Annotated in this window: 104 protein-coding genes and 1 pseudogene (1 of these 105 cut by a window edge); 44 read left to right on the forward strand and 61 right to left on the reverse strand. The window is 64.7% G+C overall.

The genetic code is table 11. The features are described 5' to 3' along the window. The 6 genes in view from AC54AG_RS06275 to AC54AG_RS06300 are tightly spaced (each overlapping or abutting the next) and all read right to left on the reverse strand, a layout consistent with a single transcriptional unit that may run on beyond the window. Positions 1-621 carry the 5' portion of an ABC transporter permease gene (locus AC54AG_RS06275; RefSeq protein ID WP_496629753.1) on the reverse strand. The gene continues 90 nt to the left of window position 1, outside the view, so 621 of the gene's 711 nt are visible here — the first part of the coding sequence; it begins with the start codon at positions 619-621; the stop codon falls past the left edge of the window. Next, complete coding sequence (locus tag AC54AG_RS06280; RefSeq protein ID WP_496629754.1) at positions 618-1916, reverse strand: glycosyltransferase; 1299 nt, start codon at positions 1914-1916, stop codon at positions 618-620. Before AC54AG_RS06280 ends, AC54AG_RS06275 begins: the two co-directional genes overlap by 4 nt. Further along, positions 1916-2803 carry a hydrolase 1, exosortase A system-associated gene (locus tag AC54AG_RS06285; protein ID WP_496629755.1) on the reverse strand — a complete coding sequence of 296 codons (888 nt, stop codon included), beginning with the start codon at positions 2801-2803 and terminating at the stop codon, positions 1916-1918. The genes AC54AG_RS06280 and AC54AG_RS06285 overlap by 1 nt, the downstream gene beginning before the upstream one ends. Then, complete coding sequence (locus AC54AG_RS06290) at positions 2800-3657, reverse strand: hydrolase 2, exosortase A system-associated (RefSeq protein ID WP_496629756.1); 858 nt, start codon at positions 3655-3657, stop codon at positions 2800-2802. The genes AC54AG_RS06285 and AC54AG_RS06290 overlap by 4 nt, the downstream gene beginning before the upstream one ends. Beyond that, entirely contained in the window at positions 3654-3899 is a 246-nt protein-coding gene (locus AC54AG_RS06295; RefSeq protein ID WP_496629757.1) for an acyl carrier protein, read from the reverse strand. The genes AC54AG_RS06290 and AC54AG_RS06295 overlap by 4 nt, the downstream gene beginning before the upstream one ends. Continuing rightward, the gene (locus tag AC54AG_RS06300; RefSeq protein ID WP_496629758.1) at positions 3878-4633 is read right to left on the reverse strand and encodes a GNAT family N-acetyltransferase; all 756 of its coding nucleotides are present in this window, start codon (positions 4631-4633) and stop codon (positions 3878-3880) included. The genes AC54AG_RS06295 and AC54AG_RS06300 overlap by 22 nt, the downstream gene beginning before the upstream one ends. Before the next feature lie 209 nt (positions 4634-4842). On the opposite strand from AC54AG_RS06300, the gene AC54AG_RS06305 reads away from it, so the two are divergent. Genes AC54AG_RS06305 through AC54AG_RS06315 form a run of 3 tightly spaced genes read left to right on the forward strand, consistent with a single transcriptional unit; the run spans position 4843 to position 9637 of the window. Beyond that, positions 4843-6441 carry an acyl-CoA ligase (AMP-forming), exosortase A system-associated gene (locus AC54AG_RS06305; protein ID WP_496629759.1) on the forward strand — a complete coding sequence of 533 codons (1599 nt, stop codon included), beginning with the start codon at positions 4843-4845 and terminating at the stop codon, positions 6439-6441. Next, a complete protein-coding gene (locus AC54AG_RS06310; RefSeq protein WP_496629760.1) occupies positions 6438-7697 on the forward strand; it encodes a pyridoxal-dependent decarboxylase, exosortase A system-associated in 1260 nt (419 codons plus the stop codon). The genes AC54AG_RS06305 and AC54AG_RS06310 overlap by 4 nt, the downstream gene beginning before the upstream one ends. Beyond that, the gene (locus AC54AG_RS06315) at positions 7694-9637 is read left to right on the forward strand and encodes an asparagine synthetase B family protein (protein ID WP_496629761.1); all 1944 of its coding nucleotides are present in this window, start codon (positions 7694-7696) and stop codon (positions 9635-9637) included. Before AC54AG_RS06310 ends, AC54AG_RS06315 begins: the two co-directional genes overlap by 4 nt. On the opposite strand, the gene AC54AG_RS06320 is transcribed toward AC54AG_RS06315, so the two are convergent. Together AC54AG_RS06320 and AC54AG_RS06325 are read right to left on the reverse strand one after the other, a co-directional pair. After that, entirely contained in the window at positions 9546-10481 is a 936-nt protein-coding gene (locus AC54AG_RS06320) for a polysaccharide deacetylase family protein (protein ID WP_496629762.1), read from the reverse strand. The two genes, AC54AG_RS06315 and AC54AG_RS06320, sit on opposite strands and share 92 nt — an antisense overlap. Beyond that, positions 10478-11770: a putative O-glycosylation ligase, exosortase A system-associated gene (locus tag AC54AG_RS06325; RefSeq protein ID WP_496629763.1), complete on the reverse strand. Its 1293-nt coding sequence runs from the start codon at positions 11768-11770 to the stop codon at positions 10478-10480. The genes AC54AG_RS06320 and AC54AG_RS06325 overlap by 4 nt, the downstream gene beginning before the upstream one ends. A 138-nt stretch (positions 11771-11908) precedes the next feature. Between AC54AG_RS06325 and AC54AG_RS06330 the strand changes: the two genes are divergently transcribed. From AC54AG_RS06330 to AC54AG_RS06360, 7 genes are all read left to right on the forward strand, one after another. After that, positions 11909-13993 (forward strand): glycosyltransferase, encoded by a 2085-nt coding sequence (locus AC54AG_RS06330; RefSeq protein ID WP_496629764.1) that lies wholly within the window; start codon positions 11909-11911, stop codon positions 13991-13993. Between the two features lie 15 nt (positions 13994-14008). After that, positions 14009-15481, forward strand: coding sequence for a lipopolysaccharide biosynthesis protein (locus AC54AG_RS06335; protein ID WP_331776682.1), 1473 nt, complete (start codon positions 14009-14011; stop codon positions 15479-15481). Between the two features lie 2 nt (positions 15482-15483). Further along, positions 15484-16557 carry a glycosyltransferase family 4 protein gene (locus tag AC54AG_RS06340; RefSeq protein WP_331776681.1) on the forward strand — a complete coding sequence of 358 codons (1074 nt, stop codon included), beginning with the start codon at positions 15484-15486 and terminating at the stop codon, positions 16555-16557. Next, on the forward strand, positions 16547-18121 hold the full coding sequence (locus AC54AG_RS06345; RefSeq protein ID WP_496629765.1) for an MBOAT family O-acyltransferase: 1575 nt from the start codon (positions 16547-16549) through the stop codon (positions 18119-18121). Before AC54AG_RS06340 ends, AC54AG_RS06345 begins: the two co-directional genes overlap by 11 nt. A gap of 2 nt (positions 18122-18123) precedes the next feature. Further along, positions 18124-19314, forward strand: coding sequence for a hypothetical protein (locus AC54AG_RS06350; protein ID WP_496629766.1), 1191 nt, complete (start codon positions 18124-18126; stop codon positions 19312-19314). 38 nt (positions 19315-19352) lie between these two features. Beyond that, entirely contained in the window at positions 19353-20546 is a 1194-nt protein-coding gene (locus tag AC54AG_RS06355) for a hypothetical protein (protein ID WP_496629767.1), read from the forward strand. A gap of 87 nt (positions 20547-20633) precedes the next feature. Next, positions 20634-21638 (forward strand): 2-hydroxyacid dehydrogenase, encoded by a 1005-nt coding sequence (locus tag AC54AG_RS06360; protein ID WP_496629768.1) that lies wholly within the window; start codon positions 20634-20636, stop codon positions 21636-21638. Here the strand turns inward: AC54AG_RS06360 and AC54AG_RS06365 are convergent. After that, positions 21627-21989, reverse strand: coding sequence for a TfoX/Sxy family protein (locus AC54AG_RS06365; RefSeq protein WP_485882984.1), 363 nt, complete (start codon positions 21987-21989; stop codon positions 21627-21629). The genes AC54AG_RS06360 and AC54AG_RS06365 overlap by 12 nt on opposite strands. Positions 21990-22085: 96 nt before the next feature. Here AC54AG_RS06365 and AC54AG_RS06370 point away from each other — a divergent pair, with 96 nt between their 5' ends. From AC54AG_RS06370 to AC54AG_RS06395, 6 genes are all read left to right on the forward strand, one after another. Then, complete coding sequence (locus tag AC54AG_RS06370) at positions 22086-22319, forward strand: hypothetical protein (RefSeq protein ID WP_496629769.1); 234 nt, start codon at positions 22086-22088, stop codon at positions 22317-22319. Beyond that, on the forward strand, positions 22316-22786 hold the full coding sequence (locus AC54AG_RS06375) for a MepB family protein (RefSeq protein ID WP_496629770.1): 471 nt from the start codon (positions 22316-22318) through the stop codon (positions 22784-22786). Before AC54AG_RS06370 ends, AC54AG_RS06375 begins: the two co-directional genes overlap by 4 nt. A 51-nt stretch (positions 22787-22837) precedes the next feature. Next, the gene (locus tag AC54AG_RS06380; protein ID WP_496629772.1) at positions 22838-23272 is read left to right on the forward strand and encodes a hypothetical protein; all 435 of its coding nucleotides are present in this window, start codon (positions 22838-22840) and stop codon (positions 23270-23272) included. Between the two features lie 370 nt (positions 23273-23642). Further along, positions 23643-24383, forward strand: a complete 741-nt coding sequence (locus AC54AG_RS06385; protein WP_496629773.1) for a hypothetical protein — start codon at positions 23643-23645, stop codon at positions 24381-24383. A 184-nt stretch (positions 24384-24567) separates the two neighbouring features. Further along, the gene (locus AC54AG_RS06390; RefSeq protein ID WP_496629774.1) at positions 24568-25050 is read left to right on the forward strand and encodes a hypothetical protein; all 483 of its coding nucleotides are present in this window, start codon (positions 24568-24570) and stop codon (positions 25048-25050) included. Positions 25051-25391: 341 nt separating this feature from the next. After that, the gene (locus tag AC54AG_RS06395) at positions 25392-25598 is read left to right on the forward strand and encodes a DUF805 domain-containing protein (RefSeq protein WP_496629775.1); all 207 of its coding nucleotides are present in this window, start codon (positions 25392-25394) and stop codon (positions 25596-25598) included. A gap of 149 nt (positions 25599-25747) precedes the next feature. Here AC54AG_RS06395 and AC54AG_RS06400 read toward each other — a convergent pair whose 3' ends face one another. The 14 genes from AC54AG_RS06400 to AC54AG_RS06465 form a co-directional block, all read right to left on the reverse strand. Then, the gene (locus AC54AG_RS06400) at positions 25748-26362 is read right to left on the reverse strand and encodes an RES family NAD+ phosphorylase (protein ID WP_496629776.1); all 615 of its coding nucleotides are present in this window, start codon (positions 26360-26362) and stop codon (positions 25748-25750) included. A 1-nt stretch (position 26363) separates the two neighbouring features. After that, positions 26364-27074 carry an HTH domain-containing protein gene (locus AC54AG_RS06405; protein WP_331776673.1) on the reverse strand — a complete coding sequence of 237 codons (711 nt, stop codon included), beginning with the start codon at positions 27072-27074 and terminating at the stop codon, positions 26364-26366. Positions 27075-27158: 84 nt separating this feature from the next. Next, complete coding sequence (locus AC54AG_RS06410) at positions 27159-29594, reverse strand: glycosyltransferase (RefSeq protein WP_496629778.1); 2436 nt, start codon at positions 29592-29594, stop codon at positions 27159-27161. Further along, positions 29591-30808: a TIGR04063 family PEP-CTERM/XrtA system glycosyltransferase gene (locus AC54AG_RS06415; RefSeq protein WP_496629779.1), complete on the reverse strand. Its 1218-nt coding sequence runs from the start codon at positions 30806-30808 to the stop codon at positions 29591-29593. Before AC54AG_RS06415 ends, AC54AG_RS06410 begins: the two co-directional genes overlap by 4 nt. Before the next feature lie 4 nt (positions 30809-30812). After that, the gene (locus AC54AG_RS06420; RefSeq protein WP_496629780.1) at positions 30813-32765 is read right to left on the reverse strand and encodes an XrtA/PEP-CTERM system amidotransferase; all 1953 of its coding nucleotides are present in this window, start codon (positions 32763-32765) and stop codon (positions 30813-30815) included. Between the two features lie 10 nt (positions 32766-32775). After that, positions 32776-33978 (reverse strand): TIGR03088 family PEP-CTERM/XrtA system glycosyltransferase, encoded by a 1203-nt coding sequence (locus AC54AG_RS06425; protein WP_034748408.1) that lies wholly within the window; start codon positions 33976-33978, stop codon positions 32776-32778. After that, complete coding sequence (gene xrtA, locus AC54AG_RS06430) at positions 33968-35548, reverse strand: exosortase A (RefSeq protein ID WP_496629781.1); 1581 nt, start codon at positions 35546-35548, stop codon at positions 33968-33970. Before xrtA ends, AC54AG_RS06425 begins: the two co-directional genes overlap by 11 nt. After that, positions 35545-36837: a TIGR03087 family PEP-CTERM/XrtA system glycosyltransferase gene (locus tag AC54AG_RS06435; protein ID WP_496629782.1), complete on the reverse strand. Its 1293-nt coding sequence runs from the start codon at positions 36835-36837 to the stop codon at positions 35545-35547. Before AC54AG_RS06435 ends, xrtA begins: the two co-directional genes overlap by 4 nt. A gap of 13 nt (positions 36838-36850) precedes the next feature. Further along, positions 36851-37933 carry a FemAB family XrtA/PEP-CTERM system-associated protein gene (locus AC54AG_RS06440; RefSeq protein WP_496630380.1) on the reverse strand — a complete coding sequence of 361 codons (1083 nt, stop codon included), beginning with the start codon at positions 37931-37933 and terminating at the stop codon, positions 36851-36853. Further along, on the reverse strand, positions 37933-38784 hold the full coding sequence (locus AC54AG_RS06445; RefSeq protein ID WP_496629783.1) for an XrtA system polysaccharide deacetylase: 852 nt from the start codon (positions 38782-38784) through the stop codon (positions 37933-37935). Before AC54AG_RS06445 ends, AC54AG_RS06440 begins: the two co-directional genes overlap by 1 nt. Beyond that, on the reverse strand, positions 38781-39941 hold the full coding sequence (gene wecB / locus AC54AG_RS06450) for a non-hydrolyzing UDP-N-acetylglucosamine 2-epimerase (protein WP_496629784.1): 1161 nt from the start codon (positions 39939-39941) through the stop codon (positions 38781-38783). The genes AC54AG_RS06445 and wecB overlap by 4 nt, the downstream gene beginning before the upstream one ends. A 9-nt stretch (positions 39942-39950) precedes the next feature. Further along, complete coding sequence (locus tag AC54AG_RS06455) at positions 39951-41480, reverse strand: TIGR03016 family PEP-CTERM system-associated outer membrane protein (RefSeq protein ID WP_496629786.1); 1530 nt, start codon at positions 41478-41480, stop codon at positions 39951-39953. Further along, entirely contained in the window at positions 41464-42297 is an 834-nt protein-coding gene (locus AC54AG_RS06460) for an XrtA-associated tyrosine autokinase (protein WP_319991712.1), read from the reverse strand. The genes AC54AG_RS06455 and AC54AG_RS06460 overlap by 17 nt, the downstream gene beginning before the upstream one ends. 16 nt (positions 42298-42313) lie before the next feature. Continuing rightward, entirely contained in the window at positions 42314-43843 is a 1530-nt protein-coding gene (locus tag AC54AG_RS06465; RefSeq protein ID WP_034748388.1) for an XrtA system polysaccharide chain length determinant, read from the reverse strand. A 254-nt stretch (positions 43844-44097) separates the two neighbouring features. Between AC54AG_RS06465 and AC54AG_RS06470 the strand changes: the two genes are divergently transcribed. Further along, positions 44098-44721: an XrtA/PEP-CTERM system exopolysaccharide export protein gene (locus tag AC54AG_RS06470; protein ID WP_034748384.1), complete on the forward strand. Its 624-nt coding sequence runs from the start codon at positions 44098-44100 to the stop codon at positions 44719-44721. A 200-nt stretch (positions 44722-44921) separates the two neighbouring features. Then, positions 44922-45668, forward strand: a complete 747-nt coding sequence (locus AC54AG_RS06475) for an N-acyl amino acid synthase FeeM domain-containing protein (RefSeq protein ID WP_070301749.1) — start codon at positions 44922-44924, stop codon at positions 45666-45668. A gap of 4 nt (positions 45669-45672) precedes the next feature. Here the strand turns inward: AC54AG_RS06475 and AC54AG_RS06480 are convergent, their stop codons facing one another. From AC54AG_RS06480 to prsT, 3 genes are read right to left on the reverse strand one after another with little or no spacing between them, the layout of a single operon-like run. Beyond that, a complete protein-coding gene (locus tag AC54AG_RS06480) occupies positions 45673-46449 on the reverse strand; it encodes a S1 family peptidase (RefSeq protein ID WP_070301748.1) in 777 nt (258 codons plus the stop codon). After that, positions 46446-48917 carry a hypothetical protein gene (locus AC54AG_RS06485; protein WP_496629787.1) on the reverse strand — a complete coding sequence of 824 codons (2472 nt, stop codon included), beginning with the start codon at positions 48915-48917 and terminating at the stop codon, positions 46446-46448. Before AC54AG_RS06485 ends, AC54AG_RS06480 begins: the two co-directional genes overlap by 4 nt. 3 nt (positions 48918-48920) lie before the next feature. Then, positions 48921-51704, reverse strand: coding sequence for an XrtA/PEP-CTERM system TPR-repeat protein PrsT (prsT, locus tag AC54AG_RS06490; RefSeq protein WP_496629788.1), 2784 nt, complete (start codon positions 51702-51704; stop codon positions 48921-48923). 241 nt (positions 51705-51945) lie between these two features. Here prsT and AC54AG_RS06495 point away from each other — a divergent pair, with 241 nt between their 5' ends. Then, a complete protein-coding gene (locus AC54AG_RS06495; protein ID WP_496629789.1) occupies positions 51946-53262 on the forward strand; it encodes a nucleotide sugar dehydrogenase in 1317 nt (438 codons plus the stop codon). Continuing rightward, the gene (locus AC54AG_RS06500) at positions 53262-54497 is read left to right on the forward strand and encodes an SDR family oxidoreductase (protein ID WP_496629791.1); all 1236 of its coding nucleotides are present in this window, start codon (positions 53262-53264) and stop codon (positions 54495-54497) included. The genes AC54AG_RS06495 and AC54AG_RS06500 overlap by 1 nt, the downstream gene beginning before the upstream one ends. A 78-nt stretch (positions 54498-54575) precedes the next feature. On the opposite strand, the gene AC54AG_RS06505 is transcribed toward AC54AG_RS06500, so the two are convergent. Genes AC54AG_RS06505 through AC54AG_RS06515 form a run of 3 tightly spaced genes read right to left on the reverse strand, consistent with a single transcriptional unit; the run spans position 54576 to position 59238 of the window. Beyond that, positions 54576-56066 carry a SpoVR family protein gene (locus AC54AG_RS06505; protein WP_496629793.1) on the reverse strand — a complete coding sequence of 497 codons (1491 nt, stop codon included), beginning with the start codon at positions 56064-56066 and terminating at the stop codon, positions 54576-54578. Further along, positions 56063-57280 (reverse strand): DUF444 family protein, encoded by a 1218-nt coding sequence (locus tag AC54AG_RS06510; RefSeq protein ID WP_496629794.1) that lies wholly within the window; start codon positions 57278-57280, stop codon positions 56063-56065. The genes AC54AG_RS06505 and AC54AG_RS06510 overlap by 4 nt, the downstream gene beginning before the upstream one ends. Before the next feature lie 2 nt (positions 57281-57282). Then, positions 57283-59238, reverse strand: coding sequence for a serine protein kinase (locus AC54AG_RS06515; protein ID WP_496629795.1), 1956 nt, complete (start codon positions 59236-59238; stop codon positions 57283-57285). Between the two features lie 256 nt (positions 59239-59494). On the opposite strand from AC54AG_RS06515, the gene AC54AG_RS06520 reads away from it, so the two are divergent. Further along, positions 59495-60676, forward strand: a complete 1182-nt coding sequence (locus AC54AG_RS06520; protein ID WP_496629796.1) for a chymotrypsin family serine protease — start codon at positions 59495-59497, stop codon at positions 60674-60676. A 167-nt stretch (positions 60677-60843) separates the two neighbouring features. After that, on the forward strand, positions 60844-61176 hold the full coding sequence (locus AC54AG_RS06525; RefSeq protein WP_338678662.1) for a hypothetical protein: 333 nt from the start codon (positions 60844-60846) through the stop codon (positions 61174-61176). A gap of 89 nt (positions 61177-61265) precedes the next feature. On the opposite strand, the gene AC54AG_RS06530 is transcribed toward AC54AG_RS06525, so the two are convergent. The 7 genes from AC54AG_RS06530 to AC54AG_RS06560 form a co-directional block, all read right to left on the reverse strand. Beyond that, the gene (locus AC54AG_RS06530) at positions 61266-62702 is read right to left on the reverse strand and encodes a catalase (protein WP_034748363.1); all 1437 of its coding nucleotides are present in this window, start codon (positions 62700-62702) and stop codon (positions 61266-61268) included. 282 nt (positions 62703-62984) lie between these two features. Then, positions 62985-63677 (reverse strand): tetratricopeptide repeat protein, encoded by a 693-nt coding sequence (locus tag AC54AG_RS06535; protein WP_496629797.1) that lies wholly within the window; start codon positions 63675-63677, stop codon positions 62985-62987. Between the two features lie 55 nt (positions 63678-63732). After that, positions 63733-65829: a bifunctional 2',3'-cyclic-nucleotide 2'-phosphodiesterase/3'-nucleotidase gene (locus AC54AG_RS06540; RefSeq protein ID WP_496629798.1), complete on the reverse strand. Its 2097-nt coding sequence runs from the start codon at positions 65827-65829 to the stop codon at positions 63733-63735. An 89-nt stretch (positions 65830-65918) separates the two neighbouring features. Then, positions 65919-66368, reverse strand: a complete 450-nt coding sequence (locus tag AC54AG_RS06545; protein WP_496629799.1) for a TlpA family protein disulfide reductase — start codon at positions 66366-66368, stop codon at positions 65919-65921. After that, positions 66365-66832: a DUF3299 domain-containing protein gene (locus AC54AG_RS06550; RefSeq protein WP_496629800.1), complete on the reverse strand. Its 468-nt coding sequence runs from the start codon at positions 66830-66832 to the stop codon at positions 66365-66367. The genes AC54AG_RS06545 and AC54AG_RS06550 overlap by 4 nt, the downstream gene beginning before the upstream one ends. Before the next feature lie 12 nt (positions 66833-66844). Further along, on the reverse strand, positions 66845-68023 hold the full coding sequence (locus AC54AG_RS06555; protein WP_496629801.1) for an ABC transporter permease: 1179 nt from the start codon (positions 68021-68023) through the stop codon (positions 66845-66847). After that, the gene (locus AC54AG_RS06560; protein WP_496629802.1) at positions 68020-68676 is read right to left on the reverse strand and encodes an ABC transporter ATP-binding protein; all 657 of its coding nucleotides are present in this window, start codon (positions 68674-68676) and stop codon (positions 68020-68022) included. The genes AC54AG_RS06555 and AC54AG_RS06560 overlap by 4 nt, the downstream gene beginning before the upstream one ends. 137 nt (positions 68677-68813) lie before the next feature. On the opposite strand from AC54AG_RS06560, the gene zigA reads away from it, so the two are divergent. Genes zigA through AC54AG_RS06580 form a run of 4 tightly spaced genes read left to right on the forward strand, consistent with a single transcriptional unit; the run spans position 68814 to position 72406 of the window. Continuing rightward, positions 68814-70040 carry a zinc metallochaperone GTPase ZigA gene (gene zigA, locus AC54AG_RS06565; protein WP_496629803.1) on the forward strand — a complete coding sequence of 409 codons (1227 nt, stop codon included), beginning with the start codon at positions 68814-68816 and terminating at the stop codon, positions 70038-70040. Between the two features lie 19 nt (positions 70041-70059). Beyond that, positions 70060-71058: a CobW family GTP-binding protein gene (locus AC54AG_RS06570; RefSeq protein ID WP_496629804.1), complete on the forward strand. Its 999-nt coding sequence runs from the start codon at positions 70060-70062 to the stop codon at positions 71056-71058. Beyond that, entirely contained in the window at positions 71055-71843 is a 789-nt protein-coding gene (locus AC54AG_RS06575) for a HoxN/HupN/NixA family nickel/cobalt transporter (RefSeq protein ID WP_496629805.1), read from the forward strand. Before AC54AG_RS06570 ends, AC54AG_RS06575 begins: the two co-directional genes overlap by 4 nt. 44 nt (positions 71844-71887) lie before the next feature. Further along, complete coding sequence (locus AC54AG_RS06580) at positions 71888-72406, forward strand: GNAT family N-acetyltransferase (RefSeq protein ID WP_496629806.1); 519 nt, start codon at positions 71888-71890, stop codon at positions 72404-72406. A gap of 6 nt (positions 72407-72412) precedes the next feature. Here AC54AG_RS06580 and AC54AG_RS06585 read toward each other — a convergent pair whose 3' ends face one another. From AC54AG_RS06585 to AC54AG_RS06625, 9 genes are all read right to left on the reverse strand, one after another. Further along, on the reverse strand, positions 72413-72838 hold the full coding sequence (locus AC54AG_RS06585) for a Fur family transcriptional regulator (protein WP_034748338.1): 426 nt from the start codon (positions 72836-72838) through the stop codon (positions 72413-72415). Positions 72839-72941: 103 nt separating this feature from the next. Then, positions 72942-74282, reverse strand: a complete 1341-nt coding sequence (locus AC54AG_RS06590; RefSeq protein WP_331776645.1) for an alpha/beta hydrolase — start codon at positions 74280-74282, stop codon at positions 72942-72944. Between the two features lie 108 nt (positions 74283-74390). Further along, positions 74391-75269, reverse strand: coding sequence for a proteasome-type protease (locus AC54AG_RS06595; protein WP_128141527.1), 879 nt, complete (start codon positions 75267-75269; stop codon positions 74391-74393). 91 nt (positions 75270-75360) lie between these two features. Then, positions 75361-76170 carry a transglutaminase family protein gene (locus AC54AG_RS06600; RefSeq protein WP_034748328.1) on the reverse strand — a complete coding sequence of 270 codons (810 nt, stop codon included), beginning with the start codon at positions 76168-76170 and terminating at the stop codon, positions 75361-75363. Further along, positions 76170-77114: an alpha-E domain-containing protein gene (locus AC54AG_RS06605; protein ID WP_034748325.1), complete on the reverse strand. Its 945-nt coding sequence runs from the start codon at positions 77112-77114 to the stop codon at positions 76170-76172. The genes AC54AG_RS06600 and AC54AG_RS06605 overlap by 1 nt, the downstream gene beginning before the upstream one ends. Next, positions 77108-78562: a circularly permuted type 2 ATP-grasp protein gene (locus AC54AG_RS06610; RefSeq protein WP_496629807.1), complete on the reverse strand. Its 1455-nt coding sequence runs from the start codon at positions 78560-78562 to the stop codon at positions 77108-77110. The genes AC54AG_RS06605 and AC54AG_RS06610 overlap by 7 nt, the downstream gene beginning before the upstream one ends. Positions 78563-78735: 173 nt before the next feature. Beyond that, the gene (locus tag AC54AG_RS06615; protein WP_496629809.1) at positions 78736-79863 is read right to left on the reverse strand and encodes a sensor histidine kinase; all 1128 of its coding nucleotides are present in this window, start codon (positions 79861-79863) and stop codon (positions 78736-78738) included. Positions 79864-79947: 84 nt separating this feature from the next. Beyond that, on the reverse strand, positions 79948-80823 hold the full coding sequence (locus AC54AG_RS06620; protein ID WP_152546399.1) for a hypothetical protein: 876 nt from the start codon (positions 80821-80823) through the stop codon (positions 79948-79950). Positions 80824-80925: 102 nt separating this feature from the next. Beyond that, positions 80926-83136: a TonB-dependent receptor gene (locus AC54AG_RS06625; RefSeq protein WP_496629810.1), complete on the reverse strand. Its 2211-nt coding sequence runs from the start codon at positions 83134-83136 to the stop codon at positions 80926-80928. Positions 83137-83369: 233 nt separating this feature from the next. Here AC54AG_RS06625 and AC54AG_RS06630 point away from each other — a divergent pair, with 233 nt between their 5' ends. The 3 genes from AC54AG_RS06630 to AC54AG_RS06640 all read left to right on the forward strand — a co-directional run bounded on the left by AC54AG_RS06630 (position 83370) and on the right by AC54AG_RS06640 (position 86496). Further along, positions 83370-84047 carry a hypothetical protein gene (locus AC54AG_RS06630; RefSeq protein ID WP_456130944.1) on the forward strand — a complete coding sequence of 226 codons (678 nt, stop codon included), beginning with the start codon at positions 83370-83372 and terminating at the stop codon, positions 84045-84047. A gap of 258 nt (positions 84048-84305) precedes the next feature. Beyond that, positions 84306-85259 (forward strand): 2-hydroxyacid dehydrogenase, encoded by a 954-nt coding sequence (locus AC54AG_RS06635; protein ID WP_496629812.1) that lies wholly within the window; start codon positions 84306-84308, stop codon positions 85257-85259. 46 nt (positions 85260-85305) lie between these two features. Continuing rightward, positions 85306-86496: a low temperature requirement protein A gene (locus AC54AG_RS06640; RefSeq protein ID WP_496629813.1), complete on the forward strand. Its 1191-nt coding sequence runs from the start codon at positions 85306-85308 to the stop codon at positions 86494-86496. A gap of 7 nt (positions 86497-86503) precedes the next feature. Here the strand turns inward: AC54AG_RS06640 and AC54AG_RS06645 are convergent, their stop codons facing one another. Then, on the reverse strand, positions 86504-87034 hold the full coding sequence (locus AC54AG_RS06645; RefSeq protein WP_070301721.1) for a GNAT family N-acetyltransferase: 531 nt from the start codon (positions 87032-87034) through the stop codon (positions 86504-86506). A 91-nt stretch (positions 87035-87125) separates the two neighbouring features. Here AC54AG_RS06645 and AC54AG_RS06650 point away from each other — a divergent pair, with 91 nt between their 5' ends. Further along, positions 87126-87692: a helix-turn-helix domain-containing protein gene (locus tag AC54AG_RS06650; protein WP_496629814.1), complete on the forward strand. Its 567-nt coding sequence runs from the start codon at positions 87126-87128 to the stop codon at positions 87690-87692. Between the two features lie 2 nt (positions 87693-87694). On the opposite strand, the gene AC54AG_RS06655 is transcribed toward AC54AG_RS06650, so the two are convergent. Then, positions 87695-88591, reverse strand: a complete 897-nt coding sequence (locus tag AC54AG_RS06655; protein ID WP_496629815.1) for a LysR family transcriptional regulator — start codon at positions 88589-88591, stop codon at positions 87695-87697. Positions 88592-88651: 60 nt separating this feature from the next. On the opposite strand from AC54AG_RS06655, the pseudogene AC54AG_RS06660 reads away from it, so the two are divergent. The 3 genes and pseudogenes from AC54AG_RS06660 to AC54AG_RS06670 all read left to right on the forward strand — a co-directional run. Then, positions 88652-90151 (forward strand): annotated as a pseudogene (locus AC54AG_RS06660) (MFS transporter); the annotation flags it as partial. A gap of 92 nt (positions 90152-90243) precedes the next feature. Next, a complete protein-coding gene (locus AC54AG_RS06665; protein WP_496629816.1) occupies positions 90244-91812 on the forward strand; it encodes an EAL domain-containing protein in 1569 nt (522 codons plus the stop codon). Continuing rightward, positions 91809-92162, forward strand: a complete 354-nt coding sequence (locus tag AC54AG_RS06670) for a hypothetical protein (RefSeq protein ID WP_139248270.1) — start codon at positions 91809-91811, stop codon at positions 92160-92162. The genes AC54AG_RS06665 and AC54AG_RS06670 overlap by 4 nt, the downstream gene beginning before the upstream one ends. A 3-nt stretch (positions 92163-92165) precedes the next feature. Here the strand turns inward: AC54AG_RS06670 and AC54AG_RS06675 are convergent, their stop codons facing one another. Then, positions 92166-93518: a serine hydrolase gene (locus tag AC54AG_RS06675; protein ID WP_070301715.1), complete on the reverse strand. Its 1353-nt coding sequence runs from the start codon at positions 93516-93518 to the stop codon at positions 92166-92168. A gap of 141 nt (positions 93519-93659) precedes the next feature. Then, entirely contained in the window at positions 93660-94568 is a 909-nt protein-coding gene (locus AC54AG_RS06680; protein WP_496629817.1) for a VirK/YbjX family protein, read from the reverse strand. 188 nt (positions 94569-94756) lie between these two features. On the opposite strand from AC54AG_RS06680, the gene AC54AG_RS06685 reads away from it, so the two are divergent. From AC54AG_RS06685 to AC54AG_RS06700, 4 genes are read left to right on the forward strand one after another with little or no spacing between them, the layout of a single operon-like run. Next, on the forward strand, positions 94757-95365 hold the full coding sequence (locus AC54AG_RS06685) for a hypothetical protein (protein ID WP_070301712.1): 609 nt from the start codon (positions 94757-94759) through the stop codon (positions 95363-95365). 30 nt (positions 95366-95395) lie between these two features. Continuing rightward, positions 95396-95830 carry a DUF1801 domain-containing protein gene (locus AC54AG_RS06690; protein WP_496629818.1) on the forward strand — a complete coding sequence of 145 codons (435 nt, stop codon included), beginning with the start codon at positions 95396-95398 and terminating at the stop codon, positions 95828-95830. Beyond that, entirely contained in the window at positions 95827-96378 is a 552-nt protein-coding gene (locus AC54AG_RS06695) for a hypothetical protein (protein WP_496629819.1), read from the forward strand. Before AC54AG_RS06690 ends, AC54AG_RS06695 begins: the two co-directional genes overlap by 4 nt. A 3-nt stretch (positions 96379-96381) precedes the next feature. Beyond that, entirely contained in the window at positions 96382-96828 is a 447-nt protein-coding gene (locus tag AC54AG_RS06700; RefSeq protein WP_496629820.1) for a GNAT family N-acetyltransferase, read from the forward strand. 45 nt (positions 96829-96873) lie between these two features. Here the strand turns inward: AC54AG_RS06700 and AC54AG_RS06705 are convergent, their stop codons facing one another. After that, positions 96874-97896 (reverse strand): DNA-binding protein, encoded by a 1023-nt coding sequence (locus AC54AG_RS06705; RefSeq protein WP_496629821.1) that lies wholly within the window; start codon positions 97894-97896, stop codon positions 96874-96876. Positions 97897-98117: 221 nt separating this feature from the next. Between AC54AG_RS06705 and AC54AG_RS06710 the strand changes: the two genes are divergently transcribed. Next, positions 98118-99137 (forward strand): tyrosine-type recombinase/integrase, encoded by a 1020-nt coding sequence (locus AC54AG_RS06710; RefSeq protein WP_496629822.1) that lies wholly within the window; start codon positions 98118-98120, stop codon positions 99135-99137. A gap of 39 nt (positions 99138-99176) precedes the next feature. On the opposite strand, the gene AC54AG_RS06715 is transcribed toward AC54AG_RS06710, so the two are convergent. Together AC54AG_RS06715 and AC54AG_RS06720 are read right to left on the reverse strand one after the other, a co-directional pair. Next, a complete protein-coding gene (locus AC54AG_RS06715) occupies positions 99177-99716 on the reverse strand; it encodes a hypothetical protein (RefSeq protein ID WP_496629823.1) in 540 nt (179 codons plus the stop codon). Between the two features lie 162 nt (positions 99717-99878). Further along, positions 99879-100130, reverse strand: a complete 252-nt coding sequence (locus AC54AG_RS06720; RefSeq protein ID WP_139248268.1) for a GNAT family N-acetyltransferase — start codon at positions 100128-100130, stop codon at positions 99879-99881. 163 nt (positions 100131-100293) lie between these two features. Here AC54AG_RS06720 and AC54AG_RS06725 point away from each other — a divergent pair, with 163 nt between their 5' ends. Together AC54AG_RS06725 and AC54AG_RS06730 are read left to right on the forward strand one after the other, a co-directional pair. Next, the gene (locus tag AC54AG_RS06725; RefSeq protein WP_072453631.1) at positions 100294-100518 is read left to right on the forward strand and encodes a hypothetical protein; all 225 of its coding nucleotides are present in this window, start codon (positions 100294-100296) and stop codon (positions 100516-100518) included. 49 nt (positions 100519-100567) lie between these two features. Continuing rightward, positions 100568-101260, forward strand: a complete 693-nt coding sequence (locus AC54AG_RS06730; RefSeq protein ID WP_072453630.1) for a hypothetical protein — start codon at positions 100568-100570, stop codon at positions 101258-101260. On the opposite strand, the gene AC54AG_RS06735 is transcribed toward AC54AG_RS06730, so the two are convergent. The 4 genes from AC54AG_RS06735 to AC54AG_RS06750 are packed head-to-tail and all read right to left on the reverse strand — an operon-like array spanning position 101207 to position 103693. Then, positions 101207-101497: a hypothetical protein gene (locus AC54AG_RS06735; RefSeq protein WP_496629825.1), complete on the reverse strand. Its 291-nt coding sequence runs from the start codon at positions 101495-101497 to the stop codon at positions 101207-101209. The genes AC54AG_RS06730 and AC54AG_RS06735 overlap by 54 nt on opposite strands. Beyond that, positions 101494-101946 (reverse strand): PaaI family thioesterase, encoded by a 453-nt coding sequence (locus tag AC54AG_RS06740; protein ID WP_034787481.1) that lies wholly within the window; start codon positions 101944-101946, stop codon positions 101494-101496. Before AC54AG_RS06740 ends, AC54AG_RS06735 begins: the two co-directional genes overlap by 4 nt. A 34-nt stretch (positions 101947-101980) precedes the next feature. Further along, positions 101981-102472: a MarR family winged helix-turn-helix transcriptional regulator gene (locus AC54AG_RS06745; protein WP_496629827.1), complete on the reverse strand. Its 492-nt coding sequence runs from the start codon at positions 102470-102472 to the stop codon at positions 101981-101983. Between the two features lie 45 nt (positions 102473-102517). Then, on the reverse strand, positions 102518-103693 hold the full coding sequence (locus AC54AG_RS06750; protein WP_496629828.1) for a citrate synthase family protein: 1176 nt from the start codon (positions 103691-103693) through the stop codon (positions 102518-102520). 91 nt (positions 103694-103784) lie between these two features. Here AC54AG_RS06750 and AC54AG_RS06755 point away from each other — a divergent pair, with 91 nt between their 5' ends. Further along, entirely contained in the window at positions 103785-104327 is a 543-nt protein-coding gene (locus AC54AG_RS06755) for a GNAT family N-acetyltransferase (protein WP_496629830.1), read from the forward strand. Positions 104328-104349: 22 nt separating this feature from the next. Then, the gene (locus tag AC54AG_RS06760) at positions 104350-105405 is read left to right on the forward strand and encodes an NAD(P)/FAD-dependent oxidoreductase (protein WP_496629831.1); all 1056 of its coding nucleotides are present in this window, start codon (positions 104350-104352) and stop codon (positions 105403-105405) included. Here the strand turns inward: AC54AG_RS06760 and AC54AG_RS06765 are convergent. The 3 genes from AC54AG_RS06765 to AC54AG_RS06775 all read right to left on the reverse strand — a co-directional run bounded on the left by AC54AG_RS06765 (position 105361) and on the right by AC54AG_RS06775 (position 107537). Then, positions 105361-105867 (reverse strand): hypothetical protein, encoded by a 507-nt coding sequence (locus tag AC54AG_RS06765; protein ID WP_496629832.1) that lies wholly within the window; start codon positions 105865-105867, stop codon positions 105361-105363. The genes AC54AG_RS06760 and AC54AG_RS06765 overlap by 45 nt on opposite strands. Positions 105868-105871: 4 nt before the next feature. Further along, entirely contained in the window at positions 105872-106489 is a 618-nt protein-coding gene (locus tag AC54AG_RS06770; protein ID WP_139143294.1) for a hypothetical protein, read from the reverse strand. Positions 106490-106655: 166 nt separating this feature from the next. Continuing rightward, a complete protein-coding gene (locus AC54AG_RS06775) occupies positions 106656-107537 on the reverse strand; it encodes a LysR family transcriptional regulator (protein ID WP_496629833.1) in 882 nt (293 codons plus the stop codon). Positions 107538-107634: 97 nt separating this feature from the next. Between AC54AG_RS06775 and AC54AG_RS06780 the strand changes: the two genes are divergently transcribed. Further along, positions 107635-108219 carry a GNAT family N-acetyltransferase gene (locus tag AC54AG_RS06780; protein WP_331776620.1) on the forward strand — a complete coding sequence of 195 codons (585 nt, stop codon included), beginning with the start codon at positions 107635-107637 and terminating at the stop codon, positions 108217-108219. 128 nt (positions 108220-108347) lie between these two features. Beyond that, complete coding sequence (locus AC54AG_RS06785) at positions 108348-109838, forward strand: MFS transporter (protein ID WP_331776851.1); 1491 nt, start codon at positions 108348-108350, stop codon at positions 109836-109838. Positions 109839-109842: 4 nt separating this feature from the next. On the opposite strand, the gene AC54AG_RS06790 is transcribed toward AC54AG_RS06785, so the two are convergent. Together AC54AG_RS06790 and AC54AG_RS06795 are read right to left on the reverse strand one after the other, a co-directional pair. Next, positions 109843-110895 (reverse strand): alpha/beta hydrolase, encoded by a 1053-nt coding sequence (locus AC54AG_RS06790; RefSeq protein WP_496629835.1) that lies wholly within the window; start codon positions 110893-110895, stop codon positions 109843-109845. A 28-nt stretch (positions 110896-110923) separates the two neighbouring features. Then, positions 110924-111475: an alpha/beta hydrolase gene (locus AC54AG_RS06795; RefSeq protein ID WP_496629836.1), complete on the reverse strand. Its 552-nt coding sequence runs from the start codon at positions 111473-111475 to the stop codon at positions 110924-110926. Positions 111476-111486 lie beyond the last annotated feature (11 nt).

Raw genomic sequence — 111486 nt, forward strand, 5'->3', positions numbered from 1 at the left:
CGCCGGCGGCGGCTCGCGCCACTTGCCCGCCGCTTTCAGCTTGTTCTTCAGTCCCGGCAAGGGGAAACCCAGCGCATAGGCTTTTTGCGCGTGCGCGCTGGCCTTCTCGTATTCCTTCTTCTTTGCATACATCAGGCCCAGGTTGTATTGAATGGTGGCCTGGTCCGGCGCCAGGCGGCTGGCTGCGTCCAGCTGTTCCAGCGCCATCGCATCCTGGCCCGTCGACAGCAAATAGCTGCCATACACCATGCGCGCCGTCACGTCGTGCGGCGCGAAGGCGATCGCCCGTTCGAAGTAGCAGCTGACCGTGTAGCGGGCGCCCACCGGCTGCGCGCTTTTCAGCCGTAATCCAAGCTTGGCCATCGACGCCAGCGCCCTGTGGTGGTTCGGGAAGTGTTCGAGCGTGTAGCTGATGTCGGCGCCCAGGCTGCCCGTCATGCCTTGCGTGAGCGTTTCCACGGCGCGTGAAAAATGGAATTTCTCGACCACGGACAGACCGTCGCGGTCTTCCGCGCTCGTGTAGTCGCCGCCCGGCGTGCGCTTGACGTAGGGCGGACACTCGGCGGCAGTAGCGCTGGCGCAGCAGGCGGCGAGGGTGCAGGCTAACAAGCAATGCTTCATGTCGGACTCCTGTGGCTGACCTGGTCGAGCAAATCGGCCAGGGCGTTGCTGCGGGCTTGCCGCGATTGCAGGGCGATGGCCGTGGGGCTGGCCAGCGGGGCGCGGCCCTGGCGCGCCAGTTCCAGAAAGCGCAGCAGGGCGCGCGTGCAATCGCCGCTGGACGCCAGCTGGCCGATGGTATCGATGCCGCAGTGGCGCAGCTTGGCCGCGCTGTCGCCGGCCAGGTCGGTCAGCGCGAGGATGGGCCGGCGGCAGCGCAGGTATTCATACAACTTGGCGGGAATCTGTTCGTTGCAGTTGGCCGCCTGCAGCAGCAGCAAGCCGTCGGCGGCCAGCATTTCGCGCAGCGCATCCTCGTGCGGCTGCAACGGTTCCAGGCTCACCAGATCCAGGATGCCGTATTTCGCCAGCAGGTCCGCCAGCCACGCATCGTGGCCCGTGGCGCGCAGCACCAGCTGGAAATTGCGGGCGTGCAGCACGCCGTCGTGGCGCAGGCGGGCCAGGGCTTCGAACAGCGGCTGGGGATCGCGCTCGGATGGGTAGATCACGCCGCTGTGCAGCAGCAGGAAGCGGCTGCGGTGGCCGCGCTGCCCGGCCAACGGCGCGGCGTCTGCGTCATCGTCGTGGCCATTTTCGATCAGGCAGAAGCGCTCGCGCCCCACTTGCGCCAGGCGCCGCTGGTGGGCCGCCATGGCGCCCGGCGTGGTGCAGACGATGGCCGCGCTGCGCGCCGCGATGCGCTGTTCGATCCACGCATGCATGCGGTGCAGGCAGGGCTCGGTCGGATACGGCGCCAGCGGGTCGCTGTCGTCGAGCATGGGGTCGCGCTGGTCGGCGATCCACGGCAGGCCGCTGAGTTTTTGCAGGGTCATCGCGATCAGGTGCGCCGTGGCGATCGGGTATGTCGACCAGATGGCGTCGGGGCGGTATTCGCGGATCATGCGCAGGCCGGCCGGCACGGCGCTCAGCCACCAGGAACTCCAGCGATCGGGCAGCGCCAGGCAGCGCGGATAGCGCCCGGCGATGGACAGATGGCGCGCCGCGTCGAGCGCCAGGGTGCGCCGCACGGTGGCTTGTGTGCCGATCTGCGCCAGTTGCGTATTGCCCCGCTGCGCATACGCGAGCGGCGAGGGGCTGAGCACGAGCGGCTGCCAGCCGCAGTCGGGCAAATGGCGCGCAAAGCCCAGGGTGCGCAGGATGCCGCTGCCGCCGGCAAACGGCGGAAAATGGTAGGCGACCATCAGCACCCGTTTTGGTCGGGCCGCGTTCGGTCGGGCCGCGTTCGGCGAGGTCATTACCATGACTGCAGCCACCGTGCGCACAGCTGTTCGACTTCGCCGCGCCAGGCGGCGCTGGCGAACGTGTGGTTGGCGCCAGCGACCTGCGCCTGCGTCCATTGCGCGCGGGCGGCCACGGCGCGCCAGGCTGTGTCGCCATCGAGCAGGGCTTGCCACTCGCGCGCACCGAGGTCGTCGCCGCTGAGGACCAGCAGCACCTTGCCCTGGAATTGCGCCAGGGCCCGCAGCATGGCCGGCGCGGGCGCATCGTCTTCTTGCGTTGCCGGTTTGTGCGTGGCGGCCGCCACCTGCCGCAGCGAGGCCAGGCTGGCGCCCAGCCGCAGTCCGCCGCTGGCCAGCTTGCGCCAGAAACCGCCTTGCAGCAGGCGTGGCAGATAATAATGGCGCAAGGTGGCGCGCGCCAGGCCGGCGCTGCTGCGCACCCACGGGTTGAGCAGGATCAGGGCTTTGATGCGCGCGTCGCGCGGCGCATGGCAGGCCGCGGCCGTGGCGCCGTCGCACAAGCCCCACAGCGCCACTTCGCGCAAGGCCGGCACGGCGTCGAAGAATTGCGCCAGCGCCCCGGCGATGTCGGGACCGGCGGCGCGGTAATCGCGCGCGCTGCCTTCGCTGTCGCCCATGCCGCGCAAGTCGAAACGCAGCACGGGCCAGCCTTGCGCGGCCAGGGCGCGGGCCAGCAAGACGAACTGGCGGTGGCTGCCGACCCGGTACTGCGGCCCGCCCGTGACGATCAACACGCCGCGCGGACCCGGTGCGTCGGGCAGGCTGAGGATGCCGGCCATGCGTGCCTGCGCCTCGCCGTCGTCAGCGGCACTGCGAAAGCGCAGGGCCAGTTCGCGTACGGCGGGTGCTGCGAGGTGCTGCTGGCTGCTGTCGCGTTTCATGGCGGCGTCCTTTCCTCGCCAAGCCAGTCGCGGCACAGCGCGCGCGTGGCGTCCAGCAGTTGCGGACAAGAGAGCAGCTCGCCGCTGTGCCAGAACGGGCCATCGCCGAAGCTGGCCACGTGGACGGCGGCGCCCTGGTCCCGCCATTGCCGTGCCAGCGGCGGCAAGGGCGCGGCTGCCTGGTCCGGTCCCCGGTAATCGAGCCAATAGACTGGAACGGCAGGCTGCAGCGCGGACGCGCTGACGTCATCGATGGCGTGCGCCAGCGCGGGCGCCAGCAGGTAGCCGGCCACTTCCACAGCTTCGCTTTCTGCCAGTACTGCGCGCGCATGGCCGGGGGCTTCCTGCCCGCCGCCGGCCAGCATGCCGGCCGCCAGGCGCAGGCGCAGGAAGCGGTCGATGACGCGCCGTCCGTCGAGTTCCGGTTGCCACAGCAGCAACCGCGCCAGGGGCAGCGGCGGGTTGCTGGCGAAATCGAGGGCCAGCAGGGCGCCCAGGCGCAAGCCCCATACGGTCAAGGGACCGTCGACCCTTTGCGCCAGCCACGCGCACGCCAGGTGCAGGTCGTTGTGCCAGATATTCCAGCGCGCCTCGCCAAAGTCGCCGCTGCTGTCGCCGCAGCCGAACAGGTCGATCTGCAGCACGCTGTAGCCGGCCGCGGCAAAGGCGCGCGCTTGCGCGGCGGCCACGTGGCGGCTTTTATTCAGTTCTTCCGCGAACGGATGCACGTAGAGGATGCCGCCGCGCGCGGCCTGTCCCGGCGGCGGCAGGTGCAGCAAACAATAGCGCTGGCCGCCGCTGGCGGGCAGGAAGAAGGGCAGCAGCGGCAGCGCGTCGGTGAGGGCGCGGTTCATGGTCGCAGCTTTGCAAACACGAAATCGTGCAGGGTGCCCACGGTGGCGAAGTGGCGTGCGTGGATGTCGTCGTCGGCGACCATGATGCCGAAATGGTCTTCCAGCGCGGCGATCACGCCGATCACGGCCATCGAGTCGAGTTCCGGCACGCTGCCCAGGAGCGGCGTATGGGCTTCCAGCGTGCGCCCGTTCAAGCCCAGGGTGGTGTCGAGGATGTGCTTTACTGCTTCAAGATGCGGCATGTCAGCTCCAGGGAAGGGTAGTGCGGCAGGCGGCTGGTATCGAAGGCCAGGCAGGGGATGTCGTCGGAAAGGCGCGACAGGTGTACATAGGGCGGCAGGCTGGCGGCCATCCATTGCCAGCGCCCGCAGCGCATGAAGGTGGCCGTGCCCAGCGCGTGCGTGCCCAGGCGCGCATGGGCGCCCAGCGAGGCGCGGTTGAAACGCGAGATGCGGCTGCACGACCAGCGCACGCCCTGCGCGTACAGCACGGCGTTGGCTTCTTCCCACAGGCGTGCGAAGACGAGGCCGCCGCGCTGTTCGGGATGCACCCACACGTCGAGGTCCCACGACGACTGGTTTGAGGCCAGCGCATAGCGGGCGCGCACCTCATCTTCCTGGCAGCCGTGGCGCAGCAGCCAGATCCAGCCAACCATGCCGGACTTGTCTCGCGCCACCAGGCATTGCGCACCTTGCCGGTAGCGCTCGCGCAGCGCGCCAGGCCGGCGCTCGGGACCGGGCGGCAAGTCCGCTTCCGCCACGCAGGGCGTGACGGCGATGGACTTGCCGCGCCCGCGGCACAGCGAGCCGGGCGCCACGGCTTGCGCCACAAACTGGTAGCGGTACAGCGCGCAGCGCCCGCCCGGCACCGTTGCCAGCAGCCGCGCCACGGCCAGCCAGGCGCTGTCGCGCCAGCCCAGCTGGGTGACGCTGGCGGCCAGCCGTTGCAGCAAGGGAAATTGCGGGGACAGGGCCATGGTAGTAACGGACGGGGCGGCTATGCAGCCAACGCTGTCCATTAGAGCGCAGCGGCCTGTGGCCGATGTTGCGCAGCCTCAAGCATTGCGCCAGATAGGCCACCGTCCGTCGGGAGAGGTGCTTGCTTGATAAAAATCAACACTGCCGCGCCCGTTTATCCCAATCATAGGGGGATGCATGGCAATCATGGCAACCCTGGGGCGACACGATGGCGACACTGATACACGATCTGATCTTCGAAACGGCGCAGCGCGCGCCCCACGCGCCGGCCCTGTCGTGGCAGGGCGAGGAGCTCAGCTATGCCGCGCTGGCGCAGTCCGTGCGCGAGGCGGCCGCGACCCTGTTGACCCTGGGCTTGCAAGGTGGCGCGCGCGTGGCCGTGTACCTGGAGAAACGCCCGGAAAACGTCAGCGCCATGTTCGGCGCGGCGGCGGCCGGCGGCGTGTTCGTGCCCGTCAATCCGCTGCTCAAGCCTGACCAGGTGGCGTATATCCTGGCCGACTGCAACGTGGCCATCCTCGTCACGTCGCGCGAACGCCTGGCGCAGCTGGGCCCCGCGCTGGCCGCCTGTCCGGACTTACGGACGGTGCTGCTGACGGGCGAAGCGGAGGCGGAGTCCAGCCTGGGCAAGGTGCGCGTGCTGCCGTGGAGCGCGGTCTCCGCCGCCAGCGTGCCCGCGCCCATGCCCCATGCGGCGATCGACGTGGACATGGCCGCCATTCTATATACCTCGGGCAGCACGGGACGGCCGAAAGGCGTGGTGCTGTCGCACCGCAACATGCTGGCGGGCGCGCTCAGCGTGTCGGGCTATTTGCGCAACACGCCGCAGGACCGCATCCTGTGCGTCCTGCCGCTCAGCTTTGATTACGGCCTGAGCCAGCTGACGACGGCGTTCGCCAGCGGCGCCTGCGCCGTGCTGATGAATTACCTGCTGCTGCGCGATATCGTCGAAACCGTCGAGCAGGAAGCCATCACGGGTCTGGCCGCCGTGCCGCCGCTGTGGGTGCAGCTGTCGCAGCTGAGCTGGCCCTTGTCCACGCCCTTGCGCTACATCACCAATTCGGGCGGCGTGATGCAGCGTTCCACGCTCGACCGGCTGCGCCTGTCGCTGCCGCGCGTGCAAGTCTACCTGATGTATGGCTTGACGGAAGCGTTCCGCTCGACCTATTTGGCGCCGGAACAGCTGGAGCGGCGCCCCGATTCCATCGGGCAAGCGATCCCGAACGCGGAAGTGCTGGTGCTGCGTTCCGACGGCAGCGTGTGCGACGCCGACGAGCCGGGCGAACTCGTGCACCGTGGCGCGCTGGTGGCGCTCGGCTACTGGAACGACGCGGCGCGCACGGCCGAACGCTTCAAGCCGCTGCCGCCGCAGGCAAGCGGCCTGGTGCTGCCGGAGCTGGCCGTCTGGTCGGGCGACACGGTGCGCCGCGATGCGGAAGGCTATCTGTATTTCGTGGGGCGCAGCGACGACATGATCAAGACGTCGGGCTACCGGGTCAGCCCGGCCGAGATCGAGGAAGTCGCGTATGCGAGCGGACTGGTGGGCGATGCCGCCGCGCTGGGCCTGCCCCATGCCGTGCTGGGCCAGGCCATCGCTTTGCTCGTCACGCCCGCGCCCGGTGTGGAATTGCAGCGCGACAGCGTGCTGGCCGCCTGCCGCGCGCGTTTGCCCAGCTATATGGTGCCGCTGTGGGTGGAGATCCGCGACGGCGTGCTGCCGCGCAATCCGAACGGCAAGATCGACCGCCCCTTGCTGGCCCGGGAACTGGCGCGCGCGTATGCGGTCCAAACAGGAGACGCGGCATGAAGGACTTGATTCGCTCGAACAGTACGGAATTGCCCTTGCACTCGGCCTTGGGCCAGCAGTTTGCCATGGACGGCAACATGCTGCAGGTCGGCGGTATTTCTTTGCGCCGGCTGGCGCAGAGGGTGGGCGGCACGCCGTTCTATGCCTATGACCGCGCGCATATCACGCGCCGCGTGGCGCAATTGCGCGCCGCCTTGCCCGCCGGCGTGCATGTGCATTACGCGATGAAGGCCAACCCCATGCCGGCCGTGGTGCAATGGCTGGCGGGCCTGGTCGACGGCATCGACGTGGCCTCGGGCGGCGAACTGGCCACGGCGCTCGATACGCCGATGGCGCCGGAGCGCATCAGTTTTGCGGGACCGGGCAAGAGCGATGGCGAACTGGCGCGGGCCGTGGCCGCTGGCGTATTGATCAACGTGGAGTCGGGCGCCCAGCTGGAAAGGGTGGCACTGGCCAGCGAACGGCTGGGCATGACGGCCAAGGTGGCCGTACGCGTGAATCCCGATTTCGCCTTGCGCCGCACGGGCATGCGCATGGGCGGCGGCGCGCAGCCGTTTGGCGTCGATGCGGCCCTCGTGCCGGCGCTGCTGGGCCGCATCGGTCAGCTGGGGCTGGATTTTCACGGCTTTCACCTGTATGCGGGTTCGCAAAGCCTGTCGGCGGTGGCCCTGGCTGAAGCGCAGGCCCTGAGCGTGCAACTGGCCCTGCAACTGGCCGACAGCGCGCCGTCGCCCTTGCGCACCCTGAATATCGGCGGCGGCTTCGGCGTGCCGTATTTTCCCGGCGACCAGGCGCTGGACCTGGCGCCCGTGGCGGACGGCTTGCAGCGGCAGCTCGATCTGCTGGCCCAGGCGGCGCCCGGCGCGCGCCTGAACCTGGAGTTGGGCCGTTATCTGGTGGCCGAGGCCGGTATTTATGTATGCAAAGTACTCGAACGCAAGGTGTCGCATGGACAAGTATTTCTTGTCACGGATGGCGGCTTGCACCACCACTTGGCGGCCTCGGGCAATTTTGGCCAGCTGATCCGCAAGAATTATCCGGTCGCTATCGGCAACCGGCTGCACGGCGGGGCGCGCGAAGTGGCCTCCGTCGTGGGACCGTTGTGCACGCCGCTGGACTTGCTGGCCGACCAGATGGAGATGGCGCGCGCCGAGGAGGGCGACCTGGTGGTGGTGTTCCAGTCGGGCGCGTATGGATTGACGGCCAGCCCGACGGCCTTTCTCGGCCATCCGCTGCCGGCCGAGGTGCTCGTATGAGCGGCCTGTGCGGTTGGCTGGCGGCGCTTGGCGGGGCTGCGGGTTCTGTCGCTGCCGATGCCGATGCCAGTGGCGCCGCGCTGGCCGGCATGGCCGCGCCCCTGTCGCGTTTCGATAGGGCCCCCCTGACTGCCTGCGTGAGCGAAGTGGGCGGCGTGGCCGTGGCCGCCATCGACGGCAGCCGCCATGTGTATCAGCAGGATGGCTTGCAGGTCGCCATCTGGGGCCGGCCCATGCTTGACGGTTCGGCCGATGACGTGGCAAGCCGCCTCGCTTCCCTTTGGCTGAGCCGGGGCGTGGCGGCCTGCGCCAGCCTGTCCGGGCCATTTGCTATAGCTATCCTCGACTCTTTTTCCGGCTCGGCCCTGCTGGCAGTGGACCGCGCCGGAATCCACCCCCTCAGTTATGCGAGCAACGCGCAAGGCCTGTTCTTTGCTTCCTCGCATGACGCCTTGCTGGCCCATCCGTCCGTGCGGGGCGCGCTCGATCCGCAAGCGCTGTATCACTACCTGTTCTTCCACATGGTGCCCGGCCCGGCCACGGCTTACCTGGGCCAGCAGCGCTTGCTGCCCGGCGAATACCTGCATGTGCGCGGCGGCAAGCAATGCAAGGGCAGTTACTGGCAGCTGGCTTTCCAGGAGCCGGGCGCGGCGCGCACGCGGGCCAGCTTTGCCAGCAACAAGCAGGAATTCCTGCGCCTGCTGCGCCAGTCCGTGGAAAGCAGCCTGGGCGCGGATGGCGCGGACACGGGCGCGTTTCTCAGCGGCGGCACGGACAGTTCCACCGTGGCCGCCATCATGGGGCAAGTGACGGGCCGGCCGGCGCGCACGTATTCCATCGGTTTCGACGCGCCCGGCTATGACGAAATGGCGTATGCGCGCCTGGCCGCCAGTCACGCGGGCAGCATCCACCACGAGCGCTACGTGACGCCAGCCGATGTGCTGGCCGCCATTCCCGCCATGGCGGCCATCTTCGACCAGCCTTTCGGCAACGCCTCGGCCATTCCCGCCTTTTACTGCGCGCAGATGGCGCGCGAGGATGGCGTAACGCGCTTGCTCGGCGGCGACGGCGGCGATGAATTGTTTGGCGGCAATGAGCGCTATGCGCATCAGGCCTTGCTTTCGCAGTACGAGCGCTTGCCCGCCATGCTGCGCCAGGCCATCATCGAGCCGCTGCTGTTCCGCGAGCGCACGGGCAAGCCGTGGCGGCTGGGCGACAAGGCGCGCCGCTACATCGAGCTGTCGAGCCTGCCGCTGCCGGCCCGGCTCGACAGCTACAACCTGCTGCTGCGCCATGGCCACCGCACGGTGCTGGAAGCGGGGTTCATCGACACCATCGACCCGGGCATGGCGCCCGGTTGCGTGAATGGCGCGTATTGGGAGCGGCAAGGCCAGGGCTTGAGCCAAATCAATGAGCTGCTGGCGCTCGACATGCGTTTTACTTTGGCCGACAACGACCTGTTCAAGGTGCGCAAGGCCTGCGAGCTGGCTGGCGTGGAAGCGGCGTTTCCCTTCCTGCACGATGCGATGGTGGCGTTTGCCGCCCGCCTGGCGCCACGCGACAAGCTCGACGGCATGCGGCTGCGGCCCTTCTTCAAGCGGGCGCTGGCGGAAATCTTGCCGCCCGCCATCGTGCGCAAGAAAAAGCACGGCTTCGGCTTGCCTTTCGGCCTGTGGCTGCACAGTCATCCGCCGCTGCGCGAGTTTGCATTCGACAACCTCACGCAGCTGCGCGGACGCGGCATCGTGCGGCCCGCCTTCATCGACGATCTGCAAGGGCGCTTGCTGGCGGAACATCCGGCCTATCACGGCACCATGGTGTGGCTGCTGCTGATGCTGGAACAGTGGCTCAGCCAGCATCCAGGCGCGCTGGGTGCGCTTGCCGGCGGTTTTGCCGCATGCGCCACAGAAACGCCAGCCGTCCTCGATCCCACGGCGTAAAGCGGGGCAACTGCAGCAGGTCGAGCCCCGCGCCGGGGCGCGCCACGCCCCAGTCCGTGGCCACGGCCGCCTGGAAACCGAGGCTTTTGACCATCGCCACGTGCGGCGCGCCATAGTCGCGCCCGGCCTTGCCGTTCGGATATGCAAACAGAGTGACGGGCGCCTGGATCAAACTTTCCAGCTGGCGCTTGCCGTCGGCGATGTTTTGCCGCGCCGCGTGGTCCGGCAAGGTGGACAAAATCGGATGGCTGTCCGTGTGCGCGCCCACCTCCATGCCGGCCGCATGCAGCTGGTGCAGCTGCGCCGTGTTCAGCATGGCGGGCGGACCTGCCAGGACGCCCGCCTGGCGGCGTATCCGCATGGCCAGCTGCTGGCGCTTGGCGAACGGCAGGTATTTGAGCTGCCCCAGCAGGGTGGCGATGGCCGCTTGCCGCTGCGCCAGGCTGGCGACGGGGAACGTCCCCAGCTCGTGTTTGCGCAAGTCCAGCACGGGCCCGGCCGCCTGGCGCACGGCGTCGATCACCGTGTCGTTCCACATCTGCCCGCCGTCCAGGTAGCCCGTGGCGATGAAAAACGTGGCGTGCATGCCATGGCGCTGCAGTAGCGGCAGGGCGACTTGCGCATTGTCCGCATAACCGTCGTCGAAGGTGATGCAGGCGGCGCGCTGCGGCAGGTTGCCATTCTGCAAACGCTGCACGGCATCGCTCAGCGACAGCGGCGTATAGAAGCGTTTCAGCAGGCGCAGCTGGCGCTCGAACAGCACGGCGTCCACTTCGCCGGGAAACAGCGGGTCGGGCCGCGCCAGCACGCGGTGGTAGATCAGGATGGACAAGGTGGCTGTCATGGCTGCTCCACGATGGCGGCCCGGGGCCTGGCCTGGCGGGAAGTAGAGGTGAGGGTGGGCACCTGCCGCTCGACGATGATGCGCGTGGCGATCAGGGCGGCCATCAGGTAATACGGCATGTCGAAATACAGCAGGCTGAGGAAGGCGCCACCCACGGCAAAGCCGATCAGGCTGGCCTGGCTCATGGTGGCCAGGCCATGCGCCCAGCGCAGTTCCGGCTTGCCCCGCGTGCGGCGGATGATGGCGGCGGCCGTGCGCCAGGTGGCGATGCCCAGCGCCAGGTAAATCAGCAAGCCGACAAAGCCGTGTTCGCCCAGTGCCTGGAAATAGATGCTGTGCGCCGCATGCACGTCCATGGGGTTGGGCGCATAGCGGGCAAAGATGGCCGCGTCGGAGACGTCGAAGCCGCCGCCGGGAAAACGGTCGCGTGCCAAATTCCAGGCCATGCGCCAGGCATTCAGGCGGCCCATGGCGGAGACATCGTCCTGATAGGTGTTGATGGTGTCCATGCGTTCGGCCCAGCGCTCGGGCATGAAGGCCAGCAGCAGCGGCGCGACGGCGCCGAGCAGTGCGCCCAGCACCATCTTGCGGTCGCTTTTCAGCCACATGAACAGGCCCATGGCGGCAATGGCAAGCAGCCCGCCGCGCGAATACGAGCCCAGCGCCGCCAGGGCCGACAACAGCATCGCCGCGGACAAGCCGTGGCGCACCCAGCGTTTATCCGTGTTTTGCTGCAGATAATACATGAGGGGGATGGTGATGATCAGGGCCAGGGCCAGCGCATTGTTATCCCCGATAAACGTTTCTTCCGGCCCCCATACCCGGTCCGTGCCGCCGCTGCGGATGGTGAAGATGCCGCCTTTCACGCCGTAATAGCCGATCGACCCCACCAGCACCCAGATCAGGCGCACGATGTCGCGCCGTGTGCGTATCACCATCATGATGACAAAGCTCATCAGCATGATCTTCATCACCTTGTTCCACTGCACCCATGACGATTCCGGAATCAGGGCGAACGGGGCCGTGACATTCATCCACATGACGAACAGCAGCAGCAGCACGCTGACGGGCGTGAGCGGCAGGTTTTTCGGCTCGCGCGTCATGACGAGGCTGATCAGGGTGGCGATGGCGATGATGAAGGCGAACGGCATGTGCGTGGCAAAGCCCCAGCCCTGCGTGTGCGGGTTCATCACGCTGACCCAGACCCACATCAGGCCGCCGGTGGCAGGGGCCTTCAGGATGAAGGGCAGCGAGCCCAGGATGATGATGGTAATCAGTATGTCGCGCATGAAGGGAGACGCTCCTGGTTGTGCCCGGGTTGGCAAGGTCTTGATGCCTGTCAACGGGCTGGCGGGCAGGCTCAGTACACTGGATCAACACTGCTTGAGTACATAGTTTTGTCATGGTAAGACCAAGGAGGCATGTCCTTGTTGACCGTTCTCATGGCGACCTACAATGGCGCCGGCACCTTGCCCCAGGTATTGCGCGCCTACATGGGGTTGCGAGCCCCCGTGGGCGGCTGGCGCCTGATCATCGCCGACAATGGCAGCACGGACGCCACGGCCCAGGTGATCGCCGCCTTCCGCGGCCGCTTGCCCTTGCGTTCCGTCTACGTGGCGCGGCGCGGCCGCAGTCCCGCCCTGAACGGGGCCGTCGAACACGCCTTGCGTTCAAGCGGCGATGGCGGCGAGCTGTTCGTGTTTGGCGATGACGACGCCATGCCCGCATCAGATTGGCTGTGCCGCTTGCAGGACAGCGCGCGCGCTCACCCCGGCTACGCCCTGTTCGGCGGCGCCATCGTGCCTGCCTGGCGGGAAAAGCCGGAAGACTGGCTGCTGCGACTGACTCCCGTTGGTTTGACGTGGGGCATCACCAGCCCCGATTTGCGCGACGCGCCCATCTATCCGGGCCTGGTCTGGGGCGCCAACATGGCGATACGCCGCCGCATCTTCGAGGCGGGCGCCCGCTATGACGAAAGCATCGGCCCGCAGGGCGCCAACTACGCCATGGGCAGCGAGACCCGGCTCAACCTGGAGATGCATGCGGCCGGCAATCCTTCCTGGTTCTGTCCGCAAGCAAGGGTGGCGCACATCATCCGCGCCCCGCAAGTGCAGCGAGCCTGGATACTTCGCCGCGCCATGCTGTTTGGCCGGGGCCAATGCCGGCTGGCGACATTTGCACCGAGCGTGGAGTTACTGGGCGTACCGCGCTGGATGCTGGGCAGATACGTGCGCGATTCCCTCGGCGCCGTGCGGGCCTGGCTGCGGCGCGACCACGCCGACCTGTTCCTGCACCATTGGGAACGGGCCTGGCTGCGCGGCTTTTTCCATGAAGCGTGGCGCGGACGGCGCAAACGCTTGCCGCGCATCGTCATCAGCAGTTATTCGGGTGAACTGGGCGGCATGGAGCTGCGCATGGCGCAAGAGGCGAAAGTGCTGGGTGCGAGCGGCTATGACAGCGTGCTGGCCCTGCGGCGCTTTCCCGGTTTTACTGCCTGGGTGCAAGGTTTGCGCGCGCAGCATCTGCAAGTACGCGTGTACGAGCCGCCCTTGTTTCTCGAACACTGGGCCTGGCGGCGCTGGAACTGGCTGCGCGCCAGGGTCACGGGAGCGTGGCGGCTGCGGCGGCTGCGGCCCGACCTCGTCCACGTGGCGTTTTGCTGGACCAGCTATGGCGCTTCCATCCTGTGGCTGGCGCGGCAATGCCGGCTGCCGGCCGTGATCAGCGTGCACAATGCGTTCCCGCTGGAAGCGTTCAGCGACTGGCAGCGGCCCCGGCTGCAGGAAGCGTTCCGCACCGTCAAAGGCGTGTATGCCGTGTCGCCGTCGGCCATGTGGCATTTTCTCGCGCTGTATCGCGGCATGCTGAATCCGGAAACGCGGCTGGCCGTCATTCCCAACGGTGTCGATACGGATACTTTTATCGCCTCGCCCGAACGGCGGATACTGGCGCGCAAGCAGCTGGGGCTGCCGCCGGACGCGCTCGTGCTCGGCTGCGTGGCCCGGCTCTCCGCGCAAAAGCGCCCGCAGGCGCTGCTGGCCCTGTTCGCCAGGCTGGCCAAGCAATTTCCCAATCTATATTTAGTGCTGGTGGGCACGGGGCCGCTGGAAGCCATGCTGCGGCTGCAGGCGCAGCAATCGGGCTTGCAGGACAGGATCGTGTTTGCCGGCTTCCAGCAGCGTGTCGAGTTGCTGATGCCGGCCTTCGACCTGCATGTGCTCCTCAGTAAAAACGAAGGCTTCGGCATCGCCACGATCGAGGCCATGGCTTGCGGCGTGCCGGCCGTGGGGACGGACGTGCCGGGCACCCACGATATCCTGCATGATAGCGAAGGCGGGCTGCTGCTGCCGCTCGAGGACGAGCACGCCGCCTGCGCTGCCGTGGCGCAACTGCTGATGGACGCGCCCCGGCGCGCCCGCATGGGACGGCTGGCGCGCGAAGAAACCGTGCAGCGCTATTCGATGCCGCGCCTGGAACGCCAGCTGCGCGCGTTTTACGCCGGCCTCGTGTAGGCGCGGGCAGCCCGCATGAGCGCCACCCGCCACTCGTTTTTCTTCTCGTTCGCCGAAAAATACACGGTGCTTCTGCTGGGCATCGTCGCCACCATGGTGCTGTCGCGTTTGCTGACGCCGGCCGAAGTGGGCGTGTATTCGCTGGGCGCCGTGCTGGTGGCGCTGGCGCAAGTGGTGCGCGACTTTGGCGTGGGGCAATACCTGATCCAGGAAAAACAGCTCGATACGGTGAAATTGCGGGCCGCGCTGGCCACCAGCCTGCTCGTCGCCTGGCTGCTGGCAGGGTTGGTGCTGCTGGCCAGCGCGCCGCTCGCGCAGTTCTATGGCGAACCCCGGCTGACCCTCGTGCTGCGCTTGCTGGCGATCAATTTCCTGTTGATACCGTTCAGCGCCTTGACGTTACCGATGTTGCGCCGGCAACTGCGCTTTCGCGCCATCTATGCCATCAATGCGGCCAATAGCGTCGTCAACCTGCTGGTGGCCGTGCTGCTGGCGATGCAGGGCTACAGCTACATGAGCATGGTGTGGGCGGCGCTGGCCGGTTCCTGCGCGTCGCTGCTGGTGAGCCTGCTGGTGCGGCCTGCAGAGTTACCATGGTTGCCGGGACGGCGCGGCATGGGCGATATCGCCCGCTTTGGCGCGTATGCGACGGGGGGCGGCCTCGTCGACGAGGCGGGCGTGGCGGCGCCGGACCTGATCATCGGCAAGTTGATCGGCATTGAAAGCCTGGCCCTGTTCGGCAAGGCGCAAAGCGTACTGAATATCTTTAACCAGGCCATCACCAGCGCGATTTCTCCCGTCGTGTTTCCCCTGTTCGCGGCCCGCGCAAGGGGGGAAGGGGGGCAGGGCGGGGCGGAGCTCGTGTATCTGCGCACGATCAGTTACATGACGGCGCTGGCATGGCCGTTTTTTCTCTTTCTCTCCTGCATGGCTTTGCCCTTGGTCAAGGTGTTGTATGGCACGCAATGGTTAGGCTGTGTGCCCTTGATACGCATCATGTGCCTGTCCTCGGCCGTGTATAGCATGTTCAGCATGGCCCGCTACCTGTTCGTGGCGACGGGCCAGCTGCATGCGCAGGTGCGGCTCGATGCCTGCGCCGGCGTCATCAAAGTAGCGCTGCTGCTGGCCGCAGCGCCGTTCGGTCTGGTGGCCGTGGCCTGGGCCGTGGTGCTCAGCAATGTGCTGCGCAGCTGGCTGAACTACAACTGCCTGCGGCGCTTGAGCGCACTCGACTGGCGCATCCTGGCGCGGGCAGTGCGCAAGAGTTCGCTGCTCTGCGGTGTCAGCGCCGTTGCGCCCGTCGCTTCGCTGCTGTGGCTGCCAACGGACACCCCGGCGCTGCTGGCGCTGATGGGCACGGCGCTGGCTACCTTGCTGTGCTGGCTGGCCGGTCTGTTCCTGTTGAAACATGAACTCGCTGGCGAGTTTCTGTTGTTGCAACGCAAGCTCGCTGGCCGATGGCTGGCAGTCAAATGCACGAAAGGATGACCATGCGTGTCGGTATCTTGTCCTATCCGATGCTGTTCCAGCGCGACGGCGGCTTGCAGATCCAGGTACGCGAAACCATTGCCGCGCTAAACCGGCTGCCCCAGCAGCCGGCGCGGCCTCTGGAGGTGCAACTGGTCGACGCCAATCACCAGCGGCTGGCCGATTTCGACGTGCTGCACGTGTTTTCGGCGAGTAATGGCACCTACCGCATCATGGAAATGGCCAGCGAGCAAGGCGTGCCCGTGGTGCTGTCGCCGCTGCTGGCGCCCAGCTGGAACCGTGCCAGCGCCTGGCGCGCGCGGCTCGCCGACCGGCTGGCGGGGCGCCTGACGGAATGGATGGTGCAAACGAGCTATGCGCAAACCCGGCGCGCCCTGCAACTGGCCGACGTGGTGATCGCGCTGGGCGAGGCCGAGCGTGACGCCATCGTGCAAGGTTTCGGCATGGGACCCGACGCCATCCGCGTCTTGCCCAACGGAATCAACCCGCATTTCTTCACGGCCAATGGCGACCTGTTCCTGCGCGAAACGGGTATCGCCGGGCCGTTCGTGCTGATGGTGGGCAGTATTTCACCGTATAAAAACCAGCTGGGACTGGCCCAGGCGCTGGCGGGCGCCGGCTTGCCCCTGGTGCTGATCGGCGCCGCGCCGCGCGAACAGCAGGCATATCTGCAACTGCTGCTGGACTTGCCGCACGTCAGCTGGCTGGGCGCGCTCGACCACGCCGACCCGCTGCTGGCCAGCGCCTATCACGCGGCGGCCGTGGCGGCCTTGCCCAGCCAGGGCGAGGTGTTTCCCCTGAGCGTGCTCGAAGCGCTGGCGGCCGGCACGCCCGTCGTCATGACGGCGCAAAGCGCGCTGGACTTGCCCGATTCCGCGTTTGCACTGCGCAAGGTGCGCTGGGACGACGGCGCCGCGCAGCGCCAGGCCATCCTCGAACTGCTGGCGCTGCCGCCCGAGCGCTCGCGCGTGCAAGCCCTCGTGGAACGTTTTACGTGGGAGCGGGTGGCTGCCCAGATTGCCGATTGTTACTACCAGGCGCAGTCGCTGCCTGCCAGGAGGCAACATGCTGTTTAATTCCTTCGCCTTCCTGTTCGGCTATCTGCCCATTGTGCTGGCCGGCTATTTTTTGCTGGACCGCCTGGCGCCGGCCGCCGGCACATCCGCCAGCTGGCGCCGCCTGGCCCCCGCGACGTGGCTGGCGCTTGCCTCGCTGTTTTTCTATGCCTGGTGGGACGTGCGTTACCTGCCGCTGCTGCTGGCGTCGATCTGCGTCAATTACGGCGCGGGGCGGCTGATCGGCGCGCGCGCGGGAGCGGCCCGCAAGCGGGCGCTGGTCGTGGCGCTGGTGCTGAATCTGGGGCTACTCGCCTACTACAAGTATGCGAATTTCTTCATCGACAGCGTCAATGCCATCGCCGTGACCGCTGGTGCTGGCGCTGACAGCCTGCCATGGCATGGCCTCGACATCATCCTGCCGATCGGCATCTCGTTCTTTACCTTCACGCAGATCGCCTTCCTCGTCGATTGCTACCGGGGCGAGGTGCGTGAATACCGTTTCATCCATTACGTGCTGTTCGTCAGCTATTTCCCCCACCTGATCGCCGGTCCCGTGCTGCATCACCGCGACATGATGCCGCAGTTCGCCGACCCGGCCAATGCCCATCCGCGCGCCGCCAATTTCGCCATCGGCCTGTCGATTTTCACGATAGGCCTGGCAAAAAAGGTGCTGATCGCCGACAACCTGTCGCCGCTGGCCATCCCCATCTTCGCGGCAGGCGCCGAGCCGACCCTGATCGAAGCGTGGATCGGCGTGCTGGCCTACACGTTCCAGCTGTATTTCGACTTTTCCGGCTATTCCGACATGGCCATCGGCCTGTCGCGCCTGTTCGGCGTGAAATTGCCGCTGAACTTCAATTCGCCGTACAAGGCGGCCAATATCGCCGACTTCTGGCGCCGCTGGCACATGACCTTGTCGCGTTTCTTGCGCGACTATTTATATATCCCGCTGGGCGGCAGCCGGCGCGGCGAGGCCATGCGCTACCGCAACCTGATGCTGACCATGCTGCTGGGCGGCCTGTGGCATGGCGCCGGCTGGACGTTTGTCATCTGGGGCGGCTTGCACGGCCTGTACCTGGTGCTGCAGCAGGCGTGGCAGCGGGTGTTTGGCGCGGCGCCGGGGTACTGCTGGCTGCGCTGGTGGCCCGGCGTCCTGACCTTTCTTGCCGTCATGCTGGCCTGGGTCTTCTTCCGCGCGCCCGACGTGGCCACGGCCTGGGATATCACGGGCGCGCTGGTGGGCGCGAACGGCGTGAGCCTGCCGCGCGGCCTGGCCAGCCATGCGTCCAGCCTGGCGCAGTGGGGCTTGCATCCCGCCTTTGGCGGCATCCGCTGGATCGAACTGGCAGGGCCAGGCTTGCCCGTGCTGCTGGCGGCGATCCTGCTGGCCTTCAAGGCGCCCAATACGCAAGAAATATTCTTTCGCTACGAGCCTGCCATTGAAAGAATCTTTCAACCCACAGGCCGCTGGTCCTTCAGCTGGCGGCCCACGTCCCGCTGGAGCGTGGGCTTGGCCGCGCTGTTTGTCGCCTGCATCTTCGGCATGAACCGGGTCACCGAATTTCTTTACTTCCAGTTCTGACCATGGACACCGCCGGCCGCCGCTATCTTGTCTGCTTCCTCGCCTGTGTATTCCTGGTGCTGGGCGGCATCTCGTTTCTGAACTACCAAGTCGATCCCTATTTGCTGCACCAGTGGGACAGTCCCCTGGTGCAGCGCCCGCGCCAGTTGAATGAAAAGCTGGGCGCCTGGGCCAAGACCTATGCCGTGGCGCGCTACCGGCCGGCCATCATCTACATCGGCAATTCGCGCACGGAACTGGGCTTGCCGACGGGCGTGCGTGCCTTGTTCGACGGCAAGAGCATCTTCAACAGCGCCGTGTCCGGCGCCTCGATCGGCGACGCCATCCGCCTGGCCGAGCATGCGGCCAGGGTCAGCCGCGTCGAGACCATGGTGTGGGGCATCGACGCGCCCACGTTTTCCCTGGACATGGGCGCGGCGCGGGTGGAAGACAGCCTGACGGGCGCCCGGCACGGCTTTTTCGCCCAGCGCGCCCTCGTCAACCTGAAGCGCGGCCTGACCCTGGACATGACGGAGGACAGCGTGCGCATCCTCACCGGCAATGCGGGCGATGTCTGCCGCTCCAACCTGGCCCGGTATGGGCAGCGCGACGAGACCTGCACCCTGAAAGGCATACGGCATTGGCTGGGAACCAAGGACGCCATACCCGTGCGGCTGCAGGAATTTGGCGATGGCCAGGGGCCGACGCCGCCCTCGATACCCGCGTTTGACGCCAGCATAGGCAGGCTGTGCAGTAGCGGCGTGCGTCTGCGCATGTACATCAACCCCACGCACGCGCTGACCCTGTACGCGCTGCACTGGCGCGGCAAGTGGGATGCCATGCAGGCCTGGCAGCGCGGCCTGGTGCGGATCACCGAGCGCCACCGCCAGCAGGGCTGCGACGTGCGCCTGGTTGATTTTTCCGGCTTTAACAGCATCACGACGGAAGCGACCCCGCTCGTCACTGGCAAGCCCGACATGCATTATTACTGGGAAGTGTCGCATTACCGGGACAATGTGGGCCGTTTGATCCTGGCGCGCCTGTTTGGCGGCGACACGCCGGCGCCAGCCGATTTCGGCGTGGAGCTCACGCAGGCCAACGTCGACGCCCACCATGCGGCCACGCGCGCCGCGCGCGACCGCTATCGGGTGGAACATGCGCGCGAAGCGGCTTATACGGAGCGGGTGCTGGACGGGCCGCTGATCCGGCGTTGATGCAAAACGCCGCCATTTTTCTACTTCCAATGCCGACCATGGATACCACCGCCCGCCGCTACCTCGCCATCTTCCTTGCCTGCGCGCTGGCCGCGCTGGCCCTCGTTTCCGCCGTCAATTACCACGTCGATCCCTACTTGTTGCACCAGTGGGACAGCCCGCTGCTGCAGCGCTTGCGGCCGACGACCGAAAAACTCAGCGTGTGGAGCAAGACGTATGCGGTGGCGCGCTACCGGCCCGCCATCGTCTACATCGGCAATTCGCGCACGGAAATGGGTTTGCCTACGAGCAGCATGCGTACCTTGTTCGACGGCAAGAGCGTGTTCAACAGCGCCGTCTCGGGCGCCTCGATCGGCGAGGCCATCCGCCTGGCAGAACACGCGGCCACGGTCAGCCATGTCGACACCATGGTGTGGGGCATCGACGCGCCCTCGTTCTCGCTGGAACTGGGCTCGGCCGGCGTGGAGCCGGGCTTGACGGATCCCGCTCCCGCGTTTTTCGCGCGGCGCGCCTTGCTCAACATCAAGCGCGGCCTGACCGTGGACATGACCCAGGATAGCTGGCGCATCCTCAGCGGCACCTATGACGGCGTCTGTCTGTCGAGCCTGGCCCTGTACGGCCAGCGCGACGAGTCCTGCCTTACCAGCCGCAACCGGGTCTGGGTCGGCACGGCGCGCGCGTTCAAGCCGCGCCTGCAGGAATTCGGCGACGGCCTGGGCCCGACCGCACCCGCGCTGCAAGCCTTCGATGCCAGCGTCGGCAAGCTGTGCCGTGGCGGCACGCGCCTGCGCCTGTACATCAATCCCACGCACGCGCTCACGCTCGACGCCCTGTACTGGCGCGGCAAGTGGGACGCCATGGAAGCCTGGCAGCGCGATCTGGCGCAGATGGCCGGACGCTACCGGCGCCTGGGTTGCGACGTGCGCCTGGTTGATTTTTCCGGCTTCAACAGCGTCACCAGCGAGCCTATCCCGCAGGTGACGGGCGCGGGCGCGATGCGCTATTACTGGGAAGCGTCGCACTACCGCGACAATGTGGGCCGCTTCATCCTGGCGCGCCTGTTCGGCGGCCCCGAGCAGCCGCCGGCGGACTTCGGCGTCGAGCTGACGGAAAGCGGCATCGCGGCGCACCAGGCGGCCATGCGCGTTGCGCGCGAGCGCTACCATGCGCAGCACGCCGAGGAAACGGCGTATCTGCGCCACGTGCTGACCTTGCCCCGCGAACCCCAATAGGCGGCCAAGAGAGCCAGGCGTACACCGTGGGGCAGGGCGCTTGCGCTATGATGGTGTTTTGCCATCCAGCAAGTTCCAGGACGCCCCATGAAAATCGCCTTCTTTGCCAGCCAGCCCTACGACCGCCGTTTCTTCGATGAAGCCTTGCCGTCCCAGCCCGATTCCGCCGGCATCGAACTGGTCTACCACAGCGCCTTGCTGAGCCAGGAAACCGTGGTTCTGGCGCAAGGCGCGGATGCCGTCTGCGTCTTCGTCAACGACGTGCTCGACGCGCCTGTGCTGGAAGCCCTGCACGGCTACGGCGTGCGCGCCATCCTGCTGCGCTGCGCCGGCTACAACAATCTCGACCTGGAAGCGGCCAAGCGCCTGGGCCTGTTCGTCGCCCGCGTGCCTGCGTACTCGCCGGAAGCCGTGGCCGAATACACCCTGGCCCTCGTGCAAACCCTGAACCGCCACACGCACCGCGCCTATGCCCGTGTGCGCGAAGGCAATTTCTCGCTCGATGGCTTGCTGGGCGCCACCTTGCACGGCAAGACGGTGGGCATCGTCGGCACGGGCAAGATCGGCCTGGCCACGGCGCGCATTTTCAAGGGTTTTGGCTGCACGGTGCTGGGCCACGACCCGTATCCGGCGCCCGCGTTCGCGCAACTGGGCACGATGGTGGAACTGCCGCGGCTGCTGGCCGAGTCCGACATCGTCTCGCTGCATTGCCCATTGATGGACAGCACGCGCCACATGATCAGCGAAGAAACCTTGCCGCTGATGAAGAAGGGCGCCATGCTGGTGAACACCTCGCGCGGCGGCCTGATCGACACGGGCGCCGTCATCGAAGCATTGAAATCGCGCCAACTGGGCTCTTTGGCCATCGATGTGTACGAGCAGGAAAGCAATCTGTTCTTCCAGGACCGCTCGTCCGACATCATCGACGACGACATCTTCCAGCGATTGATGACGTTCCCGAACGTGCTGGTGACGGGCCACCAGGGCTTTTTCACCAGCGAAGCGCTGCGCGAAATCGCCGCCATCACGTATCACAACCTGCAATGCTTCCGTGAAGGCAAGCAATGCGAGAACAGCGTGTTAGCTGGCTGACGCCTGTTTTTTGGGCTTGGGCGGCGGCTTGGGTTTCGGCATCGGCAAGGCGTCCGCCGTGCGCCGCGCCAGCTGGCTCAGCCAGTCGCGCTCGTCCCACAGCCCGCCATCGATGAGGAAGTACGGCTTGGCTTGCGGATAGGGCGGCGCTTCCTGCAGCGTGCCTTGCGCGCTGATCCAGGCGCGGCCCGCATCCGTCGGCTTGATGAAGAGCTGGTCGTCGGCGACGATGGCAAACATCTTGCCGTCGCAATACAGGCCATATTCGCCAAACATTTTTTTCGCGCTGATACTGCCCGCGCCCGCCATCTGGTCGAGCAAAAAATCCACCGTGCCTTGCTGTGATGCCATGTCGTCCTCCGTGTGAACGATCAGTGTAGCGCACTGGCCAGGATGGGCCGGTGCGGCTACACTACGGGCATTGATTTTTTTGCACGGCTTCACCCCATGACACCCCAGCATATCATTCACCGCGGCATCACCATCACCACCCTGACGGCCGGCCAGTCCGTCGACACCCATTGCGCACCGGGCCACACGGCCATCCGCGAGCAGGCCGACGGCTGGTGGCTGTATTTTGTCGACGAGGATGGCAGCATCGACGGCTACGACAGTCCGTTCGCCAGCCACGCCGAAGCGCTGTGGGCGGCCAAGGCCGCAGCCGAATTCAGCGCGCAATGAAGGCCAGTCCCTGGGCCTTCCTGGGCTTGCCGCAAGCGCCCGTGCCGGAAGCGGAAAGCGCGGACTACGGCGCCTGCCGCGCCGAACTGGACGGCAAGCGACTGATCCTGCGCGTGGCCAAAACCACCCCGACGAAAACCGGCCAGTTCGTCACCGTCTGGAAGCGCCCCCATCCCGACGCCGAGATCGCCCCGCTGGACGACACCGACCCGGTCGACGTCGTCATCATCGCCGTGGCCAACGACGACGGTGCGCAGCACGGTTTCTTCATTTTTACGCGCAAGGTGCTGCTGGAACGGGGCGTGATGTCGCGCGCCGGCCAGGGCGGCAAGCGCGCGCTGCGCGTATATCCGCCGTGGTGCGCGCCGGAATCCGGCCAGGCGCTGCGCACGCAGCGGTGGCAGGGGGAGTGGTTTGTGGCGGCGGGGGAGCAGCAAAGGCTGGCAAGGCTGCTTGAGATCGCCTGACGTTGCCGGTCAGGGGCAGGTGCACATACTAATCAGCATGGGAAAGCGCGAATGAAGTCTTTTTTTGAGGGAAAAATTTATCTGACGCTGTTTGTCATGTTCGCGATATTCGTTGTTTCCCGGCTTGGCAGCAATGACGCGCCGAGGCGCGGCCCCGACGTCATGCTGTTCATCGAGAGCGACTTGGCGGAAGTGCTGCAGAACGGCGGTAATGTGATAGACCGGATCAGCAGGGTGCAGCTGCATAGCGTGGATTATTCGGTGCGCTTCAAGGACGAGGGCTGGAGCGCTGCGCTGCGCGACAGGAATATCGCCACCTTGCGCAGGCTGGATTGGGTGCAGCGTGCACCGGCCGTAATGTGCAAGATGGGCGCGCAGGTGACCATCGGGGAAGGCGGGAGCATGTACCGTGGCCAGGGCACGAATAGCATCAATTTTGACTATAGCGCGAGGACCGTCAAGGCGTGCGCTGCGCCAACGGAATAGCCTTCCGTGATGCCGTTAATCAGGAAATGCGGCGACTCCCGAGATGCCGCCGCGTTTCGCCGCTGGGGAGGCCGTGATGTATCAGACTGATCGATAGGCCCCTGGCGCGGCGCATAAAACGCTGGCAGATGCCGTGCTTTTGTGGCGGCCAGGATGCAGCACTGGCCGGGAAGATTTTCACGCAGTCATGATTCCTCTTTTTCCTTGAATTAATCGATTTCCTACTGCCGAGTTAAAACGCTTCGCATAAGCTCATATTTGCTCTAAAAGAAACAATCCCGTACACTGGTTTATTGCGGTCATAAGCTATTGGCCCGGCAGAAGACACTTATTTCGACATAATTATTTACTCAAGAACTCGACTATACAGATGAAATTTCAGGCAATATTCTTATTCTCCGCTTTGCTAGCCTCGGCTTTACCCGAAGCGGCAGAACTTGCTACATCGGATCAATCAGTACCGGCGGAAACAGAGGGCAGCGGCATGTCCAATGCGGTGCAGGCGGCTTTCGATGCCGCGCGGCGCAATAGTACCTTTGGTGTGCCTCGCTTTAAACGGCTGAGCTACAGTTTTAAAAATGAAATTATGATTCCCGGGCATCCGAAACAAAAGAATCAAAAACAGGCTAAAACGGAGATATTCACGCAAGGCGATCTGCTGGTAACGACCTTTACACCGATGGCCAATTTTTCGATTAAAACAACAACAATATTTGGTGGAATGGTTATCGTAAGCGAACCAGCTAACGATAAAAAGTGCTCTGGATCCGTTATTTCGCGGTTGCAGGCGGAACTTCCTCCTGTGTTGGAGGTTGGTTCCAAGCTGCGTGTGCAATACGTGTTAACTCCCATTTCTGCTGAACAATGTGAGCCGACGTCGCCCATTGATGAGCAGTGTGAAGCGACTAGCCAAATTGACGCGAAAACGATGTACGCTGCCTTGACGGGGCGCGCGATTAAATTGCAGTGCTGGACTTCTAATCGAATGACTGAAGGACGACTAACTTATAAGGTCTATCTGGAAGACCTGGGCATTGTTATGTCGTCGACAGAATTTGAGCACCAGGGAAAAATAATGAGGACTTTCACCAGCTTTGTAATTGAGCGCTAAACTGCTGCAACGCAGCGTGACATCCGCGATGACTATATGGACGGATGCGCATCAGATATCACAGCCACGATAGCAATAGAACCCCGCGATATCCACGTGATGTAACCACTAAGAGCCGCCGCTGGCCGTTTGGGCAACTATGCGAGGATTTTTAGTAGTTGTTAAAAAAGGATTTTTCAGGAATATGGTGAAAGTTGCTTTACTGTCGCCGCTAGCGGCGTTGTTGCTGTCTGGCGCAGCCCACTCGGCGACACTGGACAATGCCAGCTTGCTCTTTTGCGCACGGGCGGCATTGTTCGCCGAGAGTTTTACCGAAGGGACAGATGCGAATAAATCCCGGCAGGATAGTATTACCGGAGCAGTAGCTGTTTTGAACTTGACCTTCAAGGAGAAAGCGGATGAAGCGACGTTAAAATTACTGGTTCCATGGGCTATCCTCGTCGACAAGCTTCCTGGCTATAAACCTTACACCAAAGGCAGTTACGTTGCAGTGTCCTGCCAGGCTGCCCTTGGCGAGGCAGTCTATGTGCCGTTCCAAAAAACCGGCATCCCGCTCCAAATCCGGAGTTTTCTCGATGCCTGCGAAGCGAAGGGTTCCCGCGAGGCCGTTGGCCAATGCGTCAAGAGCGGATTCATGTCTCTTCCGCTGGAAAAACTGGATCAGTAAATCTGCTGGCTATCTAAACGGCATGTTGACGTGTTGCGGCCTTGAGCGCAACTTCGAGGATCCGGCCCCCTATCAATTTTAGCTAACATGGTCTGAAAGGCGGACCTGATCCTAGCATCTAGCACCCCACGCAGCGCTGGCAGTGGTTTGTAGCGGCGGGGATCAGCCGCGGCTGGGACCGTTGCTGAAGCAGGCTATTTGGACGTCAAGTTCCAGGCATACGAATTCCTATGGGGCCAGTTTGCAATTATTGGATAGTTTCCGTTTGGAAAATCTCTATATACTCTTGCAACGTTATGACAGCCAGCGTCGTCATTTTTTGAATAATTTAGGAGAAAAAGATGGGCAGTTTCAGTATCTGGCATTGGTTGATTATTCTCTTGATTATGTTCACTGTTATTTTTCCAGCTTGGAAAATCGTCTCCAAGGCTGGATTTTCTGGCTGGTGGAGTTTGCTATCATTCATTCCAGTCATCGGTTTTTTTGCCCTGTGGGCATTTGCGTTGATCGATTGGCCAGCCAAGGTACGCAACGAGCAGGAAATGTAGGATTGCGCTATGGCTCTGTGCATACGAGAGATCGATGTCGACTGATTGTCGTGCCTACAGCGCGAAGCAGTTTGGCAGTGTGCGTATGACAGAACTGAGCTATCGTACAGCAGGCAGGTTTTTTCGTTTTTACTGGACTTTTGGCGATATCAAGCAGGAACGATATTAAACAGCCGCATGGCATTCGGCATTTCCGTTGCCATGATAAGTTGGACAGGTTTGCCCATTGCTGTGAGATTGGCTTTGGCGCGGTCATATACCACGATGGCTTTTTCGTTGGTGAAATGACGAGACATATACAGGAAGCCATCGACCCGGAGCGGATTGCGATACATGGCCAGCGCCCATTGTTGAGGCAAGGTGTAACTTGATGTACCTGCCAATCCCGCATGACCGCCCATCTGCTTGAGCAAATGGCCGGTCAGGTCAAATAATCTCAAATTGCCACTGAATTGATGCACCCATCGGCGATCAATTTCGGACTTAGCGATAGGAAAGGCGCCCTTTATAGGCACTGCATCATGTAACAGGGACTCGGCAAGCGCGACATCAAAGCTCGGGCCCAGATAGCAGGTACTGTATTCGGGATTGCCTGTCTTGCAGCCGGGTGCATCAAAGCGATTCCCGCCGCTGCAGCCGAAATAGGGTTCGCCAGCCGCATGGCCCGAGATGCGGTACAGACCGGGCATTGGCAGCCCGACGACGGGAAGCGTCGCGCTCGTTGCCAGCACTTTTGGAGGCGGCTTCAGCCGGGTCGCTGCCACATCACGTCTCCCTGAACGCTGTCGCTGCGGCAATGACGTCGGCGAATTTTCCTTTCCGTAAGGCATTGATCGGGCTGATGCCGTTGAGCGACATGCGTGGATGGGTGAAGAACTGCCACTTGCTGGAACCGGCCAGGTGACCCAGTTCCTTGTTCACTTTGCCGAGCTGGCGACGGTTCAGGGTGGGATCGGCGAAGAAGGCAGGGTAAAGTTTCTTGCCGGCTGCGCTGTCCAAGGAAAACATCCGCTGCTCCGTCACCGCCTTGCTGATCGCCTGCCGCGTCACTCCCATTTGCTCGGCCAGCGTCTGTGAGGTGAGCAGTTCGCCTTTCTTTTCAAGGCTCGCGTATTTTTCCAGTTCCTGATGGGCAAACTGATCAAGGAATGCCTGGTTCGCTGGCGGAACCGTGCTTGCCGCACCTTGTATTGCTTGTATATGCTGGTATCGCTGGATCAACTCCTGGAGGTCGGCATTGGAAACGACAGGCACTCCCGGCAGCTGTTGCGGTACAAACGCCACTTCCTCCCCGCGGGCATGCTGGGCTGCCCGCTTGGTGCGTCGTATCTTGACCAATACGTAGCCATCGCCAAGGTCGATTCCTCTCGCCCCGATTTTCCGGATCGAATCACCCAAGGCCTTGCTCGGGTCAGGTACCGCCATTCGATGCGTGCTCTTCGCTTTCTCCGGCTTTGAAACTTCCAACTTTGCCATGACACCCTCCAGTTGCGATACCAAATTCTACTCCAGAACCTGATATTGACAACCAAAACAACTTTTTGTCGTAACGTATCGGCGTCAAGCCACCTTGCTCACCACATACCGGTACTTCCCCGACGCCTCCGCCGCGATCTCGTCGACTTCCTCGACGGCGATGTCGACCTGCGCGCCCAGCCTGGCCTGGAAACCGGCCACGATGGTGGCACGCGTGGTGTCGTCGAGGCGTGGCAGGCAGACGAGCAGCACGCGCGTGCGCAGCAGGCTCTCCTGGATGATTTTAAAACTGCGCACTTGCGGCAGTTCGCGCACGATGTAGACGAGGGCCAGGCCATGCATGACGGTGCCATCTACCGCCGTGAGGAAATCCGTGCTGCGCCCTTCGATTTTCTGCAGCAGGGGCAGGCCGCGGCCGCAGGTGCACGGCTGCGTGCCCAGCGCGCCCACGTCGCCCGTGGCGTAGCGGATGAACGGGTAGTCTTGCGTGGCCAGATGGGTGACGACGATCTCGCCTGTGGCGCCTGCGGGCAGCGGCCGGCCCTGGCCATCAACGATTTCCACGATGACGTCTTCGGCCGTGATGTGCATGCCGCCGTCCGGGCATTCGTGGGCGATGAAGCCCGCGTCGCGCCCGCCGTAGCCGTTGGCCACGGGGCAGGCGAAGGCGGCCGCGATCTGCGCGCGCTGTTCGTCGTACAGGCGTTCGGCCGTGACGAACGCCACTTTCACGCCCAGGCCGTCGAGCGGCAGGTCGCGTGCTGCGGCATGGCTGGCGATGCGGCACAGGGCCGACGGGTAGCCGAACAGCATGCGCGGACGCCAGCGGCGCAATTGCTGCACATAGCCGTCCAGGCGCGCGGGCGACATGGCAAACGCGGGCAGCAGGGTGGTGCGCAGCAGCGCATCGCGCATGCGGCGCACGCGGTCTTGCGCGTGCAGCTCGATGGGCGAACCCCACAGCACGGCTTCGCGGTCGCCGATGTCGACGCCCCACCAGCGCGTGGCGCGCCACTTGGCGGCAATGTCGTGGCTGACCCTGCGCCGACCGAGGAAAAACTGCAGCGGCTCGCCGCTGGAGCCGCCCGTGGCGAACGGGCGCAGGCCCACGGCGCGGGCCGACTTGAAACTGTCGCGCGCGGCGGCGATGTCGCGCTTCCTCAGCAGCGGCAAGCGGGACAAGTCGGCCAGTTGCCTGACTTGCTCGGGATCGAAACCGCTGCGGGCGAACAGGGCGCGGTAGTAGGGCACGTGATCGGCTGCGTGGCGCAGCAGCGCGCGCAGGCGCGCCAGCTGCCACTGTTGCAGCTGCTCTGTGCTCCACCACTGCGAGCGTTCCATCCGGCGCAGCAGGCGCGCGCTGTGGTGGCCCTTGCACCATTCATGCAGGGGAAACAGCCAGCGGGCGACGAGGCGCGTGTAGGCGCCGGGGCGCGGCGCGGCGCGGATGCGGCGGTAATGGGCGGCCAGCCTGGGCGCGATGTCGGGCCAGCCGAAGGTGGCGGCGTGCGCCAGGCCGGCCTGCACTTGCTGCCGCGTGCGCGCCGGGTCGCGCAGCAGCGCCAGGATGGCGTGCGCCATGGCGGTAGGGTCGCCGGGCGGCACGAGCAGCGCCGTCACGCCGTCTTGCAGCAGGGCAGGGATGCCGCCCACGTTGGTGCTGACGACCGGCACGCCGCAGGCCAGCGCTTCGAGCACGGAATTGGGCATGTTGTCGGCCAGGCTGGGATTGAGGACGATGTCGCTGGCCTGGTACAGGGCCGGCATGGCGGCGTTGTCGACGGGGCCGGTAAAACGCACGGCGTCGGTCACGCCGAGCGACCTTGCCAGGCGCGCCAGCGCCGCGCGCTCGGGCCCGCCGCCGGCCAGCACCAGGCGCGCCGCGGGAAACGCCTCGCGCACGATGGCGAAGGCGCGCACGGCGCTGGCGTTGTCGTACAGGCTTTCCAGGTGCCGCGCCACGAGGATGCACGGGCCATCTGCGGCTGCTGTGCGTCGCGTGGCTGGCCTGAATCGCTGCAAGTCCACCATGTTCGGCACGATGTGGGCCGTATGGCCGTATTGTTCGAAGACGCCGGCCAGATAGGCCGACGGCACGACGATGGCACTGGCGCGGCGCAGGCTGAACGCTACCAGACGCGGCGAGCGGGCGAAAAAAACGGCCGCTTCGCCGCCCCGGTAATTGAGCAAGGCAGGCTTGCCTTTCAGGCTGGCGATCCACAGCGCGGGCGCGGCCTGCAGATGCCAGGACCAGCCGGAATTGGCCATGATGTGGAACAGGTCGACCGTATTGGCCGTGCGCCACAAGCGCCACAGCAGCAGGGGCAGGCGCAGCGCGGCACGCAGGTAGCGGATGCGCGCCAGCCACGGCGGCAGATGCGGACCGTTGACGGCCAGCAGCTGCACTTGTGCGCCGTCCTCGCGCAGCTTGTGCGCCAGTTGCGCCGTTTGATTCGCCATGCCGCCGGCCGGCGGCGGCAGCGGGCCGACCAGCACGATGCGCAGCCCCGTGAAGATCATGGCGCCGCTCCCGCCGCTTCCGCCGCCACGCGCGCATACACGGGCGCATAGCGGCCCACGCTGGCGCCCCAGCTGCGCTCCGTCTCGACAAACGCGCGCGCCTGCTGCCGCAGCGCCGGCCAGCTGGCGGGCGCGAGCAGCAAAGCCAGTATGGCCTGCGCCAGCGCCTCGGTGTCGCCGGCGCGAAACAGCATGCCCGTCTTGCCATGGTCGACCAGTTCGCGGTGGCCGCCCACGTCGGACGCCACCACGAGACGGCCCTGCGCCATCGCCTCTAACGGTTTCAAGGGCGTCACCAGCTCCGTCAGGCGCATCGGCAGGCGCGGATACACGCAGATGTCGACCAGCTGATAATAGGCGGCCACCTGCGCGTGCGGCACTCTGCCCGCGAAGACCACGGCGTCGGCTATGCCCAGTTGCGCCGCCAGCGCCCGCAGCTGGGCATCCTGCGGACCGCCGCCGGCCAGCAGCAGCCGCAATGCCGGCTGCGCCGCCAGCAGGCGCGGCATGGCGCGCAGCAGCAGGGCCAGTCCCTCGTAGGCATAGAACGAGCCGATGAAGCCGATGACAGGATGACCATCCAAACCCAGCGTGTGGGCCAGTGCTGGATTATCAGAGACATTGAAATCGCCCGCATCGACGGCATTCGGAATCACGGTGATTTTATGCGCAGGCACGCCGCGCGCGCACAGCTCGCGCCGCAAGCCGTCGCAGATGGTGGTGACGGCGTCGGCGCGGCGCAGCGCATAGGTTTCCAGCGCGCGCGTGAGCCGGTAGCGCAGGCCGCCGGGCCGGCTGCTGCCATGGTCGGCGGCCGCGTCTTCCCAGAAGGCGCGCACTTCATACACGACGGGGATGCCCAGCGCGCGCCCCGCGTTGAGGGCGGCGATGGCGTTCAGCGCGGGCGAATGGGCGTGCAGGATATCCGGTTTGAGGCGTTGCGCCAGCCGGCGCAGGCGCATGGCCAGGCCGATGATGACGGCCACTTGCCGCAGCACGGGCAGGCGCGCCCACCAGCGGGCATCAGGCGCCGTGCGGTAGAAATGCCAGCCGTCGACCAGCTGCTGCGCGCCATCGGACGGCCCCTGCTTGGCACTGGTGAGCTGCGTCGTGTGCCAGCCCAGCGCGCGCTGCTGCCGCAGAATGGCCAGGGTGCGGAAGGTATAGCCGCTGTGCAGGGGCAGCGAGTGGTCGAGGATGTGCAGGATGCGCATGGCTTCAGTCCATGGCCATGGCCGGCGCTGGCACCGGCACGTGGCGGCCATCGACGGGCAGCACCTGGCGCAAAAACGCTTCGAACATCAGCAGCGACCATAACGGCGCGCTGTAGTCGCGCCGCCCGCTCGCATGCTGATCGAGCAGCAGGCGCACGTAATCCATGTCGAACAGGCCGCACTGCGCCAGGGTGGGGCCCAGCAGACGCTGTTGCAGGCGCTGGCGCAGCGGGCCGCGCAGCCAGTCGGCCAGCGGCACGGAAAAGCCCATCTTCTGGCGGTACAGCAGGGTATCGGGCAGCAGCGGGCGCAGGGCTTTTTTCAGCAGGTATTTGCCTTCGCCGCGCCGCAGCTTGAACTGCGGCGGCAAGCCCGACATCCACGCCACCAGTTCATGGTCGAGCAGGGGCGAACGCACTTCCAGCGCATGCGCCATGCTGGCCCGGTCGACTTTCGTGAGGATGTCGCCGGGCAGATAGGTTTTCAGGTCCAGGTACTGCACCTGCGACAGCGGGTCTTGCGCAGGGCTGGCCAGCGCGTGGCGGCGCAGCACTTCCACGGCGCGGTAGCCTTGCAGGCTGCGCCGCAGCTCTGGGCTGAACAGGCGCGCGCGCATGGCGTCGCCCAGCAGGCTGACGCCGTGAAAATATGCGTCCGTCGTATCGCGCGCCAGGCCCTCGAACGTCGTCTTGGCGCGCAGGAAGCGGGGTGCCCAGTCGGCCTTCGGATACAGCCGCCCCAGGGTGCCGAACAGCGACTGGCGCAAGCCGGCCGGCAGCAGCGGGTCCATCGCCTTGCGCACTTTTTCCTCGCGCGTGTGCAGGCGGTAGCGCCGGTAGCCGGCCAGGCTTTCATCGCCGCCGTCGCCCGACAGGGCCACCGTGACGCGCTGGCGCGCCAGCTGGCAGACGCGGTAGGTGGGCATGGCGGAACTGTCGGCGAACGGTTCGTCGTACAGGTTGGCCAGCAGGTCGATCAATTCAAAGTCGTCCTGCTCGACCTGGCGCGCATGGTGCGCCGTGCCGTAGCGGCGCGCCACCAGGTCGGCGTAGTGCGCCTCGTTGTATGCCGGGTCGCCGAACGAGATGGAACAGGTGTTGACGGGCGTGCTGCTGACGCCGGCCATCAGCGCCACGACGGCGCTCGAATCGACGCCACCGGACAGGAATGCCCCCAGCGGTACTTCGGCCACCATGCGGATGCGTACGGCTTCGCGCAGGCGCGCCAGCAGTTCGTCGGCCGCCTGCGTCTCGCTGGCGGGCGGGTTCGGCGCGAAGGGAATATCCCAGTACGATTGCGGCGCCGGCAGCGGCTGGCCCGCGCGGATGGAGAGCGTATGCCCGGGCGGCAGCTTGCGCGCATGCTGGAAGATGCTGCGCGGCTCGGGCACGTAACCGTAGGCGAAATACTCTTCCACGGCCAGCGGGTCGAGCGCGCGCGGCATGGCCGGATGCGCAAGCAGGGCTTTGAGTTCGGAGCCGAACAGCACGGTGCCGTCCTGCGCCTCGCCGTAATACAGCGGTTTGACACCGAGGCGGTCGCGCGCGAGGAACAGCAGGTGGCGGCGGCGGTCCCACAGGGCGAAGGCGAACATGCCGCGCAGGCGCTGCACGCATTGTTCGCCCCATTGTTCCCAGGCGTGGACGATGACTTCCGTGTCGCTGCTGGTGCGGAACTGGTGGCCGAACTGGCGCAGTTCCGCCATCAGGTTGCGGTAGTTGTAGATTTCGCCGTTGAAGACGATGGCGATGCTGCGGTCGGCGTTGAACAGCGGCTGCTGGCCGCTGGCCAGGTCGATCACCGACAGGCGCCGGTGCGCCAGGCCGAGGCCCGGTTCGCGGTGCAAGCCGCCTTCGTCCGGCCCCCGGTGGCGCAGGCTGTGGTTCATGCGCGCCAGCAGCAGTACGTCGATGTCGCGCTGGCCCTGCAAATCAAAGATGCCGCTGATGCCGCACATGGAAGGCCTTTCAGGGAATGGTGGACAGGGGAGATGGCTGGCGCGCGCCCGTCAGGCGGTCGTACACGGCAAGGTAGGCGCCGGCCATGGCGGGCAGGCTGTGCTCGGCCAGCACCTGGCGCCGGCCGCGCGCGCCGTGGCGCGGACCCAGTTCGGGCATGCTGTAGTAGTCGAGCATGGCGTCGGCCAGCATCTCGGGCGAACCGGGTGGCACCAGGGTGCCGCTCCAGCCCGACTGCACCAGTTCCGCGTTGCCGCCCACCTGCGTGGCGACGATGGGCAGCCCCGTCGCCATCGCTTCGAGGATGGTGTTCGAGCTGCCTTCGGCCAGCGAGGGCAGCACGAACAGGTCCATCGTGCGCAGCAGTTGCGCCACGTCGTCGCGTGCGCCGGGCAGCCAGGCCAGGTGCGCCACGCCGGCCTGCTGCAGCAGTTCCAGGCAGGCCTGGCGGCACGGACCGTCGCCGACGATGATCAGGCGCAGGCGCGCGCGGGCGCCCGGCTGCGCCAGCAACAGCAAGAACGCGCGCACCAGCGAGGCATGGTCCTTGACGGCCGCCATGCGGCCCACGCTGCCGATGACGAAGGCGCCGTTGCACAGGAAGCCGGGCGGGCCCACGGCAGCCGGCGGCCCCAGGCGTGGGTGGAATTGCACGCTGTCGACGCCGTTGCCGATGTGCGACACCTGCGCGGGCGCCGCGCCGATGGCGTCCACCAGCCAGTGGCCCAGGTCGGCGCTGACGGCAATGAAGTGCTGCACCAGCGGCAGCATCAATTTGCGTAGCAACCGGTATTTGCGGCGGGTGCCGTGCAAGTCGCTCATGTCGCGCCCGTGTTCGCCATGCACGCGCAGGCGCACGCCGGCCAGGCAGGCCAGCAGCTGCGCCTCAAGACAGCCCAGGTTACGCGTGTGCACCACTGCCGGCCGCAGCTGTTTCAGTACGCGGTACAGGTGCAGGTAGTGGCGCCAGTCCTTGCCTTCGCGCTTGTCCAGGCTGATCACATCGACACCGGGCGTGGTCAGGCGCAGGCGAAACGCGGTGGCGTTCTTCATGCAGACGATGGCGTGCCGGTAGCGTTCCGGCGGCAAATGGTTGATCAGGTTGACGAGGCCGTTTTCCAGCCCGCCCACGTCGAGCTGGTGGATCACGTGCACGATCAGGGGCGCGACGCTGGCCGCTTCCGTGCCGCCGGTGTCGAAGTCAAGGGCCATGCGGCAGCTCCTGCAAGCGTTGTTCGATGACGGGCAGTGCCGCCTGCAGGAACGCTTGCAGGCGCGCGCGCGGCGCCAGCGCCAGCTCGTCGTAGGCGGCAAAGACGATGATGTCGGCGCCATCCTGGCGCCTGCCCAGCAGCTTGGCTTGCGCCAGCAGCAGTTTTACCAGCACGGGCCTGGCCGTGACGATGCCTCCCTGGCGATAGACGCGCCACACGAGCAGGCGTTCGCCGCCGTACGCCAGCACGCTTTCGCGCACGGCCAGCTTGCCGTTGACCAGGTTGACGTGCCGCACGCGCTGCGCCAGCGGCATCCAGCGGGCGCCGTACGGCAAGGCCTGGTGCGTCAGCAGCTCGGCGTCGCGCGCCTGGCGTGCATACCAGTGCAGTTGCAGCCCCACGGGCGCGCCGTCGCCGTCCTGGCGCGCATAGGTGGCGGCAAACCGCGCGGGCGTGCCCGCATATGGCGCTTGCCAGTCGGGTACCGCGTCGTGCAGGCGCCGCCAGGCGGGCGGATCGGGCAAGGCCAGCACCATGGCAGGCAGCGTGGCGCCATCATCGCGCTGGCTGGCCAGCGCCAGTGCCGGCCACACGGCCGCCAGCAGCAGGCAGGCCACGCCGGCGCGCACGGCGGCGCGCGGGCTGGCCGCGCCGGCGCTCAGGCGCACGGGCAGGGCTGACGGTACGGCGCGTGGCGGCGGCAATTCGCGCCAGCGCGCGGCCAGCCAGAACAGCAGCAGCGCCACCAGGCCGAAGAACAGCCAGCCATAGATCAGGTGGTCGACACCGACGGCCAGGCGCATGTCGCTCAGGTGGCCCAGCATCACGATCAGGTAGGCGCGCACGCCGTTGGCGAGGATGGGCACGAGCAGGGCGGCGGCCATGACGGCCACGCGCCGCCGCGTGCTGTGGCAATTCACATGGGCGAACAGGGCGCCCAGGGCCAGCGCGGCGATCAGGTAGCGCAAGCCGCTGCACGCTTCCACCACCGACCAGTTGCCGGTAGGCAGAGAAAAATTGCTGCCATCGCGAAACACGGGCACCCCCGACCATTGCAGCGCGGTCACCGTGAAGGCGGCCGTGAAGTCGATCAGGGGTTCGATGAAGACTTCGCCAAACGGTACGGCGAGGAACAGGTAGGCCAGTGGAAAGGCCAGCAGGCGCACGGCCGGCCAGCCGAGGATGGCCAGCACGCAGGCGGGCAGCATGGCCGTAGCCGCATATTGTTCCACCACGGGCACGTTGGCGGCGTCGGCCAGCAGCCATGTCAGGCCCAGCACGCCCAGCAGCAGCAAGCCCTGGCGCGACGGCCGGGGCGCCAGTGCGGCCAGGCGGGCGCGCTGGCGCCAGGCCAGCCAGCAACTGATGGGCACGATCAGGAAACCGTGCGCGAAGGTTTGCGAGCGGGCCCACAGTTCCACCATCGACCAGAAAGTGGCGTGGTACAGCAGCACGACGGCGGCCAGGGACAGCAGCAGCGCCGCCAGCGCGGCCTGGCGCCGCGGATGACCGTGCGGCAGGACGGCCGCATCCGGCAAGCGGGCTACCTGGTCGAGCTGCAAGCTCATGTGGACGGCTCCCGCACCGGCTGCAAAGGCGAGGCGGCGCTGGCGGCAGCCTCGGAATTGGCCTCGGCTGGCAGGCCCAGCATGGCGCCAAGGCCGCGCAGATTGCGCTCCCAGTCGTAATCCTGCAACACCAGCTGGCGTGCCGCCGCGCCGATGGCCGCGCCGCTCCCCTCGGCCGCGCCACTTTGCGCATTGCGCAGCACGCGCGCCGCATGGTGAATGAATTCGGCGTCGTCGCGCGCCAGCAGCAGTTCCAGGCCCGGCTGGGCCGCGATGCCTTCGAGCGCCTGCGGCGTGGCCAGCACGATCTTGCCCATCGCCATCGCTTCGAGCACCTTGTTTTGCACGCCGCGGGCAATGCGCAGGGGCGCCACGGCCAGCGCCGCGCCGGCCAGGTAGGGCCGGATATCGGGCACCTTGCCCGTCACGACCACGCCGGCCACCCGCGCCAGCGCCGTGACGGCGGGCACGGGTGCGCTGCCGACGATATAGAACTGCAGCTGGGGAAACTGGCGCCGCAGGGCGGGCCAGACGTGGCGCACGAACCATTGCACGGCGTCGACGTTCGGCCAGTAATCCATGGCGCCCGTAAACACCAGCGCCTGCACGCCCGCCGGATACACGCCAGGCTGCGGCGGCATGGGCGTGAAATACGCCGTGTCGACGCCGTTGTTGAAGTAGCCCGTCTTGCGCCGCGCCATCGGGGCGCACTGGCGGAACAGGGCCGCTTCGGCCGGCGAGACGAAGCTGGCGGCCGTGAACTGCTGGGCGATATGGCGCTCGTACTGCAGCAGCAGCTGCGCTTCGCGCCGGTACAGCTGCGACATGGGCCAGGGCTTGCTGTCGCCGTACTGGCGCCATTTGTCGGAATCGACGTCGACGAAATCGATCACGCGGTGCAGGGCGCGGCCCGCGCTGCCGTCGATGTATTGCGCCATGGGCCCGGAAAACGCCAGCGCATGGCGCACCTTGCCGCCGGACAGCAAGCCGTCGACCCATTGCAGCAGGCGCGCATCGCGGTAATAGTGCACGCTCATGGCCTGGCGCGACAGCAGCGCCTGCATGGCGCGCCAGCGGGCCGGTCCGCGCCGCAAGTCGATGAAGCGCGTGCTGGCGCACAGGGCGGCCACGGTTTTCGCGTGCTGCCAGTCGTCGTCATCGTCGATGAAGCAGCCCAGGTGCACGCGGAAATGCCGGCTCAGATATTGCAGCATGTGCCACGAGCGTATCTTGTCGCCCTTGTTGGGCGGATACGGCAGGCGGTGGGCGAGGAAGAGCAGTTCGCGCATGGAGGTTCCTTGCTTAGCCCAGTTGCCGCACGATGTGCGGCCCCAGCAGGTTGGCCAGCGGCAGCGGCAGGCGGCGCCAGGCGCGGATGAACAGCGCGTATTTCGGATTCAGGGGATTGACATCCGGCAAGGCCTTGCCGCGCACGAGCTTGTAGGCATACGGCAGCGGCTGCGGCGCAAAGCCCCAGTTCTTCTTGAAGTCGTATGCCCCGGTTCCCAGCTTGCTGCGGCCGAAATCGAACAGGCGGTAGCCGCGCGCGCAGGCGCGGCGCATCGCTTCCCAGTACATGAAATCGTTGGCGCCCGTGCTGCGCGCCAGCACGCTGCCGCCGCCGTAATATGGCAGCACTTCATCGCGGAAATAGAACAGCAGCACGCTCGCTTGCGCCTGCTGGCCGTGGTAGACGGTGAGGATGTCGCAGGCGTCAGCAAACACCGTGCGCAGCAGGGCAAAATGGCGGCGCGCGAAGACGGGCGTGCCCAGCCGGTGCACGCTGGCCGCATAGATCGGGTAGAAACGGCTGATGTCATAGTCGATCGCGCTGTGCAGGCCGGCCGCCATGGCCTTGCGCACGACGGCGCGCTGCTTGCGGGGAATCGCCAGCAGATTCTGTTCCGCGTCGGGAAGCAAGGGACGGCGGAAGGTCGCGTACAGGGGTTTCTGCAGCCAGGAGGCGTCCAAGGTTTCCTCCGGCACTTCGCGCCAGCGGTATTCCAGATGCCCCACGCCGAGGCGCCGGGCCAGTGCCAGCGCGGCGCTGTCGAGCGCCTGGCGCACGGAAGAACTGCCGCTGGCGACGCCGCCATACACGCAAAAGGGCAGCGACACGAGGGCGGAGCCGAACAAACGGCTGCGCAGGTGGGCCAGCGGCAGCACGCCGGCGATGCGCCCATCCTGTTCCGCGTACAGGAAATGGCTGTCGTGTTTGAAACCTTGCTCCATGATGGTTTGCCAGCCGGCCCGGTGAAAGAAGGTCGCTTCCGGGCACGTGTCGACAAAGGCGTCCCAGCGCGCATGCTCGTGCCCCTGCAGGGACCGCACGGCGATGGCGGCGCTCGATGGTGCCGGGTCGGGAGCAAGGCTGGCCTCGTGCATCATGTACTTTCCAGAAAAATACGGTCCATGCGGTCCCAGGCGAAGTCGCCCGTCAAACGCCCCAGCCGTGCTTCCATGCGCCCCAGGTTCAGGTAGTGGCGAAAACGCGTCCTGGCGCTGAGGCCCGGCGGACGCGGCTGGCCGGGATCGAGTTCCCAGGGATGAAAATAGAATATGCCAGCTTGCCCGTCGCGCGAATTGATGCGTCGCAAAAGCCAGCGCGACAGTGCATACGGCATCAACCTGAAGTAGCCGCCGCCGCCGGCCGGCAGGTTGCGCCCACGCAGGCGCACGGTGCTGACGGGCAGTTCCAGCACGCCGTGCGGGCCGCGCGGGCGCCAGGCGAAGCGGGGAGCATCGGGCATGCCGTAGTGGTCGTGGCGGATCGGATAGATGCTGGAACTGTAGCGGTAGCCCGCTTCCTGCAGCACGTCGAAAGCCCACAGATTGGCCGCGCCGATGGAAAAACTGGGCGCCCGGTAGCCGCGCACGGCCAGCCCCGTCAATTGCTCGAGGATGGTCTTGCTGTGGCGCACGTCGTCGGCGAACTGCGCGGCTGATTGGTCGCTGGCGCGCAGGTGCGCATAGCCGTGGCTGGCCACTTCGTGCCCGGCGTCGGCCACGCGGCGCAGCATGGCCGGATAGCGCTCGGCGATCCAGCCCAGGGTAAAGAAGGTGGCGTGGATGCGCCGGCTGTCGAGCAGCAGCAGGATGCGCTCGATATTCGCCTCGACCCGGCATTCCAGGCGGGGCCAGTCGGCGCGCGCGATGTGCGGCGCGAAGGCGGACACCTGAAAGTAATCTTCCACGTCGATGGTAAGCGCGTTGCGCAATATCAGCGGCGGCGTCACGGCGTGCCCCGGCGCGCCGCCAGCCAGGGCGCGATGACGGCGGCGATGCGCGTGGCCGCGTGGCCGTCCCACAGCGGTGGAATGCGGCCATGCTTGCCGCCCGTCTCCAGGATGTCCCGCGCCAGCGCCAAAATGCTGGCCGGGTCCGTGCCTGCCAGCGTGTTCGTGCCTTCGGTCACGGTGACGGGCCGCTCCGTATTGTCGCGCAGGGTCAAGCAGGGCACGCCCAGGGCCGTGCTTTCTTCCTGCACGCCGCCCGAATCCGTCAGCACCAGGCGCGCGTCCTGCATCAGGCCCAGCATTTCCAAATAGCCCAGCGGCGGCAGGCAGACGATGGCATGGCGCGCCGGCAGCGGCTCCAGGCCCGCCAGGCGCAAGCCGGCCAGGGTGCGCGGATGGATGGGAAACAGTAGTGGCAGTTGTTGCGACAATTGCCCCAACGCCCGCAGCAGCGCTTCCAGTTGCGCCGGCGCATCCACATTCGATGGCCGGTGCAGGGTCAACAGACCATACGCGGGTGGGCAGGCGTGGCCGTGGGCGCGCAGGGTGGCGGCGGGCGGTACGGCGCGCGGCAGTTGCCGCCGCAGGCTGTCGATCATGACGTTGCCCGTGAAGTGAATGCGTTCGGGGGCGATGCCTTCGCGCAGCAGGTTGGCGCGCGCGCCTTCCTCGCTGGTCAGCAGCAGGCTGGATAACTGATCCGTCAGCACGCGGTTGATTTCCTCGGGCATGCGCCGGTCGCCGCTGCGCAAGCCCGCCTCGACGTGGATCACGGGCATGCCGCGCTTGGCCGCCACCAGTGCGCAAGCCAAGGTGGAATTGACGTCGCCCACCACCAGCACGCCATCGGGCGCCAGCGGCGGATGCGCGTCGAGCACGGCGTCGAAGCGGCGCATGATCTCGGCCGTCTGCTGCGCGTGGTTGCCGGAACCCACGTCGAGGCAGATATCGGGCGGGCGCAGATCCAGGTCAGCAAACAGCTGGCCATTCATGGCCGTGTCGTAATGCTGGCCCGTATGCAGCAAGGTGACGCGCACGGCGGGCGCCTGGCGGGCCAGGGCGGCCAGGATGGGCGCCATCTTCATCAGGTTGGGGCGCGCGGCCACCACGCACAGCAGGTGCGCCGGCACGGCGGACGCAAGAGAGGGGTCGGACATGCGGGCTCCTTAGAATTGCATGGTGAGCGTGGCGCTGACGCCGTTTTCGCGGTAGTCGCCACCGCGGTTGCTGGCGTGCCGCGTATGGCGCACGTCGATGCTGGCCGTCATGTTCTGCTGCAGGATGCGCGTGTAGCCGGCCGTCATGGTGACGTTGTTGTCGCGCCGGGGCACGCTCAGCGAGCGCACGCTGGCGTAGCCGGCATTGACATTCACGCTGGTGCGCGAACTGGCTTGCCAGCTCCAGCCCACATTGCCGCTGATCTGGCGCGTGCGGTCTTCGCTGCCGAATTCCACGCCGGGCAGCAAGCCGCTGTCGATGCCGCTGGCCGTTTGCGCCGTGCGGTCGACGGCCGTGATGCCGGCGATCATCGTGCTTTTCGCCGTGGCGCGCGCCATCGTCAGCTTCAGCTGCTTTTGCAGGAAATAGCGGTGGCTGAAGTAATTGATGGCGCCCCGTTCCGGCCCCAGGCTGTTGGCGTAGCGCAGGAAGGCATCGATGCGCAGGCGCCGGTCGCGCGCATTGGGAAAGATGCCGCGCCACAATTGATCGAGCAACTGGCCCGCGTCGCGGTTGCCCAGGCGCGAAAACTGCGTCGGCATGGTGGTGATGTTTTCGCTGTAGTTCAGTTGCCAGTTGGTATGGCGCTGCAGGAACGTGGCGTCCAGGCTGTAGGTGGTGCCAAAGAAGCGCTTGCCCGTGCTGAAGGCCACGCTGGTGCGCGGCGATGGCGTCCACACGCCGCCCAGCGACCAGAAGCGGCCCTCGGGCGCCTTGCCGCTGGCCGAGATATAACCTTCCTTTTCCATGCCGCCGCTGGCCGTGGCCGACCATTTGCTGCTGAACGGATAGCGCAGACCCACGCTGCTGCGCTGCATGCGCACGGGCGCCAGCTTGCTGTCCTGCGTGCGGCGCACGTCGTGGCTGGCGTTCCACGTCCAGCCGGTGCCGCGCGGCTCGCCGCTGAGCAGCAATTCCATTTCATCGCTGTGTACGGACAGCAAGTCGCCGCCGCTGTCGACCGTGTTGCGCGTATAGCGCAGCTCGGCCGTGGCCAGACCGCGGAAACGGTGGCGCAGATACGGGCTGATGCCCGTGGTGCGCACGGTGCTGGCATTGTCCGTGTCGGGCAGGTCGTCGATCAATTGGGGGCCGAACGGCGAGATGTTGCGCCGGCTCACGCTGGCGTTGGCATCGATGAAGAACCAGTCCTTGACCAGCTCGGCGTCGGCCGAGGCCTGCAGTTCGTGGTTGTCGGTATCGGCCCGTTGTCCGGACAGGTATTTGTGCCAGCTGTAATCGAGGTGGACGCGCAGGCGGGGGCCGGTGCCGATGAGGGCGATGGCGGGCGCGATTTCCGTGATGAAGTCCGATTGCGCCTTGCCGGGCGGCGCGCGCAAGGCATTGTCCGTATAGCTTTCGCGCAGGCGCAGCGACGGTTTTGCCAGCCAGTCGATGGCACTGGCCGGCACGGGCAGCAGCAGCGACAGCAAGGGCAGCAGCGGTAGCGAGCCCCGGCGGCTAGTCGTAATGGCCATAGCCGTAGTAGTCGTTGCCGGGGAACGATTTGGTCTTGTTGTAGATCAAATGAATGTGTTCGCACGACTCGATCTGGCGCAGCGCTTCCTTGACGGCGTGCTGGGTCGTCGTTTCCGCCTCGACCACCATCACCACTTGCCCCATCTGACCCACCAGCGCGTGCGCTTCGCTGGTGATCAGCAGGGGCGGCGAATCGAAGACGACGATGCGGTCGCCATAGCGGCTGGCGATTTCTGCCAGCAAGCGGCTCATGGCTCGGCTGGCCAGCAATTCCGTCGCGTGCTTGTTGCTGCGCCCGGCGGGCAGGATGCTCAGATTGGCCACGTTGGTTTTCAGGATCACGTCGGCCATGGCCAGTTGCGGGTCCAGCAGCACGTCCATCAACCCCGGCTCCGGCGGCAGGCCCAGCACTTTCAGCACGGACGGGCGCGCCACGTCGGCATCGACCAGCAGTACCGTGATATCGAGTTCCATGGCGATGCTCATGGCCAGGTTGACGGCGCAGTAGGTCTTGCCTTCGCCCGGCATGGCGCTGGTGACGACGATCAGGTTGCCGTGGCGGATGGCGTCGCTGCCGCTGGCGCGCGCCTGGCGCAGCAGCGGGCGCTTGATGATGCGGAAATCCTCGGCCACGGCGCTGCGCCCGCCATCGTGCGTGAGCATGCCTTGCTCGGCCAGCCGGGCCAGGTTCAGGGGCCGGTAACGGGGCGACCGGCTTGCGTCCGCGCCATCCGTACCGTTCACCGTATAAGGCACGCTGGCCTCGGCCACGCCGAGGATCGTGGGTTCGTGCTTGCCGCTGTCCTTGCTGCTCATCGTCGCTCCCTTGGATCTAGAATTTCAGCAGCGCGGCCGTCATGACCCCGCCGTACAGGACGAACAGGCTGCCCAGGCAGGCGCCGAAGCCATAGCGGGCGCGGCGGCGGCGTACCTGCTGCAGCGGCGTCCAGTTCATCGATACCGTGCCCAGCACGTTCAAGCCTGTGGCATCGCGCAGTTCGGAGGGGCTGAGGAAGGTGGGGCGCACCTGGCTGATGAGCAAGGCCGTGGCGACGCCGGCCACCAGGGCCGCGCCCAGCGCCGCGCTGAACAGCAGCGGGCGGTTCGGGCCGACGGGCGCATATTGCACCGTGGGCGGGTCGATGATCTTGAAGGCCATCATGTCGGTGGTGGAACTGAGTTCGCCCGACAGCTTGGCCGCTTCGCGCCGGCCGATCAGCTTTTCATAGTTTTCCTTGTTGATGATGTAGTCGCGGTTGAGCTGCGCCAGCTGCGATTCCACCTCGGGCACGGCATTGCTTTGCGCCAGCAGGCGCTCGTTGCGCGCGCTGTATTCCTGCACGCGGGCGCGGATGGCGGCCACCTTGGCGTCCGCATCCGTCAGCGCCACCTTCAGCTGCTGCAGCATGGGGCTGTAATTCTTTCCCGGGTCGCCGGACGCCGCTTTCAGCTTGTTTTCCTCGATCTTGCGTTCTTCCAGCTGGGCCACCAGGCGCTTCGAGGCGATGATGTCGGGATGCAGTTCCGTAAATTGCATGCGCAGGCTGTCGAGGTTCTTGTTGATCGAGGCGATGCGCTCGTCGAGCTCGGGATTCGTGATGGCCGACGCGCTGGGCTCCAGGTCGAGCACGGGCTCGTCGCCCTCGATCTGGCTCTGGATGGCCTTGCGTGCCTGTTCTGCCTCGACCAGTTCCAGTTTGGCATTGTTCAGGCTATCGGACGACATCAGCAGCTGGCTGCCATAGTCGATGCCCTGGCGCGGCAGCAGCAGGTTGTTGCGGATCTTGAATTCCTTCACCAGGTTTTCCGCCGCGCTCAGCTTGTCCTCGTAATTCTTGATCTGCTCGTCGATGAACTGCACCGCCTTCTGCGAATCGCCTTTCTTTCCCTGGAAGCTGCCTTCGACAAAGATGGTCAGCAGGCTTTGCACGACGTCGCGCACGAGCTTGGGGTCGCGTCCGCTGTAGCTGATGGTGTAGATGTCATACGCGTTGGTGCCAGTGATCTTGATGCGGCTCATCAAGTTGTCCAGCTGGGCTTCGTGCTCGCGCACGGTCTTCGAGTCCAGGTCGAGGTCGACCATGCGCATGACGCGCTCCACATTCGGGCGGCTGAGCAGCGTGCGGCTCATGATGGCCACCTGCTGTTCCGTGTTCGGCACGCTGGTCATGCCGGCCATCAACGGCTTGAGGATGGTTTGCGTATCGACAAACACGCGCGCCGACGTCTGGTAATCGTCGGGCAGGGTGATCACCTTGATGAAGCCGCCGATGGCCACCAGCCACGCCACCAGCACCGCATGCCAGCGGTACTTCCAGATGCCTTTCAAGCCGGAAAGCAGTTGCTGTATCAATTCTTCCATGTCGCTTCCTTCAGGTAACGGTGCTGCCCGGTAGATGGGTTGGCGGCGCGGACAACGACGGCGTCTTGCAAGAAATACTTGCTTGTTGAGTAAGCAAAGTATAGGGCGGCTGTGGAGCAAGATTTCCCAAGATGATTGCTTCTTGATACGCCTCAAGGTTCACTTGCCGGGTTTTAATAATCATAGGAAGTTCGCGGCCCAGGCTGGTTCTGCGGGGCCGGCCATGGACGCGCATCGACTCAAAGAGGCTCCGCATGAATCCATTTCGCCGTGCATTTGTCTGCAACACGCTGGTCCTGGCGGGCGCCGCCAGCCTGCTGGGCGCCTGCCGCACGCGCCATCCGCTGGCGCCTTCCGACGACAGCGCCCCCATGCACGATTACCTGATCGGTCCGGGCGACTCCGTCAACATCATCGTCTGGCGCAATCCGGAAGTGTCGCTGACGGTGGCCGTGCGGCCGGACGGCAAGATCACCACGCCGCTGGTCGAGGATTTGCCCGCCAGCGGCAAGACATCGACCCAGCTGGCACGCGATATCGAGCAAGCCTTGAGCAAGTTCATCCAGCAGCCCGTGGTGACGGTCATCGTCACGAACTTCTCGGGACCATATGGCGAGCAGATCCGCGTCATCGGCGAGGCGGCCAAGCCGCAGGCGCTGCCGTACCGGCTGGGCATGTCGCTGATGGACGTGCTCATCGCGGTGGGCGGCATCACCGACTTCGCGGCCGGCAACAAGGCCAGCATCATCCGGGTACGCGAAGGCAACCAGCAGCAGCTGCGGGTGCGGCTCGACGATTTGCTGAAGGAAGGCGATATTTCCGCCAACGTCATGATGCGGCCGGGCGACGTGTTATTGATACCGGAAAGCTTTTTTTAACAGCAGGCTCGTCAATATCAAAACAGCAATTATATTTGCCATTTTGTACTTATAGACAAATTTCATCGTGTTATTTTGCTATCCCAAGGCAAATTTCTTCTGTTTTTTTAGCTATTGCTGGGAACTTCTCCAGTTTTTCTCTTGTCACAAGGCATTGGCTTCAGTCCGTCTCGACGGCTGCCGATGAACGTGAGGACAAGATGAGCTTTGAAGATGAACCCATAATTTCCTTCGACACGCCAGGCAACTTCAGTGATCTGGTGGTGGGCGAGGGGCAGATCGACCCGGCCATGGAGCATGAGCTCGACCTGCAGCGTTTTCATATCCGCATGGCCAATTCGCGTGGCCGGCGCGAAGCGGCCAGTTTGCTGATCCGCAAGATGTACGGCTGGCGCGGCTATGCCGTCGATCCTTGCACGGCGCATGCGCTGAATAAAATCACGCTGTTTGCGGAAACGGCCGGCACCACCGTCGGCACCATGACCTTGTGCCTCGATAACGACGAGACGGGCTTGCCCGCCGATGAAAACTTCCGCGACAAGCTCGACGTCCTGCGCGAGCAAGGCCGGCGCCTGTGCGAACCGTCGCGCCTGGCCATCGACAAGGGCGTGAGCAAGCGCGTGTTTGCGGCGCTGATTCATATTTCTTATATCTATGCTCACAATATTCACGGCTTTACGGATTACGTGATCGAAGTCAACCCGCGCCATGTGGTGTTTTACAAGCGCATGCTGGGTTTCCAGGACTTCGGCGGCGAGCGCGAGTGCACGCGCGTGGGGGCGCCGGCCGTGCTGCTACGGCTGGACCTCGATTACATGGGGGCCCAGATCCGTAAATTCGGTGGCCTGATGGAACAGCATGGGGGTGAACGGTCGTTTTACCCCTTTTTTTTTCCGACATGGGATGAGCCCGGTATTACTGACCGGTTGAGGCAGGGGCGCAACTGACGATTCATTTATTCTTCAGCAAGATCGCCTGCATGTGGCTGCTTGGAATCGCGTACGTGATGCCGCTGGGCGCGCTGATGGCTGCCTCTTTGAGGCCCTTGACGTACACCATGTTGACGATGCCGTAGACGAGACCGGTCTCGGGATCGAACAAGGGGCTGCCGCTGCTGCCCGGATACGCCGTCGCGTCTAGCTGGAACACGGTGTACGGCGCCTTTTGCAGCTGCGCCAGGCGCCGGACGTCGAGGCGCTGCGCGTTTTCGCTGGGCATGACCACCGGTGTCAGCGATGACACGGTGGCGCGGTGCGTCACGTGGCGCAGCCCGAGCAAGGTGCCTAATGGAAATCCCGTAAAGGCCATGGCCTGGCCTTCGCGCACCGTGGCCGCGTCGCCCAGCGCCAGGGCGGGCAGGGGCGCGCCCACCAGGCGCAGCAAGGCCAGGTCGTGTTCCGTGTCCAGCGCCTGGACCTTGGCGGGGCGAAATTGCGTTACGTCGCCCTGGCCTGTGAGTATGCCGATGACCTCGTTCGGATTGGCGTCGAGCAGTTTCTGGATCACATGGGCGCAAGTGAGCACGCTCAGGCCGTCACCCGTCACGAAACCCGTGCCGATGAAGTTCATCGGCGGCGTGCGCGTCTTTTGCAGGTTGCCCACGCCAACGATCGATGGTTTGATGCGCGCGATGGTTTGCGCCAGCGGCGCATCGGCGCGGCACGGCGCGCTGGCCAAGGCCAGGCAAAACAGGAGGGCGGACAAGCATGTAAACGGCAGGGCTTTCATGGCGGCGCACTTTCAACTTGAGGAGGTGGCACGGGCTGCAGCAGCGCGCACAGCAGCATCAGGTAGCACAGCAGGGCGATGCGCGGCACGTCGAGCAGGCTGTCGAACAGGCCGACGACGAGAAAACCCAGCAGGGCGGCGGCGCACGCCAGCGCGCCTGCATCGCCGCGCGCGGCCTGGCGCAGCAGGCGCCGGCCGGCCAGAACCAGCAGGGCCAGCGTGGACAGGGCGCCGCACCAGCCCGTTTCTATCAGCAAATGCAGTGCCATGCTCTTGATATGCCACGGCAAGTGGTGGTGGTCGCTGCTGAAAAACCAGTAATTATTGGCTTGCGTAAAGCTCCCGTTGGCGATCAGTTCTTCGCCGCCCGGTGCGCGCAAGCTCAGATTGTCGACTTCGAGCACGGACGAGGTGGCCGTGCCGCTGGCCGCCAGTTCCAGCTGCACGGGCGGACGCAGCAGCCAGGCGCCCGCGCCCAGCCAGGCGCTGTCGAACGGCACTTCATAGTGCTGCCATCCCTCCGGCGGGTTGCCAGGCGGCGGCGGGCGCAGGCGCAGCGGAACGTTCACGCAGCCCTGTGCGTACAGCAATTGCCGCTGGCACAGGCGCACCAGCAGCACGGGCATGGGTCCCGTGCGCCGCACGTCGAGCGCCAAAGTGTAGCGCGTGGCGGGCTGCACGGGCAGCCGCTGCAGCAGCCGCAGCAATTCGCCATAGCCGGCGCTGTAGCCGGGACTGGCCAGGCGCACATACCGGTTTTCCCTGTCTTCCGCATACGCGATGCTGGCCGGCACCTCGCGCTGGGGATTGTGCCAGTAATACGTGGCGGGAAAGCTGCCGCTACCCATGCCGAACAGGCGGTCGCCCCAGTCGGACGGCTGCATGGCCAGCGCCTGCCGCCAATGGCGCAAGCGGCCTTGCATGTCGAAGGCCGTGGTGGCGAAACGTTCGGTGGCGTAATAGCTGGCCGACACGGGTATCGCCAGCAGCAGCAGGATGCCGGCCGCGCCCGCGATGCTGAGGCTGGCGCGGTCCAGCCGCCACAGCGGCGGGCGCAGGCGTCCATTGCACAGCATCAGCATGGCCAGCAGCACGACCAGGCTGGCCGGCAGCAGGGCCGGCGGTCCCGCCCAGTGCCAGCCTATCCAGGCGAGATTGCATGCCAGCATGGTCCACGCCATCATCGCCAGCCCCAGCCTGTCCAGCCCTTTGCCAGCCTTGCCGCCGGCGCTACCGGGCCACAGCGTGCCCACCAGCAGCACGGCGGCCAGCAGGAACAGGAAATACGGGCCTTTCAGCCAGCCGGCCGTTTGCTGGCCGGACGGTTCCGGCCACCAGGCGGCCAGCAAGCCTTGCAGGCACAGCGCGCACAGCACGCTGGCAGGCGCCAGGCTCCACGGCAAGGGCCGCGCGGCCAGCACGAAGCTGGCCGCGAGCAGGACGACGGCGGCCAGCAAGCCCCGGTAGCCGGCCAGGCTGAACATGTACACGAGCAGGACGGTGCCCAGGCCGGCCAGCAGCAGTCTCAGCAACACTCCGCGCCTGGGCGACTGGGAAGGCACGCGCCGCGCCGCGCCGGGCGCCGTCCGCAGGGTTTGCCAGAATCCCAGCAGCATGGCTGCGGCCAGTGCCGCGTACAAGCCCCGTGAAAAGGTCGTGAACGCCGCGTGCAGGGCCAGGGCCAGCAGCAGCATGGCCAGCGCCGCCTGCCAGCGGCTGCTGGCGCGCGCCAGCCACAGCGCGGCAAACGGCAGGCTCAGGGCCAGGTAGCCGTCCAGCGCGGCGCCACCCGTGTGCATGGCGGAAAACGGTGCCGTGATGCGGTAGTCGCTGGACAGGTTCGACAGGCCGGGAAACACGGTCCGTTCCCATAGCGCGAACAGCGTCACCATGGCCAGCCCGGCCAGCATGCCCGGCAGCGCATAGCGGCGCAAGGCGGACGCGGACGCATCGCGCAGCAGCAGCGGCAACAGCAGCATGCTCCAGGCCCAGGCCTTGCCCAGCCGCAAACTGTTGTAGGGGCTCAGGTAATTATCCCAGGCATTCAGGTCGAGCGGCGCCAGCGGCAGGACGCCGCGCAGCAGCGCCGCCAGCCAGGCCAGGCTGCACAGCAGCAAACAGGCGCGGGCGGCCGGAGAAAGCCGCGCCGCTGCCGGGTGGGCCGGTCCGCCCAGGCGCCAATAGCCGCAGGCCACGGTCAGCAACAGCAGCACGTCGATTTCTTCGAGGAAGAACCAGCCCGTCCACGGCGCCAGGTCCAGCACGGGCAGGAGGGCGGGCACGCAGAACAGCCAGCAGGCGGGACGCCAGCACAGCAGCAGGAAATACGCAGGCAGCAGGGCGGCAAACAGCAGGCCGGGCCAGCCGTGCCCCAGCGGATAGTGGCGCAAGGCCAGCATGCAGGCCGCGCCCGCCAGCAGGGCCAGCGGCCGCGCTGCCAGGCCAGGCATGGCAGCGTGCACAGCCATGGCTTACAGCTGGGTCAGCAAGGCCTGCGCCTCGGCCCGCTGTGGAAAGTCCTTGTTGGCGGCAAGCAGTTGTTCCAGCTGCTTGCGCGCGCCGCCCTTGTCGCCCGATTTCGCCAGGGCAGCGCCCAGGTGGTACTGCACTTCGGGCGACTTCGGCGCCAGTTCCGCCGCCTTGCGCAGCAGGGCTGTGGCGCGCTTGACGTCGCCTTGCTGCAGCACGATCCAGCCCAGGGTGTCGAGCACGGCGGGATTGCCGGGCGACAGCTTGAGCGCCTGCTCGGCCGTGGCCTGCGCGCGCGGATCTTTTTCCTGCTGATACGCCCACGCCAGGTCGTTCAGCGCCACCACGTTATCCGTGTCCTTGGCGACGACATACTGGAAGTGCTCGATGGCGGCGCGGTATTGCTTGGCCGCCAGCCGGGTGCCCGCCAGGTAGGTGCGCGTCGGCAAGTCTTCCGGATGCTCCTTCAGCCAGGTGGCCATGCGCGCATCGGCTTCGCGCTCTTGCCCGGAAGCCTGCAAGGCGCGGTACAGCTGCACCTGCAACGGGCCGATGGGGCTGATGCCGAACGCGTGCTGGTACAGCTTGACGGCTTGCTGCGGCAGCTTTTGCTCCATCAGCACGTCGCCCTCGAGCTTGTAGCCGGCCGCCAGCTTCGGCTGCTGTTCCTGCACCTGCCGCGCCACGGCCAGCGCCTCGCGCTGGCGGCTCAGGGTCAGCAGCAAGGCCACTTCGACGACGCGCGCTTCGAGCAGGGCCGGGTCAAGCACTTGCGCCCGCTTGACGGCTTGCAGCGCATTCTGGTGGTCGCCCAAGGCCAGGTGCAGGCTGGCGATGCGCATCTGCAAGGGTGCGGACGTGGTCTGTATGCTGGCCAGCTTGTTGTAGCTGTCGAGCGCTGCCGGCGCCAGGCCGGCGCTGTATTCCACCTGGGCGCGCAGGGCCAGCGCATCGGCGTCGCCCGGATGGCCCGTTTGCAAGGTGCGCGCCAGTTCCAGCGCCTTGTCGGGCGCGCCCGTCTTCAGGTAGAAGTTACTCAGCAGCAGGGCTGGCGCGACGGCATCGGGATTGTCGCGGTGGCCCCGCTCGAGCCAGCGCCGCGCCTCTTCCGTCTTGCCCTGCGACGCGGCCAGCTTGGCCAGCGCCGCGCACAGGTCGGCATTTTTCGGCGCCTTCGTCAGCGCCTTTTCGAAACGCTGTTTTGCCTGCTCCGGCTTTTTCTCGGCCAGGTCGATCTGCGCCAGGTTGTTCAAGGCGGGCAGGTAGACCGGGTCCATGCTCAGCGCTTGCTCGAAACTGGCGCGCGCGGCCGGTAAATCGCGCAGGGCCAGGTAGACGCCGCCTTTCAGGTTCAGCAGCAAGGGATTCGTGCCTTTCTGCTGCTCTTCCATCATCTTGACGCTGGCCAGGGCCTTGTCGTTCTGCTTGTTGCGCAGCAAGGTCATCACCAGCATGGTGCCCGCTTGCGGCGTGCTCTTGTCGAGCATGCTGGCGCGTTCCAGTTCATTGATGGCGCGGCTGTTTTCGCCCATGCCCAGGCGGCTGATGCCCAGGGCCGCATGCAGCCTGGCCGTGTCCGGCGCCAAAGTACTCGCCTGTTCGAAATACGCGGTTGCCTTGTCGTACTGGCGCGCGCGCAAGTGGGCTTCGCCAGCCAGCGACAGCAATTCCACGTCTTCCGGGAAGGCGGCCAGCATCGGTTGCAGCAAATCGATGGCGGCGTCGGTCTTGCCACGCATCAATTCGATCGACGCCATCATCTTGACGGCATACAAATGCCTGGGATACACAGCCAGGAAGCGCCGCAGATAGTTTTCCGCCTGCGGCGGCGAGCCGAGCGCCAGCTGCACGGCGCCGGCCAGCAGGATGGACGGCATGTGGTCGGGCGCCGCCTTGAGCACCAGCTGCAAGGCTTGCAAGGCCGCCTTGTTCTTGCCCTGGCGAAAATCGAGCAGCGCCTGGGCTTGCAGCAGGCCCAGGCTGTTGGGCGCCGTCTTGCGTGCCGTGGCCAGCTGGGCCGACGCTTCCGTGTAGCGGTTTTCCACGATATCGAGATTGGCCAGGTCGATGTGCGCCTGGGTATTGTCCGGTTTTATCTTGAGTATCTGCATGTAGGCGAGCCGCGCCGGGCCGTTCTTGCCTTGCAGGCGCAGCAGGTCGCCCTGCAGGCGCAAGGCGTCGAGGTTGGCGGGCGCGCTTTTCAAGGCTTGCGCCAGCAGCAGCTCGGCCGCCGGCACCTGGTGGTCGAGCGCCGACAGGCGCGCCAGGCCCAGCAAGGCCTCGACCTGGTCGGGATGGGCTTCGAGCAGGCGCGAGTACAGGGCGTGCGCCTCGTCCTGGCGGCCCAGGGCCAGCAAGGCATCGCCGCGCAGGGCCAGCACGCTGGCGGGCTGCGCCGCATCGTCGGCAATCTCGGCCAGTACCTTGTCGAACTGGCCCAGCATCAGCCAGGCCTTGCCCAGCAGGGGCATCACTTGCTGCGATGCGAGGCCCAGCGACTTTGCCTTGCGCAATTCCTTTTCGGCAGACAGCGCTTCGCCCGTGTCGATATAGATGCTGCCCAGCAGCAAGCGGGCAGCCGCGTTGTCCGGCTCCTTTTGCAGCAGGTTCTTCAACTGGATGATGGCGGCCCGCGCTTCGCCTTTCTGCCGGTACTGCTGCGCATCGGCCAGCAGGCTTTCGCTGCTCTGCGTGCCGTGGCAAGCCGTCAGCAGGGGCAGCAGCAGGGTACAGCACAGTGCGGCGGCCGGCAGGCCAGGGAAAGGGCGGGGCAGGGAACGGGCCATGGAAGTCTCCGGTAGCGGCGTGCGTGGACGATAAGCCGATTCGCGATGGGCGATGGGCATGGCCTAGCTTAAAAAGATGGCCGCCGGACTCCTTGATTGCGCTCAACAAGCTGCTGATTGTCCGCGTGCATGCTGGCCGCCGGCCCGTGTTTCTTGTTCCCGCTCAAGAATGGCCCGATTGGCAACCGTAGAATTTCCCGGACGGCGATGCTCGTGCCGCAACCATTCGGAGCACATGCATATGGATAGCAACGCGAATAGCAAGGTGATTGGCAAGGGCGGCGTGGTGGCCGTGGTGGGGCTCGGCTATGTGGGCTTGCAGCTGGCCGTGGCGTTTGGCATGCGCCAGCGCACGATCGGCTTTGACTTGTCGGCACGCAAGGTGGAAAGCTACCGCAGCCATGTCGATCCGACCGGTGAAGTGAGCACGGAACAGCTGCGCGCGGCGCAATGGCTGAGCGTCGGCTGCGATCCGGCCGAGCTGGAACTGGCCGATTTCATCGTCGTGGCCGTGCCCACGCCCGTCGACAGCGCGCACAATCCCGATTTCTCGGCCCTGGCCGGCGCCAGCGCGGCCGTCGGACGGCACATGCGGCGCGGCGCCATCGTCATCTACGAGTCCACCGTGTACCCGGGCGCGACCGAGGAAATCTGCATCCCCATCCTCGAGCAGCATTCGGGCCTGCGCTGGAAGGAAGACTTTCATGTGGGTTTTTCGCCCGAACGCATCAACCCCGGCGACAAGGACCACACCCTGCACAGCATCCGCAAGGTGGTCTCGGGCGACGACGACGCCACCCTGGACCAGGTGGCCGCCCTGTATGAAGGCGTAGTCGAGGCGGGCGTGCACCGGGCGTCGAGCATCAAGGTGGCCGAGGCGGCCAAGGTGATCGAAAACACGCAGCGCGACCTGAACATCGCGCTGATGAACGAACTGGCCATCATCTTCGACCGCATCGGCATCGACACCCTGGAAGTGCTGCAGGCGGCGGGCACGAAATGGAATTTCCTGCCGTTCCGGCCCGGCCTGGTGGGCGGCCACTGCATCGGCGTCGACCCATACTATTTGACGCACAAGGCGGAAATGCTGGGCTACCACCCGCACGTGATCCTGGCCGGGCGCCGCATCAACGACGGCATGGCCAAGTTCGTGGCGGAAAAAACCATCAAGGAAATGGTGCGTGCCGGCTTCAAATTGAAAGGCTCGCACGTGAACGTGCTGGGCCTGACCTTCAAGGAAAATTGCCCGGACCTGCGCAACTCGAAAGTGGTCGACATGATCCACGAACTGCAATCGTACGGCGTGCAGGTGCACGTGCACGACCCCGTCGCCGATGGCCGCGAAGCGCTGGAAGAATACGGTTTATTGCTGGAAAGCTGGGAACAGCTGCCGCAGGCCGAGGCCATCATCAGCGCCGTCTCGCACCAAGCCTTGCTGGCCCGTCCGCTGGCCGACTTCCAGGCCAAGGTGCTGGAAAACGGCTGTTTCATCGATATCAAATCGCATTTCGACCCCAGGCCGCTGGAAGACGGCGGCTTGCACGTGTGGCGGCTGTGATGGCGGCCGATACCTTTGATCGGGCCGCTAACGCGGCGCGAAACGTCACCGCTGGCGATCCGGCTGCCGGCTCCTATGCGCAAGCCTGCGCACAGCTGGCCAAGGAACCTCGGCGCTGGCTGGTGACGGGCGTGGCCGGCTTCATCGGTTCGCACCTGCTGGAAACCCTGCTGAAGCTGGGACAGGAAGTGCGCGGCCTCGACAACTTCATGACGGGACACCGCCACAATCTGGAACAGGTGCGCGCCAGCGTGGGCGAGCAGGCGTGGCAGCGCTTCACCTTCATCGAAGGCGATATCCGCGACCCGCAGGCATGCGCGCGCGCGTGCGGCGCGCCTGCACCGGTGCAGGCCACCTGCAGTGGTGATGGTGAGGCAGACGCAGGTACAGATACGACCGCTGGCGGCGGCGTCAGCAGCGGCAGCTTGGCCGAGCGCGGCCGTGCCGGTGCGGGCGGCCCCGTCGCCGCCGTCGATTTTGTGCTGCACCAGGCGGCGCTCGGTTCCGTCTCGCGTTCGCTGGAAGACCCGCTGCTGTGCCACGCCGTCAATGTCAGCGGCTTCCTGAACATGCTGGCTGCGGCCCGCGACGCGGGCGTGCGGCGCTTCGTATATGCGGCCTCGAGCGCCACGTATGGCGACCATCCAGCCCTGCCGAAAGTGGAACAGCACATCGGCGCGCCCCTGTCGCCGTATGCCTTGAGCAAATATGTCAACGAGTTGTATGCGCAAGTGTACGCGCGCTGCTACGCCATGCAGACGGTAGGGCTGCGCTATTTCAATGTCTTCGGTCCGCGCCAGGATCCGCTGGGCGCTTATGCGGCCGTCATTCCCCGCTGGATCGCCGCCATGCTGGATAACCAGGCCGTGCACATCCATGGCGACGGCGCCACCAGCCGCGACTTCTGCTTCGTGCACAATGCCGTGCAAGCCAATATCCTGGCCGCCACCGGCACCGACCCGGCAGCCGTCAACCAGGTCTACAACGTGGCCGTCAACGCCCGCACCAGCCTGACGCAGCTGCACGCCGCCATGCAGCAGATGCTGCTTGCCGCCCGCCCGCAGCACGTGCCGCTGGCGCCGCACTTTGGCGAATTTCGCGCCGGCGACGTGCGCCATTCGCAGGCGGACATTGCCAAGGCGGGCCGCCTGCTCGGCTATGTCCCCACGCACAACCTGGCGCAAGGCTTGCGGCAGACCATCGCCTGGTATGTGGAGCAGGCTGAACGGGCTTGAATGGCAAGCTTGCCACGCGCGAGGCATATGCTGGCCAGGTACAACCCGATATCCGCCCGACTGCCTGTCGTTCAGCGTTCAGCGTTGCGCAGGCGCCGCTGCCGGCATTGTTGACGCAGGCGACGCGGGCGGCTCCGGTACGCCTTCGGTCTTGCTGCGCAGAACCCGGGGCGTGCCGCGGAAATCGGCTGTATGCAGGGTGACGGGACGGCGCCAGACGCGGGCGATGTACGCCAGCACCTGTTCCGCCCGCTCCAGGTCGAGGCCGCGCCCGTCGCGCTGGTGATCGTGGCGCAGTACCAGGCTGCCGTCGTCGTTGAGCAAGGTGGCGGCGATGCATGGCGCGCCATAGTTGTACTTGGGCGCCAGGATGGCTTCGCGGATGGCCAGCAAGTCGCGGCTGGCCATTCGTGTTTCGCCATCGCGGTGGCTTTCATGCACGAACAGGCCCAGGCGGTCAGCCAGTTCCCCATCCAGATAGTTGCGAATGAAACTGCAGTCGTCGTCGTCGCGGCAAATCTGGCGCGCCCGCGCCAGTCCTTGGCGCTCGATGATGTGTTCCCACATGCAAAAACCCAGGTGATACGGGTTGACGGCCAGCGCCTGCTGGTGCTCGCCCGCGTAAGGGCGCACCACGTCCGAGTGCGACTTGATGGCGGACAGGTACAGGGCCGGCGGCAGGAAGTCGGCTTCGCGCAGCAGCCGCGCATGCCAGTACGAGGCCCAGCCTTCGTTCATGATTTGGCAGGCGTACACGGGATAAAAGTAAAACGACTCTTCGCGCACGGCCAGGAAAATGTCGCGTTCCCAGTCAGCCAATTCCGGCCCATATTGCGCAATGAACCACAGCAAATCGTATTCGGGCTGCGGCGGCACGAGCGGGCGCTGTGCCAGCCGTGCCCGCGCCGCCTCGTGCGCCGCCAGCGCGGCCGCTTCACCGGGCAAGCGCTGGTAACGCCGCGCAAAAGGATCCGCAAAACGATCGTTTGCGCCAAGCCAGTCCTGCGTGCCGGCCACACCGGCTGGCCCGGATGGCGCGGCATAGGGCGGGCGGTGCAGTTCGGCATGGATGTCCACATGCTGTTCCAGCGCCAGTGCCGCGTCGAGCACGGCTTCCACCTGCTCCTGTCCGTGCCGTTGCAGCGCCATTTCGAGACGCTGCGCCCGCGCCGCGCTTTGTTCCAGGATGTGCTGGCCCGCCATGGCGCCGAAACGCAGGAACAGGGCATTGCGGCTGGCAAAGTCGGCGTGGCCCAGCACGTGGGCCGTGACGAGGGTGTTCTCGGCCACGGAATTGTGCTCGGCCATGTAGGCATGGCAAGGGTCGCCGGGAAACATGACTTCGAACATATGCGAGTTGCCCATCTTTTGATGCACGAGCTGGTGGATGTAGCGCACGCCGAATGACCAGTGGCGCATGCGCACGGGCAAGCCATAGATGGCGATCTCTGCCATGAAGCTGTCCGGCACCAGTTCGAACTCGACGGGCGCAAACTCCAACCCCATTTCCCGCGCCAGCGCTTCGATGCGCGCCGCGTAGCCGTCCAGGTTGGCTGTGTCAGGCGTCATGCCGTGTCCTCCGTATCGGCCGCCTCGTGCTGGAAAAAGGTGCGGATGGCCGCCCAGATATCGTCATTCCTGCTGAGGATGCTGCTGTGCAAGGGCAAGCCGCGCCGTTCCTGCTCGGCAAACAAGCTGTGCATTTCCGTTTCCAGGCTGCGCGGCACGCCGGGCACGGTTTCCACATAGCCCATATAGTTGAGCAAGGCGGCCAGTTCACCGAGGGCCAGGCTGGCCGCTCCCCGGTCTTCGCTGAAATTCTCGCCATCGGAGGCATAGAACAGATAGGCGTTGTAGCGGCCCGGCGCATAGTGTTCCTGCAGCAGCTCGCGGCTCAGGCGAAAGGCGGTGGAAGCCATGGTGCCGCCCATGCCATTGACCTGGAAGAACTCGGCTTCGGAAAATTCCCAGGCCCGCGTCGTATGGGCGATGAAACGCGTTTCCACGCGCGCATACCTGCGGCGCAAGCCCTGCAAGGCAAAGAAAAAGAAGGATTTGGCCAGCTTGCGCTCGGTCTGCGCCATGCTGGCCGACACGTCCAGCACGAAAAACACGACGGCATTCGTGCTGGGCCGGGGCAGTGGCTGCACCTGGCGGTAGCGCAAGTCGTCATTGGTGAAAGGCACGGGTTGCGCTTGCAGGGCGCGCCGTTTGATCGCTTCCTTGACGGTGCGCCGCCGGTCCAGCCGCGAACGGGCGCCATGTCGGTCCAGGCCGCTACGCACGAGCCGTACGTCGTCGATAGCGCCCGCGTGGCGCGGTTTCAGGTGCGGCAGCTCGAAAGCGTCCCACAGCCAGTCGAGTATGTCGTCAATGGCAAACTCGAGCAGCAGGCGCACGGCTCCCTCGCCATTGCCGCCTTCGCCTTGCGTTCCGGCCTCGCCCGTGGTGGCGGGACGGGCTGCGCGCAGGATATCGCCGGGCTGGCCGTCACCCTGGCCCGCGCCCACGCTGTTGCGCGCGGGCGCCAGGCGGAAACGCGCATGTTCGAGCAGGTGCATGGGGACTTGCACCGTGCGCTGCTGCGGGCCGCCGATCAGGTCAGGCGTGGCAATCAGCTCGGGCAAGTACGCCTGCACGGCGTCGCGCACTTTCTGGTTGTGGCGCAGCCAGTCGCGCGCGCCGCGCGAGAACAGCCCGTACCAGGGTTGGGCCAGGGCCGGCGCGGACGATCCCACTGGACTATCGTGCTTGGCGCTGCCTGGCGAGGTCGTGGCGGCCATGGCTATTCCTGCGCCAGCAAGGTGGTCACGTAATTGAGCGCTTCGCGCGCGCTATGGGCGTCATAGCCATATTCGTCGACCAGGCGCTGCTCGACGGCGGAGATCCTGGCCCGCACGTCGTCATCGGGCCGCTTGGCCGAGCCCACCAGGCGCAGCACGTCGCGCCGCTGTTCGAACAGATATTGCTGGACGGCGTCGTGCAATTGCGCATGGCTGCCCAGGCCAAACGCTTCGCCCCGCTTGAAGGCGCTCATGGCCTTGCGTACCACTTCTTGGCGGAACGATTGCTTGCCCGAGTCGCTGATGTGGATTTTCTCTTCCACGGCGCGCAGGAAGCGCTCGTCGGGACGGCGTTCTTCGCTGGTGATGGGGTCGCGGATCTGGCGGTTGTCGAGCATGGCTTCGACTTCATCGAGATATTTGTTCAGCAAGTCTTGCGCTTCCTGCTCGAACGACACGAACAGGGCCTTGTGCACGTCGGCCTTGACCCAGCGGTTATAGAAATCCTTGCGCGTGAGCACCAGGTAATCGACCCACTTGCGCTTGCGCCGCGGTTCGATGCGCGCATCGCTTTCGATGCCATCTTTCAGGGCCAGCAGCACGTCCATGGTGGACAGGCTGTTGCGCTGGGCGGAAATGATGGCGTGCGACAGGGCATTGATGACGAAACGGGGCGATACGCCCGACAGGCCCTCGTCGGGCGCCTTGTCGCGCTCGCGCACGCGGCGGATGTCGGCATGCTGCAAGTCGTCGACGTCTTCGTCGGCATACACGCGCAGTTTCTTGACCAGCTCGGCTTCCTTGTCGTCGCCCTCAGGCAAGCGGCTGAGGATGGCAAACACGGCCGCCGCATGCAGCACGTGAGGATCGAGGTGCACGTCGCGGAAGGCGGGCGCGGCCGCCTGGATCAGCTTGCGGTAAATGCGCGCTTCTTCGCGGTAATTGAGCGTGTACGGCACTTGCACGATGACCATGCGGTCGAGCAAGGCCTCGTTTTCGCTTTCTTGCAGGAATTTGCGAAATTCGGCCAGATTCGTGTGCGCGAGGATGGTTTCGTCGAGGTAAATCAGGGGAAAGCGCGACACCTTGACATTCTTTTCCTGCGTCAGGGTCAGCAGCAGGTAGAGGAATTCCCGCTTGACCTTGAGGATCTCGATCATTTCCAGCATGCCGCGGCTGGCCGCATACACGGCGCCCGACCACGACCAGGCGCGCGGATCGCCTTCGTCGCCGTACTGCGCCACTTTCGACAGGTCGACGGAGCCGACGAGGTCGGCCAGGTCGGCCGTGGTGGGATCGTGCGGCGCATACGTGCCGATGCCGCAGCGGCCCGCCTCGGACACGTGGATGCGCTCGACGGGCATGCGCAGGAAGTCGCCCGCGTACTGTTCTTCCAGGCGGGCGCGGCAATGGGGGCACAGTTCGCCGTGCAGCTCGGCATCATAGCTGGCGCGAAAGTCGGCGCGCATGCTGTGCGGCACCAGGTGCAGCGGCGATTCGTGCACGGGACAGCCGGCGATGCCGTACAGCGCGCCTTCGCTGCTGTGGCTGTATTCTTCCAGCCCCCGCTTGAGCAGGATCACCATGGTCGACTTGCCGCCCGACGGCGGACCCAGCAACAGCAGCATGCGCCGGCCCACTTCGGAGCCGGCGGCGGCCGCCTTGAAGTAGGCGGCGACGCGGTCGATCGCCTCGTCGATGCCGAACAGCTCGTCGTCGAACAGGCGGCAGCGGAAACGTCCGGCATCGTCCGTCTGGCCGTTCCAGCGCATCATGTCCCACAGGTACTGGTGCGCGCTGCGCGTCAGCAGAGCCGCGCGGCCGGGCAGGATCTGCTCGATGAAGTCGGCAAAACTGCCGCGCCAGGGACTGATGCGGTGTTTCTCCGCCCAGGCCGCCATACCGTGCATAAAACCGGCATGTTGGTCCGCAGGCGCGTCGTCGGATTGGCGTGTCATACCAGGGCTCGTCATTGTTCCCCCATCCATACCGTTGCTGCCGTGGAGCAGGCCCAATTCCAGCCTGCCAGCCAAGTATACGGCGCTGCCTCTGCCCGCACGCCTGATCTCGCTCAACCTTGACGATGGAACTATTTTTATCCTCGCTGCCCCCGTTGGGCTAGGGCAGCCATGTATCGGCGCGGTTCAACCCAGATCAATACCGGCCTGTGCAGCCGGCCCACACTGGTGTTTCGGAACGACCCACGAGGAGAGCATGATGATTGGCAACGAGAATGGTTTCAGCGCCCCGCCTGGCGGCAGCGGCAGGGGACAAAGCGCGGACGATGAAGAGGCCGTCGGCCAATTTTCCGTCCCCGGCGAAGACGACAATACGATCGAGAGCGCGTCCGTCTCGGACATGCCCGATGCCTTGAGCGGCGTCAGCATGGAATTGCTGGAAATCAAGCGCAGCATCGAAGACGGCATGCGCCAGTCCATCTCCCAGGCGGGCGGCGTGCGCGCGGCCGATGCCTTCAGCGACGGCGGCAATATCCAGGGCGTGTCCATCGGCCTGGGCGAGGGCGCCAGCGACAGCTCGTCCGGCGAGCCGGGCTTGCCGGCCCTGACCCTGTACGTGGCCGAACCCACTTCCGTCGACCGCGCCAAGGCCGCCATCGTGGGAGCCATGGGCGTGCGCGCCGTGTCCAGCGACAGGGTGCCCGTCAATATCGTCGTTACGGGCGTGATCGACGCGCAGCCGCACCGTTTCCGCTTGCGTCCGGCGCCGGGCGGCGTGTCGGTCGGGCATTTCCGCATCACGGCCGGCACCATCGGCTGTCTGGCCGTCGGGCGCAGCGCGCCGCGCAACAGCCGCTTGATGATACTTAGCAACAATCACGTGCTCGCCAATTCCAACGGCGGCGTGTTCAACGACTGCATCGTGCAGCCTGGCCCCATCGACGGCGGCCGCTGCCCGCAAGACCAGGTGGCCGTGCTCGAGCGCTTCGTGCCCATCAATTTCAGCGGCGGCGTCAATTTCGTCGATTGCGCCACCGGCTGGGCCTGGCCAGACAGGGTACGTCCCGAACTGGTCTACCTGAGCGGCGGCGTGCCCGCGTACTTCCGCATCAGCAATGCGCTGGTGGCGCCCGCGCTGGGCATGATGGTCGGCAAGTCCGGCCGCACGACGCAATTGACGCAAGGCCGCATCACGGGCCTGGGCGCCACCATCAACGTCAATTACGGCGGCGGCAGGATCGCGCTGTTCCAGGACCAGATCGCCATCACGGGCGTGAGCGGGGCGTTCAGCGCGGGCGGCGATTCTGGCTCGTCCATCTGGACCTGGAACCAGCAGCGCAATCCCGTGGGCTTGCTGTTTGCCGGCGGCAATAACATCACCTTTGCCAACCAGATGCGGCGGGTGGTGGTGGCTCTCGACATCAATTTGTATACTTGAACCCTCGAGGAGACGGCGCGGCGCCGGTGTCGCGCCGCCTCGTCCTTGTATAACGCTGTTTTTTGCACGATGATGATGGTATAAGCGGCAGCAGCCATGTGCCCGGCGAACGGCGCTGCGGCGCCCGATGGCCGGGTGTATCATGGAAGGCATCAGGAGGGTGGGTCATGTCAAACAGTAAATTCGCACAATCGCCCTATGGCGTCTTCGAGGACGCCGCCATGCCGTATTTGCCGGATGAGACGCCTGGACAGGGCATGGGGCAATATGCTCCTGCCGCGCCCCAGGGCCGGCTGGAAGCGGCAAAGCGGCGCAACGAGCGGGCGCTGATGGCCATCGATGGCGTGGAAGGTGTCAGCGTGGGGCAGACGGCCGTGGGCAAGGAAGCGCTCGTCGTGTATCTGCGCGACTCGTCCGTCAAGCGGCGCGTGCCGTCGCAGGTCGAGGGCTATCCGGTGGAAACGAGCATCACGGGCCAGATCGATATTCAGCGCTGGTAGGCAGCAAGCGGGCCTGAACACCTTGCCGCGGCGGAGCGTTGTGATGGAAGGCCTGTTGCCAGGCCTTCCATGCAGTCTTGCAGCCTGCCTTATTTGCTCAGGCGGCCGATCGCTTCGGCCACGCCCGCGCCATAGGCGGGGTCGCACAGGGTGCAGTTGCCGATGTGGCGTTGCTTGACTTGCTCCGACGCGCCCGAGATGGCGCGCGCCGTGTTGTCGAACAAGGCTTGCTGCTGCGCCGCGGTCATCAGGCGGAACAGGGCGCGCGGCTGCGAATAGTAATCCTCGTCAACGCGGTGGTTCCAATGGTCGGCCGCGCCTTCGATGCTCAATGGCGGCTCGCGGAAATCGGGCTGCTCGGCCCATTCCTGCTCGCTGTTCGGTTCATAGCCCAGGGTGCCGCCCATGTTGCCGTCGACGCGCATCTGGCCGTCGCGGTGGTAGCTGTGGAACGGGCATTTCGGCGCGTTGACAGGGATATGGCTGTGATTGACGCCAAGGCGGTAGCGCTGCGCGTCGCCATACGAGAACAGCCGGCCTTGCAGCATCTTGTCCGGCGAAAAGCTGATGCCGGGTACCACGTTGGCCGGGTTGAAGGCAGCCTGTTCCACTTCGGCAAAGTGGTTGTCGGCATTGCGGTTCAGTTCCAGCACGCCTACTTCGATCAGCGGATAGTCGCCATGCGGCCACACTTTCGACAGGTCGAACGGGTTGAGGTGATACGTGCCTGCCTCTTTTTCCGGCATGATCTGCACGTACAGGGTCCAGCGGGGGAAATCCTTGTTTTCGATGCTTTCGTACAGGTCGCGGTGCGAGCTTTCGCGGTCCTTGCCGACCAGTTCTTCGGCTTCGGCGTCCGTCAGGTTTTGAATCCCTTGCTGGGTTTTCAAGGTGAACTTGACCCAGAAACGCTCGTTTTGCGCATTCAGGAAGCTGAAAGTGTGGCTGCCGAAGCCATGCATGTGGCGGAAGCTGCGCGGCAAGCCACGGTCGCTCATCACCACCGTGACCTGGTGCAGAGCTTCAGGCAGCGAGGTCCAGAAATCCCAGTTGCTGTTGGCACTGCGCAAGCCGGTGCGCGGGTCGCGCTTGATGGCGTGATTCAGATCGGGAAATTTCAATGGGTCGCGCATGAAGAAGACGGGCGTGTTGTTGCCGACCAGGTCCCAGTTGCCTTCTTCCGTGTAGAACTTCAGGGCAAAGCCGCGGATATCGCGTTCCGCGTCCGCCGCGCCCCGTTCGCCGGCCACCGTGGAAAAGCGCGCGAACATCGGCGTTTTCTTGCCCACTTCGCCGAAGATTTTCGCCCGCGTGTAGCGCGTGATGTCGTGCGTGACGGTAAACGTGCCGTACGCGCCGGAACCCTTGGCATGCATGCGGCGCTCGGGGATGACTTCGCGGTCGAAGTGGGCCAGCTTTTCCAGGAACCACACATCTTGCAGCAGGGCGGGGCCGCGCGGGCCGGCCGTCTGGATGTTCTGGTTGTCGGGAACAGGCGCGCCAAAGGCGGTGGTCAGCTTTTTCATTGGACTCTTTCTTTCATGGCTAGGCAGAGCAATGGACGCACCGGCGCTACTCAAACACTGGCTGGGTTGAATGAACACTCACCGGGGCTGGTCCAGAGTAAAATTTCTAAAATGCAAACCAGTGTAAACTTTTTTATGCGGGATGGCTTGCCGCGCCGCCCGAGCAAGCTCAGGCGGCGTCCTTGCATCATAAGCGCTGAGTAGCTGCCGCTCCCGCACGCTTGCAAGTTGCAAGTATATAAAGGCAGGCTTTGATCACGCCACTGGCCTTTTGCCCAGTTTTTAAAACTTGTTCCAGTTGTTATGCCGGTGCTCTGTCGCTTCCTTCATCAGGTGGCCGGCGCGCAGGGCGTCGTCGGCTTGCACCGTCATGGCCAGTTCCTGGATGGCGGGCGGGTATTCGTGGTGGGCCGCTTCTTCCAGCAGCGCATGGCCCTTGGCCGGGTCGCGCGGCACGCCGCGGCCTTCGCGGTAGGCGTTGTACAGCAAAAACATGGCGTGTGGATTGCCCAGTTCGCTGGATCTGGCCAGCCAGCGCGCCGCCTCGCTTTGATCTTTGGGCACGCCTTCGCCATTCGCCGCCAGCAGGCCCAGCATCAGGGCCGCCTTCGCATGGCCTTGTTGCGCCGCTTGCCGGTACCACAGCCAGGCTTGGCCGGGCGTGGCCGCGCGCAGCATCTGGCCCAGCTCGAAGGCCGCTTCCGTGTCGCCCGCGCGGGCCGCCTGTTCGAACAGGCTCAAGGCTTCGGCGCGGCGTTCGGGACGGGGCTGGTAAATCAGCGCCAGTTCGCGTTCGGCGACGGGCATGTCCTTGCCGGCCCAGCTGCGTACCTTGCGTTCGGCCTGGTGGTCGCCCGCCTGGCGCGCATGCATGGCGACGGCTTCGATTTCGGCCGCCGTGGGCGGTGGCGACGACTGGCAGGCGGTCAAGAACGTTGCCAGCACGACGGCGGGCAGGGAGAGTGGATGTTTCATCTGGATCAGCTTTCATCAAGACAGGCCGGAACCGCCGCGGTTCCGGCCATGGACCTTATTTGCTCAGGTCGATGCGGTACTTGGCGAAACCGCTGGCGTCGAGTCCGCCTTCGGCCGCCACGTTGGCGATGCCGCTGCCTTGCGCCAGCGCCAGATGGCCCGGCGCCGAGCGCAGGATCACGGGACCGGCCGTGGCCGTCTTGACGAAGCTCCAGCTGCGCGCACTGCCATTGGCCGCCAGGGTCACCTTGCCGCCCTTGGTGCTCAGCGACGCCAGGTAGTTGCTGACCACGGCCTGGTTCGCATCGGGCGACTTGATGATGGTTTTGCTGCCGTCGATGCCGGGCACGGCGCCGCCGCCACCGGCGCGGTAGTCGTTGGTGGCAACGATGAAGTCATCGCCGTCGGCCACGGGCGCACCCTTGTACGTGAGGTTGACGATGCGGCTGCCCGGCTTTTTCGTCACGTCGATCTGGTACGTCAGCGCATTGTTTTCCGCGTAAAACACGTCATAGTTATAGATCGTGCCATACGACGGCACCAGATCCTGCTCGGCGCTGCTGGCGGGGTCGATCTGGGCAAATTGCTTGGCCGACGTTTCCAGCCATGCTTTCAAGTCCGAGCCCTTGATCTTGACGGCTTGCAGGTTGTTATTGCTATACAAATACAAGTCGCCCGGATTACGCACTTGCAAGCCGACCGGTGCGGCCGGCGTCGCGCCCGCGGCCACGTCCGTGAAGTCCGATGGTCCGTTGCGGCCCGCCTTGAACGGCGCGCTGCAGGAAATGACGGGGATATTCTTGTAGCTGGCCAAGGTGGCGTCCGTGCTGGTGGCGATGAAGTTCTTCACATAGTCGAGCTGCGCCTGGTTCACCAGCTGGATGGCGCTCACGTCGCCCACCAGCGCGAAGTAGGCCGACATCTCGAAATCCGTGCTGATGCCCAGCGGCTGCTTGGCGTAGGCGATGGTGGCCGCGTGCTCGGTGGCCACGAGCGGCGCGATGGCCGGGTCGGCTTTCACGAGAGTCGTGCCATCCGTGTACTTGAAGCCGCGCGATTCCACCGTCGTCTTGGCGGGCTGCACTACCCACTTGCCGCTTTGATACACCATCGTCAGCTTGATGATGCCCAAGCGGCGGCCCCAGCTTTGCGCCATGACGGTCGGCACGCCGTTCACAAAACCGTTGACGGCGTCGATCTTGGCACTGGCGGGGAAGGCGGCAAACGAGGCGTCGAGCGCGGCCGCGCCCGTCTCTTTACCTTTCGGGAAGATCAGGTGCGAATGGCCGATCATCAGCGCGTCGATGCCCGTGGTGGTCAAATGATAGCTGCCGTTTTCCATCTTCGGGCTGTAGGCGCTCGTGTCCAGGCCTCCATGTGACAGGGCCACGACGAGGTCGGCGCCCTTGCTGCGCAATTCCGGCACGTACTGTTTCGCCGCTTCCTGCACGCCCGTCACGCTGACCTTGCCAGCGAGCACTTTTTGATCCCATTCGAGGATTTGAGGCGGTACAAAGCTCAGGACGCCCACATTGATTTTGACGGTCAGCTTGCTGCCATCGGGCGCCGTGGCGGCGAAATCGCGGGGCAGCACAGTGTAGGGCTGGAAGATGGGCTTGCCGCTGGCCACGCCGACGACATTGCTCAGCACGGAAGGGAAGGCGGGCGCGCCGCACGTGCCCGACGGCTTGGCCACGCCGGGAATGCCGAAATCCGTGTTGGTGATCTGGCTCAGGTAGGGCAAGCCGTAGTTGAACTCATGGTTGCCCATGCCGCCCGCATCGTATTTCAGCGCGTTCATGGCTTTATGCACGGCCAGGGTGCCGCTGCACGGAACGGGCGCGGCAACGGCCTGCAGGTCGGCCAGCAAGGTGCCCTGGATGACGTCGCCATCGTCGAGCAGCACATTGTTCGGATTTTCCGCGCGCGCCGCCTGGATCAGGGTCGACGTGCGTTCCAGGCCCAGGCTCGTGTCTTCGGCCAGCGCATAATAGTTATAGCTCAAGACGTTCGAGTGGATATCGGTGGTTTCCAGCAATGCCACGGTGACCGTCGTGCCTTCGGGAATGGCCGGCGCCGTGTTTGAACTGCCGTTGCAAGCAACGAGACCCGCACTTGCCAGCGCCGCCAGCATGACCCTATTTGTTTTCATTACCGCCCTCGCAGAGATTCAAAGGACGCGACTGTAACGCCGCCATGTGACGCGGCGATGACAGCCGTGCAAGCCGCATGGATACAGGCTTACGCGCAGGCGGCCAAGGCCTTGGCCAGCCAGGCCGCATCGACGGCCCCCAGGCGCCGCGTGCAGATCCGATGTTGAGAAGTCAGGATCACTGTGTACGGCAAGCCCTTGATTTGATTGCCAAAGGTGGGCAGCAAGGCGGGTGAGGCCAAGGCCTGGGGATAGCTGGCCCGGTGCTGCCGCAGGAACGCTTGCGCGGCCGCCCGCGTGTCGATGGCGATGCCGATGAAGGGCAAGCCGGGCTGGCGGGCGGCGTGGGCATGCAATATCGGCAACTCCCGGATGCAGGGCAGGCAGTTGCTGGCCCAGAAGTTCAGCACCACTGGCTGGTTCTGGAACTGGCTGAGTTTTAGCCGGCCATCGCCATCGAGCCGGGCCAAGTCGAAGGATAGCGGCGCGGCAGCCGCATGGCCGGCCAGCAACAGCAATAGCGCCGGCCAGCGCGTCATTGCGGCACCACGGCCGCGTCCGTCATGCGGTAATACAGGCCCATGGGATCGCTGGCCAGTACTTTCAGCTTGCCCTGCACGATGAACGGTGCATAGCTGAATTTCACGGGCGTCCTGCTCTTGATCTCCACCACGCCTTCCGGACCGGCCGGCAGGCAGAAGGGGCAACTGGCCGAGGTGACGGTCAGCAGGAAGTGTTTCTGCTTTTGCCCCGGTTCCAAGGGCATCATGAAGCCTTGCACTTTCACGTCCGTATTGTCGAGCGCGCTGATTTCCGGCGTGTATTTCGGCACCATGCGGCCCTTTTTCGCCTTGACCGTGGTGGCCTTGCCCAGCAGTTTCCACGACACGACGCCGGGCAAGTCCGTCAACGGAGCGAAGAACGACGGTGGTTCGTAGGCGGGGGCGGCGCAGGCAGAGCCGGCCAGCAGCAGTCCAACGCTCAATAGCATGATTTTCAGCATGTTCGTTTCCTTTCAGGGACGCGCCAGGGTGGCGGCGATATCGGTGCGGTAGGCGCGCGCGGCGGGAATGGCGGCGGCCAGCAGTCCCACCGCCACGGCAATAACGGGCAGCCACGCTTCGCCGGGCGCGATGTGCCACGCTTGCAGATTCAGTTGCTCCATCGATTCCAGCAGGCCAACACCGGCATGGCCCAGCAGCCAGCCCAGCGCCGCGCCCGTCAGTGACAGCAGCAAGCCTTGCGCCAGCAGCAAACGCAGCAGTTTGGCGGGCGAGGCGCCCAGGGTGCGCAGGATGGCCAGGTCCATCTTGCGCTCTTCCAGCGCGCCGTACAGGGCCACGAATAGCGACAGGGCCGCCACCAGCAGCACGCCGGCGGCTATCGCCCGCAGCACGGCGATGCCCACGCCCAAGAGATTGAACAGCCGTGCCGCCTCGAAAGCGGGCTGGGCCGCCTGCAGGCGCGGCTGGCCATTGACCCAGCGCGGCAGGCTGATGGCGGCCAGGGGCGATGCGTATTGCACCAGCACGGCCGTCAATTCGCGCTGGGGCGCAGTTGCCGCTGATTCGTCCGGGTCCGTTTCATGCACCCGCCACACCGAAGCGACGGGCGTGACGATCAATCGGTCGAGCACCGTGCCCGTGGGCGCCAAAATGCCCGTCACCGTGTAGGGCGCGTGATCGTGCACTTCGCCGCCGGCCGCCAGCCCGTGCGAGCCGGCAAAGCGGGCACCGAGGGTGGCGCCCGTGTCACGGGCCGCCTGGGCGCCGAACACGGCTTGCATCGGTTGCGCGAACAACTTTCCTTGCGCCAGCTGCGCGCCGTAATGGTCGAGCAGCGCCGTGGTGCTGCCGACGATACGCACACCGTGGAAATTGTCGCCCAGCGCGAGCGGGATCGCCGATTGCACCAGCGGCTGCGCGGCCAGCGCAGCCAGCGCGCTGTCGGGGATGTTACCGGTGGGAATATCGGCGTGATACACGGACGACAGGATCAGTTGCAAGGGCGAGCCTTTCGCGCCCACCACGAGGTCGATGCCTTGCGCGTCGCGTTCGGCGTGTTCTTCCAGCTGGCTGGATACGCCAAGAATGAACGTCATCATGGCGATGCCGATGGCCACCAGCAGCAGATTCAGACTGGACGCCAGCGGCTTGTGGCGCAGGGCACGCCAGGCCAGGGTGGCCGCGTTCATGCCGCCTTCCTGGCGCGCGGCAGGCGCAGCACGAGCGCGTCGGGCATGGCGGCCAGCACCCTGGCGTCGTGGCTGGCAATCACCAGCGAGGCGCCAACTTGCTCAGCCTGGCTGGCCAGCAGGTGCACGACGGCGGTGCAGGCGGCGTCGTCGAGGTTGGCCGTCGGCTCGTCGGCCAGGATCAGCCGTGGGCGCATGACGATGGCGCGCGCGATGGCGGCCCGCTGGCGTTCGCCGCCGCTCAAAGCATATGGGTAGGTATCGAGCTTGTTGGCCAGGTCCAACTGGCCCAGCAGGCTGGCCGCGCGGGCCGGATCGGGCCGCTGCCCGCTGGCGTAGGCGGGCAGCAAGACATTGTCGAGCACGTTCAAGCTGGGCACCAGCGCCAGTTGCTGGGGCAGCAAGCCGATGGCGCGGCCGCGCCAGCTGTCGCGCTGGCGCGGCGTGAGGCCGGGCAGGGACTTGCCCGCCACGTCGAGGCGGCCCGCCTGGGGCGCCAGGATACCCGCCAGCAAATGCAACAAGGTCGATTTGCCGGAGCCGGACGGCCCCAGCAGCAGCGCGTGCTGCCCGGCGGGCAAGTGGAAGGCGTCGATATCAAGCACGGGGCTGGCATGGTCATAGCCATAGGTCAAAGAGGCGAGGTGGAGCATGGAATTCTTTCGGGAGTCAGGCCGGCAAAGATTGCCGCACAAATGCAACTGAGCTGCATTATAATTCAAACGCAATCTACTTGCATTTAAAATCCAAGGTCCATTGCCTCACTTAATTGCTCATCCGAAAGATACCCATGACCCAGCGCAAACTCCCCGTCACCGTCCTGTCCGGCTTTCTCGGCGCCGGCAAGACCACCTTGCTCAACCACATACTGCGCAACCGCGAAGGCAAGCGCGTGGCCGTCATCGTCAATGACATGAGCGAAGTCAATATCGATGCCTCGCTTGTCAGGGATGGCGCCGCGGCGGCCGGCGCGGCCCTGTCGCGCACGGAAGAAAAACTCGTGGAAATGTCGAACGGCTGCATCTGCTGCACCTTGCGCGATGATCTGTTGCTGGAAGTGCGGCGCCTGGCTGCGGAAGACCGCTTCGATTATTTGCTGATCGAATCGACGGGCGTGAGCGAGCCGATGCCCGTGGCCGCCACCTTCGACTTCGAGGATGAGCATGGCGACAGCCTGAACGACGTGGCGCGCATCGACTGCATGGTCACCGTCGTCGACTGCGCCAACCTGCTCAACGATTTCCATAGCGAAGACAGCCTTGAGCAGCGGGGCGAGACGGCGGGCGAGGGCGACGACCGCCAGCTGGCCAACTTGCTGACGGAACAGATCGAGTTTGCCAATGTCATCGTCCTCAACAAGGTCGGCATGGTCGATGCGGCCGAGCGCCTGCGCGTGCTGGCCGTCATCAAGGCGTTGAATCCCGGCGCGCGCATCATCGAAACCAACCAGTCCGTCGTGCCGCTCGATGCCATCCTGGGCACGAATCTGTTCAACCTGGAGCAGGCGGCCAGCATGCCGGGCTGGGCGCAGGAGCTGGCCGGCATCCACACGCCGGAAACGGACACCTATGGCATCAGCAGCTTCGTGTACCGGGCGAAGGAGCCGTTCCACGCGCAGCGCCTGCACGACTACATTGCCCAGCCGATCAAGGGCGTGGTGCGCAGCAAGGGATATTTCTGGCTGGCCAGCCGCCCCGAATGGGTAGCCAGTCTGTCCGGCGCAGGCAAGCTGATGAATATCGAACCCGTGGGCCTGTGGTGGGCGTCCGTGCCCAAGGAGCGCTGGCCAACGGATGCGGCCTCGCTGGCGGAAGTTAAAGCGGGCTGGAACGAGACATATGGCGACCGCTACCAGGAACTCGTCTTCATCGGCCAGGACATGGACCAGGCCGCCATCGAGGCGGACTTGAAGAAATGTCAACTCAACTACACGGAAACGCGCCAGGGCATGGCCGCCTGGCGCAAGCTGGCCGACCCGTTTCCCCAATGGCAGCGCATGGAAGAACTCGAAGATTAACCACCGACAGGAAAGCACTATGACAGAATTGATCCCCGTTACCATCATCACGGGTTTTCTCGGCAGCGGGAAAACCACCTTGCTCAAGCGCATATTGCAGGGCGATCACGGCGTGCGCATCGCCGTGATCGAAAACGAATTCGCCGCCGAAAGCATCGACCATGGCTTGCTGGTGCAAGATAGCGACGAGCAGATCGTGGAAATGAACAATGGCTGCATCTGCTGCAGCGTGCGCGGCGACCTGATCCGCATCCTCGGTGAACTGCAGGCCAGGCGCGCGGCAGGAATTATTGCCTTCGACCACGTGATCATCGAAACGACGGGCCTGGCCGCGCCCGGACCCGTGGCGCAAACTTTCTTTGCGGAGCCCTCCGTCAGCGAGTACTACATGCTCGACGCCATCCTGACGGTGGTCGATGCGCGCCACGCGCAGCAGCAATTGACGGCGCACAAGGAAGCGCAGGAGCAGGTGGGCTTTGCCGACCGCATCCTGTTGTCGAAGACGGACCTGGTCAGCAAGGACGAGCTGGCCGCGTTGCGCCAGCGCCTGGTCGCCATCAATGGCCGCGCCAGCATACAGAAAGTGCGCTTTGGCAATGTGCCGCTGCGCGACATCCTGAATATTCGCGGCTTCAACTTGAACGCCATCGTCGAGCTGGAGCCGGATTTCCTGGGAGAACTGGGACACCGCCATGGCGATGGCGTGCAATCGTTCGTTTACCACCAGTCCCAGCCTCTCGATCTGCTGCAGGTGGAAAATTTTCTCGATGCCGTGGTGCAGCTGTTCGGTACCCAGCTGATGCGCTACAAGGGCATTTTGTACGTGGCCGACCTGGATTGCCGCGCCGTATTCCAGGGCGTGCACATGCTGATGGGCTCGGAGCTGGGCGCGCCGTGGCGCGACGGCGAGACGCGCGCCAGCAAGATCATCTTTATCGGCCGCGACTTGCCGCAGGATATGCTGATACGCGGCCTGGACCGTTGCGTGACGGCCAGCGTAAGCGAGGTGGCGGCATGAGCGTGGAAGCGGGCTTGCCCGCCCTGGCGCTGATTTTCCTGCTCGGCATGCGGCATGGGCTGGAACCCGATCACCTGGCCGCCGTCGATGGATTGACCTTGCGCAGCCAGGCCGCAGCGCCGCGCTGGGCACCATGGATGGGCGCGCTGTTTGCGCTGGGCCATGGCGTCACCGTGCTGGCCATCGTGGCTGTGGCCGCCGTCGCGTCGCAGCAATTTACACCGTCGGAGGCAGTATTCGGCTGGCTGGAATGGCTGCCCATCGCCTTGCTATTGCTCATCGCCGGCATGAATGCGCGCAGCTTGCTGGCCGGCGCGCAACTGGCCGAGGTGCGCGGCCGGCTGCTGCCGCGGGCGCTGCGGGGCGCTTCGGGACCGCTCGCCGCCATCCTCGTCGGCATGCTGTTCGCCCTCGTCTTCGACACTGCCCTGCAGGCGGCCGCATGGGGTTACGCGGCCGTCGCGCTGGGCGGTATGCAGCCGGCCTTGCTCACAGGCACGGTGTTCGCCGTGGGCATGGGCGTGACCGATACCTTCGATGGCTGGGTCACGGCAAAGGTCATGCGCACCGGCAAGATGGACATCGTGCGCGCCTTCCGCCGCCGCCTGGGCTGGCCCATCGTCGCCATCTGCGTGGCGATGGCTGGATACATGGCGGCCGGCAAGCTCGACCCGGCGTGGAGTTTGCCGGAAAGCTGGACGGCGGCCCTGGGCGCGGCCATGGTGCTGCTGATGGCGGCCCTGTACGGCTGGACTTTGCTGGGTTTGCGCCGCGTGCGAGCCTGAGCTGGAGGCGTGGGTATAATGGGAAAAAACTGCCGGATTCCACCATGCCCGCACCCGAGATCGTCATCCGCCTGCTGACGTCAGCAGACACCCCCGCCTTTTGCGCGCTGCGCCTGCGCGCCATCCTCGATTCGCCCAGCTCGTTTTCCTCGTCGCGCGAGGATGAGCTGGCCCGTACGCCGGAAGAGCATGCGCAGCGCATTGCCGGCGGCGCCTTTCAGCGCGGTTTTGGTGCCTTCGATGGCGAACGTCTCGTCGGTTTTGCCGGATTGCAGCGCGAAAGGATGCGCCAGTTGTCGCACAAGGCCTTGCTGTGGGGCGTGTTTGTCGACGTGACGCAGCGGGGCAAGGGCGTGGCGCGGCGGCTTGTCAACGCCTGCATCGAACAGGCCGAGACGGACCCTGCCATCATGCAAGTGCATTTGAGCGTGAATGCGGAAAACAATGCCGCCTTGCGGCTGTATGAATCGCTGGGATTTATCGCGTATGGCACGGAGCCGCGCTCGATGCGTGTCGGTGAGCTGTTCCATGACGAGCATCACCTGGCCTTGCTGCTTAAGTGACGCCCGCTATTTGCAGCGCGGGCACAGGCCCTTGATCAGGTAATCGACTTCGCCGCCGCTGAAGCCTTCCGGCAAAAGCACGGGCGGCGGCAGCTTGACTTCATTGAAGCAGGTGACGTTCGCGCATTTGGTGCATTGGAAGTGCGCGTGCTCGTGCGCCTGGTGGCCGGCGCCCGCGCTGAAGCGCCATACCTGGTCGGTGCCCGCGATGCGGTGCACGAGTTCATTTTCCGTCAGCCATTCCAGCACCCGGTACAGGGTGACGGAATCGATATCGCTGTCCTGCGACAGCGCCTGCTGGATTTCATGGTGGGTCAGCGAACGGCTTTGCGCCATTAAAAAGTCGAGCACCTTCACGCGCGTCTTGGTGACGCGGGCGTTGGTGTTGCGGATCAGCGATTCGGCTTGCGGTGTAGAAGATGATGTCAACATGATAGGCCTGCTTGCGGGGGATCGGCTGGCGGCGTCATCGCCGTGCCCGTTGCCACCCTCTGGGCCGTATCTTAGCATGCGTGCCGCACCGGATGGAACGGCGTCACGGTTTGAACGTCCAATAGCGGCCGGCCGCCGTGTCGACGGGGTCGAGAAAGCGCTGGTCGGCGCGCGCATGGTTGCGTATCAGATAAAACATGTCGGACAGGGCGGAGCGCTTTTCCGCGAAATACGTGTGTTTCATGAAACTCGTGTCGACCCCGCTGGCGTCGATGGTTTCCACGCCCGCCACGATCAGCATGCCCGCGCCGCTGTCGCCCGCGCGCGCGTAGCCGTGCACGGCCTTCGAGGCGGCCAGGGCCAGGTCTTGCGACGAGGCATACAAGGTGACGGGGTTGCGCGCGCCGGCCAGTTTCGGCGCGATATCGTGCTTGAAGATGGCCGCGTCGATATCGGGTGCGGACAGGATGATTTCCGTGATCTTTTGCGCCAGCTGCGGCTGTGCGGCCAGCAAGTCGGCCACGGCCCGCGCCAGGCCTCGGCTGCCCATGCTGTGTCCCACCAGATAGACTTGCGCCGCTTCCGTGCTGGCGAGAAAGTCGGCCAGGAAGGCCGTCATGTGGGGCGTGCTCCATTCGATATTGTTTTCATCGATGGTGTAGCCGGCCACTCCGCCGCGCGACGGCCAGCTGTAGAACACGGGCGCGCCATCGAAACCGAGGTCGTAGGCCATCTGTCCCGTGCGCCGCGCCGCATCCTCGAAACTCACGTTATAGCCGTGCACGAAGAGAAAGGCGCTTTTATCGGCCGAGGCGCGGATCTGGGTTTTGAGGGCGGCAAAGAAGTTGTCGCGGTCCTGCACCTCGGCGGACAGCACCACCACGTGCTTGGCCGGGTCGTCGCGAAATTCCAGGCGCCACAGCGACGGCGATTCCAGCTGGCCCATGCGATGGTCGCGGGGGATGCTGATGTCGCAGCTGCCATAGCTGAGCGGGCCATTGCCTCCCAGGATGTTGCGTTCGCCGCTGAACCGTTGGGCCGGTGGCTTGCCCACGTCGCGCTGGCGGTCCGTGGCGAAATACACTTTCACCACCGCATAATTCGACACGACGGCGCTTTTATCGGCCGGGGCGGGCGCCGCTTCCACGTCGGGTGCCTGGGGCAAACGCCGCTGCACCGCATCGAGCAAGCCTTGCGCGGCAAACAGGGTTTCCATATCGTCCGGCACGTTGGCGCTGGACAGGGCGGCCGACAGGGCCAGTTGCAGCTGGGTATTGTCAGGCTCGGCTTCCAGTGCGGCGATGGCGGCCAGGATGGCGGCGGCGCTGTCGAACTTGGCGATGGCCTGCTTGAGCCGCTCATAGTGGCTGGCGACGGCTTCGGGCGCATGGCCGGGCGCGCCATGCCCGATGGCCGCCACGACGGCGGAAGTGATCAAGTCCATGCGCTACCTGCCTTTCAGGTCAATCTGGATTAAATATCAACCCATATTGCCATAAAAGCACGCGAAAAGCGACTTGTCCAGCACCGCGCGCAGGCGGTGCGCGGCAGATCAATGCTGCTTGTCGTCGCTGAACTGCTGCGCCAACGATTGCAGCGGCGCCACGGTCAGGCCGCCGCGGCTCACGTGCTCGGGGATGGCCACGCGCACGGGCTTGCTGTGCATGTTGGCGGACGACAGCACGTTCGTCGTCGTCTCCGGCGCCGCGTTCCACACGGGATCGACGATGCCTTCGAACACCTGTTTCAATTGTTCGCCCCACGTGTCGCGGATCATGCGGAAATACTGGTTCTTTTCATCGATGGTGACGAAGCGCGTGACGGCAAGGCTGCCCGTCTCGTAGACGAGCAGGTCGAGCGGCAAGCCGACGGAAATGTTCGAACGCAAGGTCGAATCCATGGAGATCAGCGCGCACTTTGCCGCCTCGTCCAGGCGCGTGAACGGGTTGATCACCCGGTCGATGATGGGCTTGCCATATTTAGCTTCGCCGATCTGGAAATACGTGTTTTCATCGTGCGATTCGATGAAATTGCCGGCTGAATACACCTGGAACAGCCGGCAGCGCTCGGCGCCTATCTGCCCGCCTAATATGATGCTGACATTGAAATCGATGCCGCAGTCGGCCAGGGCCTTCGCTTCGCGCAGGTGCACGGTGCGCACGGCTTCGCCCACGATGCGGGCCGCGTCATACATGCTGGCCACATTCCAGATGCTGCGCCCGTCCGCATCGACGTGTTCGGAAACGATCTGGCGGATCGCCTGCGAGATCGACAAATTGCCGGCCGTCATCAGGACCAGCATGCGGTCGCCCGGGTTTTCAAACACGCTCATCTTGCGGAAGGTGCCTACCTGGTCCACGCCGGCGTTGGTGCGGGAGTCGGACAGGAAGACCAGGCCTTCGTTCAGGCGCATGCCTATGCAATAAGTCATCGTCGTAAATCAAATCAAAAGGGGAAGCATTTTACACCAGCCGGGCCCGGCATACCGCTGGCAAGGCCCGGCCAGCCTCATTCCTGCCTGTTTACACGGGCACGATCTGCACATCGACTCTTAAGGTTTCCGTGCCACCACCCTGGCGCACGCCGCGCACGGGGGCCGCCGAATCGTAATCGCGCCCGATGGCCAGGCGGCAATACGCATCCGTCATCAGCCGCGCATGCGTGACGTCAATGCTGACCCAGCCCGCGAAATCCGTGTCTTCGGCCCACGCGTCGACCCAGGCATGGCTGGCCGCATGGCCCGTCGTGCCCGGATCGATATAGCCGGACACATAGCGGGCCGGGATTCCCCAGGCGTGGCAGCAGGCAAGGAACAGGTGGGCGTGATCCTGGCACACGCCGCGTCCCAGGGCCAGCGCGTCGCCGGCCGTGGTGGTGACCATGGTGGCGCCGCTTTCATACGCGACCTTGCCGACGATGTGCTCGGCCAGGCGCAGCAGATGGCCCGTGCCCGCCGTCACGCTCCGGTCCGGCAGGCTGGCGGCCGCCAGGTCGAGAATGGCGGGATCGGCCTGCGTCAGCGGCGTCGGCATGGTAAACAGCAAGGGCGACAAGGTGTCGATCAGGTTCAGCCGTCCCTTGTGCGGGTAGATGGTTTCCACCACGCCATGCGCCACCAGGCTCAGGGAGTGATGGCTACCGTTAATCGTCAGCATGTGCGACAAGTTGCCGTAGGCATCCGTGTAGGCGTGGCACTGGCCCGGCGTCGTGATTTGCCAGGACAGGGCGCGCTGCTGCGGCTCGATACGCGGCGTCAGGTGCAGTTGCTGGATGGTGTAGGCCAGCGGCGCACTGTAGGCGTAATGGGTTTCGTGGCGGATGGTGAGCTGCATCAGGCCGCCAAGGGAACGAGGAAGTCGCGGCTGACCCGGTTGCCCAAGTCATAGATGTTTTCCAGAAACTCCGTCAAAGTCAGGTGCAAGCCCGCCTTCATGATGTCGTCGATATGGCCGAATTTCAGTTCCGCGTGCAATTTGCCCGCAAACCGTTCCGTATCAGCCGACACATCGTTGCGGATATGCTTGAGGTTTTCCACCACGTCATCCATGCAGGCCAGGAGCGACCTGGGCATGTCGCCGCGCAGCATCAGCAATTCCGCCACCCGTGCCGGGGTGATCACATCGCGGTAGACCTTGCGGTAGATCTCGAAGCCGGACACGGAGCGCAGCAGGGCCGCCCAGTAGTAGAAATCGCGCTGGGTGATGTCTTTCGACGTGTCGCGCGCGCCGTGAAACTTCACGTCGAGGATGCGCGCCGTGTTGTCGGCCCGCTCGAGGAAAGTGCCGAGGCGAATGAAATGGATGGCCTCATCCTTGAGCATGGTGCCCAGGGTCACGCCGCGCGACAGGTGCGAACGGTACTTGACCCACTCGAAGAACTGGCTGGGGTCCGTTTCCAGCAGATTGCTTTTCAAGCGCTTCTGCATGTCGAGCCAGGTGGCGTTCTGGATTTCCCACACTTCCGTCGTCAAAGTCCCCCGCACGGCGCGGGCGTTTTCGCGCGCCCCCGTCAGGCAGGCAAGGATGGACGACGGGTTGTTCGGGTCGCGCACCATAAAGTCGAGCACGTCGCGCGTATGAAAACGGCCATATTTGTGGTCGTACGCGCTTTGCAGCTCGGAAATACCCAGGGTGGCGCGCCAGCCTTGCTCCGCGTCCTGTTCGGACTGGGGCAGCATCGACGTCTGCATGTTAACGTCGAGCATGCGCGCCGTGTTTTCCGCCCGCTCAGTGTAGCGGGCCATCCAGAACAAATGATCGGCGGTGCGGCTCAGCATGTTTTCTCTCCTGCAAAAGCGGAAGTGGCTTCCAGTACCCAGGTATCCTTGGTGCCGCCCCCTTGCGAGGAGTTGACCACCAGCGAGCCTTCGCCGAGCGCCACGCGGGTCAGGCCGCCGGGCACCATGGAAATCGTCTTGCCGGACAGCACGAACGGGCGCAAATCGATGTGGCGCGGCGCGATGCCGGCCTCGACATACGTGGGGCAGGCGGACAGGGCCAGGGTCGGCTGGGCGATGTAGCCGCCCGGATTGGCCAGCAGGCGCTGGCGGAAGTCCTCGATCTGCGCGGCGCTCGAGGCCGGCCCCACCAGCATGCCGTAGCCGCCCGCGCCATGCACTTCCTTGACGACGAGTTTCGCCAGGTTCGCCAGCACGTAGGACAAGTCGGCGCTCTTGCGGCACTGGTACGTGGGCACGTTGTTCAATATCGGTTCCTGCGACAGGTAAAACTTGATCATGTCGGGCACGAACGGGTAGATCGACTTGTCGTCGGCCACGCCCGTGCCGATCGCGTTGGCCAGGGTCACCCGGCCGGCGCGGTAGACGGACAGCAGGCCCGGCACGCCCAGGGACGAGTCCGATCGGAAAGCCAGCGGGTCGAGGAAATCGTCGTCCACGCGGCGGTAGATCACGTCCACGCGTTTTGGGCCGCGCGTCGTGCGCATGTAAACAGAGTTGTCGTTGACGAACAGATCCTTGCCTTCCACCAGTTCCACGCCCATCTGCTGGGCCAGGAACGCATGTTCGAAGTAGGCGGAGTTGTACATGCCCGGCGTCATGACGACGACCGTGGGGTCATCGACGCCCATCGGCGCGACCGAGCGCAAGTTGTCGAGCAGCATGTCCGGGTAATGGTCGACGGGGGCGATGCGGTTGCGGGCGAACAGTTCCGGGAACAGCCGCATCATCATCTTGCGGTCTTCCAGCATGTAGGACACGCCGGAGGGCACGCGCAGGTTGTCTTCCAGCACATAGAATTCGCCCTGTCCGGCCCGCACGATGTCGACGCCGGCGATGTGGGCGTAAATGTCGGAGGCGACGGAAATACCCTGCATTTCCGGGCGGTACTGGGCATTCTTGTAGATTTGATCGGCAGGAATGATGCCCGCCTTGATGATGTTTTGCTCATGATAAATATCATGGATGAACATGTTCAAGGCTTGCACGCGCTGCACCAGGCCCGTTTGCATCTGCGCCCATTCGGCGGCGGGAATGATGCGCGGGATGGTGTCGAACGGAATCAGGCGCTCCGTGCCGGCATCGTCGCCATAGACGGCGAACGTGATGCCGACCCGGCGGAACGTCAGGTCGGCTTCGGCCCGCTTGCGGGCAATGGTCTCGGGGGATTGCTGCTCCAGCCAGTTGCTGAATTCACGATAGTGTTCACGTACCTTGCTGTCCGTACCCACTTCATTTGCAGTCATTTCATTGAAAAAATTTGCCATGTTGTGATTTCCCTTGAGCCGTGTCTGACTATAGCTCAGCAGAAATCGTGCCAGTGCCGCGCACCCGAAAGTATGTAAAAAATGACCATTTTTGTGGCGTAAAACCGTCATCCGCACCGTATTGGTGCGTTACTGCGCGGAAAATGCCGGTGTTGGGGCAGTTGGCGGCGAGCTCAAGCGTCCGGCGTGACGAAGGGCCGGCAGTCGATGGGCAGGTCGATGGTAAACGTGGTGCCCGTTTCCGGCGCGCTGTCGACCAGCGCGCTGCCGCCGTGGCTTTCCGCCACGTTTTGCACGAAGGGCAGGCCGATACCCCAGCCGGGCGCGCTGCCCTGGTGTTCGCGGCGCAGGTATTCGAAGATGCGCTCGGTCTGCTCCGGGGCGATAGCGCTGCCCGTGTTGTGCACGGTGAGTATCATGCGTTCGCGCAGGGTGTTGATGTGGATATGGATGGGGCCGTCGTCGCCATACTTGAGGGCGTTGCCGACCAGGTTTTCCAGGGCGCGGCGCAGCGAATTTTCGCACCACCAGCCGGTGACGGACGCGCCCGTGACCAGGCACTTGCCCGGATGGCCAGTATTGACGCTGTCGCCCACCTGCTGCGCCAGCGGCAGGATATCGAAGCGATGCAAGACCAGCGGCAGCTTTTGCCCCCGGTGGTAGCTGAGCGTATCAAGCAATTCCTGGATCATCTCGTCGAGGCGCTTGCCGTGTTCGATGATTTTCGACGCCAGGGCCGGCACGTCGAGCTGCTGCGGGCACCGTTGCAGCAGCTGGGCGCTGTTGAGCATGACGGAGAGGGGATTGCGCATGTCGTGCGACAGCCCGGCGGCGATGCGCCGCTGGAAGCTTTCATGCATGGCGGTAAATTCCAGGATGGCTTCGCGTATGCCCGTATCGATCGAGGCATTGATCACCTGCCAGTCGCGGCGCCGCAGCGGCACGCCCGCTTCGAGGGCCGCATCGGCGAAACAGTCGCGGAAGATCTGGTATTCCTGGATCACCTGTTCCGGGCCATAGCTGGTCATGCGCGCCCGTTCGTTGCCGTGCACGGCCGGGGCATTGGTATTGCTGGTGGCATTGTCGCGCGGATAGCCTGGCGTCAGCGCTTCGGCCAGGTTGTCGAAGAAGGCGGGCAAGGTATTGATCAAGATGGGTGTCAGCAAGGCATCGGCACCGCGCACCTTGGCGCGCACCTCGTGTTCCCATTGCGTCAGCACGGCATCGCGCATGCTGAAGATGCGCCGCGTACGCGCGGGCATGTCCAGCACGTGCATTTTCTGGTCAGAGGCATAGGTCATCGCAGCTCTCCATCGACAGCTCGGCATCCACGCGGTGCAACGGCGGGAGCTAAAGTATCCTCCAAATCGGCGTGCAGGTGGTGTTCAATTCGGCGCGTCGGCGCCGGTCATGACGGCGCTCAAATGACCGAGGGTTGTATCCCATTGCTCCAGCGAAAAGTTCTGCGGATCGTCATGGCCATTCGCATAGCCCGTATCGAGCACGGCGTGGAAGGCGGGGATCAGCCACGTGCCCTTGCGCACGCTGGCGGCGATGTACAGCAGGGCCAGGCGCTCGTATTGCGCAGGCGTAAAACCGGGATCGGGCGCCAGCCCGTCGTTGCCTTTGCCGCCGCCGGGCACGGAGTTGCGCGGCTGCACCAATTCCACGTGCAGGAACAGGCCCGTCAGCGACGGCTTGTCTTTTTCCAGCTTGCTCGCGTAGCTGGCCGTGCCGAAGTCGCGCACGGCCAGGGAGCCGCCCAGGCGGTTCACGTACACATGGCCTTTCGGACCGCCGCCCAGCGCGGGGTTACGTAAATTGAAATCGTTGAAATCCCAGCTGGCGTCGTTGATGTGGCCGGGAATGGGCTCCAGCAGGAAATTCGGGTAGCTGGTGTCGTGGATGACGAAATAGCGGGCCATGGGCGCGGCCAGCCGGCCCACGGCGCGCGACAGCGGTGCATCGACGGCGCCGCCCACGTCCGCTTCGCTGATCGATTGCTGCGCCAGCCAGGCGCGCAGCCGGGTCGGGGCGATGCCCGTGCGCTGGCCGATGCGGGCGGCAAGAAACTCGGGCAGCGGCGCGCTCTCGCCCAGGCGCGCATACAACTTGACGGGGCGCAGCAAGCACGTGGCTTGCGCCCGCGCATCGCCCTTGAAGCCGCTTTTCCAGGCGGCATACGGGCAGGCCGCTTGCTTCTGCGCGGCGGCCGGCAGGGACAGGCAGAGCAAGAGCAGCAGGGCAGGGTATCGTTTCATGGGGGCATTGTCGCCGAAGCGCCGCTTGCGGCACAGGCGCGCACGCGAAAAAAAAGCTGCCCCGGGAAGGGACAGCTTGGTCGCAGGCTGATGCAGGCTCAGTTAGAACGCCACGCTGCCCGAGACGACGAAGGTGCGGGGCGCGGCCAGCACCAGGCTGCCGGCGTCGAACGAGGAGACGGCCGAGGCCCAGTAGCTGCGGTCGGCCACGTTGTCGATGCGCGCGCGCAAGGTTACGTCATGGCCGGCCAGCTGCGTCAGGTAGCGCGCGCCGATGTCGACGCGGGTCCACGATGGCAGTTGCTTGCTGTTGGCCAGGTCCGCATACTGCGTCGACGTGTAGACGGTACGGGCGTTCAGGCTCAAGCCGGGCGCGCCGGGCACGTCCCATTCGCCGCCCACGCTGAGCTGTGTCTTTGGCGCGCCGATGGCATTGTTGCCATTGTTGGCCGGCTTGTCCGTCTTGCGCTGTTCCGTATCGAGCCAGGTCAGGCCGCCCAGCAGGCGTACGCCCGCCATCGGCGTGCCGAAGATGGACAGTTCCAGGCCCTGGTTGCGCTGTTCGCCCGACAGGGTGGCACGTGAACCGACCACGGCAGGCAAAGGCTTGGCCGTGGAAAACAGGGCGGCGCTCATGCCCAGCCTGCCGCCGTCATACTTGACGCCGATTTCCTTCTGCTTCGACTTGTAGGGCGAGAACACTTCACCCTTGTTGCTCAGTGGCACGTCATTCTTGCCATCAAAATAGGTGCCGCTGGCAACGGGACCCTTGACCAGCGCCTCGATGTAGTTGGCGTACAGCGACACGTTCTTGCTGGCCTTGTAAACGATGCCGGCCACGGGCGTCGTGGCGCTCTTGTCATAGCTGGAATATTGTACGGCCGTACCGTAGGCATACGCGGCGTCGCGGATCTGCTGGCGGCGCAGGCCCACGGTCAGCAGCAGCCGGTCGTCGAGGAAGGCCATGGTGTCGGCCACGGCGTAGCTGCTGAGGATGGTTTTTTGCGTCAGGCGCGGGTCGCTCATCACGCCGCCCGAGTTCGCGGCCAGGGTGGGCGGCATGGCCACCTCCAGCGGACGGTAGATATTCGTCGGCAAGCCCGCGTAGTCGCTGATCGCATACGCATTCTTCGCTTCGTTCCAGTGCCCGGACCAGCTGGCCACCAGGGTGTGCTGGACGGCGCCCGTCGTGAGCTTGCCGCGGACGCCCAGTTCGCCCGTGCGGATTTCCTGCTTGCGCGCATTGTCGAAGCGGTACACGCTGGCATCGCCATTGAGCGAGGTCAACGTCGGTTGGGCCAGGCTGTTCGATTCCTTCGTCGAGCGGCTGCCGAACGCGGCCCAGGCCACCACATCCTTGGCCAGATCCACTTCGGCGCGCGCCGTGCCGAACACGTCGTGCTCCTTCGAATAGCTCCACGGCTGGGCAAAGTTCTTCGACGCATCGGGTGCGCCCGGCAAGGCCGTCAGGCTGCCCGTGTTGACGGAAGGACGCGGCGCCGTCAGATCGAAATTCTGGTAGCCGGCATCGGCCGACAGGCGGTAGCCGCGGCCGCGGTAGTCGAGGCCGACTGAAAACATGCCCACGTCGTGGTCTTCGCGCTGGATGCTGGTCTCGCCCTGGCGCTTGGCGGCGTTGACGCGCACGCCAAATTCCTGGTTCGCGCCAAAGCGGCGCGCCACGTCGATGGCCGCGTAAGCGTGGCCGCCCGATTCCACGCCCACCGTCAATTCCGTCAACGGCGTGTTGCCGGCGCGCTTGGGCATCAGGTTGATGGCGCCGCCGATGCCGCTGCCGCCCGGCGCCGCGCCGTTGAGGAAGGCGCTGGCGCCACGGAACACTTCCACGCGCTCGAGCAATTCCGGCGATACATATTGACGCGGCAACACGCCATACAGGCCGTTGTAGGCCACGTCGTCCGAATCGAGGGCGAAACCGCGGATCACATACACTTCCTGAAAATTGCCATAGCCGCGCGACATGCGCACGGCCGCATCGCTCTGCAGCAAGTCGCCCACGCTGCGCGCCTGCTGGTCGGCAATGAATTGCTGCGTATAACTGGTACTGCCGAATGGCGAGTCCATCATGTCCACGGACCCGAGGATGCCCATGCGCCCGCCGCGCGCCACCTGGCCGCCCGCATACGCCTTCGACAAGCCTTCCGCCGACGCATCGGCCGAGGCGTTGACGACAACGGTCGGCATGGTTTGCGCGCCGCTGTCTGCCGGCGTGTTCTGGGCGTGGGCGGCGGCGCTGGCCAGCAGGAAGGCGGCCAGGGCGAACGGGGTAGGGACGAGGTGGAAGGAGCGCATGGTGTTGTCTGGATATTAATGAGAATGATTATCATTATATTCCAGCGAGGCGCACAGCGTGGAAAAGTGTGAGAAAGCGATCAAAAAGTCGCCATTTGTACAACACGCGGCAAGTGAGGGTGGCGGAATCTGGCGCAAAAAGGCGCGCCAGACGGTACCTTGTGGATTTATTAATGCCTATGGTCAAGTTTCGCTAGAATGGGCCATCGCGCCCGGCGCCCACAGGAATCCGCATGCCATTGCTCCGCCATCTACCGTCCGCTTCCATGCGCCTGCGCATACGACGGGGCTTGAGCCTGAAGGGCGCGGCCGTCGCGCTGATCCTGGCCATGCATGCGCTGGGTCTGTATTTCCTGCTGCTGCCGGCGCGGCAACTGAAGCAATACACGGAAGTGGCCTTCATGACCCTGCTGCCGCCCCGGCCAGCGCCGCCGGCGCCACCGCTGGCCTTGCCGTTGCCGATGCCGGTTCCCATGCCGCGCGCGCGTGCCACTGTACCGCCCGCTGTCTTCCCACCGCCCGCCGTGGCAGCGGAAGTCATCACCGTACCCGCCGAAGAATTGCCTGCCGCACCCGCCACGGCGCCATCCACCACAGACTTGCGCACGCGCGCCCGGCTGGCCGCAGGCGCCGCCGACAAGGCCTTGCGCGGCGAAACCAGGCAAGACAAGCCGTGGCTGGCCACTGCCGAACTCAAGAGCGAAAGCACTTTCCAGAAGCTGGTCGCCTCAGCCTGGCGCGGCGGCCCCGTCATCCGCGTGGAGGAATACCTGACGGCCGATGGCCGGCCCGCCACGCGCGTCGTCAGCGCCGGCGGGGCCACGTGCTTTGGTCTCGACGCGAACCCGGGCGCGGGCGCCGACCCGTTCAAGACAGGCGGCAAGGTGAAAAGAGTGCCTTGCCCGGGTTGAGTCGGATGGAAGGCTGTGCAGGTCAGATTAGCTGTAGGTCAGATTAGCGCAGCGTAATCTGACATGCTGCGTGGCGGCGCACGTCGGCTTACGCCCGTTGGGCTAAGCCGACCTACGATTCGATGGGGTAGGCCCACGCGGGAAAAGACCGTGCGCCGGGCAGGGTTTTAGGGGCGGTAATAGGGCAGTCACCCCCGGCGTGGCATCAAATATGCTAAGTTGCGTCTGCAAATCCTGCCGACACCGACCCGGACGCCCATGCCACCCGACCTCCTCATCCTCGCTCCCAGCCCTTCGGCTGCCGTCAACGCGCAGCTGGAACAGCAATACACCTGTCATCACGCCTGGCAAGTGCCGGCGGACGAGCGCCACGCCTGGCTGGCCAAGCGCGCGCCGTCTGTCCGCGCCGTCGTCACGACGGGCGCGCTGGGCTTGAACGCCACCGACATGGGCTTGCTGCCGAATCTGGAAATTGTCGCCGTCAATGGCGTGGGTCTCGATGGCGTGGCGCTCGACGTGGCGCGCGAACGGGGCATCGCCGTCACCACCACGCCGAACGTGCTGACGGACGACGTGGCCGACGTGGCGCTGGCCTTGCTGCTGGCCAGCGCGCGGCACATCGTGGCGCTCGACCGTTTCGTGCGCGACGGCGGCTGGGAGCGCCGCGAGGCCATCGTCCCCGCATCTAGCCTGCGCGGCAAGACGGCCGGCATCTTCGGTTTCGGCCAGATCGGCCAGGCCATCGCGCTGCGCCTGGCCGCTTTCGGCGTCCATGTCCGCTACTTCCAGCCGCGCGCCATTGCCGATACTACTGTGCCGCGCGCGGAATCGCTGCTGGCCCTGGCGCAGGAAAGCGATTACCTGATCGTCTGCGCGCCGGGCACGCCCGCCACGCGCAAGATCGTCGACCGCACCATTCTTGACGCGCTCGGTCCGCAAGGCACCCTGATCAATATCGCCCGGGGCGCGCTGATCGACGAAGACGCCCTGATCGCCGCCTTGCAGGATGGCCACCTGGGCGCTGCCGGTCTCGACGTGTTTGCGGACGAACCGCGCGTACCAAATGCCTTGCGCGTCTTGCCCAACGTCGTGCTCACGCCGCATGTGGGCAGCCTGACCGTGGAAACGCGGCACGCCATGGGCCAACTGGTCGTCGATAACCTGGCCGCGCACTTCGCCGGCTTGCCCTTGCCGACACCCGTAAAGCCATAAAGTCCAGAATCAACCGTTTTAATCAAGCATGAATGAAAGAGTAGCTATGGAATTAAGAAAATCGCTGTTGCGCACGCGCGGCGGGCAGGACAGCGGCAAGGTGGGCATGATCGAGCTGTTCTTCGATCTCGTGTTCGTGTTTGCCGTCACACAACTGTCGCACGGCTTGCTGGCCCACCTGAGCGCCATGGGCTGGCTGCAGACGGGTCTGCTGCTGATGGCCGTCTGGTGGGTATGGATCTTCACGTCGTGGATCACCAACTGGCTCGACCCCGAACGCATTCCCGTGCGCATCAGCCTGTTCGCGCTGATGCTGGGCGGCCTGATCATGTCGGCATCGATTCCCGAAGCGTTCGGCACGCGGGGCCTCGCCTTTGCGGGCGCCTACGTGGCCATGCAGGTGGGACGGCCCCTGTTTGCCTGGTGGGCCGTGCGCCATGAAGCGCTGTCGCGCCGCCGCAATTTCCAGCGCATCGCCCTGTGGGCCGTGCTGTCCGGCATCTTCTGGATCGCCGGCGGCATGGCGTCGCCCGAAGAGCGCATCTTCTGGTGGATGCTGGCACTGGCGATCGACCTGGCCGGCCCCTGGATGCAGTTCGGCCTGCCGGGCCTGGGCCGCTCGACGACGGCCGACTGGGACGTCGACGGCAGCCACATGGCCGAACGCTGCGGCCTGTTCGTCATCATCGCCCTCGGTGAATCGTTGCTGGTGACGGGCGCAACGTTCGCGGGCCTGGAATGGACGGCCGCCAACTGGCTGGGCTTCATGTCGGCCCTGGTCGGCAGCATCGCCATGTGGTGGATTTATTTCGACACGGGCGCCGAGGCGGGCCACCACCGCATCGCCCACTCGAAAGACCCGGGCCGCATCGCCCGCAAGGCCTACACGTATATCCACGTGCTGATCGTGGGCGGCGTGATCGTCAGCGCCGTGGCCGATGAACTGGCCCTCGTGCATCCGGACGAAGCGAGCTTCGCCGGCATTAGCGCCTTGCTGGGCGGCCCGATCCTGTATTTGCTGGGCAATGCGCTGTTCAAATGGGTCAGCAGCGAGCGCGCCGCGCCGCCGCTGTCGCATCTGCTGGGGATTTTGATCATCCTGGCGCTGATCCCGATGGCCTACGGCCGCCTGTATTCGCCGTTGACCCTGGCCTGCATCACCAGCTGCGTGCTGGTACTGGTAGCCGTGTGGGAACATATGGCGCTGCGCCGTCCACCGCCGGAGATCGATCCCTGATGCTTGCTTAGCCGGGCGGCGCGATGCCGTCCGGATCGCTGCGCGTATCGAGCTGCAGCTGCAGGAATGCCAGGTCCAGCCAGGCGCCGAACTTGGTGCCCACCTGGCGCATCAATCCCACTTCCTCGAAGCCCAGCTGTTTGTGCAGGGCGATCGAGCCGGCATTGCCCGCCTCGATGCCCGCCACCATCACGTGCTTGCCCAGGCCGCGCGCCCGCGCGATCAATTCCACCATCAAGGCCTTGCCGACGCCGGCGCCCCGGCGATCAGCGCGCACGTACACGGAATGCTCGACCGTATGCCGGAAACCCTCGAACGGGCGCCAGTCGCCGAACGAGGCGTAGCCGGCGACATTTTCCTCTGCATCGATGGCGACGAGCACGGGGTAGCCGGCCCGCTGGCGGTCAGCCAGCCAGGCGGCGCGGTTGGCCGCATCGACCGTGCGTTCATTCCAGATGGCCAGGGTATTGCTGACGGCATCGTTGTAGATGGCCAGTATGGCCTCGATATCGCCCGCATGGGCATCGCGTATCTGCATGTTGCTCTCCTCGTCAAGCGTCTACTATAATGGACAAATCATAGATTGCCGCTCACCGCTTGTCCAATAAAATCCGAATGGAAGCCGATACATGTCCACTAAACCAGACGAATTGAATCAGCGCATCGGCGCCAGGGTGCGCCTCGAGCGGGAAAACCTGGGCTGGTCGCTGACGGACCTGGCGGCCCGCTCGGGCGTGTCGCGCGCGATGGTGCATAAGGTGGAGCGGGGTGATTGCAGCCCCACGGCCACCTTGCTGGCGCGGCTGTCGGGCGCCTTCGACTTGAGCATGTCCGAGCTGATCGCGCGCGCCGAGATGTGCGCAGGGCGCTTGCTGCGCAAGGCGGACCAGCCCGTGTGGATCGACCCGCAGAGCGGCTATCTGCGGCGGCACGTGTCGCCCGCGTCCGACATGCCGCTCGACCTCGTGCATATTACCTTGCCGCCGGGCGCCGTGGTGGCCATGCCGGCCGCCGCCTATGTATCGCGGCGACAACTGATATGGTCGCTCAGCGGCAGCCTCGTGTTCATTGAAGGAGAGACGCGCCACGTGCTGGACGAGAGCGATTGCCTGGAACTGGGTCCGCCCGCCGACTGCGTGTTCAAGAATGAAACGGCCACCGCCTGCACCTACGCCGTGGCGGTATTGAAGAACTGAGGTCAATCCAGCGCCGCCACGCGCAGCTGGGCAATGAAGGCGCGCGTGGCGGGCGCCTGTTCGTGGCGGCGGAAGGCCACGGCGATTTCCGAGCTGATCTGCGGCCCTGCCAGCTCGCGGAACACCACGCCCGGCAATTGCACGCTGGCCATCACGGAGTGGGGCACGATGGCGCAACCGACGCCCAGCGACACTTCCGTCAGCACGGCCACCAGGCTACCCGGGCGCGACACCACCTGCGCCGCAAAGCCGCCGCGCCGGCTCACTTCCAACGTTCCCAATTCCTGTTCCGGCACGATGAACGCCTGCTGCGCCAGCGCGGCCGGCGCCGCCGCATCAAACGAAGCCAGCGGGCTGTCCGCCTGCACGGCCAGCACGAAGCGATCGCGCAGCAAGACCACGCTGTCCAGTCCGTCCGGCAGGTGCAGGGGCGGGCGCACGAACGCCAGGTCGACCCGGCCCTGGTCCAGCAAGCCGGGCAGGGTATCCATCGCGTATTCGCGCGCACCAATGTGGATGCCCGGGTGGGTGGCACGAAAGCGGGCAAACTGGTCCTGCAGCAAGCCGGAATAGGCGGCCGACGCCACGTAGCCGATTTCCAGCCGTCCCAGCTCGCCCCGGCCCGCACGCCGCGCCACTTCCTGCGCCTGCGCCAGCTGCCCCAGCGCCCGCGTGGCCTCGATGACGAACAATTCTCCGGCGGCCGTCAGGGACACGGCGCGCTTGCTGCGCTGGAACAGCCGCGTGCCCAGCAGCTGCTCCGTTTCCTGCACCTGCTTGGTCAGCGCGGGCGGCGAAATACCGAGTTCCGCGGCGGCCCGCGCGAAATGCAGGCTGTGCGCGACGGCCAGCACGCAGCGGAAATGCCGCAGTTCCATCTCTTTATCTGTATTCACCATGGGTAAATTATAAGGCGCCTGTCTTATAACAGGAAATAATACAAGCGTGCTTACAATCGGGGCATGAAGAATACCAACTGGACCTTATATACGTGCTCGGGCGTGTGCGCGCTGATCATGCTCGACACCAACGTCGTGGCCGTCTCCCTGCCGTCGATCGCCCGCTCGCTGAACGCCAGCTTCGTCGACGTGGAATGGGTGGTCAGCGCCTACATGCTGGCGTTCGCCTCGTTCCTGCTGCCGGCCGGCAGCATCGCCGACCGCCTGGGTCGGCGCACGGTGATGCTGTTTGGCCTGGCCGTGTTCGCGCTGGCGTCGCTGTTGTGCGGCCTGGCGTGGACGCCGTTCGTGCTCAACGTGGCGCGCGCCGTCAAGGGCCTGGGCGCGGCGCTGTTGCTGACGTCCGCGCTGGCCGTCATCGGCCACACGTTCCATGCGGAAAAGGAGCGGGCGCGCGCCTGGTCCGTGTGGGGCGCGGCCATGGGCGTGGCCATGACGGTGGCGCCCCTCTTGGGCGGCCTGATCACGAGCGCCATCAACTGGCGCTGGATTTTCTACCTGAACCTGCCCGTCGTCGCCATGTTGATGTGGCTCGTAGGCAAGCACGTGGATGAATCGAAAGATGCGTCCAACGCCAGTTTCGACCCGCTTGGCGCGGCATTATTCTCCGCCGGCCTGTTCGCCATCATCTGGGGCTTGATCGACGCCAGCTTGGCGGGCTGGTCCAGCCGCGCCACCATGCTGCGCTTCGCCGCGGGCGCGGCGCTGCTGGCCGTTTTCGTGCTGGTGGAACGGCGCCAGCGCGCGCCCATGGTCGATCTGTCGCTGTTTGGCCGCCGCGTGTTCGTCGGCGCCGTGCTGGGCATGTTCGGCTATGCGATCGCCGCGCAGGTGATGATGACCTTCCTGCCGCTGTACCTGCAGAACGCCTTCGGCTTTTCCGCCGTGCTGGCCGGCTGCGCCATGCTGCCGTTTGCCGTCGCCATGGTGGTGCTGTCCCGTCTGGCGCCGCACGCCATGCGCCATCTGGACGACCGCGGCATTCTGGTGACGGGCTTGTTGATCGTCGCTGTCGGCAACGTGGCCACGGCGCTGGCCGCCGCCAGCCTGCAGTACGGCTGGGTGGCGGCGGGCATGATCGTCACGGGCGCGGGCGCGGGATTGCTGAACGGCACCACGCAAAAAGCCATCCTCGCCTGCATCCCGCGCGAGCGCACGGGCATGGGCTCGGGCATCAGCACGACGACGCGCTTTGTCGGCATCGTGCTGGCCGTCGGTGCGCTGGGCGCCGTGCTGGCCATGCGCACGGCAGCCTCGTTCGACAAGCTGGCGTGGCTGCACGGCTTGAAGGCCTCGCCTGAAATGATCGGCCGTATCGTCGCCGGCAACGCGGCCGACGCTTTCGGCCAGCTACCGCCCGCGATGCAGGCCGTGGCGCAGGAAGCGGCGCGCCACGCCTTCATCGACGGCTTTGCCAGCGTGCTGTACCTGGCGGGCGGACTGGCAGCAGTCGTGGCGGTGCTCGTATTCGTGCTGGCGCGGCCGCTGGAAAAAGTGTAACTGTTCAGCAATATCCGCGTGCGCAGCCTGCACGTGTAATATGATGCCAGCGAGCAATACATAGCAATCATATAACTACCGCAGGTAATCACATGCGCAGAAAACGGATCATCATTACCAGCGTGCTGGTGGCAGTCATCGGCGTGGCCGCCCCCCTGAGCCTGGCCTTCTACTTGTCGTCCGTGCGCGCCGAGCAGGGCGAGCAGGAACGCCTGCGCCTGCTGGCCGGCTATGCGCTCGAGCGCGCCCACCGTTCGATCGCTTCGGCCAGCATGGCCTTGCGCAGCGCCGATGCGCTGGACCTGGCGCCGTGTTCGGAAGCGCATGTCCAGCAATTGCGCCGCATCACCATCACCACGCGCAGCATCGACGATATCGGCTATGTCGAAAATGGCTTGCTCAAATGCACGTCGAACGGCATGGAGGAAGCGCGCATCGCCGTCACGCCCGCCGACTTTACCCTCGACAATGGCATGGGCCTCGATTTCAACCTGCGCCCCGTCGTCAGCGGCGGCAAGCGCATGGTGGGCTTGTCCTACCGCGCCTATAAGGTGCTGATCGATCCCGTGCGCTTTTCCGACGTCATCGTCGACAACGACATCCAGATGGCCGTCGCCATCGGCAAGGGCGGCGTGCTCGACACCTTGCACCATCCGGACCCGGCACTGGTCAAGACCCTGCTCGCCGGCAAAGGGGGGACGGACACGCTGGCGCGCGAGGACAGCATCCATGCGATGCTGTACCGCGATGGCTTGACGGCCGTCATGATCGAGCCGCGCAGCAAGCTCAGCGAGAGGCTGCGCCGCGAACAGCTGCTGCTCTTGCCGCTGGGCCTGCTGATGGCTGCCTTCATCGTCGGTATCGTCGTGTGGCTGTCGCGCCGCCGGCTGTCGCTGCGCGGTGAACTGGAAACGGCCGTCGAGCGGCGTGAATTCTTTGTCCACTATCAGCCGATCATCGCGCTCGATACGGGCGTGTGCGTGGGCGCCGAGGCGCTGATACGCTGGCGCCGTCCCGACGGCAGCATGATACGGCCCGACCTGTTCATCCCCGTGGCCGAAGAAGCCGAACTGATCCTGCCCATCACGGACCAGGTCATCGCTTGCGTGATCGCCGACATGCGCGCCGCGCTGCTGGCCGACCGCGAGCTGCATATCGCCATCAACCTGTGCGCCAGTGACATTGAAACGGGCCGGGTGCTCGACGTGCTGGAACGCGCGCTGGCCGGCACGGGCATCGAGGCGCAGCAGATCTGGCTGGAAGCAACCGAGCGGGGCTTCATCAACGTGGAAGCGGCCCGCGCCACCATCGAAAAGGCCAGGGCACGGGGCCATGCCGTGGCCATCGACGACTTCGGCACCGGTTATTCCAGCCTGTCGAGCCTGCAAAACCTGCCGCTCGACGCCTTGAAAATCGATAAATCCTTCGTCGACACCATCGGCACGGACGCGGCCACCAGCAGCGTCACGCCGCACATCATCGCCATGGCCCGCACCTTGAACATGCTGATCGTGGCCGAAGGCATCGAAACGCAGCAGCAAGCCGATTATCTGCTGGAACGCAAGGTAGAATTCGGCCAGGGCTGGCTGTTTGCGAAGGCGCTGCCGGCCGCGGAATTCCTCACCTTTTACCGGGCGCGCCGCGCCCCGTCGTCCACATGAAACAGCCACGCTTTCCCTATCCCTTGCAGCCGCTGCGCGTCCCCGGCGGCTGGCATATCACCGTCAACACCCTGTTCGAAGTGGAGCCTGGCCCCGATACCATGGAATGGTTCAGCAGCGCATTGTTGCTATGGGGCAGCTGCCGCGACACCGGCTACTGCTTCAATTCGCATTTTGAACCGGAAGACGATCCGCAGGGCGAATTCGTGCTGGAGATGGGCAAGGTGGCATACGACCGCCATGGCAAGATTGTCCAGGGCAGCGACGCCTTCCTCGGCGAGTTTCGCACACGCAGCAAGGCGGCGTTTGTCGCCCGGGTCGAGCAATTCATGCAGGACCCGGCAGCTTGATTTTTACGGCTTGCGCGGCAAGACGACGTCCTGTCCGCCTTGCTTGAGCACGGCGCTGGCGATCTTGCCCGCCGCATCGCGTGTAAATGCCAGTTCCGCCTCGATGGCGCGGAAGAAAAACTGGTCCTTGGCGCTGGCAAACAAGGGGGCTGACCCAACGCCCGTGCCGGCCGCTTCCAGGCCGTTCTTGCCCAAGGTCACCGTCAACGTGAATTCCGCGCCCAGCGGATACTCGCCCACGTACTCGGCCAATGCTGTGCGCGGCAGCTCGATGGCGGCCTGCGGCTTTTTCAGCGGCGGCAACGGTGTGCCGGGCAGCAAGGCGGACAAGCCCAGCGCATCGACCTCGCGCACCGTGTTGGTCAGCACTATCACGCCCCGCTTGCCGTCCGTCGTGAACGCCGCATAGCTGGCGTAGCCGCCCGTCTGGCCGTTGTGCCAGGCGTAGGTTTGCCCCTGTTGCTGTTCCAGCAGCCAGGCCAGGCCGATTTTCGAGCCGCTGTCGGGCGCCAGCGGACGCTGCGGCTGGATCGCCAGCGCGTACGGGCGCAGCGGCTTGAACATATACGCTTGCAAGTAGGAAATCATGTCACGCGCGCTCGAATACACGCCGCCGGCCGGCGCCACCACGTTCATATCCCAAGCCGGCGTCGGTTCGCCCGACAGCAAATGGCCGGGCGCCAGGCGCGCCAGCATGCCGTGCGTGGGCTTGTTCGAAGTGGAACGCATGCCCAGCGGCACGGCGATGCGCTTTTGCAGCTGCGCTTCAAAGCTGGTACCGGCCTGTGCCGCCAGGGCCGTGCCCAGCACGGCGTAGCCGATATTGGAGTATTCAAGTTTCGTGCCCGGCGCATACGGCAGATGATAGGCGGCGAGAAACTGCCGCTGTTTGGCTTCCGTGTAGTCGGCATACGGATTGGCCGGGTTCTTGGGCGCGAAGTTGTCGGGCAGGCGCGGCAGTGAGGAGTAGTGCGTGGCCAGGTCGAGCAGGCTGATCGTCTTGCCCTCGAACGCAGGCACCGTATAGCCGGGCAATAATGCCGCGACCGGCTCATCGAGTTTGACCTTGTTTTGGACGACGGCGTCGGCCAGCAGCAAGCCCGTCATGGTCTTGGTGACGGAACCGATCTGGTAGACGGTATCGGCGCCCGGCTTGATGTTCTTGCCGGCGTGTACGCTGCCAAAGCCGTACACAGCGCTGTCCTTGCCATCGATGATGGCGATGACGATGCTCGCGTGCATGCCCGTGCGCGTGAGTTCCTCGGCGCGCTGGCGCACGGCATCGTCCAGTACGGGGGCGGCCAGCGCGGCGCTGCCGAGCAGGCAAAGGGGGAGAAAAGTAAATGCGGGTGTCATGGGAACCTTGTCCTGGGTGGGCCGGATGCACGCCAGCGCCTCGATAGGGTATCTGGCATGTCAAGTGAAGGATACGGCGCCAACATGAAGGTTGCCTGAGTTTTATGACATGCTTATCGGCTTGGCAATGATTGTGCCTGCTCAATTGTCAGCCGCCGGCGCTTCCAGAAAATCCGCCAGCTGCGCGCGCATGCCGTCGGCCATGTCTTGCAGCAATTCGCCGCGCCGCCGCGCATCGGCGCGCTTTTTCGATGGCACACCGGCCAGGTCTGGCGCACGGTAGGGCGCGCAGGGCAAGTGATAATTGCCGTCGCGCATACGCAAGGCGTGCAACTCTTGCCACGCCAGGTCGTAGTCGGCGGCGATATGGCGCCGGCGCCGCGCATTCAGGGCGATGCGGTTGTCATTGCTGATCAAGAACAGGTTATTGCAGGCAAAAAAGTCGCCGAAATCACGCAAGGCCGTCACCATCAGGTTTTTCGGACGGCAACCATGCAGCGCCCGCGTGGCTTCCTTGACGGCCAGCTTGCCCGCTTCCGAGCGCAAGCCTTGCAGCGCGCCCAGCTGCAGCGAGACGCCATCGGCCCGCGGCACGAACAAAAAGCTGGCCAGGTACAGGGGCTGGCCGTCGCGCGTCAGGCGCAGGCACAGTTCGCCTTCGCGGTAGCTGTCGTGGATGGCCGTCAGCTGCAAGCGGTACAGCGCCGCGTCCTTGCCTTCGAATGCGGCCAGCACCACGGGCGCGTACGCGGCCCGTTCGACCAGGGCGCGCGCGCCCGCTTGCCACAGGAAACGGTAATGTCCTTCCAGCAAGGCCAGGCGATCCGCGCAACCGAGCTGGCGCGAGGCGTAAGGACGGTAAATCTTGAAGCGCAGGCAAGGATGCAGCTGCGCCAGCGAGTGCAGGCCCGGCATGCTGCCCAGGAAAGCGTGCCAGCGCGAGCGCTGGCGGGGAAAGAAGAGGGCGCCCAGCGCCGCTTTCAGGCGGTGGCCGCTGGCCGGGTGCGGCACGGCGGCGCCGTGGCGCAGGGTTAACGCGATGTCATTCATGGTTCTGCCGGTAAAGGGCAGGCGCTGCACAATGAGAGCCTTGCCAACATGAATGCTACGTGGGCCAGGTGAAGTTCATATTAAGAAGCTATCCCATGGGTATTTAGAGGATGGTAACTAAACATTTGCCTTCTGGCAATATAGACGGTTATGCTCGCCGCACCTTGACTCGATGACTGACGCCTCTCATGAACCACCGCCATTTGCTTGCCATTCCCGTATTGCTTGCGACACTGGGCGTCCACGCGCAAGACCGCACGGCCGATCCTTTGGCGCCCTTGGCGCAATGCATCAACCGCAGCCAGTTCCAGTTCAGGACGCAGGACCGGCTGCCAGCCGGTGCGACCACGCGCATCGTCAAGATGGCGGCGGGGGATAGGCAGATATCGACGGCCGATGGCTATCGGCTGATGCTGTTCCGCAAGAGCAGCTTGCCTTTCGTGAATCTGAAGATCGAACGCAGCGCCGAAGGCCAGTTCGCGGCCGACCGCGAGACCATCGTGGCGCAGATGCGGGAAATGGCCGCCAGGGGCAAGCTGCCGCAGCAACTGCCGCTGGAAACGGACGCGCGCGATGGCGTGGAAGTGCTAGGATTGAATAACGCCAGTATCGCGCAAGCGCAAGGCATCATCAGTTTGTATACACTGCTGCACGCCGCCAGCGGCACGGTCGCCACCGCCTACATACTGAACCAGCCGGCCGATCCGCGCGACTTTGCGACGGATGCGCAATACCAGGCGCTGCGCGCACAATTGATTGCCTCGCTTGCCAGCTGCATGGCTGATCCTGCGCAGTAAGGCAAGCGGGCAGGGAAGGAAATGTCAGCCATGAAAAAAACAGTACCGGGCACGGCGCCCGATAATGACGCCGAAAACGCCGAGCCCGCCGCCAGCCAGATCGACGCGAAAATCGCCTCGCTGGCGGACTGGCGCGGCAAAACCCTGGCCGCCGTGCGGGCGCTGATCCGCCAGGCGGACCCGGAGGTGGTCGAGGAAGTCAAATGGCGCGGCGTGCCCGTCTGGTCGCACGCGGGCATGATCTGCACGGGCGAAACCTACAAATCGGCCGTGAAACTCACCTTCGCCAAGGGCGCCGCCTTGCCCGATCCGGCCGGCCTGTTCAATGCCAGCCTGGACGGCAACACGCGCCGGGCCATCGATATCCACGAAGACGAGCATCTCGATGCCGCGGCGTTCAAGGCGCTGATACGCGCCGCCGTGGCCGCAAATACGGCGCCAAAACCAAAACGGACTTCTACTTGAGACATTATCTGTACCTCTGGCACGACCCGGCCGAGCGCATGCTCGTCGCTTCCGGCATCGAATTCAAGGATTGTATTGCTGCCCTCGGCGAAGCGGACGGCATCGTGCTGCGCAAGGGCAGCGCGGGGACGGCGAGGAAACCGGCCAGCTACCAGTCCTTGGCGCGGCAGCAACTGCCGGCCCTGGCCCATGAAGACCTGTACGCCTACGGCAGCCATGCCTGGGCAGATTGGCAGGGAGCGCCGCAGGCTTCCCTCAATGCGGATGTGGCTGCGATGCTCGACCACCGCGGCGCGCTCACGCCGCTGCCTGCCTTGCGAGGCCGCATTCTCGCCTTTGCCCACGACGACGGCTGGTATCTGAAACTGTTTTATGGGGAATGGGACGATGTGGCGGCCTTGCTCGCCAGCACCATCCCGCCAGCCCTGGGCACGCTCGATCTGGCGGCACTGCAGCAGGGAGGTGACGGCTACTGGTTGCAGGACGGCACAGTCCAGGCGGAACTGAAAACCCACGATATCGACAGCGTGCTGAATCGCCGCCTGTAAGGAATGGATAGTGCGCCAGCCATCTGCCTGATTCGTCCTTTCTCCAGCGCGGACGCGCAGTCCTGCACCGCCATCCTGGCCCTGGCAGGGCGCGACGCCTTCGGCCCTGTCGCCGGCAGCGCTACTTTCACGGCGGCGACGCAGGGCGAAGCCATCCTTGTTGCCGAACGCGGCGGCATCGTCACCGGTTTTGCCGCCGTGTACACGGGCGATGCCCCCGACTATTTCCTGCACCACCTGTATGTGCACCCGGCGCACAGCGGCTCGGGCATCGGCGGGCAACTGCTGGCGGCCGTCGTGGCATGCTTCGGTCCCCGCCTGAGCCTGAAAACGCAGCTGAGCAATACGGGCGCGCGGCGCTTTTATGCGCGCGCGGGCTGGGTCGAAGATGCGGCGGACAGCGGCGTGGACGCCATCGGCGCATGGATACGGGTGCGCTACCGGCAATAAAACGTCAGATTCAGCGAGGCGCGCAAGGCAGCCATATAGACAGGTTCAAACATCGCGCTTCTCCTTGCTATCCGAAAACAGGGCCAGGCGCGCCGCCATGCCGGCATTCTCGCGCAGCAAGCCGTCGCGTTCCTGCGCCAGGCTTTCCGCCTTCAGTTGCGACGCCTGCGCATTTTCCGCCAGCATGTCGAGCTGCCGGTCTTGCGCCGCCAGCGCTACTTTGGCGTCGTTCAGCGCCAGCAAGGCCGTATCAAGCTTGGCCAGCAAAGCGTCGGCCGACGCGGCCGCCTGCAAGTACTGGAATTCGAACTGATCGCGTTCGGGACGCACGGTAGCCAGCGCTGCGCGGTCGGCGGCCGCGTCATCAGTCAGGCGCGTGTGCTCCGCCTGCAGCTGTGCCAGCCGCATGTCTTGCTGCACCAAGGTCGCTTGCTGGCCTTGCAGGCGCTGCTGCAACTGGGCGTTCTCCTGCTCCAGGCGGCTCTCGCGTTGCTGCGCCTGAGCCCGTTCCTCGTTGCGCTGGGCGGCGGCCGCTTCCTGGTAATGGTCGAACTGCGAGCGCACTTGCGCCAGTTGGCGGTTCAGGGCCGCGATTTCCTCGCCCCGGTCGGCCAGGCGCTGCGTCAGGCCAGCGTTGTCGCTGTGCAGGGTGGCCAGGGTGACGGCGCGAAAATGGTGCTCTTCCTTCAGTTGTGCCAGCGCGTGCTGGGTGGCGCGCAATTCCTGGGTGAGGGCGGCGCGCGCGTCCGTCAGTTTCAACCGCTCCGTTTCCGTCTTTTTCAATTTTTCCAGTGCCGCGTCGAGTTCGGCGCGGTTCTGCTGCATGCCCGTTTCCAGCTGCTGCGCCACGTCGCGCTGCTGCTTGTCATAGACACCGCGCATCGCTTCCATCAGCTCGGCCGGCAAGCCCGCTTCCGTTTTCACGGCGCCCGCGCCCTGGAACTCCTCTTTCCAGCGTTTCAACAAGGGCGCGATGGTGCTCTTGCTGCCCGTGCTGCCCAGCGCTTCGCGCACGCTGTCGACCGTGGGATTGCGCCCATCGGCAGCGACGATTTGGGCTGCTTTCATAACATCAGAGTACAAAATGCCGGTGCGGGCCATAAAACCACCTATGAGCGAAATTTAGTAATGTATTACATGATACGTAATATCAAATAATATTACGATATAAATTTTCGTGATTTTCGAAAAATATAAGTCACGATAAGATCGCTTATCGCGTGCTATGGGGGTGCTTTGCATGCTATTCTGCGTATCTCCCAGTACAAAACCGCGATTTCGCCGCCGCCATGCCCGATTTGCCCCTCTCGAAACGCCGTGCCGCTGCGCCAAAAAGCACCGCCATCGCTCCTGCGCCATTACACGGCGCCCTGATCGATGCCGAGCTGGCCGCGCGCCACCAGGCGTTTCTCGCCGCCGCCACCTCGGACAACACGCGCCGCACCTACCGTTCCGCCATCCGCCACTTCCAGGCTTGGGGCGGGGCGCTGCCCGCCGACGAGTCCACCGTCATCCGCTACCTGCTGGCCTATGCGGACAGCCTGAACGCTCGCACCCTGGCCCTGCGCCTGACGGCTTTGTCGCAATGGCATGTGTACCAGGCCTTTGCCGACCCCGCGTCCACGCCCACCGTGCGGAAGACCCTGGCCGGCATCGCCCGCCTGCATGGCAAGCCAAAGAAGAAGGCCAAGGCCCTGCCTCTGGAAGATCTGGAAGTGATCGTTGCCAAACTGGCCGCGTTGGGCACCAACAAGGCCTTGCGCGACAGCGCCTTGCTGCAGCTGGGATTTTTTGGCGGTTTCCGGCGCAGCGAACTGGTGGGATTGACTGTGGAAGACGTGAGCTGGGAGCCGCAGGGCATGGTGATCACCTTGCCCCGCTCGAAAACGGATCAACTGGGCGAGGGCATCGTCAAGGCGATCCCGTTTGGCGACGGCGTCTGCTGCCCGGCCACGGCCTTGCGCGCGTGGCTGGCTGGGGCGCACATCCGCACGGGGCCGCTCTTGCGCACGGTGAACCAGTGGGGACATGTGGGCGCGAAGGGACTGCACGCGAGCAGCATCAATACGATACTGGAAGGCTGCGCCAGGCTGGCGGAGCTCGATTACGTGCCGGAACTATCGAGCCACAGCCTGCGCCGCGGCATGGCCACCAGCGCGCACCGGGCCGGCGCCGATTTCCAGGCCATCAAGCGCCAGGGCGGCTGGCGCCACGACGGCACCGTGCATGGCTATATAGAAGAGGCGGGCCGCTTCGAGGAAAATGCGGCCGGGAGTTTGTTGAAGGGGAAGAAGAAGCCGGCGGGCTGAGGGTGCGCGCCAGCGCGCCGGCTGAATGACTGGCTGCGATTACTCCGGCAACTCCGCGATCAGCAGAAGATCGAAATATTGCTCGCGGAGCTTGGCGAGCCGCGCCATCTGCGGCGTAACAGGACGCATCTGCAAAGCCTCCCGCATGTATTCGAGACGAGACTCCGCATCGTCATGGTGTTCTTCGTCGGGTTCTGTAAAGTAACCGATTGCCTCTTCCTCTTGATATACCAACTGCTCCAGGGAGTACCAGCCGACGTAGTAGCCCAAATTAAAGAATTCCTCAAAGGACTCGGCGATCACTACGTTGTTTTCGTCCGCGCTTGGCAGAGTCATTATGATCGGTAAAACTCCGTTAGCGGATACAAAGTCTTTGAGATAACTGTAATGGACACCGTCCCCGCCTGTGCTTGCAAAGGTAACGACGTTAGCAGGGGTGCACCAGTATTGCTGTTCTATTTGAGGCGTTTCCAGGATAAGGCCACAAGGCTCGAAGACCATATCGGCGGAAGTTTCAAACTGAATTGCGGCGGCATCAGCGACTTGATGCAGTTTTTCAAGCTGAACGGGTAGTTTCATTTTTTTAGACCCAACGTGTTCTACATTGCAAAACGACGAGTTAACATGGGCGCCTGCGTTATAGCATCTCATGCTGTCGATTCAGGGACACAGCATGGTTTAGTGTATGGCATTGTTACTTCTTTGGCAAGTAAGAGATATGGATACAGCTTTGTGAGGCACTCAAGGCAGCGGCTTGATGAAATGAATGCGCTCCCTGGCCGTGTCGCCAAAGTGCTCCACCAGCCGGATCTGGTATCCATTGCGGATCAGCAAGCGCAGCATGGCGGGATAGCGGTTCATCGATTTCACCGTGACGGCCGCAAAACCGTGTGCGCTGGCCCAGGCTTCCTGGGCTTCCAACACGCGCTGCGCCAGGCCCGACTTGCGGTGCGCGGGCAGTACGCCGCCGAGCCAGCTATACCTTCCAGCCAAACAACTGTGCGATGACGCCAAACGGTCATCTGTACTTCCACGCGTCCTGTTTCCTTGATGATTACGCTCAGGCGTCTGTCAGTTACAAGCAATGGTTTATTCATGAAATGGTACATGTTTGGCAGTATCAGCTAGGTTATGCGGTGCGTCCGCGAGTAGCAAGATGCTGGCAGATTTCAACATGAAGGCACAAGGCGATTTACTGGCTGACTATTTCGTACTAAGGCATCTGGATTGTCCGCAGGCGATGCACAAGCCGGATTACGCCCGTAGCCTGCCGCTGTATGAACAGGTGCTGGCGGGCTTTCTTGCCACTCCGGCCAGCGTGGCCAATCTGCCGCGCGATTGGGGCCGCTTCATGCTGCATCTGAAACGAGCGAGAAGGTAGGCCGGGTCTGCTGGTAGACTGACCCGACACAACAACTGGGAGGAGTGGAATGGACGACATCGAACAAATGGACCCGTTGGTAGAGGCACGGCTTATGGCTGATGCGGTGGCGAGTTCACTACCCAAAAGCATTCCAATTCATGCGCTTCCGATGCAATCGAAAATACCGTTCAAGGTGTTCTCGCTGCGAGAAACGTTGCTGCACAGGGCATCTGCTCTTGCATCCCCAGCAGTCACTCTGTTAGAGGCTGGCAACGTCGTCAGTGGTGTATTGCTTACCCGAGCGGTAATGGAGACGGTAGCGATATTGGCTGACCTTCAAGCCAAACTTGATGCTTTCGTGAAGACGCCGGATGTTGGCGCTATGGACACGTTTCTCATGAAGGGGATGTTCGCGAATCGGCAGGAAAAGGGTGGAATAAAGGACGAGTTCTATACATCCAGCATCATGTCTTCCATTGACAGGCTCGATAAGAAGTTCAACGGCTTTCGTGAGATGTACGACACTTTGTCTGAGTACTCCCACCCAAACTACAGCGGCGTGTTCGGTGCCTTCGGAACGGTCGATCAAGAAAAGTTTATGCTAGAGCTTGGGCTTAAGAAAGACGAGAGTAGTGTAAGCGTTGGTGCAAATGCGCTGGCATCCACCATGAATATACTTGTTCACTATTACGACGAAATGCCTGCATTAATGGTAGCGCTTAACCGACACTTCGAACCCAGTTGGGTCGAAAATTCCTAAAAATAAAATCGGGGAATGCCTGTGCGTGGGAAGCCGGGGCGACAGCCAGTATAGGGAGCCATCCTCGGCGGCATAGCCCAGCTTGAAGCCGACGGGCTGGCCGTCCGCTTCCGCGATCAGCACCAGCGCATCGGCGGGCAACCGCTCCTGCAACTGCGCCAGGCTGCGCCGCTGGTCGAACTCGGGTATCGCCTGCAGTACGTGCCAGGCTTCCTCAACGGTGCCGGGCCGTATCATGCGGCCGCTTGTTCCCGGGGGCGGATGATCATGCAGGTGGCTGTCGCGTGCGCGTACACCTTACCGGCCTCGTCGCGGATCGTGCCTTCGGAAATGACCAGGTTGCGTCCTGCATTGATCACTTTGCCTTCGGCGTAGACCGTCACGTTGAAGGGCAGGGGGCGGCACATCTTGATGTTCAGGTCCGTCGTGCCGTAGCTTTCGCCGGCCGGCAAGACCGTGTGCGTGGCGCAGCCCGTGACGGTGTCGAGCACGGTGGCCGCGAAACCGCCGTGCACGCCGCCCATGGGATTGGTGTGCGTTTCATTTGCCGTCGCCGTGAAAATGACACGGCCATGCTCGACCGTCTGCGCATCCATGGGCATGGTCTTGGAAATGCCGGGCCGTGGGAACAGGCCTTGCGCGAAAGCTTGCATCAGTTGCAAGCCGGTCATGTCGTTCGGGTGCATGGGTAACTCCTGTGTGTGGTGGTGTGGGGATGGGTCAGACGTCCTGCGCAAAACGCAGGCGCGAGGCGTGCAGCAGGAAGCGGGCGACGACGGCCAGTTCTTCCTCACTGAAACCTTGCTTCAGTTGTTCATTCAGGCTGTCGAGCAGGGGCAGGGCGGCGGCCAGCACCTCACCGCCCTTGGGCGACATGTGCAAGGTGCCGGCGCGCGCATCGAGCGCCGACTGGCCGCGCACGATCAGGCCGTTTTCCTCCATGCGCGCCACCAGCCCCGTGACGGCCGAATTTTTCAGCTGCAGCGCCCGCCCGAGATCCTTCAATTGACAGCCTTCCTCGCCCTTCAGGGCAAACAGGGCGACCACTTGTGTGCCGGAAAATCCCAGTTCACTGGTGAAGACGGCATCGGCCGAGCGAAACAGGTTCTGGCGCGCCAGATTGAGCAGATTGAACAGCCGCGGCGAACGCTCGCCCAGCGGGCAGGCTACGGTATCGGGAACGTCTGGAGTAGGGGAGGTATTGGTACGCATGCGAAGTATACTACTACGTATGCGTAATAAATCAAGCGGATATTGTCAGTCGCGCTGGTGGCACCCGATGTAGCGGGCGCGGGGGCGTATCAGGGCCGCGCTGGCGGCTTGCTCGTTGGCATGCGCGATCCATCCGGCCGAGCGGGCCAGCGCAAACACGCTCAATGCTGCGCCCTCGGGCCAGCCGAACGCCAGCTCCATGGCCGCGAGCGCCAGGTCGGCATTCGGACGCGCATCGAGCAGCTCACCCGCCGTGGCGCAGACGGGCAGGATGGCGCCCAGCTGGGGGGACTTGTGCGACAGCGCCGACAGGCGATCCAGCAGATACGCGGCACGCGGGTCGCCTTGCGGATACAGCGGGTGGCCAAAGCCGGCGAATTCCGGCGCGATGGTCTTGTAAAATGCGCCGATGGCGTCCCTGGCGTCCGGCGCGGCCAGCGCCTGCATCAACATGCACCTGGCCGCCGCGCTGCCGCCGCCGTGCCTGTCGCCGGACAAGGCCGCCAGCCCGGCGCCCAGCGCGGCGGGCAGACTGGCACCCGTCGAGGCGACGCAGCGCACGGCAAAGGTCGACGCATTCAATTCATGGTCGGCCAGCAGTACGAGGGCGGCGCGCAGCAATTCAGTCTGGTCCGTGTCGGCATTCCACGCCTGCGCCAGCTGCCGGTGCAGCGGCAAGGCGGACGGTGCCGTCTGCAGCAGAGCGGCGGCCAGGATGCGCATCAAGGCGGGGCCGGACTGCAGCATGTCCACAGGTGCAGGCAGGGACGACAGCATGGCCATGGCCAGCATGGCGCGCGTCAGCGGCGTCGCATCGGGCACTTTGGCCAGCCCCTGCGGCAGGGCAGGAGCATCTTGCTGGAAATAGTCACTCGCACCGTCGTCCCACAGCAGGCTGGCGGCCGCTTCCAAGGGCGCGTGCTGCGCCAGCGATGTCGCATTGCGGCCACGGTACAACAGCCGTCCATCGAGAATGTGGGAAATCTGCGTCTCCAGCACGGGCAAGCCCCAGTGCATGGCAGCCACGGCCGTCTGGCCGCCGCGCTTGGCGTCATTCTTGCGCGCCGCCAGGCGCAGCACGTCTTCCTGCGGATAGCGCTTGCGGCGCGACGCTCCATTGCTGACGGACGCCAGCAAGCCCCGGCTCACATAGGAATACAGGGTGGGCAGGCTGACGCCCAGCAGGCGCGCCGCGTCGAGGGCGGATAAGTCGTTTTTCATGGCGGCGATTGTATCTGTATATTGATTCGTGGAATCAAGATTGACGGGCCGCGTGGCGCTTCACTAGACTCATGCCTTTGCAGGAGTCTCCATGAGTACACACACGATTCGCACCCTGCGTCCGGACGACGCCGCGCCCTTGCTGGCTTTTGAGCAAGCTAACCGGGCCTGGTTCGAGCGCCATATCGACCGGCGTCCGGACGCTTTTTACAGCGTCGACGGCATTCAGGCGCATGTCGCGCAATTCCTTGACGAGCACGTACAGGGGCGCATGCACCCCTGCGTCATCGTCGATGAGCACGGCGAGCTGATCGGGCGCGCCAACCTCAAGGATATCGACAAGCAGGCCCGAACGGCCGAAGTCGGCTACCGCATCGGCGAGCATCAGGCGGGCAAGGGCCTGGCCACGGCCGCGCTGTGCTACCTGATCGGCCTGGCGCAAGAGGAATGGCGGCTGGCCAGCCTGTGCGCCTACGCCATCGATGGCAATGCGGCCTCGATCCGCGTGCTGGAACGCTGCGGTTTCGTGCAGGGAACGACCGTGCACGATATTGCCATCGTGGCAGGCAAGGTCGTCGATGGCCATGCCTATACGCTGGATTTGCGGGCGGCTGGGGTAGACTCTGCCCTGTGATAAATAAACAAAGTTGGCAGATATGAATCATGAGAGCCCGAAACGCGTCGTCGTCATTGGCGCCGGCATCGTGGGCGCGTCACTCGCGTACCACCTGGCCAGCAAGGGGGCGCAAGTCACCGTGGTCGAGGCGGGCGACATTGCTTCCGGCGTGACGGGCACCTCGTTTGCGTGGATTAACACGTCCTGCGCCGGGCCCGATCCCATCGCGGCCCTTCGTAGCAGCGCCATCGCCGCCTGGCGCCAGCTGGAAACGCAGGTGCCCGGATTGACCGTGCGCTGGCATGGCGCCTTATCGTATGGCACGCAGGATGGGCGGTTGTCGCCCGTATCCATCTTGGTGGGCCGCTCGCGCATCGCCCAGCTTGAACCGCATCTGCGGCAGCCGCCGGAACAGGCGCTGTACGAACCGGAGCAGGGCGCGCTCGACGCCGTTGCCGCCACGCACGCCTTGCTCGCAGCGGCCCAGGCGCTGGGCGCGACCGTGCGCACGCACACGCCCGTGCTGGGCTTTGCCGTCCAGGATGCAAAGGTGACGGGTGTGGAAACGGCCGTGGGCCTCATCGAAGCGGACGTGGTCGTGCTGGCGGCAGGCACAGGTACCGCCAAACTGGCCGAGCAACTGGGCGCCAATCTGCCCATTCATGCCTCGCCCGCGATCTTCATGCGCTACCAGGCGCCGCCCGGCCTGGTGCGCGGCATCATTTCCAGTCATGCAATGGAAGTGCGGCAAGACGAAGACGGGACCATGCTGGCGGCGGAAGACTACGTGGACGACGCCCCGGACAACCAGCCCGCCGTCATGGCGCAGCGCACGGCCAGCGCCATCCGCAACGAACTTGCGGGCGCCGAGGCTATCGCGCCGGAATTTGCCTGCGTCGGCCTGCGCCCCATGCCCGCAGACGGCGTGCCCGTCATCGGCTACTTGCCGCAGGTCGAAGGCGCGTACGTGTGCGCCATGCATCCAGGCGTCGTGCTGGCGGCCATCGTGGGACAGCTTGCCAGCGAGGAAATCGTCACTGGCCAGCCCATGTCAGCCCTGGAGGCTTGCCGGCCCGCGCGCTTCCTGGCGTGCTGATTCCTGGGGCACAGGCACGACAAACACGGTCAGGACGAACGGCGCTTGCTGGTGCTCATCGCCGTCCTCCGACGGTGCTTGCATATAATGTTCGTTGCGCCAGTCCTCGTTCACCACGCGGTCGGCGATCAGCGCCAGATCCTGCGTTTCGCGCAGCTCGCAGCGAAACGGCAAGCGTCCATGCGAGCGCGACACCAGGCTGAAGCGCAACTGGCGGCATTGCGCATCATGCCAGCAATAGAACAGCATCTCTTCGCCAGCGAGCGCGCTGCTGCGGGCCGCGATCAACTCTCCAATGAATTCAACGATATCCGCCGCATGGATCTGCGGCGTTTCCTCTTCCGTGGGCGAAAAGCTCCACATATTGTTTATCGCTTCGTGATTGATATCGTCGGGATCAATGAGCACTTCATCATCTTGCGCCATTTCCAGCCATGCATTGATTGTCTTGCATTTCATCATGTCATTATGCATCCCATGTTTCAAAAGCCGTCCATACCGACCTCCATGCGCCATGCGGAAGTTTGGCCTGCATGGAAAGTGACAGTGCGCCTACGCCCAAACAATCACCTGGTTGCCATTGTGCATTTTCCAAACTAAGCGCCCGCGCTCTTCCCACGTCGACATTTTTCATTTCAGCTGTGTCATAGCCGATTTCCAGTACTGGATGCAGCACTTTTCCATTGGCTGTCAAATATAAAGTATTGACATGGACCTTGGGTTTGTCAAAACGTTCGTAGAGCCTTGTTGCGGCGGATTTGAAACCCAGGCCAATGGCGATGCTGACGGTCGTTGGACCATTGCAGCCCAGAAGCGATGCAAGCGCCCAATAGTCATGGTCAGCAGTGACAAGTCTGCTTAAACAGCGTTCTATCCATGCCGATTCATCAGCTCTGAATTCTTTCCTGTATGGAGAAAATGAATTTTGCAGGTAGCCAACTTCGTGCATCGCCCCAACCAGGTTAATCTGCTTGTCCACGCAGACTATATCTTGTAACAGATGGGCTGCGGCTGCGGCGACCGCATACTCGCCTTTGGCCATGGCTTTATCTTCGAGTTTTTTCAGTTTGGTGTTAATAGTCATTTTTCCCTGGTCATTTAATGCGGCCGTTTTCAATCATTCAAGTTCAAATCATTGTGTCATACCTCGGCCTTTAACTCAGGTTCCTTGTCGTACCGGATCAGCTATCAGGAGCTGGCTTCTATTGAGCGTTAAAAACCCAAGCGTTTCCACATTGACTTACATACATTCACCCCCGCGGCCCATCCGCCAACAACTCCGCCAGCCTGTCCGTCAGCCACAAACTCGTCTCGCTCAGTTTCTTCCCATGTATCGACAGCCGACGCACCGGCAGCCGCGACAAGGCCAGCGCAGGGCAGGGCACTTCCTGCAGATATCCCTTGTAGTTGTCGTAATTGGCGATGTTCAGCGGCAGAATCGCCCAGCCCAGCCCGTCCGCGACCATCTCGGCAATACTGTAGAAGCTGTCGGAAAACCAGACGGCGGGGCTGAAGGCGTGTTCGCGGTTGAGTTCGGAATCCATGATCAGCTGGCGGTAGCGGGTCAGCTCGTTGCGGCTCACTTCCTGGCCGTGCGCCATGGCGTGGCCTTTTGCCACGAACACGCCTTGCGCCACGCTGCCGATGTGCTGCTGTTCCAGCACGGGCGAGATCGGGCCGCGGTCGAAGTGGAAGGCCACGTCGGCTTGCTGCTGTTCCACGTATTGCGCCACTTCCGACGCCGTGGCGTTGAGCATCACCAGTTCCAGGGCCGGATAGCGCGCCGCCAGTTCTTTCACCAAAGTACCGATGGCCAGATAGGGCAGGGCTTCGTCCAGGGCCAGGGTCAGCTGGGTTTCGGGAGCGGCGCTCAGCAGTTGCGCGCGCAGCTGCAAGCGCTCGGCCTGGCGCAGCAGTTCGCACGCTTCCAGGTGCATCACCTTGCCCGCTTCCGTCAGTACGGCGCTGCGGCGTGAGCGGTCGAACAGTTCCACGCCGAATTCCGCTTCCAGCAGCCCGATCGAGGTGCTGACCACCGATTGCGCGCGACCCAGCCGGCGCGCCGCACCCGAGAAAGAACCGGCCGCGACGGCCGCTTCAAAGTAGCGCATTTGTTCCAAAGTCCATTGCATGGCATCCATCCATCTGTTTTACAGATGGATTTTAACTTGAATGCCATTCAGGGGCGACATAAAATGTCTTTACATTTTCAACAACATGAGATCCGCCATGAAAAACGCTCAAGCCAATTCACCCGCCATCAGCTTCAGCTGGTGTCACGACGCCACCGCCGAAGATACCTTGTGCAAGCTCTACCTCGACAACGTCAGCGCCGACTATATCTCCCATTCGGAGCTGCAGGGCGAACGCGCCGACGCGCCCGGCAACTGGCGCGCGGACTTGCCTGAGGTGATCCGTGGCGAAATCCGCGCCGCCCTGTCGCATGACTGGGCGCATGGCGATTCGACCCTGCTGGCTGTCGCCACGTCGGGCGAAGCCATCGTCGGCATGGCGTTGGTATCCATCGACACGCGCCAGCGCGCCTCGAAATCGTTCGCTGCGCTCGATGACCTGGTCTTGCTGCCTTCCGTGCGCGGCAGCGGCATCGGCAGCCAGCTGGTGGAGTGGGTCGCCGACGAGCTGCGCAGTCACGGCATCGCCCGGCTGTTCCTCGAATGCGGCGCGCACAACCTGACGGCGCAAAAGTTCTTCCAGGGCCGTGGCTTCAAGCAAGTGTCCGTCGTCATGCTGCGCGAACTCGACGTGCCGGCAGTAACGGCTGCCGTGGATGACAAGGATGGCGACCGTGGCTGACGCCCGCCGCCCCCGACAAGCCCAGGCCCGTGGCAGCCTGGAACGTAAATATTTGCGCAGCACCCGCTTTATCCAGACCGATAGTTGTTAAAAGTTACACTAAAATCCATGAGTTGTTTATGCATCCAATGAAAAAATGGCTGACGCTGGCCATCGTCTCCAGCGCCTTGTTCCTCATCGTGGTCGACATGACCGTGCTCTACACAGCCTTGCCCGCGCTGACGCGCGACTTGCAGGCCTCCTCCTCGCAAAAACTGTGGATCATCAACGTCTACGCGCTGGTCGTCTCCGGTCTGTTGCCCGGCTTCGGCACCCTCGGTGACCGTCTGAGCCACAAACCCGTTTTCCTTGCCGGCCTGGCCGTGTTCGGCATCGCCTCGCTGTGCGCCGCGTTTTCGCCCGCGCCCGAATGGCTGATCTTTGCCCGCGTGCTGCTGGCGATCGGCGCCGCCTTGATGATGCCGGCCACCTTGTCCATCATCCGCCTGACCTTTACGGATAACCGCGAGCGCTCGTTCGCCATCGGCGTGTGGGCGGCGATTGCTTCCGGTGGTGCCGCGTTCGGTCCCGTGCTCGGCGGTTTCCTGATGGAACATTACTGGTGGGGTTCCGTGTTCCTGATCAACGTGCCCATCGTGCTGCTGACCCTGGTGCTGGCCACCGTAGTCCTGCCGAAACGGGCCGGTAACCGCGACAAGCCGTGGGATCTGGCCGGCTCCCTGCAAATCATGATGGGTCTGCTTGGTGGCGTGTATGCGATCAAGGAGCTGGGCAAGTCGCAGCCGTCGTATGCGCTGGCCGCCTTTGCTTTCGCCGTGGGCGCCTTCTTCATGCTCAAATTCGTGCGCCGCCAGAAGCGGCAAGCCAAGCCGCTGATCGATTTCGCCCTGTTCCGCGAACTGCCGTTTTCCAGCGCCGTGGCCGCCGCCATGGTGGCGTCCGCCGCGCTGATCGGCATGGAACTGGCGCTGAGCCAGCACATGCAGCTGGTGCGGGAACTGTCGCCGCTGGAAGCGGGTCTGCTGCTGTTGCCGCTGCCGCTGGCGTCCGTGTTTGCGGGGCCGTTGACGGGTTTCATGCTGCCGCGCGCCGACAAGGCCAAGGTGTTGTGGGGTTCGCTGCTGCTGTCGGGCATTGGCATGGCATCGTATCTGGTGCTGCATGACGCCGCCGTCTCGGCGCAAGTGGCCAGCCTGGTGATCCTCGGCCTGGGCCTGGGTGCCGTCATGACGGCCGCGTCGAGCGCCGTGATGCTGAACGTGGCTCCCCAGCAAGCGGGCATGGCCGCGTCGATCGAGGAAGTGTCGTATGAACTGGGCGCCGTGATCGGCGTGACGGTGCTGGGCACCATTCTGTCGGCCGTCTACAGCGCCACCCTGGTGATACCGGAAAGCGCGGGCCTGTTGCCGAATGCCCATGACACGCTTGATGCAGCGCTGCTGGCTGCCGAGCAATTGCCGGCCGAACTGGGCTTGCAAGTGTCGGAACTGGCCCGCTCGGCCTTCGACAAGGCATTTATTGTTGTGCTGGCCACGGCTTCCGCCATCCTGATGGCGGCTGCTGTCACTATCCGCCACCTGCATCTGCGGGCGCGCCGGGCGATCTCGATCTCGGTCTGATGGATCAGCGCTTCAGCAGCGGCGCCACCTTGTCGCGCAAGACCGTCCATTGGGCGTTGAGCACGGCCTGGTTGGGGTCGTGTCCGGCGCGTTTCACCACGGTAAAATCCTTGGCCGGCGCCGTGATGCTGTCGAAATAGGTGCGCGCGATAGCGGGCGAGGTCAGCAAGTCCGCTTCGCCCATGATGAAAAACACGGGCAAGTCAAAGCGTGTGCCCAGCGCGGGCAGGTCGACCTTGGCGAACATGCCGTCGCCGCGCAGGCCGATGAACTGGATGTACGAATAGTCGTCTGCCGCCTCGGCATCGGCCAGGGCTTGCGGCGTGGCATAGAACGGCGCCGGCTGCCACCAGTGCCTGGGCGGCGGATCCGTTGCCAATCCTTCATATTTGCGGTCGAAGCGGCGCAAGATGCCGAAGTTGCGCGGATCGCGCCATGGCGGCGCACCGAGCGCCGTCAGCTTGTCCACCGTGGCGGTATCGCCAGCCGCTTGCGCCTGCGCCATCACTTCCCGGTACATGCCCGTTTCATTATCCCGCGCATTGACCACCTGCGCCGTGCCGATATACGCGTGGAACAGGTCGGGGCGCGCCTTGGCCATGTGCACGCCCAGTATCGATCCCCAGGAGCTGCCCATCAAAATGACCTTCTGCTGGCCCAGATGCTGTTGGATATAGCGGGCCACGGCGATGCCGTCGTCGCGCATCTGTTCCACCGTCAAGGGCACGTCTTCCGTCGGCTGCTGTTTTGCATACGTCATGCCGGCGCCGCGCTGGTCCCATTGCACCAGGGTGTAGTGGCGTTCCCAGCCGGCGTAGATGGCATCCGCGTACGGACTCAACGCATTGCCGGGGCCGCCATGAATGAACAGGATTACGGGATTGCCGCAGGCGGCGCCTGTGACCGTGATCCATTGCTCGATGCCATTGATGGGCACATAGCCTTGTTCGCGGATCGGCTGTGCGGGCGAGGCGCAGATGGACGGGGAGGCGGGCGGCGCCGCTTGCGCTACGCCGTAACAAGATAACAGCAGCAATGCCAGGCCTGTGATGCGCATTTCGTCCTCTTCAAACTAGTTGGTGGAACTACAGCGTGCAATCGTGCGCCGGCTTGCCGGCAATAAAGCGGGTGCTGGCCTGTTCAAAGCAGGCGGGCGCCGTCCATAAAATGAAATGCGGGGCGTTGTGCACGGTGGACAGGGCCACCTTGCCGGCCTTGCTCTGTGTCAAAGCCTGCACTTGCGCCTGTGCGCCCGCGTATGGCGTCTTCGGATCCAGGGTTCCCTGCAGTACCAAAGTTGGCGGCATTTTCTCCGGCAAGACGCCGAAATAGGCGTCGCGCGGGTAGGTGGGCAAGCCGCCGCCCAGCAGGATGCGGGGCAGGGGACTGGTAAACAGCAAGTCCGCCTCTTCGCGGGCGATGTCTGCGGCCGTCCAGCCGGGGCGCAACGACGGCTGCAGATTGTTTTCCGAATTGCTGATGATGCTGACCAGCGGAATCGACAGCGGCGACTGGGGATAACTGCCCAGGCTGGTGGCCGCGTCCGTCAACGTGGCGCGCACGGACGCCAGTTCCGCTTCGCCGCCCCGGTCCAGGTCTTGCAGCAGATACGGAATGCGGGCGCGGGCGTTTGGCACGTCAAGCATGC

The sequence above is a fragment of the Janthinobacterium sp. BCJ23 genome, from assembly GCF_059617945.1.

Excerpts from the sequence above, each read along its gene's own strand:
- AC54AG_RS06500 (WP_496629791.1), top strand. The coding sequence starts at position 53,262 with ATGGCGGCCGATACCTTTGATCGGGCCGCTAACGCGGCGCGAAACGTC.
- AC54AG_RS06555 (WP_496629801.1), bottom strand. The coding sequence starts at position 68,023 with ATGAACGCGGCCACCCTGGCCTGGCGTGCCCTGCGCCACAAGCCGCTG.
- AC54AG_RS06710 (WP_496629822.1), top strand. The coding sequence starts at position 98,118 with ATGCCCGATTTGCCCCTCTCGAAACGCCGTGCCGCTGCGCCAAAAAGC.
- AC54AG_RS06495 (WP_496629789.1), top strand. The coding sequence starts at position 51,946 with ATGGATAGCAACGCGAATAGCAAGGTGATTGGCAAGGGCGGCGTGGTG.
- AC54AG_RS06455 (WP_496629786.1), bottom strand. The coding sequence starts at position 41,480 with ATGGCCATTACGACTAGCCGCCGGGGCTCGCTACCGCTGCTGCCCTTG.
- AC54AG_RS06610 (WP_496629807.1), bottom strand. The coding sequence starts at position 78,562 with ATGGCAAATTTTTTCAATGAAATGACTGCAAATGAAGTGGGTACGGAC.
- AC54AG_RS06510 (WP_496629794.1), bottom strand. The coding sequence starts at position 57,280 with ATGGCCGCCACGACCTCGCCAGGCAGCGCCAAGCACGATAGTCCAGTG.
- AC54AG_RS06625 (WP_496629810.1), bottom strand. The coding sequence starts at position 83,136 with ATGCGCTCCTTCCACCTCGTCCCTACCCCGTTCGCCCTGGCCGCCTTC.
- AC54AG_RS06295 (WP_496629757.1), bottom strand. The coding sequence starts at position 3,899 with ATGCCGCATCTTGAAGCAGTAAAGCACATCCTCGACACCACCCTGGGC.
- AC54AG_RS06530 (WP_034748363.1), bottom strand. The coding sequence starts at position 62,702 with ATGAAAAAGCTGACCACCGCCTTTGGCGCGCCTGTTCCCGACAACCAG.
- zigA (WP_496629803.1), top strand. The coding sequence starts at position 68,814 with ATGACCCAGCGCAAACTCCCCGTCACCGTCCTGTCCGGCTTTCTCGGC.
- AC54AG_RS06350 (WP_496629766.1), top strand. The coding sequence starts at position 18,124 with ATGGACACCGCCGGCCGCCGCTATCTTGTCTGCTTCCTCGCCTGTGTA.
- AC54AG_RS06630 (WP_456130944.1), top strand. The coding sequence starts at position 83,370 with ATGCCATTGCTCCGCCATCTACCGTCCGCTTCCATGCGCCTGCGCATA.
- wecB (WP_496629784.1), bottom strand. The coding sequence starts at position 39,941 with ATGTCCGACCCCTCTCTTGCGTCCGCCGTGCCGGCGCACCTGCTGTGC.
- AC54AG_RS06460 (WP_319991712.1), bottom strand. The coding sequence starts at position 42,297 with ATGAGCAGCAAGGACAGCGGCAAGCACGAACCCACGATCCTCGGCGTG.
- AC54AG_RS06550 (WP_496629800.1), bottom strand. The coding sequence starts at position 66,832 with ATGCTGAAAATCATGCTATTGAGCGTTGGACTGCTGCTGGCCGGCTCT.
- AC54AG_RS06595 (WP_128141527.1), bottom strand. The coding sequence starts at position 75,269 with ATGACTTATTGCATAGGCATGCGCCTGAACGAAGGCCTGGTCTTCCTG.
- AC54AG_RS06375 (WP_496629770.1), top strand. The coding sequence starts at position 22,316 with ATGAAGGCCAGTCCCTGGGCCTTCCTGGGCTTGCCGCAAGCGCCCGTG.
- AC54AG_RS06725 (WP_072453631.1), top strand. The coding sequence starts at position 100,294 with ATGCTGGCAGATTTCAACATGAAGGCACAAGGCGATTTACTGGCTGAC.
- AC54AG_RS06580 (WP_496629806.1), top strand. The coding sequence starts at position 71,888 with ATGCCCGCACCCGAGATCGTCATCCGCCTGCTGACGTCAGCAGACACC.
- AC54AG_RS06300 (WP_496629758.1), bottom strand. The coding sequence starts at position 4,633 with ATGGCCCTGTCCCCGCAATTTCCCTTGCTGCAACGGCTGGCCGCCAGC.
- AC54AG_RS06320 (WP_496629762.1), bottom strand. The coding sequence starts at position 10,481 with ATGACAGCCACCTTGTCCATCCTGATCTACCACCGCGTGCTGGCGCGG.
- AC54AG_RS06325 (WP_496629763.1), bottom strand. The coding sequence starts at position 11,770 with ATGCGCGACATACTGATTACCATCATCATCCTGGGCTCGCTGCCCTTC.
- AC54AG_RS06560 (WP_496629802.1), bottom strand. The coding sequence starts at position 68,676 with ATGCTCCACCTCGCCTCTTTGACCTATGGCTATGACCATGCCAGCCCC.
- AC54AG_RS06780 (WP_331776620.1), top strand. The coding sequence starts at position 107,635 with ATGAAAAACGCTCAAGCCAATTCACCCGCCATCAGCTTCAGCTGGTGT.
- AC54AG_RS06655 (WP_496629815.1), bottom strand. The coding sequence starts at position 88,591 with ATGGTGAATACAGATAAAGAGATGGAACTGCGGCATTTCCGCTGCGTG.
- AC54AG_RS06790 (WP_496629835.1), bottom strand. The coding sequence starts at position 110,895 with ATGCGCATCACAGGCCTGGCATTGCTGCTGTTATCTTGTTACGGCGTA.
- AC54AG_RS06760 (WP_496629831.1), top strand. The coding sequence starts at position 104,350 with ATGAATCATGAGAGCCCGAAACGCGTCGTCGTCATTGGCGCCGGCATC.
- AC54AG_RS06480 (WP_070301748.1), bottom strand. The coding sequence starts at position 46,449 with ATGAAAGCCCTGCCGTTTACATGCTTGTCCGCCCTCCTGTTTTGCCTG.
- AC54AG_RS06485 (WP_496629787.1), bottom strand. The coding sequence starts at position 48,917 with ATGGCTGTGCACGCTGCCATGCCTGGCCTGGCAGCGCGGCCGCTGGCC.
- AC54AG_RS06765 (WP_496629832.1), bottom strand. The coding sequence starts at position 105,867 with ATGATGAAATGCAAGACAATCAATGCATGGCTGGAAATGGCGCAAGAT.
- AC54AG_RS06425 (WP_034748408.1), bottom strand. The coding sequence starts at position 33,978 with ATGGCCCTTGACTTCGACACCGGCGGCACGGAAGCGGCCAGCGTCGCG.
- AC54AG_RS06365 (WP_485882984.1), bottom strand. The coding sequence starts at position 21,989 with ATGGCATCACAGCAAGGCACGGTGGATTTTTTGCTCGACCAGATGGCG.
- AC54AG_RS06570 (WP_496629804.1), top strand. The coding sequence starts at position 70,060 with ATGACAGAATTGATCCCCGTTACCATCATCACGGGTTTTCTCGGCAGC.
- AC54AG_RS06635 (WP_496629812.1), top strand. The coding sequence starts at position 84,306 with ATGCCACCCGACCTCCTCATCCTCGCTCCCAGCCCTTCGGCTGCCGTC.
- AC54AG_RS06310 (WP_496629760.1), top strand. The coding sequence starts at position 6,438 with ATGAAGGACTTGATTCGCTCGAACAGTACGGAATTGCCCTTGCACTCG.
- AC54AG_RS06600 (WP_034748328.1), bottom strand. The coding sequence starts at position 76,170 with ATGCAGCTCACCATCCGCCACGAAACCCATTACGCCTACAGTGCGCCG.
- AC54AG_RS06730 (WP_072453630.1), top strand. The coding sequence starts at position 100,568 with ATGGACGACATCGAACAAATGGACCCGTTGGTAGAGGCACGGCTTATG.
- AC54AG_RS06415 (WP_496629779.1), bottom strand. The coding sequence starts at position 30,808 with ATGCGCATCCTGCACATCCTCGACCACTCGCTGCCCCTGCACAGCGGC.
- AC54AG_RS06620 (WP_152546399.1), bottom strand. The coding sequence starts at position 80,823 with ATGAAACGATACCCTGCCCTGCTGCTCTTGCTCTGCCTGTCCCTGCCG.
- AC54AG_RS06640 (WP_496629813.1), top strand. The coding sequence starts at position 85,306 with ATGGAATTAAGAAAATCGCTGTTGCGCACGCGCGGCGGGCAGGACAGC.
- AC54AG_RS06515 (WP_496629795.1), bottom strand. The coding sequence starts at position 59,238 with ATGACACGCCAATCCGACGACGCGCCTGCGGACCAACATGCCGGTTTT.
- AC54AG_RS06525 (WP_338678662.1), top strand. The coding sequence starts at position 60,844 with ATGTCAAACAGTAAATTCGCACAATCGCCCTATGGCGTCTTCGAGGAC.
- AC54AG_RS06340 (WP_331776681.1), top strand. The coding sequence starts at position 15,484 with ATGCGTGTCGGTATCTTGTCCTATCCGATGCTGTTCCAGCGCGACGGC.
- AC54AG_RS06685 (WP_070301712.1), top strand. The coding sequence starts at position 94,757 with ATGAACCACCGCCATTTGCTTGCCATTCCCGTATTGCTTGCGACACTG.
- AC54AG_RS06465 (WP_034748388.1), bottom strand. The coding sequence starts at position 43,843 with ATGGAAGAATTGATACAGCAACTGCTTTCCGGCTTGAAAGGCATCTGG.
- AC54AG_RS06745 (WP_496629827.1), bottom strand. The coding sequence starts at position 102,472 with ATGCGTACCAATACCTCCCCTACTCCAGACGTTCCCGATACCGTAGCC.
- AC54AG_RS06545 (WP_496629799.1), bottom strand. The coding sequence starts at position 66,368 with ATGACGCGCTGGCCGGCGCTATTGCTGTTGCTGGCCGGCCATGCGGCT.
- AC54AG_RS06670 (WP_139248270.1), top strand. The coding sequence starts at position 91,809 with ATGAAACAGCCACGCTTTCCCTATCCCTTGCAGCCGCTGCGCGTCCCC.
- AC54AG_RS06385 (WP_496629773.1), top strand. The coding sequence starts at position 23,643 with ATGAAATTTCAGGCAATATTCTTATTCTCCGCTTTGCTAGCCTCGGCT.
- AC54AG_RS06280 (WP_496629754.1), bottom strand. The coding sequence starts at position 1,916 with ATGACCTCGCCGAACGCGGCCCGACCGAACGCGGCCCGACCAAAACGG.
- AC54AG_RS06645 (WP_070301721.1), bottom strand. The coding sequence starts at position 87,034 with ATGCAGATACGCGATGCCCATGCGGGCGATATCGAGGCCATACTGGCC.
- AC54AG_RS06605 (WP_034748325.1), bottom strand. The coding sequence starts at position 77,114 with ATGCTGAGCCGCACCGCCGATCATTTGTTCTGGATGGCCCGCTACACT.
- AC54AG_RS06750 (WP_496629828.1), bottom strand. The coding sequence starts at position 103,693 with ATGAAAAACGACTTATCCGCCCTCGACGCGGCGCGCCTGCTGGGCGTC.
- AC54AG_RS06390 (WP_496629774.1), top strand. The coding sequence starts at position 24,568 with ATGGTGAAAGTTGCTTTACTGTCGCCGCTAGCGGCGTTGTTGCTGTCT.
- AC54AG_RS06715 (WP_496629823.1), bottom strand. The coding sequence starts at position 99,716 with ATGAAACTACCCGTTCAGCTTGAAAAACTGCATCAAGTCGCTGATGCC.
- AC54AG_RS06475 (WP_070301749.1), top strand. The coding sequence starts at position 44,922 with ATGAGCTTTGAAGATGAACCCATAATTTCCTTCGACACGCCAGGCAAC.
- AC54AG_RS06420 (WP_496629780.1), bottom strand. The coding sequence starts at position 32,765 with ATGTGCGGCATCAGCGGCATCTTTGATTTGCAGGGCCAGCGCGACATC.
- AC54AG_RS06305 (WP_496629759.1), top strand. The coding sequence starts at position 4,843 with ATGGCGACACTGATACACGATCTGATCTTCGAAACGGCGCAGCGCGCG.
- AC54AG_RS06440 (WP_496630380.1), bottom strand. The coding sequence starts at position 37,933 with ATGCACGAGGCCAGCCTTGCTCCCGACCCGGCACCATCGAGCGCCGCC.
- AC54AG_RS06290 (WP_496629756.1), bottom strand. The coding sequence starts at position 3,657 with ATGAACCGCGCCCTCACCGACGCGCTGCCGCTGCTGCCCTTCTTCCTG.
- AC54AG_RS06585 (WP_034748338.1), bottom strand. The coding sequence starts at position 72,838 with ATGTTGACATCATCTTCTACACCGCAAGCCGAATCGCTGATCCGCAAC.
- AC54AG_RS06785 (WP_331776851.1), top strand. The coding sequence starts at position 108,348 with ATGAAAAAATGGCTGACGCTGGCCATCGTCTCCAGCGCCTTGTTCCTC.
- AC54AG_RS06705 (WP_496629821.1), bottom strand. The coding sequence starts at position 97,896 with ATGAAAGCAGCCCAAATCGTCGCTGCCGATGGGCGCAATCCCACGGTC.
- AC54AG_RS06680 (WP_496629817.1), bottom strand. The coding sequence starts at position 94,568 with ATGAATGACATCGCGTTAACCCTGCGCCACGGCGCCGCCGTGCCGCAC.
- AC54AG_RS06665 (WP_496629816.1), top strand. The coding sequence starts at position 90,244 with ATGCGCAGAAAACGGATCATCATTACCAGCGTGCTGGTGGCAGTCATC.
- AC54AG_RS06675 (WP_070301715.1), bottom strand. The coding sequence starts at position 93,518 with ATGACACCCGCATTTACTTTTCTCCCCCTTTGCCTGCTCGGCAGCGCC.
- AC54AG_RS06395 (WP_496629775.1), top strand. The coding sequence starts at position 25,392 with ATGGGCAGTTTCAGTATCTGGCATTGGTTGATTATTCTCTTGATTATG.
- AC54AG_RS06285 (WP_496629755.1), bottom strand. The coding sequence starts at position 2,803 with ATGAAACGCGACAGCAGCCAGCAGCACCTCGCAGCACCCGCCGTACGC.
- AC54AG_RS06770 (WP_139143294.1), bottom strand. The coding sequence starts at position 106,489 with ATGACTATTAACACCAAACTGAAAAAACTCGAAGATAAAGCCATGGCC.
- AC54AG_RS06370 (WP_496629769.1), top strand. The coding sequence starts at position 22,086 with ATGACACCCCAGCATATCATTCACCGCGGCATCACCATCACCACCCTG.
- AC54AG_RS06335 (WP_331776682.1), top strand. The coding sequence starts at position 14,009 with ATGAGCGCCACCCGCCACTCGTTTTTCTTCTCGTTCGCCGAAAAATAC.
- AC54AG_RS06380 (WP_496629772.1), top strand. The coding sequence starts at position 22,838 with ATGAAGTCTTTTTTTGAGGGAAAAATTTATCTGACGCTGTTTGTCATG.
- AC54AG_RS06700 (WP_496629820.1), top strand. The coding sequence starts at position 96,382 with ATGGATAGTGCGCCAGCCATCTGCCTGATTCGTCCTTTCTCCAGCGCG.
- AC54AG_RS06615 (WP_496629809.1), bottom strand. The coding sequence starts at position 79,863 with ATGACCTATGCCTCTGACCAGAAAATGCACGTGCTGGACATGCCCGCG.
- AC54AG_RS06355 (WP_496629767.1), top strand. The coding sequence starts at position 19,353 with ATGGATACCACCGCCCGCCGCTACCTCGCCATCTTCCTTGCCTGCGCG.
- AC54AG_RS06410 (WP_496629778.1), bottom strand. The coding sequence starts at position 29,594 with ATGATCTTCACGGGGCTGCGCATCGTGCTGGTCGGCCCGCTGCCGCCG.
- AC54AG_RS06650 (WP_496629814.1), top strand. The coding sequence starts at position 87,126 with ATGTCCACTAAACCAGACGAATTGAATCAGCGCATCGGCGCCAGGGTG.
- AC54AG_RS06575 (WP_496629805.1), top strand. The coding sequence starts at position 71,055 with ATGAGCGTGGAAGCGGGCTTGCCCGCCCTGGCGCTGATTTTCCTGCTC.
- AC54AG_RS06360 (WP_496629768.1), top strand. The coding sequence starts at position 20,634 with ATGAAAATCGCCTTCTTTGCCAGCCAGCCCTACGACCGCCGTTTCTTC.
- AC54AG_RS06505 (WP_496629793.1), bottom strand. The coding sequence starts at position 56,066 with ATGACGCCTGACACAGCCAACCTGGACGGCTACGCGGCGCGCATCGAA.
- AC54AG_RS06535 (WP_496629797.1), bottom strand. The coding sequence starts at position 63,677 with ATGAAACATCCACTCTCCCTGCCCGCCGTCGTGCTGGCAACGTTCTTG.
- AC54AG_RS06740 (WP_034787481.1), bottom strand. The coding sequence starts at position 101,946 with ATGCACCCGAACGACATGACCGGCTTGCAACTGATGCAAGCTTTCGCG.
- AC54AG_RS06315 (WP_496629761.1), top strand. The coding sequence starts at position 7,694 with ATGAGCGGCCTGTGCGGTTGGCTGGCGGCGCTTGGCGGGGCTGCGGGT.
- AC54AG_RS06735 (WP_496629825.1), bottom strand. The coding sequence starts at position 101,497 with ATGATACGGCCCGGCACCGTTGAGGAAGCCTGGCACGTACTGCAGGCG.
- AC54AG_RS06540 (WP_496629798.1), bottom strand. The coding sequence starts at position 65,829 with ATGAAAACAAATAGGGTCATGCTGGCGGCGCTGGCAAGTGCGGGTCTC.
- xrtA (WP_496629781.1), bottom strand. The coding sequence starts at position 35,548 with ATGAGCTTGCAGCTCGACCAGGTAGCCCGCTTGCCGGATGCGGCCGTC.
- AC54AG_RS06470 (WP_034748384.1), top strand. The coding sequence starts at position 44,098 with ATGAATCCATTTCGCCGTGCATTTGTCTGCAACACGCTGGTCCTGGCG.
- AC54AG_RS06435 (WP_496629782.1), bottom strand. The coding sequence starts at position 36,837 with ATGCGCGAACTGCTCTTCCTCGCCCACCGCCTGCCGTATCCGCCCAAC.
- AC54AG_RS06405 (WP_331776673.1), bottom strand. The coding sequence starts at position 27,074 with ATGGCAAAGTTGGAAGTTTCAAAGCCGGAGAAAGCGAAGAGCACGCAT.
- prsT (WP_496629788.1), bottom strand. The coding sequence starts at position 51,704 with ATGGCCCGTTCCCTGCCCCGCCCTTTCCCTGGCCTGCCGGCCGCCGCA.
- AC54AG_RS06345 (WP_496629765.1), top strand. The coding sequence starts at position 16,547 with ATGCTGTTTAATTCCTTCGCCTTCCTGTTCGGCTATCTGCCCATTGTG.
- AC54AG_RS06775 (WP_496629833.1), bottom strand. The coding sequence starts at position 107,537 with ATGCAATGGACTTTGGAACAAATGCGCTACTTTGAAGCGGCCGTCGCG.
- AC54AG_RS06520 (WP_496629796.1), top strand. The coding sequence starts at position 59,495 with ATGATGATTGGCAACGAGAATGGTTTCAGCGCCCCGCCTGGCGGCAGC.
- AC54AG_RS06690 (WP_496629818.1), top strand. The coding sequence starts at position 95,396 with ATGAAAAAAACAGTACCGGGCACGGCGCCCGATAATGACGCCGAAAAC.
- AC54AG_RS06755 (WP_496629830.1), top strand. The coding sequence starts at position 103,785 with ATGAGTACACACACGATTCGCACCCTGCGTCCGGACGACGCCGCGCCC.
- AC54AG_RS06590 (WP_331776645.1), bottom strand. The coding sequence starts at position 74,282 with ATGGACTTGATCACTTCCGCCGTCGTGGCGGCCATCGGGCATGGCGCG.